Here is a 115,343-nt window from a genome sequence, read left to right as displayed (position 1 = left end):
GCTGGGCGGCAGGACCGCCTACGCCGACAAGCTCAACGGCGCCTTCGAGCGGTCCGAGGAGGCCGAGTTCACGGGGGCGGGGCAGAACGGCGACGAGGATGCGTACGTCAACTACGGCAACCAGCCCGGTCTGCAGATGGCGCACCTCTTCAACTATGTCGGTCATCCCTGGCTGAGCCAGTACTGGGTGCGCAAGGTCAAGGAGATCACGTACGGCGCTACGACCACGACGAAGGGATACGGGGGGCACGACGAGGATCAGGGCCAGATGGGGTCGATGAGTGCGCTGATGGCGATGGGGTTGTTCGAGGTGACGGGGGCGAGTCTGTCCCGGCCGGTGTACGACATCACGTCGCCGGTGTTCGACGCGGTGACCATTCAACTGCACCCGGACTACTACGCGGGCGGCCGGTTCCGGATCGTCACCCACGACAACTCCGCCGAGCACATGTACATCCAGCGGGCGACCCTCAACGGAGGGCGGCAGGACAACGCCTGGTTCCACCACGACCGCCTCATCGCGGGCGGGACGCTGGAGCTGTGGATGGGCCCGGAGCCCAACAAGGACTGGGGTGTGGCCGAACTCCCGCCGTCGAAGTCGCCCGAGGCGCACGCGGTGCTCTACGCCACGCGCGACACCGTACGCCTCGACGCGGGCGAAAGCGGCACCCTCACGCTGGCCGCCCGCAACCTCACGAACCGGCCGGTCAAAGCCACCTGGCGCGCCGAGACCCCCACGGGCATCACGATCCAGCCCGCGAGCGGAAGCCTCACCGCACCCGCCGACGACACCGGCGCACACGACCTCACCCTGCGAGTCGCCGACAGCACCGCGCCGGGACTGCATCGCGTCGTGATCACCAGCCGGGCCGCCGACGGCACCGAACTACCCGACGCCATCACGTACATCCACGTCGCACCCGCGCTCTCGATCGAGACCGAGCCGGCGGAGCTGCACTTGCTGGAATCCGCCCCCGTCGCCTTCCAGGTGCGGCTGACCGGCCATGGTGATCAGGACCTCGGCGCCGATGTCTCCCTGCGGACCCCCGAGGGCTGGCGCGTCGAGCCGGAGACCCGCACCGTGCAGGTCGCCGCCGGCGCGAGCGCCACCACCACCTTCACCGTCACCCCGCCGCAGGGTGTCGTCGGACCGCAGACCCTCACGCTGCTCGCCGAGGGCGGATGGGGCACCGCCGAGCACCAGCCCTCCGCCACCGTCCACCGGGTCGTCGCCCGTCTCGGCGACGCCGACCTGGCCACCGAGGAGTTCGCGCTGGCGCCGAACCGCTACGGCGACTACCCCGCCGTCTTCCCCGACGACGTCGACTTCGCCATCGGCAGCAGCGACCCGGCGACCGCCTGGAGCTACATCCACCCCGGCCCCAGCGACGCCTGGGCGGGCGCCAAACCGCACACCTTCACGCTCCGCTTCGACCTGGACGAGCCGCCCGCCGCCGACCTGGCCCTCACCGCCTGGCTCGTCGACACCCAGCAGTCCGGACCGTCCCTACAGGTCACCCTCAACGACGGACCGGCCACCACCGTCAACCTGCCCGGCGGCGGCGGTGACGGCTTCCACTGGGGTGACGGCACCGGCGGAGCCATCCGCCCCGCCACACTCGACGTCACCCTCCCCGCCGCCCGGCTCCGCACCGGCCGGAACACCGTCACGCTCACCAACACAGCCGGCTCCTGGATCGTCTACGACGCCCTCGCCATCCGCGAGACGTCGTAGCCGCAGTCCACCGTGCACGACCGCGCAACGAGCTCGTCAACCGTGTCCAAACGATCGACAGGGGATTGCCCATGCCTGCACGGAAAGCCATCGGTGGAATGTCTCGCCGCCGCCTCCTCCTGTCCACCGGCGGCATGCTCGGCGCCGGTGTGGTGGGCGCGTACGGCCCGGGGAGCGCCTGGGCGGCAACGCCGGGAGCCGCGGGGGAGGCGGGCCGGGACTACGTGAAGCTCGTGAACCCCTGGGTGGAGGCGGATCGGGGCCGGTTCTTCTTCTTCCAGTCGGCCAGCAACCCGTTCGGCCTGGTCAAGCTGCGCCCTGACACCAGCACCCACGCGACGTGGGGGACGGGCTACATGCGCAAGGAGAACCAGGTCAAGGGCTTCAGTCACCTGCACTGCTGGCAGATCTCCGGGGTGCAGGTGATGCCCACGACCGGAGAGGGGGTGCCGAAGCTGGAGGGTGACACCGGCTGGCAGTCGTACGTGAATCACGACGTCGGTGAGGTGGCGGAACCCGGCTACCACAAACTCCACTTGGACCGGTACGGCATCACCGCCGAGCTGACCTGCACCGATCGAGTCGGTCTGCACCGCTACACGTACGACGATGCCGGCGGAAGCGAGATCGTCGTCAACCTCGGCGGGACGCTGGGCGAAGCGATCATGAAGAACGCCCGCATCACCAGGCGTAGCAACCGCGAGGTGGAGGGCTACGTATTCCAGCGCGGCACCGGTTATCCCGATCACCACAACCAGCTCTTCTTCAGCATTCAGTTCGACCGGGCCTTCGACTCCATGCACGGGTGGGCGGACGGCGAGCTGGTCGACGGCGGCGCGGCGGTCGGCGAGGTCGAGGGTGACGGGGCGGGCTTCTATGTCCGGTACGGCCGTCTCGATGCGGGTGAGCAGGTGCAGGTGAAGGTCGCGTTGTCCTTCACGGGGGTCGCCGGGGCGCGGAAGAACCTGGAGGCGGAGCTGCCGGGCTGGGACTTCGATGCGGTCAAGACGGCCTCACAGGAGCACTGGAACCGGCTGCTGGGCCGTATCGATGTCGAAGGGGGCAGCGACCAGCAGCAGGTGAAGTTCTATACCGACCTGTTCCACGTCCTGTGCGGCCGCAGCGTGATCAGCGACGCCGACGGCACGTACCTCGACAACACCTGGCAGCACCGCAAGGTCCAGAAGATCCCGTCGGACGCCCGCGGTGTGCCGCGGTACGCGATGTACAACTACGACGCGCTGTGGTTGACGCAGTGGAACCTCAACACCGTGCTGGGGCTGGCCTATCCGGAGATCTACTCCAGCATCGTGAAGTCGCAGCTCCGGATGTACCAGGACGGGGGGCTGCTGCCGCGAGGCCCGGTGGCCGGCGACTACTCGTGGGTGATGACCGGATCGCCCGTGACCTCGTTCATCAGCGGCGCCTGGAACAAGGGGATCCGGGACTTCGACATCGACCTCGCGTACGAGGCCATGCTCGACGCCCACTCGCTCGGCGGCCTCTTCGAGGCGGGCTCCTTCGAGTACGGGCGCTGGGGAAGTTGCGGCGGCGCCCGCTACTACTTCGACCTCGGATACGTACCGAACGAGATCTGCGGCGGACCGCTTGAGGGCGGTGCGGGGCAGACGCTGGAGTACGCGTTCCAGGACTGGACGCTGGGTCAGCTGGCGCGGCGGCTGGGCAAGTCGGGCCTCAACGTGGCGCAGTTCGCCGAGGTGTCGGTGTCGTCGGAGGTGAACGACTCGACGCAGGCGGGCGTGCGGGCGGTGGACGGCCGGCCGCCGCGTTCCAGCGTGACCGAGCCGGTGAACGTGGAGTGGGCGTCCAGAGAGCAGAAGCCGTGGATCAAGCTGAGCTGGGCGGAGAAGAAGCGCGTTCACAAGGTGGTGCTCGCCGACCGCACCGAAGGTGATTCGCGGGTGAACTCCGGTGTGCTGGTGTTCAGCGACGGATCGTCGGTGAACGTGAACGGCGTTCCCGGTGACGGCCGGAACAAGGTGGTGGAGTTCCGGCCCAGGCGGGTGAGCTGGGTGAGGTTCGAGGCGACCGGCGGCACCGGTGAGAACGTCGGGCTGGGCGAGTTCGAGGTCTGGGACGACACCGACATGGGCGCCTTCCTGATCGAAAGGTCGGGGAGCTGGCGCAACCTCTTCGACCGCTCCACCGGATTCATCCGGCCGCGTGCCATGAACGGCCGCTGGCAGGAACCGTTCGACCCGCTGTCGCACGAGGACTTCGTCGAGGCGAATTCATGGCAGGCGACCTGGTTCACCTCTCACGACGTGATCGCTCTGGCCAACAGGCTCGGCGGACGGAAGGCGTACGCCGACAAGCTCAACTACGCCTTCGAGCAGTCCGCCGACGCGAACTTCATCGCCGAGTACGGGAAGGGCCACGTCAGCTACGGCAACCAGCCCGGACTGCAGGTGGCCCACCTCTTCAACTACGTGGGACATCCGTGGCTGACCCAGTACTGGGTACGGCAGGTGAAGGAGAAGACCTACGGCGCGACATCGACCACCGACGGCTACGGCCACTTCGACGAGGACCAGGGCCAGATGGGGTCGATGAGTGCGCTGATGGCGATGGGGTTGTTCGAGGTGACGGGGGCGAGTCTGTCCCGGCCGGTGTACGACATCACGTCGCCGGTGTTCGACGCGGTCACGATTCAACTGCACCCGGACTACTACGCGGGCGGCCGGTTCCGGATCGTCACCCACGACAACTCCGCCGAGCACATGTACATCCAGCGGGCGACCCTCAACGGACGGCGGCAGGACAACGCCTGGTTCCACCACGACCGGCTCGCCGCGGGCGGCACGCTGGAGCTGTGGATGGGCCCGGAGCCCAACAAGGACTGGGGCGTAGCGGAACTCCCGCCGTCGAAGTCTCCGGAAGCGCCCGCGGTGCTCTACGCCACGCGCGACACCGTACGCCTCGACGCGGGCGAAAGCGGCACCCTCACGCTGGCCGCCCGCAACCTCACGAACCGGCCGGTCAAAGCCACCTGGCGCGCCGAGACCCCCACGGGCATCACGATCCAGCCCGCGAGCGGAAGCCTCACCGCACCCGCCGACGACACGGCCGAACGGGACCTCACTCTCCGCGTGGGCCCCGACGCCGCGCCGGGACTGCACCGCGTCGTCATCACCGGAGAGGCCGCCGACGGCACCGAACTACCCGACGCCATCACGTACGTCCACATCGCACCGGTACTCGCGATCGAGGCCGTCCCGGAGCGGCTGATCCTGCTGCAAGACACCCCGTCGACGGTCCGGGTGCAGGTGAACAGCAACGACGTCGACCGGGCACACGCCGTCGACGTCGGCCTTAAGGCGCCGGACGGCTGGACCGCCGAGCCCGCGAAGCGATCGCTCGACGTCCCCGCCGGCGACAAGGCCACGGCCACGTTCACCCTCACCCCGCCGGCGGAGGCGTCCGGCGAGCAGCCCCTGACGCTCACCGCCGCATGGGAGGAGGGCGGCGTCGAGCGTGAGCTGTCCGCGACCGTGAGCCGCAAGGTGGCCCTGGTCGGCAAGATCGACCTGGCCACGGGGGAGTTCGCGCTGGCGCCGGCCCGCTACGGCGACTACCCCAAGACGTTCCCCGACGACGTCGACTTCACGATCGGCAGCAGCGACCCCGCCACCGCGTGGAGCTACATCCACCCCGGCCCCAGCGACGGCTGGGCCGGCGCCAAGCCGCACACCTTCACGCTCCGCTTCGACCTCGACGAGGCACCCGCCGCCGATCTGGCCCTCACCGCCTGGCTCATCGACACCCACGAATCCGGACCGCCGACCCTGCAGCTCTCCCTCAACGACGGACCGGCCACGAACGTCACCGTTCCCAAGGGCGGCGGCCAGGGCTACCACTGGGGCGACGGAAAGGACGGAGCCATCCGCCCGAGCACCCTCGACGTCACGCTCCCCGCCGACCGGCTGCGCACCGGCCGGAACGTCCTCACGCTCACCAATGCCACCGGCTCCTGGCTGGTCTACGACGCGATCGCCATCCGGGAACGCCCGTAGGCGACGGCCGCCGACCGGAGCCCGGGCCGCCACCGGCCGGGCTCCGGTCCGCTTCCCGGTACGCGATGCCGGTCACTGAGCGGTGTAGCGGTGTAGCCGCCGTCGACGGGCAGCGCGACGCCGACCACGAAACCGGCTCCGGGGCTGCACAGCCACAGGACGGCTGGGCCATTTCGTCGGCGGTGCCGAGCCGGTTGATGGGCTGGTTGGCCTCGGCCCCGGCGCGGTCGAGTTCGCCCTTGGCGATCATGTCGCTGCCCATCGGGGTGTCGATGGTGCCGGGGCAGATGGCGTTGATGCGGATGCCGCGCGGTGCGTACTCGATGGCGGCGCTCGTCGTCAGGCCGATCACCCGTGCTTGGAGGAGTGGTAAGAGGCCCGGCCGGGAAGCCCGACGAGGCCGCCGAGGGAGGAGCAGTTGACGATTGCGCCGCCGCCCCGGGCGCGCATGTGGCGTAGCTCGTGCTTCATGGACGCCCAGATACCGCGCAGGTTGACGGCGTGGACCTTCTCGAACTGGTCGATGCTCTCGTCGGCGGCGTCGGCGGGCGTACGAGAACTTCTTTCCATGCGGGCGGTGGACAGGATCAGGAGGCGGCTTCGATGGTGAGCCGCTCGGCCCCGGACAACTGGTCGGCGCCGGGCGTCGACTGCCCGCCGAGGGTGACGCGGATGTCCATCGGAGTGCTCCTGTCTGAGCCGGAAGGGCCGGCCGGCACCGAGGTCCCCGGCTGCTCCGACGCCGGCGCCGATGAGGAAGCGGGTGTGGAGGGGGTGGTCCGCGCGGGTGCGTCCTCGGAGCAGGCGGTCACCGCCAGCAGCAGCGCACCGGCGGTGGCGGTGGTGGTCAGGGCCCGGCGCGAGGGGAAGGTCACGGGCTGCCGTCCTGCGGATCAGGCATGGGCTCGGCGTAGTGCCGGAAGGCGCCGCGCTCGGTGTGGATGGTGTAGAGGCGCTCGGCCAGCGCTGTCGGGCTGGAGTGCGCGGCGTCGGGGCGGATGGCGCCGGGGATGATCAGTTGGGCGGCGTGGATGTTGTCCGGGGCGAGTGCGTCGTGGAGCATCGCCGCGTACGCGCTCTCCGCGGCGAACGCGATCGAGGTGCCGGCCCGGTCGGGGTGGGGGCGTACCGCGGTGCCGCCGTTGACGAAGAGCAGCGTGCCGCGTCCCAGGTCACGCATGCCGGGCAGGACCGCGTGCACGCAGGCGACCGGGCCCTTGACGGAGAAGGCAAGCGGGGCGTCCAGGTCGGTGGTCGCGGTGTCCAGGACGGGCTTCATGAAATCGGCGTGGGGTACGGGGCTGTATTGCAGGACTTCGATCACGCCGAGCGTGGCGGTCGCGGCATCGAGGGCCGCGGTCAGCGTCCGGTGGTCGCGCACGTCGGCGGTGAAGCCGCGGGCGTGGACACCGTCCCGGTCCAAGTCGGCGGCGAGGGCGTCGAGGCGGTCCTGGCTGCGGGAGATGAGGGCGATGCGGAAGCCTTCGCGGCCGAAGCGGCGGGCGGTCGCCAGCCCCAGACCGGGGCCGGCGCCGACGAGGGCGAGAGTGGTCACGGTGCGCCTTTCGGACGACGTGGTCAGGAGGCCGTGGAGGGCGGCCCGGGGCTAGCCGGTGGCCGGGGCGGCGGCGTATTCCTCGTCGGTGACGGGGGTCAGCCAGTGCACGAGGGCGTGCTCGGCGTCGGCTTCGTTGATGGCCAGGTGGACCATGAGCCGGTTCGGGGCGGCACCGTGCCAGTGCTCCTCGTCCGCGTCGAACCAGACGCGGTCGCCCGGCCGGATGACCTCGACGGGCCCGCCACGGCGCTGGCACAGGCCGACGCCTTCGGTGACGAAGACGGTCTGGCCCAGTGGGTGACGGTGCCAGTGGGTGCGCGCGCCGGGCATGAAGTGCACCAGGCCGGCGCTGACCCGGGACGGGGCCGGGGCCGCGGCGACGGGATCGATGTAGACGTCGCCGGTGAACCAGTCGGCCGGGCCCTTGGCGGTGCCGAGGGAGCTTCGGGTGATCTGCATCGTCGTTCCTTATGCGGGGTGGGTCAGGGAGTGAGAAGGGTTTTGATGGCACGGCGCTCGTCCATCGCCCTGTAGCCCTCGGCGACCTGGTCGAGGGGCAGGGTGAGGTCGAAGACCTTGCCCGGGTCGATCCGCTCGTCGAGGACCCGGTGGATCAGGTCGGGGAGGTAGCGGCGTACGGGGGCGGGGCCGCCGCGCAGTCCGACGTGGGAGAAGAACAGCTCCTGCCCGTCGACGGCGACCTCGTGCGGGACGCCGACGAAGCCGACGTTGCCACCGGGGCGGGTGGAGTGCAGTGCCTGCCGCATGGACTGCGCCGTGCCCACGCACTCCAGGACGCAGTCCGCGCCGATCCCGCCGGTGAGGTCCTTGACCCGGGCGATGCCCTCGTCACCGCGCTCGGTGACGATGTCGGTGGCCCCGAACTCAAGGGCGAGCTTCTGCCGCGGTTCGTGCCGCGACATGGCGATGATCCGCTCCGCGCCGAGTTCCTTGGCTGCGATCACCCCGCACAGGCCCACCGCGCCGTCGCCGACGACCACAGCCGTCGAGCCGGGCTTCACCCCGGCGGCGTCGGCGGCCCACCAGCCGGTGCCCATGACGTCGGAGACGGCCAGCAGACCCGGCCAGAACTCCTCACCCGGCACGTCATCGGTGGCGACGAGGGTGCCCTGGGCGTTGGGGATGCGGACGTACTCGGCCTGGCAGGTGGACAGGAACTCGCGGTTCAGGCAGCTCGACTGGAACCCGTTGCGGCAGTTCGCGCATGTGTTGTCCGAGGTGGCGAACGAGCCGACGACGAACTGGCCCGGCCGGACCGCGGTCACCCCGGATCCGACCTCCTCGACGAAGCCTATGTACTCGTGCCCCATCGGGTGCGGCTGCCCGGTCGGCTCCGCACCCCGGTACGGCCACAGATCCGAGCCGCACACGCACGTCACCGCCGTACGGATGATCGCGTCGGTCGGCTTGACGATCTTCGCGTCGTCCACTGTCTCGAAGCGGACATCACCGGGAGCGTGAATAACTGCGCCGCGCATGAGCGGGTTCCTTTGCGTTGCCGGGTACGGGGTGCGGACCCGAAACACGGGTGGCGGACCGCCCGAACCGGGTACGAAGCTCCGCCTGTCCCGCGTCGGCAGCGGGGAGGAGGAGCAACACGTCCTCCAGGTAACCCCCAGTTCACGCACGTAGCGAGTCACTGACAAAGGGTGTACCGGCAATACATCCCTATGGCCGCGTGCCGGACGTACCGTCGAAGGCATGGACAACCGTGAGGAGGTCCGCGAGTTCCTCACCTCGCGGCGCGCGAAGATCACCCCCGACCGGGCCGGACTGCCTTCCGGCACCCGGCGCCGTGTGCCGGGCCTGCGCCGCAGCGAGGTCGCGGCGCTGGCCGACATGAGCGTCGAGTACTACGCCAAACTGGAGCGCGGCAACCTCGCAGGCGTGTCCCCGGCCGTCCTCGAAGCCCTTGCCCGCGCCTTGCAGCTCGACGAGGCCGAACGTGCCCATCTGGTGAACCTGGCCCAGGCCGCCGACGGCTCCGATGCGCTCACCCGTCCCCGCCGCCGTCGTACCAAGGACCAGTGGAAGCCGCACCGCAGCCTGCAATGGGCACTCGACGCCATCACCGCCGGGCCCGCGTTCGTCCGCAACGGCCGCATGGACATCCTCGCCGCCAACCAGCTCTTCCGCGCCCTCTACGCCGACGTCTACGCCACGCCCGGCAACCAGCAGAACCTGGCCCGCTTCACCTTCCTCGACCCCGCCTCCCGCCGCTTCTACCCGGACTGGGACGCCTTCGCCGACGTTTCCGTGGCCATCCTGCGCACCGAAGCCGGCCGCAACCCGCACGACAAGGACCTGCACGACCTGGTCGGCGAGCTGTCCACCCGCAGCGAGGAGTTCCGCACCCGCTGGGGCGCCCACAACGTCCGGCACCACGGCACCGGCACCAAGCGCTTCCACCACCACGCCGTCGGCGACCTCACCCTCGCCTTCGAGGGCCTGGAAATGGTCGCTGCTCCCGGCCTCACCCTCACCCTCTACGCCGCCGAGCCTGGCTCACCTTCCGAAGAGGGACTACGCCTCCTCGCCACCTGGTCCGCCACCCAGGAAGCTGCCCAGGACACGCAACGGCCGGCATCCGGCTGACCGCCGACGACGGCACGCGTGGTGACGCCGTCGCCCCGGCCCGGGCGTTCCCGACCGGCTATCACCCTCAGCCCAGCGGGCACGAACATCCGCCCGGGTCCATTCCGACCCGCACATCCGTCGCTGGGCCGCAGCAGCAGACCACAAGGGAGTCTGAGCCCGACGCTTACCCCTCCTGACAGTTACGGGACAGCCCTTAGGCTGCCTTCGCGGGGGCGGAGGTCAGGAGGCGGCCCATTGCTGCCAGGACTGCAGAACGGGGCGCAGGGCCACCACACCGTGGTGGCGGTTGGCGAGTCGGGCGGCGTATGGAAGGCCGCTGATTTGGGCGTACAACCGGAGTATCACGGTCGGCGTAGCCGAGGACGGGGATGAAGTCCGGTACCAGGTCTAGACGAGTAGTTCCGATGTGTTCAGTGATCGAATGCGGTCAGCGACCGCAGGACCGGTGCGCCGGTCTTGCGGTTGTGCCAGATAGCCGAGGCCATCGTGAGGATGCGCCGGGCGACGCGGACGGCGACGCCCTCGAAGGTCCGCCCACCGTGCTGTTCCAGGTCGAGCTGGCCTTGAGGGTGTCGTTGACCGACTCGATCAACTGCCGCACCGACTTCAGCAGGAACTCGCCCGTGCGGCGCTTCTCCCGCTTGAAGGACGGACGGAGCAACTCGACGCCCTGGAAGGCGAGATCGGTCTCGAACTCCTTGGAGGCGAAGCCCTTGTCGGCGATCAGCAGCAGGCCGGGCCGGTCGGCGGCCAGGTGCGGTTCGCGGTCCAGCATCGTGGCCAGTACCTCCCGCTCATCGATCTTCGGCTTGGCCAGGGCCCAGGTGATCGGCATGCCGGTCGGGGTGCAGACCAGGAACAACGTGGGCCCCAGAAGAACCGGGAGTGGGAGGCGCAATACCCGTATCCGGCCCAGCCGGCCAGCTCCGACCGCTTCACCGTCGGTCTCGACGTCCCACACGGCACCGGCGTGGAGTCGACGATCCAATGGATGTCGAACCAGAAGTCGGTATCCGTCGCCAGCGGCCGCATCGCCTGCGCCCTCTCTGTGCTCCTGGACGTACTTACTCCGTCGAAACCAGGCGCTGAGGGCGTCTTTCGAAGCGGTCCGGGGCCTGTGGCCTCGTGCCGCTCACGCTCAACTCCCTTCGTTGTCAGTTTCGTTGGTTAACGTGTGTCGTGCCGAGCCCGTTCGGAGTGGGGCTTCAGGCCAGCAAGGGAGATACGCATGACATCGCTCGATCCGGTTGTCGCGACGCGTTTGCTGCAACACTGGGGGCCGACGCGGCCGGGGACCGATCTGCCCGCGTACCGGTGCGTGCCGGTCAGCGGTCAGGCGCCGCCACCGACGGAGCGGCTGTGGGATGTGCCGCCGTTGCCGGCGGAGGTCGCCCAATACGGTGGATTTCCGGAGACGTCCACCGAGGAGGGACCGTCGGGGCACCGGTATCCCGTGGCTGTCGAGACGGTGAACCACGCGAGTGTCGTGCCAGAGCGGCTAGGCCACTCATGGACGAGTGCGCGTCCGGCGGAAGAGGTCGCCGAGGAGATCGAGCGGCTGCTGACCGGTGCGCTCGCCCCGGGCCCGGATGCGGGGGCGCTGGGCGAACAGGCCCGGGAGCTGATCACCGTATTGGCAGCGGAACTGGCCGGTGGCCACAGGGACCTGGTCCGCGTCGGTGTCGCTGCCGAGCCCGGCGGCGCACCACTCGACGATGAACTGCATCTGCTCGGCCGATCCCACCTCGGGCACACGCTGCGACTGTCGATAGCCGCTGCGCCTTCTGCCGCATCTCTCGGCAGGTCGCACGCGGACGCGGACCAGCGGGCGGAGTTGTCCGTCCGCGCCGAGTGCGCGGCGGAGTTGCTCGGCGAGTTCGTGTGGCTGAACAACAACGAGCGCATGCAGGTCGAGGTGCAGATCGCGCCGCACGGCCTCGGGCTCGACCCCGCCGACCCTGACAAGGCGGTCCGCGCGTGGTGGCGAAAATCCGACCACTGGGCACGACTGGTGGACGACGAATGGTGGGAAGAGGACGAGCAGCTTCGTCGGCTGGACGAAGAAACTCTCGCCGAGTTCCTGGCCGCCTTCGAGGAACACAACGTCTCGATGGCCAGAAGCGGCGCATGGGCCATGGAGGAGATCGACGACTATGACATCGACGACGACCCCCAGCCCTGCTTCCCGGGTGACCGGCTCGTGGCCCTCCTCGGCCGGGACGTGTTCGACACAACCGCGACACAGGTAGCGGGCGCCCCCGGCGACGGCCAGCCGGCGGCATACGGGATCGGCCTGCCATTCGAGATATCGGACGAGGACTACGGCTTCCACGGCTGCCTGTTGCTGGTCGGCCCCGAACGCACGGGCATCATCACCATCGACGCGATGGCCTGACGGCCTGCCGCGCGGGCAGCGCCCGGAGTACCGCCTCCACACCGCCCAGTGGGTGCTGCCCGACCTCGAACCCGCCCTGAGTGCCTGACGGAAAATTCCCCAGGTTCCGTGGGAGTTTTTCGTTCAGGCACTCAGCATTCGGAACTACTCGTCATGGGGCATGGCGAGGTCTCCCAGCAGCAGCCACAGCCGCACGCGCACTCCGCGGGGGAGGGACCGGTCGCGGGCGAGGCGGGGGACGAGCCGCAGCAGGTCGGGCAGCAACCGGACGGCCTCGGTCAGCAGGTTGCCGCGGACGGACGAGGGCCAGGACCGCGAGGGCGAGCAGCCAGAGCAGCAGCAGGCCGCCGGCGACGGACAGGGCTGCCGGCCACCAGATGTTCACGGGCGGTGCCCTTCCACGGCACGCAGTCGGGCCGCCGCTCGGCCCGTGCGGCTTTCGGGTTCGGTCTCGGCGGCCAGGGCGGCGGCCTCGAACCTCTTCATCACCTTGCGGGCACGGTCGAGTTCGGCGCGGACCTCGGCGCCGATCGGGGCGGCGAAGTAGTCGCGGGCTTCGATCTTGGCGACCCAGGTCTCGAAGCGGGCCAGGTCGGCCTCGGACTCCTCGACCTCGGCGAAGGCGGCGCGGCCCTTGGCGGTCTCGGTCTTGATCTCGGCGAAGAAGCCGGGAAGGCGTTCGAGGACTTCGCCGTACTCGGCGGCGACCGACGCCCGGAACTCGCCGATCAGTTCGCCGCGCTCGACAGGATCGGTCAGCGTCAGATGCAGACAGCGGGCGGTGCCGCCCTCGGCGCGGACCTTGTCCACGAGTTTGCGTACGGTGCCGGCGACGGGCGGTCGGTCGGGGAGCAGGCACGCCGACTGCTGCACATACACCGCCCCGAGCCCCCGCAGCTTGCGCCACACGTGCACCCGCAGGGAGTCGGTGCCGCCGGCCGTGCTCACGGCCACCAGCAGCCACGCATCCTCACCCCCGGACATCTCCCGCTCCCGCTCGCCCAGCATGTCGTCGCTCATCTGGAAATGTTATGTCCGTAACAAGACGCTCTTCCTGGTGCCCGCCTCCATCTCGCACACGAGCTGCCCGTCGAGCGCTTCGCCATCGGGCGACCGACGGTTGTGTCCGTTACGGTGGTAACGCCCGTATCGGCCGGCAAGGCTGCCCTCCCGCCCCGTACGGCCTCGCGGGCGCCCGGCCGCGACCCCCGCTTGACGAGCGGATCCCTTCCCCGACTTCCTGATGCGCCGGAACTGAGACTCGATCTGCTCCCGCTCGGCGATGTTCTTTCCGGCCCCGCCGACCAGCGTGTCGATGTGCGTCGCAGCCTCGCGTTCCGGCTGCGGCTGGACCCGCTCTGGTCGGCTGGAAGGCTGCGGTACCCTGAATGCGCTTCCATTTGTCAGTCCCGCAGGCCGAGGATGGGCTCTCCATGGGCGGTCCCACCGTGTATGACGTCGCCGAGCGTGTCGGCGTGTCCATCGCGACGGTGTCACGTGTGTACCGGAGCCCTGACAGCGTCCGCTCGGAGACCCGGGAAAGGGTCCTGTCCGCCGCCCGTGAGCTCGGGTACGTGCCGAGTGCGAGCGCGCGCGGGCTGGCGAGCCGGGTCACCGGCGTGCTCGGGTTGTGCTTCCCCGACTTCGCCGAGCCCGAGGCCGACGACTCCTCCGACCCCCAGGGCGCGGAGTTGAGCCTGTACGGCGACGAGGTGATCCGGGGCATGGAGCGAGCCGCCCGGAGGCGCGGCTACGCCCTGCTGATCTCGGCGTCACCCGCTGACCGGGCGGGAGAGTCGATGGCGGAGATCGCCGGCCGCGTCGACGGGCTGGCGTTGCTCGCCCAGCAGTGGCCCGCCGCGGAGCTCGACGTCGTCTCGCGCCGGCTGCCCCTGGTGGTGCTGGCCGGGCAGCGGCACCCCGGACTCGACCGGGTCGAAGTGGCCAACTTCGACGGCCAGTTGGCGCTCACTCGGCACCTGCTCTCCGATCACGGGCTCCGCCGGCTCGCCTTCCTCGGCGGCCCCGAGGACTCCCCGGACGCGCAGGCCCGGTTCCGCGGCTTCCAGGCGGCCCTCCTCGAGGAGGGGCTGGAGGTGCCCGAGCGGCCGGGCACGCGGGGAGACCTGACCCTGGCCGCAGGCCGCAAGGCGGTGGCGGAACTGCTGGACCGGGGCGGGCCCCGCCCGCAGGGTCTGGTGTGCGCCAACGACCAGATGGCCGTGGGCGCCCTGCAGGCACTGGCCGAGCGGTCGATCGGGGTTCCGGGGGACATGAGTGTCACGGGCTTCGACGGGATCCCGCTGAGCGGGGCGGTCAGCCCCTCGCTCACCACGGTCCGGCAGCCGATGGGACGCCTGGGTGAGGAGGCGGTGGAGGTGCTGCTCGCCAGGCTGGCGGACCGCACGCTGCCCGTCGAGGCCCGCACCCTGCCCACGGTCCTGGTCCGCCGGGTGAGCTGCGGCTGCCCCGCCTGACTTCCCGAGGGGCCTGCGGCACGTGCCCGGCCCGGTTTTACACCACCGTTACTGAAGCGTTACCGGATCGACCCTTGTGAGGGGCGACGGGTTTCCGCCAGGGTCATGTATGCGCTTACAAACCCGCGTGTGCACTCGATAGGAGCCCCTCATGGCCCGCAGAGCCCGGATTGCCACTGCCCTTGCCGTCGTCTCAGCGCTGGGACTGGCCGCTTGCGGCGACGGCGGGGGCGGCGAGGTGGGCGCCGACGCCGAACAGACCCTCACCGTCTGGGCCATGGGGGAGGAAGGCACGCGCATCCAGGAAATAGCGAAGAAGTTCAACGAGGACCACCCGAACATCACGATCAAGGTGACCCCCATCGGCTGGGACGTCGCCCATCAGAAGCTGGTCTCCGCCGCGGCCGCGGGCAAGCTGCCGGACATGGCGCAGCTCGGCTCGACCTGGGTGGGTGAGTTCATCGACCTCGGCGTCCTGGAGCCGGTGGACACCGGCACCTTCTCCGCCGACGACTTCTTCCCCGCCGCCTGGGAGGGCAACGAGCGGGACGGCGAGGTCTACGGCGTCCCGTGGTACGTCGACACCCGGGCCCTGTACTACCGCACCGATCTGGCCGCGAAGGCCGGTGTCGACAAGGCCCCCGAGACCTGGGCCGACCAACTCGCACTCGCCGGGGCTTACCAGGGGCTGGACAGCACCAAGTGGGGCTTCTCCCTCCCGGCCGGCGGCGTCGGCTCCTGGCAGAACTGGATGCCGTACTTCTTCTCGGCGGGCGGCTCGTTGATGGACGACGACGGCAACCTCACCCTGGACTCGCCCGAGGCGGTCGAGTCCTTCACCGAATACCGGAAGTATTTCGACAAGGGCCTGTCCAAGAGCACCGCCGAGGCCCCCGGCTACGACGTGATCAAGGATTTCGGGGCGGACCGGGTGCCGATGTTCGCCTCCGGGCCCTGGATGGTCCAGAACATCACGGACCAGGCCCCGCAGTTGAAGGGCAAGTGGGACGTCGTACCACTGCCGGCCGGCGACGAGCCCGCCTCCATCATCGGCGGCGCCTCCCTGGTCACCTTCGGCGACAGCGAGCACAAGGCGGCGGCGAAGGAGTTCACGTCGTTCCTCTCCGACCCGAAGACGCAGGCCGACTGGTACGAGATGGCCAAGTCGCTGCCGGCCAACACGGCCGCCTGGGACGAGCCGGCGCTCCAGAACGCCGACGTCGAGGTCTTCCAGAAGTCCCTGGACACCGCCGGTACGATTCCGCCGCTGGCGAAGTGGGAGGAGATCGCCCACGAGATCGACCTCACCCTCGAGGAGCTGGGCAAGGGCGGCGACCCCGCCGAACTCGCCAAGCAGCTCCAGGAGAAGACCGAGGGTCTGGCGGGCTGAGGCATGACCTCCGCCACTGCCAAGCCCGACATCGCCGAGCGGTCGGCCTCCCGGGCGGGCAGTCCGGGAGGGGACGGCGGCCAGGCGCCGCCCCGGGCGTCCCTGCGCCGCGACCGGCTGTCCCGGCACAACGTCTCCGGCTGGCTGTTCTCCACCCCGTTCCTGGCCTTCTTCTTCACCTTCATGGCGTTTCCGATCGTCGCGACGCTCCTGATGAGCTTCACCGACTTCGGGCTGCCCAACGTCACCGACCCGCTCTCCGCCGACTTCACGGGTCTGGACAACTACAGCAAGCTCTTCGGCGACGAGAAGTTCGTGCGGGCGCTGCTCAACACCGGCTACTTCGTCGTCCTCGGTGTGCCGCTCACCATCGGCAGCGGGCTCGTGGCCGCGGTGCTGCTGAACTCCGGCATCGACCGGCTGCGCACCTTCTTCCGGGTCGGCTTCTACGCCCCCGTGGTCACCGCCATCGTCGCGGTCGCCGTCGTCTGGCGCTTCGTGCTCGACCCGACCGAGGGCCTGATCGCCGGGCTGGCGGCCCAGGTCGGACTGACCGCCCCGGACTTCCTGGCGTCCGAGACGCTCGCCATGCCCTCGCTGATCATGATGGCGGTCTGGCGCAACATGGGCACCGCGATGGTGCTCTTCCTCGCCGGGCTGCAGTCCGTCCCGACCGAGGTGCGCGAGGCCGCGCGAATCGACGGAGCAGGCGCCTTCCAGGAGTTCCGCCGGATCACGCTGCCGCTGCTGCGGCCCACCATGCTCTACGTCGCCATCATGACCAGCATCGGTTTCCTCAACGTCTTCGAGGAGCCGTTCGTGATGACCAACGGCGGTCCCTCGGACAGCACCCTGACCGTCTCGCTGTACATGTACCGCGAAGGCTTCAACTTCTTCCACATGGGTTACGCCAGCGCGATGGCGTACACGCTGTTCGTGATCATTCTGGCCGTCACGCTGCTGCAGCTCAGGCTGCTGAAGGACAAGACGAAATGAGCACCACGACCGCATCGCACAACGGCTACGCGAAACGCGACGCCCGGGCCCGGCGGCGCAAGGCCCTCACCTACGTGGTCCTCGGCCTCGGCCTGCTGATCACTGCGGCTCCGTTCCTGTGGATGGCCCTGTCCGCCTTCAAGACCGAGCGGGAACTCTCCGCCAGCCCGCCCCGGTGGATTCCCCGGGAGTGGACGCTCGACAACTTCCGCACGCTGCTGGATCTGCTGGACGCGCCGCTGTACTTCTTCAACTCGGCCGTGGTCGCGGTCTGTGTGACCCTGTGCAACCTGCTTTTCTGCTCGATGCTCGGGTACGCGCTGGCCAAACTCAACTTCGCCGGCAAGAAGCTGGTGTTCGGCATCGTGATGGCCGCCCTGATGGTGCCCGGCAATCTCATGCTCATGCCGAAGTTCGTGATGATGAGCAAGCTGGGGCTGATCGACACCTTCGCGGCGCTCATCCTGCCGTTCGCCGCGGGAGCCTTCGGCGTCTTCCTGATGCGGCAGTTCATGTCGAGTGTCCCCGACGAGCTGCTGGAAGCTGCCCGGGTGGACGGCGCACGCGAGTGGTACATCTTCTGGCGCATCGTGATCCCCCAGGTCAAGCCCGCACTCGCCACCCTCTCGATCTTCGTGTTCCTGGGCTCCTGGAACAACTTCCTGTGGCCCCTGGTCGCGACGAACGATGCCGACAAATACACCCTGCCCGTGGCGCTCGCCACCTTCGCCACCGACCCCACCAAGGCTGACGGCTCCAACGGCGTCCTGATGGCCGGCGCCTTCCTGGTGGTGCTCCCGGTGCTCGTCGTCTTCATCGTGCTGCAGCGGTTCTTCACCCAGAGCATCGCCACCGCGGGGCTGAAGTAGTCCGCTGCCCGGGCCGTAAGGGGCCGCCGACAGCCTGACGGCCCGCGGTCCCTTACGGCCCACCACCCGCAGAGCACACACCGATCACCGCACCCATATGCATCTGCCTGCACACAGACACCTGCTGTCAAGGGAGTTGGATCGCTCATGGACCGCCGCACGTTCCTCGCAGCCACTGCCGTCACCGCCGGAGCCGCGGGCTCCGCCGGTCTCGGCGCTGCTCCCGGACACGCCGCCGTGCGCTCCCCACAGGACCTGGAGCCGGTGCTCACCGGCTGGTTCAAGGACACCTACCGCTCGCTTGAGGCGATGGTCGCCGACAACGGGCTGCCCGCCGACAACATCGACCTGAGCGGCGGCGAGCCCGTCCTCACCGAGAACACCTCGGTGACCAACATCGGCTGCTGGATCTGGTCCACCGTGGCCGCGGGCGGCCTCGGCGTCATCAGCGAGCGCGAGATGCACGCCCGCCTGGCGCGCACGGTGGCCACCATCGAGCGGATGAAGCGGCTCCACGGCTTCTGGTTCAACTGGTACCACACCTTCACCGGCGAGGTGCTCGACGAGTGGCCCGGCAGCGGCGCCCCCGTCGACCACCTGCTCTCCACCGTCGACAACGGCTGGCTGGACGTTGCCCTCCGCATCGCCGAGGACGCCGACCCCCTGCTGCGCGGGCGTATCCGCAAGCTCCGCAAGGACATCGACTGGTCCTTCATGTACGTCCCCTACGACCCGGCCGACCCCGTCGCCCACCCCGGCCACATGTCCACCGGCTTCCGGCTCGCCGACGACGCGCTCACCCCCCACTTCTACGGCGCCCTCGTCTCCGAGACCCGCATCGCGGGCTACCTCGGCATCGCCGACGGCACCGTTCCAGGTGACCACTACTGGCACATGCTGCGCACCTTCACCCCGGACCAGGCACAGGAGATGCCACCCGGCGGCGACTGGGTCGTGCGCGACGGAGTGCGGTACTTCAACGGCCACTACACCTACCGCGGCCGCCGCCACGCGCCGGGCTGGGGCGGCTCGATGTTCGGCGCTCTGATGCCGGAGTTGTTCGTGCCCTCCGCCGACTGGTCTCCCTCATGGCGCACGAACCTCACCCACCACGTCCAGGGGCACCGCGACCACGGTCTGCTCGACGCCGAATACGGCTATTGGGGCTTCTCGCCGGCCAGCGTGCCCGAGGGCGGCTACCAGGAGTACGGGGTGCAGTACTTCGGCATCTCGCCCGAGGGCTACTGCTCCAATACCGACCGCACCTACGTGCCGTACGGCGAGCCGAAGCCGGACCCCTCCGCCTACACCAACGGGGTCGTCACCCCGCACGCCGCCGTGATGGCGCTCATGGTCGCGCCGCGGTACGCCTTCGACAACCTCAGGCGCATCGCCCGCGACTTCGACGCCTACGAGGACGGCTACGGCTTCTACGACTCCGTCAACGTCGGCACCGGCAAGGTCAGCGACCGGATGCTCTCCCTGGACCAGGGCATGGTCGCCGCCGCACTCGCCCAGGTGCTCAGGCCCGGCCTGCTGCAGCGCCCGTTCCGCACCGGCGGTTTCCGCCGCACCCTCAAGCCGCTGCTGGCCAAGGAGGACTTCGGGATATGAGCACCCTGCCGGTCACCACCCCCAGCCGCAGGACGCTCCTCGGCGGCCTCGGCGCCGCCGCCGTGACCACGCCCGGCGTCCTCGGCAGGGCCCCGGAGGCGTCGGCCGCCGGCGCCTCGGCGCCCGCGCCCGCCTCCGCGGCCGGTGCGCGGCGTGCGGCCGATCCCGTCACGTACGGGAACAAGCAGATCCACATCGACGGCGAGCCCGCGCTCGTCCTGGGCGGGGAGATCCACTACTTCCGGCTCAAGCGCGGCGACTGGCAGTCCCGGCTCGACAAGGCCAAGGCGGCCGGGCTCAACGCCATCGCCACGTACATCCCCTGGATGTGGCACGAGACACCGGACGGCCACATCGACGTCACCGGACGCACCCGGCCGGAGCGCGACCTCGGGGCCTTCCTCGACCTGTGCACCGAGAACGGCTTCGACACCGTCGTCCGGCCCGGTCCGTTCACCATGGCCGAGCTGAAGGGCGAGGGAGTGCCGGAGCGGGTGCGCAGGGAGCACCCGGAGATCAACCCCAAGGGCTGGCACGGCGCTGACGGCACCACGCCCGCCGTGGACTACCTCGCGCCCGCGTTCCTGGAGGAGGCCCGCCGCTGGTACGACGCCGTCATGCCGGTCATCGCCCGACGGCTGCGCGGCGACGGCCGGCCGGGTGTCATCGCCTGCCAGCTCGACAACGAGATCGGGATGCTCGACTGGGTGAGTAACACCCCCGCGCTCACCGACCACGTGCTGCGGGACTTCCGGGGCTGGCTGGAGCGGACGTACGGGGACGGCCTGGCCGACCGCTACCCGTTCGCCGGGGAGTCCGACGGCGCGTTCGACAAGGGCGTCCGTGAACCGGCCGACGGCTACTCCGCCGCCCTCATGCACGACTTGGGCACCTTCATGCGCGGGCGCTTCGCCCGGTACGTCGACGCGCTGCGCGAGGCCGCGGAGGACAACGGGGTGCGCGGCATTCCGTTCCTCATCAACATCCACGGCACCGGAGGCGACCGGGGCACGAACTTCCCCATCGGCATCAGCCAGTTGATGGAGACGTACTCCGGCAGGCCAGGGCTGATCTCCGGCGCCGACTTCTACCTCGGCGACCTGACGTTCCGGAACGTCACCGACCTGTACCTGGTCAACTCCTTCATGGACGCGACCAACGACGGCGACCAGCCCGTCACCGCCCTGGAGTTCGATGCCGGCCACGCCGACTACGGCAACGACCTCGACAACCAGTCCGGCGCCGAGGCGGCCGACCTGAAGACCCGGCTCTGCCTGGCCCAGGGCGCCAAGATGATCAACTACTACCTGTTCGCCGGCGGGTTCAACCCCAAGCTCGACGAGCCGCTGGGCGACGGGAACGACCGCATCGGATCCACCGGGGAACGCCACGGCTTCGCCGCCCCGGTCGACCCCGAGGGCCGCCCCGGTTTCAGCTATCCCTCCCTGGTCCGCACCGCCCGGGCGGCACGCGCCAACGCCGCCGTGCTCGCGCCGATGCGGGCGGAGTACGACGACCTCGCGCTCGGCTTCGTACCGGACCACTACCTGACCGAGTACCGCCCCGACACCGACGCCGTGCGGGCCGTGCTGAGCGACGTCGAACCGGTACGGGGCTTCGGCCCCCGCGGCGCGCTGTCCCGCGGCATGCTGCTGGGCGGCTACCGCTACCGCAGCGTCGACCTGCAGGCCGGTGATCTCGACCCGGCCCGCACACCCGTCCTCGGTCTGGCCACCGGCGAGTACCTGGACACCGTGGTCCAGCGGCGCCTGGTCCGCTATCTGCGGGCGGGCGGCAAGCTGCTGCTCTCCGGCCTGCTGCCGGGCAAGGACATGTCCGGCCGCCCGTCGACCGACCTGCGTGACGCGCTCGGGCTGACGCCGGGCAAGACCCTGACGGACGCGAACCGGTTCTCCCTCTCGGTGACCGCGCACGGCTGGGCCGCACCGCGCGCCGAGATCCGGGTGCCCAAGGCGCAACTGTGCACGGCGAGCCGCGGGAGCCGCGCCGACATCGTGCTGCGTGAGCTGTCCACGGGCCAGGGCTGCGGATTCGACATTCCCGTCGGCGCGGGCCGGGCGGTCGTCGTCACCAGCGCGTACCGCTGCGACCTCGGATTCTGGACGGCGGCGCTGCGCCGGCTCGGCGCCGAGCCGCGCTTTACCCACGACGCGAAGCTGCCCGGCGTCTTCCTGCTCACCACGGCCGACGGCGAAGGCGGGCGGCTGCTGCACGCCTTCAACATCTCCTCCGGATACGGGCAGGACGTCACCGCCGCGGAGCGCGGCAAGCCCCTCTTCGGCGGCGAGCGGCTGCACCTGCCGGGGCGCGGCGCGGCGATGTTGCCGCTGGGGGTCCGTGCGGGCGGCCTGCGGATCGCGTACGCCACCGCGGAGATCAGCGAGATCGCGGACGGGCGGGTGGCCTTCCGGGCGCTCGGAGACGAGGCGGTCGTGGCCGTCGACGGACCCGCCCGCTGTGCGGGGGCGAAGGTCTCCGTGGAAGGCGGCCGGACGCTGCTGCGCGTCGGACGGCGGGAGTTCACCGTGCACCGGGGCTGACGTCCCCCGTGGGCCCGCGGCATCCGGATGCGCGGGCCCACGGGGGAGCCACGACTTCCGTACGTATGCGCTCGCAACCCCGCGGTGACCCCGCCGGGGCGCGTCACCAAGGCAAGAGGACTTCGGATTCACATGCTCGGACCGCACGAAGGCAAGGTCAAGGACCTGATCAGCAGGATGACCGTCGAGGAGAAACTGGGCCAGCTCCAGCAGCTGACCTGGACCGGGGCGACCGGACCCGGCGGCGGTCAGACGGAGGAGGTCGAGCGAGCGGCCCGGGCCGGCCTGCTCGGCTCGGTGCTCAACCTGCACGGGGCACGGCACACCAACTCTCTGCAGCGCATGGCCGTGGAGGAGTCCCGGCTGGGGATCCCGCTGCTGTTCGCCCAGGACATCATCCACGGCTTCTGGACCACCTTTCCCATCCCGCTCGCGCAGGCCGCGGCATTCGATCCCGCGGTCGTCGAGCGCGACGCCAGGGTTTCGGCGAAGGAGGCCCGTTCCAACGGAGTGCGCTGGACCTTCTCGCCGATGATGGACGTCACCCACGAGCCCCGCTGGGGCCGGATCGCCGAGAGCTGCGGCGAGGACCCGTACCTGAACGGTGTGCTCGCGGTCGCCAAGGTCCGCGGCTACCAGGGCGACGACCTGGCCGCCGACGACAGCCTGGCGGCCTGCGCCAAGCACTTCGTGGCGTACGGCGGCGCCGAAGGCGGGCGCGACTACAACACGGTGGACGTCTCCGAACAACGGCTGCGCAACCACTACCTGCCGCCGTTCAAGGCGGCCGTGGACGCCGGAGTGGCCACCGTCATGGCGGCTTTCAACACCGTCAGCGGCGTCCCCGCGCACGGCAACTCGCACACCCTCACCGGCATCCTCAAGGAGGAGTGGGGCTTCGACGGGCTCGTCGTCAGCGACTACACCGGCGTCGAGGAGCTGATCGCGCACGGATACGCCGCTGACGGAGCCGACGCCGGGCGGCTGGCCCTGACAGCGGGCATCGACATGGAGATGGTCAGCACCCGTATCGCCGCCCACGGCGCCCAACTGCTCGCAGCCGGGCGGATCAGGGAGGACCGGATCGACGACGCGGTCGCGCGCGTGCTGCACCTGAAGTTCACGCTCGGCCTCTTCGACGACCCGTACACGGACGAGGACGCCGCCATCGACGGGCCGACACCCGAGGCACGCGCCGCGGCGCGCGAGACCGCCGCCCGCTCCATGGTGCTGATGAAGAACGACGGTGTCCTGCCACTGGACCGCGGCCTCCGCTCCGTCGCCGTGGTCGGCCCGTTCGCGGACTCCACCGACCTGCACGGCACCTGGGCCGGCCCCGGCTGCCGGCGGTTCCCCTCTGTCAGCGTCCTCGAGGCCGTTCGTGCCGCTGCCCCCGGCGCGGAGGTCACCCACGCCGGGGCGGACCCCGCGCAGGCCGCTGCCGCGGCCGGCGCCGCCGACGTCACCGTCGTCGTGGTCGGCGAGGCCACGGAACTGAGCGGTGAGGCCGCCGCGCGCAGCGACATCTCGCTGCCTGCCGGGCAGCGGGAGCTCATCGCCGCGGTCGCGGCCACCGGCAAGCCGTTCGCGGTCGTCCTGGTCAACGGACGGCCGCTGACGATCGGCGACTGGGCCGGCGAGGTCCCGGCCCTGCTGGAGGCATGGCACCCGGGCATCGAGGCCGGCAACGCCGTCGCCGACGTGCTCTTCGGCGCGGTGAACCCCGGCGGCAAGCTACCGGTGACCTTCCCCCGCTCCGTCGGGCAGATCCCCCTCTACTACAACCGGGAGAGCACCGGCCGTCCGTACGACCCGGAGGAGAAGTACACCTCGAAGTACCTCGACCTGGCCGACGGGCCGCAGTTCCCCTTCGGTCACGGCCTCAGCTACACCGCTTTCAGCACCGGGCAGCCCCGGCCCGTCCGGGACACGGTCACCGCCGAGGCCCTTGAGCGGGGCGAGCGCATCGGGATCGAGGTCGACGTCACCAACACCGGCGACCGCGCCGGCGACGAGGTGGTACAGCTCTACGTGCACGACCCGGTGGCGAGCATCGCCCAGCCGGTGCGCCGGCTGCGCGGCTTCACCCGTGTCACCCTCGGCCCGGGGGAGAAGCGCACCGTGCGCTTCACACTCGGCGCCGAGGACCTCGGGTTCTGGACCAACGACGCGGCCGGACAGTACGTCGTCGAGCCGGGCAGGATCGACGTGTACGCCGGCAGCAGCTCCCTGACCGAAGCGCGCTGCACGCTCACGATCGCCTGAGGCACCCGCGTCCGCCCCTGCACCACGGAGGTTCGCCAGCATGACCCCGCTCCGGCGGCCGAACATCATCCTCTTCATGACCGACGACCACGCGCCCGCGGCCATCAGCGCGTACGGCAGCGTCATCAACAGGACTCCGGCGGTCGACCGCCTCGCCGCCGAGGGCACCGTCTTCGAGAACGCCTACTGCACCAACGCCATCTGCTCCCCGGCCCGGGCCACCCTGCTGACCGGCACCTACAGCCACGTCAACGGCATGACATCGCTGGAGAGCCCCACCCATGGATTCGACGCGGCCCAGCCGTCGTTCCCCAGGATGCTCCAGGACGCCGGCTACCAGACGGCCATCGTCGGCAAGTGGCACCTGGGCCACGGCGCGGGCCACGACCCGCAGGGCTTCGACTACTGGGAGATCCTGCCCGAGCACGGTGTCTACCACGACCCCGAGTTCCATACCGCCGAGGGCCGCAGAACCTATCCCGGCTACGTCACCGACATCATCACCGACCTTGCCCTGAGCTGGCTGGACAAGCGGGACCCGGACAAGCCGTTCTGCCTGCTCATCCAGCACAAGGCGCCCCACCGGGCGTTCGAGCCCGCACAGCGGCACGCCCACCTGTACGAGCACGAGGACGTCCCCGCACCCCCCACGCTGCACGACGACCTGGCCGGCCGCGCCCCCGCGGCCCGCGAGGCCGCGATGAGCATGGAGGACCTCACCGCCGAGGACCTCAAGGGCGTGCCGGTGCCGCCGGGCATGTCGCCGCACGCGGAGCGCGAGTGGCGCTACCAGCGCTACATCAAGGACTACCTGCGGGTCATCGCGGCCCTCGACGAGAACGTCGGCCGCGTCCTGCACTACCTCGACGTCAGCGGCCTGGACGGTTCCACCGCCGTCGCCTACACCTCCGACCACGGCTTCTTCCTCGGTGAACACGGCTGGTTCGACAAGCGCTTCATGTACGAGGAGGGCATGCGCATCCCGCTCGTGGTCCGCTGGCCGGGCCGTACGGCAGCGGGATCGCGCAGGCGGGAGCTGGTGGCGAACGTCGACTTCGCCCCCACCCTGCTGGACCTGGCCGGCGTGGCCCCGCACCCGCGGATGCAGGGCGAGTCGCTGGTGCCGCTGCTGCGGGGCGAGGAACCCGGGCGCCGGCGGGACGCCGTCTACTACCGCTACTACATGCATCTGGACGACTGCCACAACGTCCAGGCCAGCTACGGCATCCGCACGGCGACGCACAAGCTGATCCACTACCCCGGCCACGGCTCCGGCGCCGACGGCGCCAAGGACGCCCCGCGCCCCGCCGCCTGGGAACTCTTCGACCTCACGACGGATCCCCACGAGCTGCACAACCTCTACGACGATCCGCGCTGCGCCGATGTCGTACGCGACCTCACCGACCGGCTGGCGGCACTGCAACGCGACGTCGGCGACACCCCGGACGGGCACCTACCCGAAGGAGCGGCCGCATGACCTCGTCCCCGCCGGCCTGGCTGGCCGACGCCGTCCTGTACCAGATCTACCCCCAGAGCTTCGCCGACTCCGACGGCGACGGCATCGGCGATTTCGCCGGCATCGAGCAGAAGCTGGACCACCTGGCCTGGCTGGGCATCACCACCGTCTGGATCAACCCGTGCTTCACCTCGCCGTTCCACGACGCCGGCTACGACGTGGCCGACTTCCTCACCGTCGCACCCCGCTACGGCACCAACGACGACCTGGCCGCACTCGTCGACAGCGCCGGCCGACGCGGCATCCGGGTGCTGCTCGACCTGGTCGCCGGTCACACCTCCGACCGGCACCCCTGGTTCACCGCCTCCGCCGGCGACCCCGGCGACCACCGCTACATCTGGGCCCCGGAGGACCTGCGCCCGCCGGGCTACCAGCCCTCACCCGGCAGCCGCCCCGGCTGGTACAGACCGAACTTCTTCCCCAGCCAGCCGGCGCTCAACTTCGGCTACGCGCGCGCCGACCCCGGCGAGCCGTGGCGCCTGCCGGTCGACGCCGAGGGCCCGCGCGCCAACCGGCAGGCGCTGCGCGACATCATGGACCACTGGCTGGCCCTGGGCCTGGCCGGATTCCGCGTCGACATGGCCGCTTCCCTGGTCAAGGACGACCCCGGGCACGTCGAGACGGTGAAGCTGTGGACCGAGCTGCGCGGCTGGCTGGACGGCGCGCACCCGCAGGCCGTGCTGCTGTCCGAGTGGGGCGACCCCGGGACCGCCGTCCCGGCCGGCTTCCACGGCGACTTCTTCCTGCAGTTCGGCGGAGACGACGACGGGCTGCCCCTGCGCTCGCTGTGGAACAACGACGCCGGCACGGTCAACGAGGAATGGGCCCCGGCCAGACCCTACTTCGGCGCCGAGGGCGCCGGCACCCCCCAGACCTTCCTGACCGCCTGGCGGGCGGCGACCGAGGCGATCGGCGATGCCGGGTTCGCCGTCCTGCCCTCGTCCAACCACGACTTCTCCCGGCTGGCCTGCGGCCCGCGTACGGCGGAGCAGTTGCCGACCGCGTTCGTGTTCCAGCTCACCTGGCCCACCCTGCCGGCGATCCACTACGGCGACGAGATCGGCATGCGCTACCTCCCCGGACTGCCGGACCACGAGGGCAGCGTCCTGGGCCCGCGCTACAACCGGGCCGGTTCACGCACCCCCATGCAGTGGGACAGCAGTTCGAACGCCGGCTTCTCCACCGCCCCCGCCGACCGGCTGTACCTCCCGCTCGACCCGGACCCGGACCGTCCCACCGTGGCCGCGCAGCGGGCCGACGAGAAGTCCCTGCTGCACCTGGTGCGGCGCCTGATCGCCCTGCGCAAGGCCGCCCCGGAACTGGGCGCCTCCGGCGGAGTGGAGGTGTTGTACGCCGGGTATCCGCTGGTCTACGTCCGCGGCGGTCGCTACATAGTCGTGGTCAACCCGGGCCGGACGCCCGCCACAGCCACCCTTCCGGCGGGAGTCCGCTGCACCGCAGTGGAGGCATCCGGTGTCAGCATCACGCACAGCGGGGACATCGGAGCGGCGGGTTTCGGCTACGGCGTGTTCGAGATCGGATGAGCCCGCCGCGCTCCCCGCTCCGGTGCCTGCGTCACGGTCGCGCGGCTTGGCGTCCCAGCAGCCGCAAACTACTTGCAGGCGCGGGATATTGTGTGCAAGTGTAGACAGCCCGCACAAGTAGTTGAGGGATGGTGGCTGTGCGCATATTCGTCACCGGAGCGAGCGGATACATCGGCGGATCCGTCTCCGCCCGCCTGCTCCAGGCCCGGCATGAGGTGAGCGGACTGGCACGGACCGAGGACCGCGCGAAGGCGCTCCGGGCACGCGGGATCACCCCTGTACTCGGGACCCTCGACGACCAAGAGGTACTGGCCGGTGCCGCACACGGAGCCGACGCGGTGATCAACGCCGCCGACAGCGACCACCGTGGCGCGGTCGAAGCCCTCACCGATGCGCTCGCCGGAACCGGGAAGCCCCTCCTGCACGCCAGCGGTTCCAGCATCGTCGGAGATGACGCCCGTGGTGAGGCAGCGGAACGGACCTACACCGAGGCCGCTGTTTCCCCCACCGCCCCGTGGCGGCCCTCGCCGGACAAGGCCCCTCGTGTGGCCATCGACCGGCTCGTCCTGGCCGCGGCGGAGCGCGGCATTCGCTCGACCGTGCTGTGCGGCAGCCTGATCTACGGGCATGGGTACGGGATCGCGCGCGACAGCGTGCAGCTTCCCCGTCTGGTCGACCAGGCCCGCAAGAGCGGCGTCGTCCGGTACATCGGCACAGGCAGCAACATCTGGTCGACGGTTCACATCGATGACGTCATCGACCTGTACCTCTTGGCGCTCGAATCGGCGCCGCCCGGATCGTTCTACTTCGCCGAGAACGGCGAGGCATCGTTCGCGGCGATGGCCCAGGCCATCGCCGACACCCTCGGGCTCGGCACCGCCCAGCCCTGGGACATCGACGCGGCGATCCGGGAGTGGGGATACGAACCGGCGGCATACGCCCTCGGCTCGAACAGCCGGGTACGCGGCACCAGGGCCCGGGACCAGTTGGGCTGGAAGCCCGCACACCATTCCGTCACCGACTGGATCCGTCGCCGCCTGACTGCGAGCGAACCCGGCTGAGTCCGGCCCGAAGCGTGACCTCACGGTCAGGGAGCAGGCAAGGAACTACCGCTGCTCCTCCGACCACCAGCCACGTCCGGATCAGCAAGCGGCTCGGCTTCGAGGACCGTGTCATCGCCGCAAAAGCCGGCCGCGCGGCCTCCGACGAGAGTTCCGAGAGGCGGCGCCGTTCCACCCGACCTCCCAGAGCACCGTTTTCTCTCTGATACACCGGCGCCCTCGTCGGAATCGGCACGTACAGTCGGTCCCGTGAACGCTCCAGAGCCCACTGATCCGCAGGCCGAAGCCGCACGAGGTCGTCTTCCTCTCTGGCTCGATCCGCAGGACCTGAGCTGGCTGGCCCGGCACTGCTGCTGCGGCGACGGCGCTGCGGATGAGGACAGGGACCGTTGCGGAAGACTCCGGTTCCGTGCCAGTGCGGCCCTGCACAAGCACGACCCCTCTGACTGATCGCCGGGAAGGTGTGCGGGTGAGCCGGGGCGAGACTCCACAGCAATGCGGCAAGCGGTTCCGCAGGAACCGGTGGCCGGGTTTGCTCATGGCGGGTTCGCCACACGCCTAGTACGGCGTGGCCACGCGGGCCGTGCGGAGTGCGGCCACTGCCGTCTCGATGTCGTGGGCGCGCGTGCGGTGGCTGGTGACGCACAGCCGGATCGCGGGGCGGCCGTCGAGTCGTACGCGGCTGATCCACGCCCGCCCGCCGCGTACGACGTGGGCGACCACCGCCGCGTGCCACGCATCGCTGCGGTCGGGGCCGTGTGCCTCGGCGCCGGGATCGGCGACGCATATCACCGGCAGCGGGGAGTCGTTGATCCGCGGCCAGCCGTCCTCCGCCAGCCGCCGGGCGAGCAGGATCCCCAGCTCGGTGTCGCGTTCCACCTGCCGGGCGAAGGCCTCCCGGCCTGCCGCGGCCGGTGCAAGGAAAACCTTCAGCCCTGCGAACCGGCGCGACCACTGCACACCGGTGAGGTACGGGTCCGGCGCCGTGTCGCTGTCCGGGGGCATGTACCCGGTGCTCACCCGGAAGCTGTCGGCCAGGGCGCCGGGGTGCGCGGTGAGGAAGATGCCCGCGCCCATGGGAGCGGAGAGCCACTTGTGCGCGTCGACGGTGACGCTGTCGGCCCGCTCTACGCCGGCGAGAAGCGGACGCGGTCGGTCGGACAGCGCCGCCGCCCCGGCCCAGGCCGCGTCCACATGGAAGTGCAGGCCCCACGCGGCGGCGAGCCGTGCCGGTTCCGGCAGCGGGTCCACGGCGCCGCCGCCGGTGGTGCCCGCGGTGCCGACGAGCAGGAACGGTATCCGTCCTGCCGCGACGTCCCCGTCGTACAGCCCGCGAAGCCGCGCGATGTCCATCCGGCCCGCGGCGTCGACAGGAACGAGCCGCACGGCGCGCCGGCCGAGCCCGGTCATCTGCGCGATCTTCAGCAGGCACCCGCCCGGGTGCCGATGTCCAGCGGGCCTGGCTTCCCGAGTACGCCGACGTGCCTTCGAGGCCGTCTTTCATGAGCCCACCCTGGAACGGGCCGCAGCGAGGCCCTCCAGGGCCAAAGACGACGCAATCCACTGGACCAAATGACGCGCCGGGGGAGACCGGCCGCGGCACCGTCGTACGGTAGCGGGGTGACCTCCGTGAAGCCGCCCCGGACCGCCACGTGACCGGCTACACTCCAGCCCTTTCTGTGAAACGCCAGGCCAGGCGACTGGACCGCTGCCGGAGGCCTGATTGCCATGCGACCACGTTGGTGACTCCCTGCCCTCCCACACCTGCCCGGTGAGATCAACATCCTTCGAGGAGATGACCGTGTCCTCTGCGATCGTGCTCGGCGCCGAAGGCACCGGAGCCCCCGCCCACCCGACGGTCCCAGAAGGGACTTACCCCTGCAGAGGACGGCGTCGCGCCGCCGGAGGGGCGACGCCTCACCCCGGCATCGCCGGGGTGGCTCCTTGTGGTTCGTACGGGGAGCGCCGGACAGGCGCGCTGCCGTAGCCCGACGAGCGGTAGCAGAGCAACGGAGGATCGACGAAGTGACCGAACTGCGACTGCTGGGCCCGGTGGAACTGCGTGGGGCAGACGGCCGGCAGTACGCGCTGGGGCCACCGCAGCAACGGTGCGTGCTGGCCGTGCTGGCGATGTCTGCGGGGCGGCCGGTCATGGTGGAGATGCTGATCAGGAACGTCTGGCGCGACGAGCCGACCGACGCCGCGCGTGATGTGCTGTACACCTATGTCTCCCGGCTGCGCCGGGTGTTGCGGCATGCGGCGGGGGAGGACCCGGACGCTCCGGCACTGCGCCGGGGCAACGGCGGGTATGTGCTGGACATCGCCCCCGAGAAGGTCGATCTGCAACGGGCTCGTGCGCTGGCCGGTCGGGGAAGATCGGAACGGTCCGGCGACCCGGAGCGGGCGCTGGAACTGCTCGGCGAGGCGACCGCGTTGTGGCGCGGCACGCCGCTGGCCGGGGTGCGCGGACAGTGGGCGGAGCAGGTACGCGCCGGGTTGGAGCGTGAGCGGGTCACGCTGCTGACAGAGCGGTACGACCTGGAGCTGGAGCTGGGCCGGCATGCGGAGTCGGTGGCGGGCTTGTCGGCCGAGGTCGTGGAGAACCCGTTGGTGGAACCACTGGCGGCGCAGTTGATGCTGGCGCTGTACCGCTCCGGGCGGCAGTCCGACGCCCTTCAGGTGTACGCCCGTACACGCCGGTCGCTCGTCGAGGAGATCGGCGAGGAACCGGGGCCTGAGCTGCGCGGGCTGCACGAGCAGATCCTCCGCCAGAGTCCCCGCCTGAACCGGGGCCCGGATCCACAGGTCCCTCCGGCCGGCCTTCCCGCCGGCGGACTGCACCCGCCCCGGCCCTCCGACGACTTGTGGACAGTACCCCCCGCGCAACTACCGCCGGATGTGGCCGGGTTCAACGGGCGGGAGGAGTATCTGAGCCGCCTGGAGAGGCTGTCGCCGACGGCAGGCGAAGACTCGCCGGATGCGACGATCTGTGCGGTGGTCGGTACTGCCGGGGTGGGGAAGACCGCGCTGGCGGTGCACTGGGCCCACCGCGCCGCGGAGCATTTCCCGGACGGACAGTTGTACGTGAACCTGCGCGGGTTCGCGGCGGCGGACAGCCCCACCGACCCCGCCGAGGCCTTGCGTGGCTTCCTGCAGGCGTTGCGGATCCCGGACAGCCAGATCCCCGAGGGCACCGACGCACGCACCGGCCTGTTCCGCAGCCTGCTGACGGGCCGGCGGATGCTGGTGGTTCTCGACAACGCCCGCGACGCCGGACAGGTGCTGCCCCTGCTGCCCGGCGCCCCGGGCTGCGCCACCCTGATCACCAGTCGGCGCCGGCTCCCCGACCTGATGGCCGCGACCGGTGCGGACCAGATCGCGCTGGAACCGTTCAGCACCGAAGAGGCGCGGCAACTGCTCGTCCGGCGCCTGGCGGACGAGCAGTTGGAGGGCCGGCCGGGGGCGGTGGCGGACATCGTGAACGGATGTGTGCGCCTCCCTCTGGCCCTGGCACTGGCCGCCGCCCACCTCGCCGCCCGTCCCGGCCTCACGCTCACCGCTCTGGCCGACCGGACGCCCGATTCCGGTGGGTGCGAACTGATGGCGGATATGCGGGCGGTGTTCTCCTGGTCGTACCGCATCCTCAGCCCTGCCACCGCCCGGCTGTTCCGTCTGCTCGGTCTGCACCCGGGACCGGAGTTCGGCACGGGCGCGGCGGCCGCCCTCGCCGGCATCGAACTGCCGCAGGCCCGCGGCTTGCTGCGCGAGCTGACCTGGGCCAGCATGCTCGATGAGCGTGCGCCGGGCAGATTCGCGCTGCACGACCTGCTGCGCGACTACGCCGCCGAACTGGCGCGCGAAGAGGATGAGGAAGAACAGCGCCGAGCAGCCGTGCAGCGCGTGCTCGACTACTACCTGCACTCGGCCCACGCCGCGTGCCGCACCCTGTGGGCACACCGTGACCGGCTCACGGACCTCGGCCCTGCCCCGTCCGGCAGCACCCCCGAGGTCTTCGCCGAGGCGGGCCCGGCCTTTGCCTGGTTCGCCACCGAACGGCGCACGCTCACCGACGCCGTACGACTCGCCGCGAGCGCCGGGCTCGACGGCCACGTCGTCCGTCTGGGCCGCAGGCTGGGCAACTACCTCGACCGCGACGGGCGCTGGATCGAGCAGGACCGGTTGTTGCACACGGTCCTTCCGACGGCCCGCCGGACGGCCGGCGACCCCGCCGGCGACTCCGAGCTGGCCGCCGTCCTGTGCGACCAGGCCCGCTCCGGCTTCCGCCTGGGCAGCCACGATCAGGCCCGCGAGCATCTGGACAGCGCCTACGAGCTCTTCCGCGCTCATGACGACCTTGCCGGTCAGGCGGAGGTCCACCACTACATAGCCAACCTGCACGAGGTACAGGACGATCCGTTGTCGGCCCTCCGGCATGCGCGCACATCCCTCGCCCTCCACCGCGCCGCCGGGGACCGCCGCGGCCAGGGCCGCGAACTCAACATCATCGGCTGGATCCACGGCCTGCTCGGCAAGCCCGAGTTGTCGCTGACCCGCTCCCGGCAGGCACTGGCCATACAGGAGAGCGTGGGCGACCTGTACTTCATGGGCATCACCTGGGACACCCTGGGCCGTGCCCACCACCGCCTCGGCGATCCACACGAGGCGATCACCTGCTTCAGGCGTGCGCTGGAACTGCTGGAATCCCCCGACGCCGCGGACCTGCTGAACGCCGCCAAGGCACACACCGCCCTGGGCGACGCACAGGCCGACATCGGCGACAACGCCGCCGCCCGGGCCTCCTGGACCCGGGCCCTGCGCATCCTCGAGGACCTCCGCCACCCGGCCGCCGCCGAACCCCGTTCCCGCCTGCAAACCGCGTAGGCGGCTTCTCCGCTGTCCAGGGCGCTGGATCAGGTTATGTCCAGTTTTCGTCAAGACGCTTTCGCCAGACTTCCGTTATCGGTCCTACCCAGCCCGAAGGGAGGGGGACCGGAGGCGAGAGCGGGGGCGCGACCGAACGCGTGGCCGAGGGGTATCGGCTCGGTATGTCCGGAGCACCTCGTCGCGATGGTGATCGAGGATCTTGTATCCGTTGGATTGCCGCGCAGACCGCTGAGATCGGTTTTCAGCAGTGGGTAGCGGGTCGGAGGCCGGGTGTGTCGGTGAAGGTGGAAGGCGGGGCGCCGGCAGAGGGCAGGAGGGCCGGGGTGGGCGCGGCAGAGGTGCGTGGGGACACGGCAGGGCTCGAAGGGCTGCTGCGTGAGGTGCGGCGTCAGGTATCCCGGGAATCCGAGCCGGATGCGCGGGAGGTGCTGGACTGGCTGCACCGGCACACCGGCGCGGACTTCGCGCTGGTCGCCGAGGACGGCGGCACGGTGGAGTCGTCCACCGCGGGTTTCCCCCGGGGGATTCTGCCGTCGCTGGCTCCGCTGCTTGCGCGATTGTCCGGCGGGCAGTTGGCCGCTGCCGTGACCCAGGCCGACGCGTGGAACGTGCGCTGCGAGGTTCTCGGTGTGTCTGAGTCGCGAGCGGTGCTGGTGGCTGCCGCTCGCCCGGTGCTGAGCCGGGAGGCGGGTGCGCTGATCTCGCACACCGGCAGCGTCCTTACGTTGCTGCGTCGCGCCAGGGACGGTGAGCGGACGTGGCGTGGCTTCCAGTCCAAGGCGCGCCAAGTGCGGTTCGGCGTGCTCTCGGCGCTTCTGGTCGGAGAGCCGTTACTGGCCCGCCGCATGACGACCGGTGCCGTTCCACCGTTGCTGGAGGCCGACCGGCTGCGGGTATATCTGCTGCACTGTTCGCCGGCCGACCGCGACCGGATCGTGCGGGCCCATCAGGATCCCTCCGGCTACCACGGACCGGATCTGATGGTGCACTGCCCTGTCTTCAAGGAGCATGTGATCTGCCTCATCGCCGACAACGCCGGTGCCCAGGGCGGGAACCGCTCCGGCGGCCGCACGGGTGGCCGAGGCGAGGCGCTGCGCCGCCTGGTGCGGGACAACCCCGGTTACGCGCTGGGTGTCAGCGCTCCGCATCCGCTCGGCGGGACGGCTGAGGCCTACGGACAGGCCGCCCACGCCCTGGCGGCTGCTCGCACCATGCCCGGCCGCGTGGTCTCCTACGAGGGACAGACGACGTTGGACGGTGTCCTGCCCCGCGGACCGGCTCTCGCCTGGGCTTGTGCGGTCCTGCGCCCGCTCGGCTCCCTTCCGAAGACCACCGTCGACATCACCCGCCTCCTGATGCACATGCCCCGAACGGCTGTGGCCCGCCTGCTCGATCTCAGCCGCAACACCGTCACGGCCCACATCAGACGTGCGGAACGAGCTCTCGGCGTGGATCTGGCCGATGTCCGCTGCCGCGCCACCGTCGACCTCGCCCTGGCCCTCACCAAAGGCGGCACCGCCTGCGAATCCGATGACCCGCATCCCCCCGGCTTGGACGACTTGTTACACACCGAACCCGCTGCCGCCTGGGCCCGAACGTTCCTGCTGCCTCTGCAAGCCCCGCAGCGCCGCACCCTGCAGGCGTGGATCGACGCCAACACCGACGGCCGGCAAGCCGCCCGCCGCCTCGGCATCAGCCGCAACACCGTCCGCGCCCACCTGCGCACCGCAGAAGCCCACCTCCGCCGCGACCTGCTGACCGCGGGCGCAGGCATCCACGACGTCGTCCACGCTCTCCACATCAGCACCGCCCCGGCCGCTTAAGCACGGTGCACAATCAGCGCCCAGAATCGAGCGCCGTGCACATTGCTCCATCGCTCGTGCGCCTCCTATCGTCTTGGCGACGGTCCATCTGTTGCACGGTGAACGAGGAGATCCGTCCAGCGAATGGCGTCCTTCAAACGATCTGCAAAGTGAACTGTTCGAAGTTCACCGCGTTCGAGTAGTTCGCGACGAGCCTTAGCTCTCGTATCCGCGATCAGCCGACCGGTTCTCATCAAGGAGAATGTCGTGGCAAGCGTCAGAAGGAATTCCCTCACCGCACTGGCCCCCGTGTCCTGCGCCGCCATCGCGTTGACCCTCGCCGTACCGGGGACGGCCTCCGCGACACCGCCGACGCCCGACCCTGACGGCGAGCACTGTGTCCTCGTCCTCGGCGAGTCCGACGAGGAAACGGTGTGCTTCGCAACGGCAGAGGAGTCCACTCGCTACCGATCCGTCAAGCAGCTTCGCAACCTTGTGACGGTCTATGACTGGGTGAACTTCAACGACTCAGGCCCCACGACCGCCGTTGCCTCAACCGATTACGAAGTCTGCTCCGGGAGCACCGCCGACATCGACTGGGCCAGGGAAACCCTCTACGGCAAACAGTTCGTCATGCGAAATCCGGATGGCGTGTCCGAGAACAACGCGTACAGCTCGGTGCAGACGTTCAACGGGTGCGACATCAGGCTGTCCGACTGGGTCAACAACAACGTGGACGGTGGCCGCTCCGGCTGGATCAACTCCTGCTCCAATCTGAACGGGAGCGGCGAGGGGGACTGCCCCACCGTAAACAACTGGAACAACCGTGCCAGTTCCTGGCAACTGAGTTGATCAAGGGGCCGACATTTTGATTTCCAGACAGAGGTTACGCAGCCGCCGCGGTTGGCCTGCGGGGGTGCTTGCCCTCGTTCTCGGCGCCGGTCTGCTGCAGACTCCGGCCTCGCAGGCATACGAACCGCCCCCGTCCTCTGTGCAGGGTGTGTGGGACCAGCTCCAACCGGCCACCCCGGCCGCGGAATCCGTGCCCGGGCCCGCGCCGGGCGACGCGGTCGAACCCGGCGACCGTGCCGAGGTGCTGGGCGAGGGCTGGGAGTCCTCCGCCGACCGGGCCTGGACCACGACCGGGGACGCCACGGGGTTCCGCCTCCTGGTGGCCGACGCCCGCGACGGCTACGCCTGGCGCACGGCAGCCACGCTGGCCGAGCCCGGCTTCGAGACGGACAGGTGGATCGGCAATGCCTGTCTGACCGGGTCGGGGAAATGGGCGGTGGTGGTGTACGCGCCGCGGACCTTCACCAACGATCCGTTGCTCATGTCGCGGGGCGCCTTCACCGCGGTGGTGAACCTCGCCTCGGGCGAGGTGCGGCGACTGCCCGTCCAGGCGAGTCTGTCGTACTACAACCCCGGCTGCGGGACGGGCGACAGGGCGGTGCTGACCCAGTCGGGCGGCGACCATGACGCCACCCGGCTGACGGTCGTCGACGTGCCGCGAGCAGACCCTGCCCGGCCGGTCGAGGTGTCCGGACAGGTCACCTCGGCGGTTCCCGTCGGCGGCAAGGTGTACGCAGCTCGCGGTGGTGCCGTCGTCTCCGTCTCGGATTCCGGGAAACCGACTGCTGTCGCTGACATCGACGGCACCCCGTACCGGCTGGCGCCGGACGCGGATGGCGGGCTGGTCTTCATGGCGCCCGACGGCGAGAAGAGCGCGCGGGTCGGACATCTGACCGCGGGGCAGCTTGCGGACGGTGCGAAGGCGGCCGGTGCCCGCACGCCGCGGACGCTCGCCGAAGGGCCGCTGAACGGCACCGGCCTGACCAGTGTGGCCACGGGCGGAGTCTGGCTGACCGGCGAAACCGAGCAGGTCGCAGGTGATCTGCCGGACGGCGTCCGGGTGCTGCCCGGCACGCCACGTGATGCGCGGGCCTCCACCACCGGCGCGGCCCTGGTGACGGACGTGGGGGCCGCCCGGGCGGCCGGCAGGGGAACCGGCGCGGAAAGCAACGCGGTCGGGTCCCGCCCGGTACGTATCGAAATGACCGCGCGGGCTTCCGGGAAGGACCTCGCGTTCACCGTGACCCCCGAGGCCGTGGCTACCGGCCAGACCGCCAAGGAGCCGGCGGCGGGCGACGGACCGCGGACCATGGCCTCGCGCACGGAGATCATCGAGAGCGAGCGGACCTGTTCCGTGCCGCGCAACGCGCCCCGCAACCAGGCGATGCAGCCCAAGCCACGGCAGGTGGAGTGGGCCGTCGACCAGGCGGTCAAGGGCACGCTGAACAGTCACATCTCGCGCCCGGCCAACTGGAAGAACCTGGACATGCCTGCTTACCAGCCGCAGTCCGCCGACATGTTCCCGAAGCCCACGCTCGCTGGCGGCGGCCAGATTCCCGCGCAGATCGCGCTCGGAGTGGCCATGCAGGAGTCCAACATGTGGCAGGCGTCCCGTTACACGGTCCCCGGCGTCACCGGTAACCCGCTGATCGGCAATTACTACGGCGTCGACCTGTACGACGGCGACTCCGCCAACGACTGGGACATCAACTGGTCCGAGGCCGATTGCGGCTACGGCATCATGCAGATCACCGACCACATGCGCCGCGCCGGACATGAGGACGGCGCGCCGGCGGCCTGGCCTTATCAGAAGCAGCGCGCTGTGGCCCTGGACTACACCGTCAACGTCGCCGCCGGCCTGACCATCCTGGGCGAGAAATGGAACCAGACCCGCAACGCCGGGCTGACCGTGAACAACGGCAACCCGGCGAAACTGGAGAACTGGTTCTTCGCGCTGTGGGCGTACAACTCCGGCTTCTACCCGCAGTCCGACGCCGGGAACAACGGCGGAGCCTGGGGCGTGGGCTGGTTCAACAACCCGGCCAACCCCGAATGGGACCCGGCCCGGGACAACTTCATGGAGGACCGCTACGGCAATCCGCAGCAGTCGGACGCCGCCCATCCCCAGGACTGGCCGTACCAGGAGAAGGTCCTGGGCTTCGCCGCACAGCCGCCGGAGGCGCTGGAGGCGCCGAACACCACGGTCCCGGCTTTCCGTCAGGCGACCTGGAACGGCACCGAGGGCGACGCGCTGACCCCCGGCTCCGCCAAGTACCACAGGGCAGGCGTCAAGCCTCCGATGACGCTGTTCTGCACCGGCGCCAACGACTGTGACCCGCAGGCCGTCACCTCGCCCTCGGGGCCGTGCGAGCGCTCGGACTCCAAGTGCTGGTGGCATCAGTCGGTGGTCTGGAAGGACGACTGCGCCGATACGTGCGGCAACGAGTTCGTCCGGTTCAACTCCACCTATCCCGAGGAGCCGGACGGAACCGCGTACCCGCCCAACTGCGCGCTCGACGACGTTCCCGCCAACGCGCTCCTCATCGACAATCTCGGCGAGAACATGCCGTCGATCAGACCGGGGTGTGAGAAACGGTGGACCAACGCGGGTGAGTTCACCGCCGACTTCGGTCCCGGCGAGACCCGGAACGGCACCCAGGTCTGGCCCGCCAAGGCGGACTTCCACCAGATCGGCGGAGGTTTCGGAGCCGGCTTCTTCTTCGCGCACGGCCGGGGCCCCGACGAGAAGGGCTGGCGCCTGCGGGTCGAGGGCACCTGGGCATTCGACCGGGCGGTCACCGGTCCCGGCCTGGTCGCCGTCCACCTGCCCGACCACGGCGCCCGTACCGAGTACGCACGCTACGAGATCGAGACGGCGACCGGCACCGAGGAACGGATCATCAAGCAGCACGGTGAGGGAAACCGCTGGGTGCTGCTCGGTGCGTTCCCGTTCGACAACAAGCCCGTCGTCCGGCTCGACAACCTCGTACCCGGTGGCCAGGGCGAGGACAACGTCGCCTTCGACGCCGCCATGGTGATTCCGGTCAACGGAGAGTTCGTGGAGAACCGGGTCGACGCGGCGGCCTACTTTGACGAGAACCAGAACCTGGACGCCTACCCGTTCGCCGAGGTTCTGGAAACACCCTTCGCCGACCGCGGCGAGCTGCACGACTGGGCGATGGACCGCAGCGGCGACGCCGTCAACGCCGACCTCTGCTCCGGCGAGCCCACCAGCAGTTGCGTGGGCCCGGCCATGAAGCAGGCCATGCGGGCCTGGCACAGCCAGGCCGAGGCAGCCGGCACCGACCCAATCGACCATCCACCGGGCGCTTCCATACCGGCCTGGCTGAACTACTCCAACCCCTACACCCAGCGGCCGGACAGCGCCGACAAACCCGGCTGGTTCGACCTGGACGACGGATCGTTCAAGGTCAGGTCCAGTGTGACGGTGTCCTACATCGTGCTGGAGTCCGGGGAGATCCTCCAGGGCTCGGAACGCGCCGAGTTCGACGACCGTACGGGAGACACCCACCTGCCGCAGTTCGTCCGGGACACCTTCGCCGCCGTCGAGGAGGACTACGGGATCAAGGCCCCCAATCTCGACTTCAGCGCCACCGATCTCAACGAGCACACCGGCACGAGGACCCCCACCGACACCAACCGCACCGGCGTCATCCCCGGCCGCGCGTACGAGCCCGCCGCCAGCGGGCCGACGCCGATCACCGACGCCGGACAGCCCGCCTCGGACACCGTGCCGGCGGACTGTGTGGCCGTGCAGTACACCTCCGGCGGATCGATCGGCTACCGGGTGGCGGTGAGCGACGAAGCGCTCCTCCACCAGTCGGTCGGCAACTGGGCTTCCGAGCTGCAGTTCCACCCGAACGTGGCACCGGAGGTCTGGCTGGTGGCGTCCGACATCAACAACTATTTCTTCAAGGACACCATCGGCGCACTGTTCAGCCACTCGCCGCCGATCTGGCAGGAGCTGCACTTCTGGTCCTGCGCCGACGGCAGCGTCCGCAAGCCCGGCGACGACGATCTGCTCCGCTCCAGCTACATGCCCGACCAGTACCTGTACGTCAACGACCGCGCGGCAGGTATGGACGGCCGCCCCTCCAACTCCGCGGCACCCGTCCGGCGCGGTGACTTCTACGCATTCAGCAAACCGCTCGGCGGCGACACCCCGTACGGCCGCTGCACGAACACCTCCGGGCATGCCGGCAACCCCTGGGACATCGACCTGCTCGACAGTCCCGGCGTCAATCCCGGCGGCGGGCACTGCACGACAGCCCCCTACTTCGAGTAAGGAAACGGAAACGTGGCCGCCACGTGCCGCTACCCAACTGCGGGTGCCGCCCGTCTACCCGTGCAACGACCAGGAGTTCGGTCAGACCGTCCCTTGCGAGAGGAAGGAGGCTGCGCCGTCCCAGCGAGCCCGTGACGACGTCGGGCGGAACCTCGCACGCCCGCGGGCCGTCGCGCGACCCGGCTCATTCCCCGGCGGCCTCGTGGATCTTGGCCGCCACGGTCCGGAAGGCCCGGCCGATCGTCTCCAGGTCGGCCGGGCTGAGCAAGTCGACGAAGTGCTCGCGCACCGTCTCCACGTTGTCCTTGGCGGCCTCGACCAGCAGCGCCTGCCCGGTTCGGGTCAGCGACGCGACCACGCCGCGCTTGTCGTCCGCGTCGTCGCCTCGCCGGACGAGCCGGCGGGCCTCCAGCCGGGAGACCGTGTGCGAGAGCCGGCTGCGCGAATAGTAGGACAGCTCGGCGAGGTCGGCCATGCGCATGCGGCCCCCGGGGGCTTCGGAGAGCCGCATCAGGATCTCGAAGTCGGCCAGCGAGAGGTGGTGACGGCTGCGTAGCCGCCGGTCGCGCACGTCCACCAGGAGCGCCGATCCTTCCACGTAGGAGCGCCAGGAGCGCTGCTGATCGTCGTCCAGCCACCGTGTGCCACTCATGGCCTGAAGAGTAACAGTTGAAGATTTCAACCAGTCGGGTAGGCTGGCGAGGTAGTTGAAGAATTCAACTGTCTTGGGCGGTGGTCACCGGCTGTGCCGGCGAGGGAGGTCCTGTGAACGCGAAGTTGTTGGTGCTCGCCTCCGGCAACTTCGCTGTCGGGGTCTCGACGTTCGTGATCGCCCCCATGCTCGGGCAGATCGGCGCGGACCTGGACGTCAGCCGGACAGCCGCCGCGCAGCTCGTCGTGGTGTACGCACTTGCCTACGCGCTCGGAGGCCCGGTGCTCACCGCGCTGGCCGGGCATCGGCCGCCACGGCAACTGCTGTTCGTGGCGCTGGCCGTGTTCGGCGCCGGCAACGGCCTGACGGCGGTCGCGGCGAACTTCCCGGGTGCGGTCGCGGCGCGCGTGCTCGCCGGCGTAGGCGCCGGTGTGTACACCGCCAACGCGCTCGCGGTCGCACGCCGCCTGGCTCCCGGCGACCGGCAAGGACGTGCGGTGGCCGTGGTGGTGGGCGGTCTGACGACGGCGATCGTGCTCGGCCTTCCGCTCGGCGCGTGGCTCGGCGGCGAGACCAGTTGGCGGCTCGTGCTCGGCCTCCTCTCCCCGGTCGCAGTGCTGCCGATGGCCGCTGTCCGGTTGCTGCCGGCCCTTGGCGGTTCCCCCGCGGTACGGCTCGCCCAGCGGATCGCACCGCTGCGCGACCGGCAGGTGCTGGCCACGCTGCTGGCGACCTGGCTGTGCCTGACGGCGAGCTGGACGGTCTACAACTTCATCGACGAGGTGCTGCTGGAGGCCACCGGAGGCGACCCGGACCGTCAGTTCCCGGCGTTGCTCGTCTTCGGCGCCGGTGCCGTGGCCGGCAACCTGCTCGCCGGGCGGCTGGCGGACCGCTTCGGCCCGGACCGGACGATCGCGGTGGTGGCTCCGGTACTTGTCGTGGCGGTCCTGGTGGTCCCGCTGGCAGCGGTCGGCATGCTGCCGGCGCTGCTGAGCGTCGGTGCCTGGGCGATGCTGCACTGGATGGTCAACGTTCCGCAGCAGATGCGGGTCGTCGCCGCCGCGCCGGAGGCGGCCCCCGCCGTCCTCGCTCTGCACCAGAGCACCATCTACCTGGGCATCGGCACCGGCGGCTTCGTCGGCTCGCTCGGCTACGGACTGGCGGGCCGAAGCGGCATCGGCTACGCCGCCTTCGTCACCGGACTGGCGGCGCTGACCGCCCTGTGGTGGTCGTTCCGCACGCGCCACCCCTCCGTACCACTCCGACCACCCACCCCCGTGAACACGCAAGCGCCGAGGCGGAAGAAGGTAAGAAGGCCATGACGGATCGAGTCACCATCACCGGCGTACGGGTCTTCGACGGCCGGCGGTTGTCCGAGCCACGCAGTGTCGTCATCGCCGACGGTGTGATCGGCACCGGCCACGACGACACCGGCCGTTCCGGAGGCGACGTCGTGACGGCCGACGGCGGGGTGCTGCTGCCGGGCCTGATCGATGCGCACGTCCACCTCGGTGGCCGTCAGACTCCGGAGAGGCTCTGCTCGTACGGCGTCACCACGGCGCTGGACATGTCGAGCTACCCCCCGCAGCGGATGGCCGCACTGCGGGAGGTACCGCGCGGGGCCGACGTGCGCAGCGCCGGCACCCCGGCCATCGGGCCCGGCGGCCTGCATGCACGTATCCCCACGATGCCGGCCGACGCGGTGGTGACCCATCCCGGCCAGGCCGAGCCGTTCGTCGCCGCGCGGCTGGCCGAGGGCAGCGACTACATCAAGATCATCGCCGACCCGGGCGACGGCGGTCCGGACCAGCGGACCGTCACGGCGCTCGTCGGCGCGGCGCACGCCCGCAGCGTCCGGGTCGTGGTGCACGCGACGTCCCGGGATGCCGTCCTCCAGGCTCTCGACGCCGACGCGGACGTCATCACCCACCTCCCGCTCGGCACACCGCTGGATCGCCCGGTCGTGGACCGCCTCGCGGCCGACGGCTGCGTCGTGGTTCCCACCCTCACCATGATGGAAGGCATCGCGGCGGGCATCGGCCGGCCGGAGACCTTCGCGGGCACCTCCCGAAGCGTCGCTCTCCTCCAGCAGGCCGGGGTTCCCGTCGTCGCCGGCACCGACACCAACGACACCGCGTGCGTGCCGTTCCAGCCCGAGGGCGGCATCAGCCTCCACCACGAGCTGGAGCTGCTGGTCGACGCCGGGCTGCGTGCCGCCGAGGCACTCCACGCGGCGACGGGACTGGCGGCTCAGGCGTTCGGCCTGACCGACCGCGGTTCCGTCGAGGCGGGGCTACGGGCCGACTTGGTCCTCATCGACGGCGATCCGCTGGCCGACATCCGCGCCACCCGGAACATCCGCCGCATCTGGTGTGGCGGTGTGGAGCGTGCGCCGGCCGGCCGGCACCCCGACTCCGAAGAGCGGGAACCGGAGCGACCGCCGGCCGACGACCGCGGGACGCACGCCCGTGTGCGAGAAGAAGGCTGACCGGGGATGCCCGACCTGCGACTGCTGGGACCGGTCGAGCTGCGCGGTGCCGCCGGCCGCCGCTACTCCCTCGGGCCACCCCAGCAGCGGTGCGTCATGGCGGTGCTGGCGATGACCCCGGGGTGGCTGGTGCCGGTGGAGACACTGATCGCGCGTGTGTGGCGCGACGAGCCCACTAGCGACATGCGCGACGTCGTCTACACCTACGTCTCGCGGCTGCGCCGGACGCTGCGGCAGGCAGAAGAAGGCAGCACACCGGCGCCGGAGATCCGCCGGGACAACGGCGGTTACGTGCTGACCCTCGACGACGCGAACGTGGATCTGCACCGCGCCCGGAACCTGGTCCGCCAGGCTCGGCAGCAGCAGACCGGCGACCCCGTGCGGGCGTCGGAACTGCTCGGCGAGGCCGCCGCACTGTGGCGCGGTAGCCCGCTGGCCGGGTTGCGCGGACGGTGGGCGGAGGAGATGCGCGTAGGACTGCAGCGCGAACTGGTGACGCTGCTGACCGAGCGCTACGACCTGGAGCTGCGGCTGGGCCGCCATGCACAGTCCGTGGTGGCGCTCTCGGCCGAGGTGGTGGACCATCCGCTGGCGGAGCCGCTGACCGGGCTGCTGATGCTGGCGCTGTACCGGTCCGGAAGGCAGGCCGACGCGCTGCAGGCGTACTCCCGAACCCGGCACGTGCTCGTCCAGACGATCGGCGAGGAGCCCGGCCCCGAGCTGCGCCGGCTGCATGAGCAGGTGCTGCGCCGAGACCCCGCGCTGGAGCCGGGCCCAGACTTCCGGCGCCGGTCGGTGGACCGGCGAGAGCGGATCGGAGAGCCTCACCCCGCCATCCGTACGTCCGTCCGGGACGGCTCGCCCGACGCCCCCGTGGCCGGAGGGCCGGCGCAACTTCCTTCCGATGACGCCGGGTTCATCGGGCGCAGGGCATACGCGGAACGCCTGGACCGGATGGGGGAGCAAGCCGCCGGCCCGTCGCGCGACGCGGCGGTCTGCGTCATCACCGGCAGCGCCGGCGTGGGCAAGACAGCCCTGGCCCTGCACTGGGCACACCGGGTGGCCGGGGCCTTCCCGGCCGGGCAGTTGTACGTCAACCTGCGCGGCTACGCGGCCGCTGACTCCCCGACCGAGCCGGCCGAGGCGCTCCACGGCTTCCTGCAGGCACTCGGGGTCGCCGACGACCGGATACCGCAGAGCACAGATGCCCGCACGGCGCTGTTCCGCAGCCTCCTGGCCGGACGGCGGTTCCTCGTCGTGCTGGACAACGCCCGCGACACCGACCAGGTGGCACCGCTGCTGCCCGGAGCTTCCGGCTGTGCCACCGTGGTCACCAGCCGTCGGCAGATGCCCTACCTCGTCGCCACCACCGGCGCGGACCAGATCGTCCTCCCGCCGTTCAGCCCTGAGGAGGCGCGGAGCATGCTCTTCCGGCTGAGGGGGGACGGGCGCACGGAAAGCCGGGAGCAGGCGGTGGCGGAAGTCGTCGGCAAGGGTGTGCGTCTGCCGCTGGCGCTGCGCCTCGTCGCGCCGCATCTCACCGCCCCACCAGGGGGTGCACCGCACCTGTCCTGCAGCGCTCATGTCGCCGACATCCGAACGGTGTTCACCTGGTCCTACGGTCACCTCAGCCCCGCGGCCGCCCGGCTCTTCCGCCTCCTCGGGCTGCATCCGGGACCTGAGCTGAGCACCGGTGCCGCCGCCTGTCTGGCGGGCCTGGCCCCCCGGCGGGCCAGACCGCTGCTGTCCGAACTCACCCGCGCCGGACTGCTCACCGAACCGGCCCCCGACTGGTTCAGCGTGCACGACCTGCTGCGCGACTACGCCGCCGAACTGGCCCGCACGCACGACACCGCAGCCGACCGCCAGGACGCCGTACAAAGAGCCCTGGACCACTACGTGCACTCGGCCCGCGCCGTGTGCCGCACGCCTGTCCCGCCCCACCCGGCCCGGCGATCCCGGTGCCTTGCCGGCCGGTGCGACCCCTAGATGAATGAGTCCGATGTTCTCAGTGGTCGTAGTCGATCAGAGATCGTTTGATCTTGGCGTCGGTGGTCCAGTTGTGCCAGATGCCGGCGGCCAGGGCGAGGAGGCGTTGGCCGGTGCGGGCGAAGACCCCGGCGGGGGTTCTGCCGCCATGGTGTTCCAGGCTGAGCTGACCTTTGAGGGTGTCGAACACCGCCTCGATCCACTGGCGGACACGGGCCAGTCGGCCGTGCCGGGCGGGTTCGTCCTTGCGGTCCGGCCGCACCAGGTGGATGCCCAGCCGTTCGGTGAGGAACGCCTCGAACTCGCGCCCGGCGAAGCCCTTGTCGGCGAGGATCACCTGCCCGCTGCGGACGAGGTGGTGGTCGCGTTCCAGCAGCGCGGTCATCACTTCGCGTTCGCCGAGCTTGGGGTTTGCCAGGCACCAGGACACCGGCATGCCTTCGGCGGTGGTGAGCAGGTAGAGCCGGAACCCCCAGAAGAAGCGGGAGTGGCTGCGGCAGTAGCCGTATCCGGCGTGCCCGGCCAGTGCGGAGCGTTTGACCGTCTCGCGGGAGGCTGCGCAGGGCAGAGGCGTGGAGTCGATCAGCCGCAGGTCGTCCTGCCAGGTCGGCACCTGCTTGGCCAGGGCCTCGATCACCTGGCTGATCAGCGGACCCGCCGCGTTGAGCCTTTTGTTGTAGGCCGACTGCTGGGGCAGATAGCGGAAGAGGTGCCCGAGCCGGGCGTGGGCGAAGCGGATCCAGTGCCGGGCCGAGGGGAAGCCGAGCAGTACCTGCGCGACGGCCAGGCACAGCAGTTCGGCATCCGTCAGTTTCGGGGGTCGCCCGATCCGGCGACGAGGCGCCACGTGGTCGTCGATGAACACGTACAGTGCCGCCAGAAGGGCGTCCAGGCTGGTAGTCACACACGAGCCAACGGGCGCCCTTCGCGATGGTCGCGACCAGCACAAACATCGGACTCATTCATCTAGTACCGGAACCGGCCCGGTCAAGGTTTGGGCAGGGGTCCGTGGAAACCCCGCCACCCAGATCTGGTTCTTCCACCAGAGTGCCCCTTTGGGCTGGCCCATCGTCTGGCCCTGACCCCCCGGGCCGTGGTGAGACCGGCCCCGGTGTGCGGGGACGGCACGTGACGGAACGCTGTCGAGCCGGCCGCCCGCGGGCGGGCAGCGATGTGGCCGAGGAGGGGTCGGCGTGCGTGGCCTGCAGTTCCTCATCCGGGGAGCAGTCGCACCGCATCGTGTGCCGGTAGGTTCGGACCCACGCGCGAAGCGCGTTGCAGCGCGTCCCGCAGGGTGGAGGCAGGGATGAAGGGGATCACCTTCCCGGCGTGGCAGGGGAGTCGCTATGTGACGCCTGCGGAACTGGTGGTGTGCCTTGGCGACTTCTCGGCTTGGGAGATCAGTGCCGTCGACACGGCCGTGCTCAGCCGGTTCCGGGGCCGCTACCGGAGCGTGAGGGCGCTCTGAAGGTCTGCCGCCCTCCACGGGGCGGTCTCAGCCCAGGGTGCGGCGGGCCAGGCGGCGGTGCTTGAGTGCGAGGTGGAGGTCCAGCCGGACGAGCCCGTCGGTGAGGTCGGCGCCGAGTAGTTCGGTGATGCGGCCGAGCCGGTAGTACAGGCTGGTGCGGTGCAGGTGCAGGCGGGTGGCCGTGCGGCCGGCGTCGCCGCCGAGGTCGAGGTACGTCTCCAGGGTGTGCAGGAGCATCGGCGCGGAGGCGCCGGCCCGGTCGAGCGGGGTGAGGCCGTCGTCCGAGGGCGGCGGGCCCGAGTGCAGCAGCCGGCGGTACGGGCCGAGGTCGCGCCAGTCCAGCGGGGTGGGCAGTGCCGGGTCCAGCGCGGCGAGTTCCGCGGCGGCCAGCGCCTGGGCGTGGGCGGTGCGGGCGGCGTCGACGGTGAACGGCGCCGGGTCGCCCGCCCCGATGACGGCCGCAGGACCGTTGCGGCCCCGGTCCGAGGCGGAGGGGCCCGCGCAACCGGCGGGGCCGCCCGCCGCGTTGGCGATCTGGTCCAGCGCGTCGGCGAGGCCCTCGTCCGCCCCGTGCCGCGCCAGTACCACCGCGTGGTTCTCGCCGACGAACGAACCGACGTAGCCCGCGTACGCGCGCAGTCCGGCCGGCAGCGCGGCGACCAGGCGCCGGAACTCACCCTCGCCGAACGGCGTCGATCCCCCGCGCCCAGGGGCCGTGGGCACCACGGCGTAGACTCGGATCCTCGCCCCGAGCAGGCTCGGCGCCGCCGCGACGAGGCGGTCCGGGACGTCCCAGGGCGGTGACTCACCGAGCAGGGCGCGGATCAGCTCACCGACATCCCGGCGCGCCGTCGGGGCAGCCTCCGGCGGTTGCGGGTCGAGCACCGGGGCCATGGCGCGCGCGGCGCGCAGGGCCGCGGCCTGCGCCGCGTCGTCCAGCACCGCACCCGCGTCGAGCACCCAGAGGTAGCCGAGGCAGCCGCGGTCTCGCCGGATCGGCACGCACAGCCGGGCGGCCATGCCGAGCCCGGGGTTGGCCGGTACGTGGACGGGCCCGGTCGCTTCCGCGATGCCGTGCCGCAGCTCCCACTCCAGCACCGCAGGGTCCACCTGCCGGGACAGGATGGCCGCGATCCGCACCTGGTCGGCATCGGCCCCCTGGGCGCTGTACGCGATGAGCCGGCCGTCCGGGGCGTCGACGGACAGGCTGTGCCCGAGCTCGTCGGCGAGCCTGTCGAGTTCTTGTTGAAGGCTGCCGGCGTAAGCCACGGGACCGTCCTCCGCGTGCCGGGCGACCGGTCCGCTGGACGCCGGTCGGGATCCTCTGGGTTCGGCTGGATTCCGACAAGTGTAGGAGAGCGGGCCCGCAGGTCCCGTCCGCTGTCCGATGTGCCCGCGACCGGCCCCGGCCTAGCGTGGTGATCCCCCGGTCCGGTCCTCGGCCCCGGGCCGGGAGCCCCGTCCCACCTCAGCGAGGAGACCGCGGATGAGACACGCCCTGGCAGCCCGCCCGTGGGTGCCCGAGCCCGGCGAGCAGTTGGTGCGCACGGTCGCCGGGGCCGTGGCCGGCCGGCCCGTGCACGCCACGCTCGCCGAGATCGACCGGTTGGTGGAGGAGAACCGGCGCATCCACGAGCGCGACACACTCAACCTCGACCCGGCCTCGAACGTCATGAACCCGCGGGCCGAGGCGTTGCTGTCGGCCGGGCTGGGCACCCGGCCGTCGCTGGGCCACCCCGGTGCCAAGTACGAGACGGGCCTGGAGGCCATCGAGCGGATCGAGGTCATCGCCGCGGAACTTGCCGCGGAGGTGTTCTCCGCGCGCTACGCCGAGGTCCGCGTCGGCTCCGGGGCGCTGGCCAACCTGTATGCCTTCATGGCGACCTGCCGCCCCGGTGACACGGTCATCGCACCGCCCGCCGCTGTCGGCGGGCACGTCACCCACCACGCCGCGGGCGCCGCCGGCCGCTACGGGCTGCGCACCGTGCCCGCGCCCGTCGACGCGCGCGGCTGCACCGTCGACCCCGTCGCCCTGCGCGCCCTGGCCCGCCGGGAGCGGCCTGCGCTTATCACCGTAGGCGGCAGCCTGAACCTGTTTCCGCATCCGGTCGCCGCGCTGCGGGAGATCGCCGACGAGGTGGGCGCCAGGGTGCTCTTCGACGCCGCGCACCTGTGCGGTCCCATCGCCGCGCAGGTGTGGCCACAGCCGCTGGCCGAGGGCGCGCACCTGATGTCCATGAGCACGTACAAGAGTCTCGGCGGCCCGGCCGGCGGACTCATCGTCACCGATGACGCCGAACTTGCGGAGCGTATCGACGCCATCGCCCACCCGGGGCTGACCGCCAACTTCGACGCGGCCAGGACCGCCGCGCTGGCCGTCACCCTGCTCGACTGGAAGGCCGCCGGGCGTGCGTACGGGGAGGCCATGACCGCCACTGCGCGGCGGCTGGCCGGTGAGCTGGCGGCCCTGGACGTGCCGGTGTTCGCGGCTCGGCGGGGCGGTACGCGCTCGCACCAGTTCGCCGTGGAGGCGCACCGTTACGGCGGCGGGCAGCGGGCCGCCCGCCGGCTGCGCGCGGCGGGGCTGCTGGCGTGCGGGATCGGGTTGCCCGCCGGACCGTCCGCCGGGGGCGAGCCGAACGGGCTGCGCCTCGGCACCCCGGAGGTCGCGCGGCTCGGGATGGGGGAGCGGGACATGCCCACCCTGGCGCACCTGATCGCGCGCGGGCTCGACGAGGACGTCGCCCCGGCGGCCGTCGCGGCCGAGGTGGCGGGCTGGCGCGCGGCGTTCTCCGGCGTGCACTTCACCGTGGACAACCCCACCGCAGGAGAGGCGGACACACATGGCTGACCGTACGCACCACCCGGCAGCGCGGACGCGGCACACCGAGGCGGCCCGGGACTTGGTGGAGCTGACCTGGCTGGGCGGTAATCCCGGCGACGGCTGGTACGAGATGACCGAGGGGCTGATCGGCCTCCTCGACGGCCGGGATCCGGCCCTGCGTCTCTCCCTGGCCGCCGGCGGCGGCAGGGAGAACCTGGCCCGGATCCGGGACGGCGAGGGTCATGTGGGCATGAGTACCGACGTCGTGGTGGCCGCGGCGTACAACGGTGGCCCGCCCTTCGACACTCCGATGAGCGCCCTGCGGGTCCTCGGTACGGGCTGGTCGCCGCTGCCGTACAACCTGCTGCGGGCGGCGGACGCCGCAGCCGGACTCGGTGAGGCGATCGCCGGGGGCGGGGCGCGGCTCGGCGCGCCGCCGGAGGACACCACGGACGAGCTGATGTTCCGCAACGTCGTCGCCCACTACGGCGCCACGTACGACGCCATCCGGGCCCGTGGCGGCCGGGTGCTGCTCGACGGCTACGACGCGCTGGTCCGCGCGCTGCACGCGGGCGAGATCGACTACGTCTTCGGGGCCACGACGCTGCCCGCGCCGAGCATCGCCGCCGCGGCCGGGGGCACCCGCGTGCTCGAACTCGCCCCGCTGCCAGGGGACCTCGTCGACCACCTCGCCCGGCGCTACGGGTGCTCCCCGGGCGCCATCCCGGCCGGCACCTACCCGGGCCTGCACACCGCGGACGTGGCCACCTGCTTCGCCGAGACGGTTCTCGTCGTCGCCGCCGACCTGGCTCCTGGAACGGCGTACGCCCTCACCCGCCTGCTCCTCGGCGCCCGCGACCACCTCCCCGCGGCACACCCCTCGCTGGCCCTCTTCAACCCCGCCACCGCCTGGCGCAACGTCCCGGCCCCGCTCCACCCTGACGCGGCACGCGCCTACCGGGAGGCAGGATTCATGACCTGAGAACGACGCCGCGGCGGTGCCACCCCAGAACCATCACGGGAGCGGTCAAGGTTTGGGCAGAGGGTCCGTCAAGGTGCGGACCAGGAGACGTCCGGGCTGGTCACGTCGCCGTCCCCGGGGAAGAGTACGAGCCCGATCCTGACCTCCTCGTTCGCTCTGCGTGCCCCCAGATTCCGCCCGGGGGCGGCTCCCCGGCAACCGGAAATGAGAAGGTCACCACCGCCGATGGGCCGCTCACCGGCCATGTCGGATTTCATCAAGGTTCTGTCGGGCGATAGTTACTACGCTGGCCGGTCTTGGCCGTGGCCGACCAGCCATCTCGGCGCCGTGGCACGAGCACGTATGAGGGAGAGACAAACCCCCATGAGCACACGCACGGCACTCTCCTCCCGTGCCCTGGCCGCTGTCGCGCTGCTGTCCCTGATAGCGGCCGGATGCGGTGGTGGTGGCGACGGGGACGGCCACGAGCGCCGCAACCCCCGGCAGTCGTCCGATACCTCCGGCGAAGCCGAGGAGCCGCCCCCCGCCACGGCGTTCGCGACCGAGGCCGCCTTCTCCCTCGAAACCGGACCGGTGCGGCACCCGCCGGGTCGCGCTGCACCGGCAGAACGCCTGGGTCGCGGGCGAGATGGGCCTGACCATGGTCGACCTGGCCACCGGGGAGGAGGAGGAATTCCTGGCCATGGCGGGCTCCGGCGACGAGCTGGCGGGCATGTCCTTCCCGGACGGCGGCGGGATACGCCTGCTGGGGGCGGTACTGACCGACGGCGAGCACACGTGGAGCGAGGACACCTCGAAGTACGCCTCGATCGCCCCCTGCGGCCCGTGGCTGGCCGTCGAGGACTTCGACGACGACCGGGGTCCGCGCCTGATCGAGATGGACAGCGGCGACGTCACCCACACCCGTGACGACGGCCTGGTCGGTGGCATGTCCTGCTGGGAGGGCGAGGGCGGCACGACGGTGGTGCTCGACCATTCCCAGGGCTTCCCGCCTGCTGGATGACCGGCGAGTTCGGCAACCGGCAGGCGTCGGAGGGCCCTCGACCGTTTTCGGCAACCTCCGCCCACACCTGCCAGGGCCCGGCCCAGGCCGGTGTGGGCGCCTTCGGCGCAGGTGGGATTTCGGTGGGACGGGCGTCCTTCACGCCGCCGTTCGCGCCGAGGCCAGCGGCACGGTCGAGAGGGTGAAGGGGAGCGACTCCGGGGGGAGTCCGGCGCTCCAGCGGTTGTACTGGCTGTTGACCACCAGGGCCCGGTCGCCGGGGAGGGTGATCGAGCTGGGGTGGAGGAAGCCGCCGGGCGGGACGAGGCTGCCCGCGAGGTGGCCGCGGGCCAGGTCGGGGGAGAGCCGGATGACGGTTACCTGCGGGGTGAGTCCGGGGAGGTCGTTGAGGTTGCCCTGGACGACGTAGAGGTGGCCGTCGCGGAAGGCCAGTCCGTCGCCGTTGGGCAGCAGATCACCGCCGAGATCGACTTCGTGCGGCTGCCGGGTGCGCCGGTCGATGCGCCAGAGTCGGCCGGTGGCGCTGTTGACGGTCAGCAGGTGGTCGTCGATGCAGATGATGCCGTTGAGGTTGTGGCGGCCGTCGACCCAGTCGATGGGTGTCGTGGTGACGTCCAGCCAGCGCTCCAGCCCCCACGAGCTCCCGGTGCGCGTGAGCCGGTAGATCATCGGCCGGAAGGAATCGGTGACATAGGAGGTGCCGTCGGGCGCCGCCGCGATCTCGTTCAGGAAGCCGCCCTCGACGCCGTGCAGCAGGGCGAGCAGGGTGGCGTCGGCCGGGTCGTACACGCGCAGCGTGCCGGTGTCCGCGCCGCCGACGAGGAGGCGGCCGGCGGCATCGACGGTCATGCCGGAGGTACCGGCGCGGCCGTCGGTGCCGTGCGGCGACCAGGGTCGCAGGGTGGGCACCGTGAGGTGGCCGCGGAAGATCGTGCCGTCCTCGGCGCTGCCGACGTAAATGTGGTTGGTGCGCGGGTCGTAGGCGTGGCCGGTGGGGAAGGCACGGTCTCCGGGGACCACGTACGTCTCCGGCAGCCCGGTGGGGCCCGGAGCGGCGGTCGCCGACCTGCTCCGACCTGCGGTGGCCACCGTCGCGGCGGTGACGGCGGTGGCGGCCAGCACGGTCCGCCGGGACATGGGCTGGTGTCCCATCACAGCTCCTACTCGTCGTCGTGCTCGGGCGATGTCCGGTCATCGTGACCCGGCGCGCGCTGCGTTCCGGCGCCCCGCTGTTCCAGGGGACTGCCAGGACCACCCAAGTGCCGGATCGTTCGGCGATGATGAACCGATGACCCGGCGCACCGACCTCCGAGAGTTCCTTTCCTCCCGCCGCGCCCGGCTGCGCCCCGAGGATGTCGGCTTCGCCCCGGGCGGCGGGCTGCGGCGGGTGCCCGGACTGCGCCGTGAGGAACTGGCCTTCCTGGCGGGGATCAGCGCCGAGTACTACGTACGCCTCGAACAGGGACGCACTCCGAACGTCTCCGCCGACGTGCTCGACGCCGTGGCCGACGTCCTGCGCCTCGACGCGGACGAGCGCGCTCACCTCCACCGCATCGCCCGCCACCCGACGACCCCGCCGCGCCGCCCGCGGGCCCAGCACGTGCGGCCCGGCATGCTCCAGGTGCTGCACGCCATGGGCGACAGCACCCCGGCGTTCGTCTTCGGCCGGCGCATGGACATCCTGGCCTGGAACCGGCTGGCCTGCGCCCTCATCACCGACTTCGGCGCGCTGCCGCCGCAGCGCCGCAACGTCGCCCGTCTCGTCCTGCTGGACGAGGACGTCGTCCGCCTCTACCCGGACCGGGAGTTCGTGGCCCGGGACACGGTCGGCCATCTGCGCGTCGACGCCGGGCGCAACCCCGACGACCCGAAGCTGGCGGCGCTGGTGGGCGAGCTGTCGCTGAAGAGCGAGGAGTTCCGCAAGCACTGGGCGTCGCACACCGTCAAGAGCAAGTCCCACGGCTACAAGCGCATCGACCACCCTGTCGTCGGGCGGCTGACGCTGAACTTCGAGACCCTGCACCTGCCCGACGACCCCGAGCAGTTCCTCACCGTCTACACCGCCCCGGCGGGCTCACCGGACGCGGAGCGCCTGCGGCTGCTGAGCAGTTGGCAGGGCCAGGGGAACGAAGCCGCCCCCGCCGCACGCGCCGCCGACCACGACGCGCTCGGCGCACCCGGCGGATGACGTCCGCGCCGCGGGGGTCGCGCCGTCAGTCCCGGGCGATGGCGGTCCACAGGCCGGGCCGCTCGTCATGGCCGCCGTGGTGACCTGGTCGTCCCAGCCGTGGAGCGTGCCGAACTCCTCGCGCCACGCGAGGACCGGGAGGGCGAGGGTGTGCAACTCGTGCTCTGCCGTCGTGCCGATCGCCCCGTGGAACTGGTGGGCGTTGCGGACGGCCACGGTGGCGGCGTGGCCCGTGCGGGAGCCGCCATGGCGATGTCGAACGGGTCGGGGCTGCGGCGGGCAGGTCCGCTGCCCACCAGCCCCCGGGGGTCCACCAGAGCGCCACGACGGGGGTGGCGACGGCGATACCGAAGCCGGCCGCGATCTGCGCGAGGGTGTCGTGCCTGCGCAGGTGGACCAGACCGACCAGGGCACGCTGGTGCGGTGGGAGCTTGCAGGGGCGGTCATCCTCGCCGGTGACGATGAGCGTCGTGACCCCATTCGACCAGGGCGTGGGGCGAATCGAGTGCGGCAGGACAGGGAATCAACGATGCTCCTGCACGTGACGGGTAGAGACTTCGAACACCTGCCTCGGCGGCGCCCGGCCGCCGCCGAGCGCCGCGGCCGGCTTTCAGTTGTCCGCTGGGCGTTCGAGGGCGACTTTGGGCAGCCGCCGGGCGAGCGCGGCGGGCATCCACCAGGCCCACTTGCCGGATATCTGCATGACGGCGGGGACGATCAGGCAGCGGATGACCAGCGCGTCCATCAGGATCGCGACGGCGAGACCGAGGCGAATTGCTGGAGCATCCGGTCGGGGCCGGGCACGAAGGCGCCGAACACCACGATCATGATGGCTCCGGCCGCTGTGATGACCTTGCCGGTGGAGGCCAGTCCTTCCCGTACCGCGAGGGAGTGGTCCTTCGTGCGCTCCCATTCCTCGTGTATCCGTGAGACCAGGAAGACCTCGTAGTCCATACACCGACGCCGCGAAGCGGTCGGGCGAGGACTGGCGAGCCCGGGCGTCGTTCTCGGCTTGCTGACCGACCTCATGCGCGCAGTCAGCCGGAACGGCCTGGCGATGCGCCGCATCTGCTTGGGCGTCATCAGCGGGTCCACTCGGCCTCCAACGGCGTCACAACCCCTACGGTGCCACAGATACGGCAAGCGCTGTATCTGCAAGGAACACCCCGGGCAGTGGGAGCACAAGCGAGTCGAGCCGTCGCGGCATTGCCCGAGGCCCGGATGCGGTGGGCCTGCGCGGAGCTGACGACCCGGCACCCGGGCACGGGGCTGCCGGCGTTGCACACGCTGACGACCCTGCCGCCGGAGCTGCACGGGGCACTGCCCGCAACACACCGTCATGATCACGGCCCTGTCCGCCCAGCACGTCCCCGGGTGGAGGAGTACCACCTGAACCTCCTCCGCCCCCAGGCGAGTAGGTGACGCCGCGCCGTCAGTCGCCCGTGAGGGTCGGCCAGAGGGGGGCGGTGGTGGCTGTGGTGGTGAGGTGGTCGTCCCAGTCGTGGGGGGTGCCGTATTCGGTGCGCCAGGCCAGGAGCGGCAGCGTCAGGGTGTGCAGGGCGTGTTCCGCCGTGGTGCCGATCGCGCCGTGGATCTGGTGCGCGTTGCGGACCGCCACCGTGGCGGCGTGGCCGGCGCAGGAGCGGGCCACGGCGATGCCGAACGGGCCCGGCGTCCCCCGCGTGCAGGCGGTGGCGGCGGCTCGCGCCAGGGCGGCTTCCGCGGCCAGGTCGGCGATAAGGGACTGCACCGCCTGGAAACGGGCCAGAGGGCGGCCGAACTGGGTGCGGGTCCGGACATGGTCGAGGCAGAGGTCCAGGATGCCGTCCATGGCGCCGGTCATCTGCAGGGCGCGGGCCAGGCCGCCGCGGAGCAGGAACTCCTCGGCCACATCCGGGAGTACGGGCGTGCCGCGGACCCCGGACAGGTCCGCGCGGAGGTCGTCGCGGGGCTCGCCCCCCAGGTTCGTACCGGGCGTCAGCGTCAGCGACGACGCCGGCAGGTCCCCCGCCCGCCAGCCGTCCGCCGTCCACCACAGCGCGACGACGCCGGCGGCCTCGCGCGCCCACGGGACGGCGCGGGCGGCGCCGTTGCGGTCGAGGATGCACGCCGTACGCGGCTCGTCGTCGCCCGGGAGGTCCGCCTGGGCCAGCAGCCAGCCCGCCAGCAGGTCGTTCTCCGCCAGCGGCGCCGCCACGCCGTGGGCCGCGGCGGTACGCAGCAGGGCGGCGGCCTCCGGCCATCCGGCGCCGCTGCCGCCGTGCCGTACGGGCGTCGTCAGCCGGGTCAGGCCCAGCGACGCGAGGGTGTCCCACAGCGACCGGTCCAGCCGGCCCGGCGTCCTTGGCCGGTCCGTGAACACCGAGGTCATCATGGCCAGCAGCGCCGGGTCCGCGGTCATCGGCGTACCTCCAGGTCCCGCGCGATCACGCCGCGCAGGATCTCGCTGCTGCCGCCGCGCAGGGTGAACCCGGGGCGGCGCAGCAGGCCCGTGGTGAGCAGCGGGGTGGTCACTCCCAGTTGGTCGGCCAGTTCGACGATGTCGCCCTCCAGGGTGGTACCGAGCAGCTTGACGAGCGCGGCCTCGGTCTCCGCCGGCTCGCCGGCCTGGAGCGCGGCGGCGACCCCGTGCGACAGGTGCCGCAGCGCGGCGACGCGGGCGACCTGGCGGCCCAGCCCGGGGTGGCCGGGCAGCTCGCCGCGGCCCATCGCCGCCGCCGTGTCGGCGAGCAGCGGGAGCGTCGACAGGAAGCGCTCGGGGCCGCTGCGCTCGTAGCCCAGCTCGGCCGTCACCTGCCGCCAGCCGTCGCCGATCCGGCCGAGCACCCGCGCGTCGGGCACGAACACGTCCGTCAGCGTCACCTCGTTGAAGTGGTGGTCGCCGCCCATCGAGACGATCGGCCGCACCGCCACCCCGGGCGCGCGCAGGTCCACGACGAACTGGCTGAGCCCCGCGTGCCGGTCGTCCGGGTCCGGCGGCGAGGTGCGGGCCAGCACGACGAAGGCGTCGGCCAGGTGCGCGCCGGTCGTCCACACCTTGGTGCCGGTGAGCCGCCAGCCGCCGTCCGCCGGCTCCCCCCGGGTGCGTACGCTCGCGAGGTCGGAGCCGGCGTCGGGCTCGCTCATGCCGATCGCGAAGGAGCACCCGCCGGCGGCGATACGCGGCAGGAAGTCCCGCTTCTGCTCCTCGCTGCCGTACGCCAGCAGCGCCGGCGCGACCTGCCGGTCCGCGATCCAGTGCGCCGCCACCGGGGCGCCTGCGGCGAGCAGTTCCTCGGTGACGGCGTAGCGCTCCGGGTACGTCCGGCCGGGTCCCCCGTACGTGCGCGGGATCGTCATGCCGACCCAGCCGCGCTCCGCCAGCGCCCGCGTGAACTCCTGGTCCCAGCCGCCGTGCCAGGCGTCGACGGCGGGTGTGAACGGCTGCGCCGCCAGGAACGCGCGGACCTCGGCGCGCAGCGCGGCCGTCACCGTTCCCCCCGGGCGAAGGCGGCGACGGCCGCGCGGTGGTCATCGGTGTGGTGGGCCACGGCCTGGAGTGCCGCGGACAGCTCCAGCACGCTGTCCAGGTCCTGCCGCTGGGCCTCGCGCAGCAGCCGCTTCGCCATCCGTACGGCGTGCGGCGGCCGGGCGGCGACGCGGGCGGCCAGCTCCTGGGCCGCCGCGAGCAGTTCGCCGGGCGGCAGCACCCGCGAGACCAGGCCCCAGTCCAGCGCCGTCGCCGCGTCCACGCGGTCCCCGGTCAGCAGCATCTCGGCGGCCCGGGCGGCGCCGACCGCGCGCGGCAGCAGCCACGCGCCGCCGTCGCCGGGGACCAGGCCGAGGCGTACGAAGCTCGCCGCGAAGAACGCGTCCGTGGCCGCGAGCCGCAGGTCGCACAGGAGCGCCAGGTCGCACCCGGCGCCGACCGCGGGGCCGTTCACCGCCGCGATCAGCGGCACCTCGCAGCCGTAGAGCGCGCGGGTGAGGCGCTGGATGCCGCGCCGGTAGCCGTCGAGCTGCCGGTGCGGCGGCCCGCCGAAGCCGTCGTCGCCGGCGGCCATCGCCGCGATGTCGCCGCCGGTGGAGAAGGCGGACCCGGCCCCGGTCAGCACGACGGCGCGCACGGAGCCGTCCGCGTCCGCCGCGTCCGCGAGGCGTACGAGGGCGTCCACGACCACCGCGCCCGAGACCGGATTGCGCCGCTCCGGCAGGTTCAGGGTCCAGGTCACCACGTGCCCGGAGCGCTCCACGAGGACCGGATCTGCCAAGGCCCCTCCCGATGTCGTACGGGCTGCGCGGTCACGTACCGCGGCGCCGCAGGTGCCTCCAATCCATCACGGACGGCGGGCGGCGCACCAAGACCCGGCGCCGATCACTTCCATAGCCGCCGGCTATGCGTCTGGGGGACGGGGCGGCTCATAGGTGCTGCCTATCCCTGCATTCACCAAGCGGGCTTTGACCTGCTCCGTACGCCCCTCGTTCACTGGTGCCGAACCGAGCCGAGGAGGCGCCCATGCGGGACGCAGTGATCGTGGACGCGGTGCGTACGCCGATCGGAAAACGGGACGGGGCGCTGGCCGGCATCCATCCCGCCGACCTGTCCGCGCACGTGCTGACGGCGCTCGCGGACCGCAACGGCTTCGCGCCCGGCGACGTCGACGACGTGGTCTGGGGCTGCGTCGGCCAGGCCGGCGACCAGACCGGGGACATCGCCCGCACCGCCGTGCTCGCCGCCGGCTGGCCGGACTCCGTGCCCGGCGTCACCGTCGACCGCCGCTGCGGCTCCGGTCAGCAGGCGCTGCACTTCGCCGCCGCCGGGGTGATCGCCGGGCAGTACGACCTGGTCGTCGCCGGCGGCGTGGAGTCGATGAGCCGGGTGCCGCTGGGCTCGGCGGCGCAGGGCGGCAAGCCGCACCCGCCGAGCGTGCTCGGCCGCTACGGCGTCACCGGCTTCAGCCAGGGCACCGGGGCGGAACTGATCGCCGAGCGGTGGGGCCTCACCCGGGAGCGGCTGGACGCGTACGCGGTCCGCTCGCACGACCGCGCCGCGGCGGCCACGGACGCCGGCGCCTTCGAGGGGCAGCTCGTCCCCGTCGGCGGTCTCCGCGCCGACGAGGGCATCCGCCGCGGCAGTTCCGTGACCACGCTGGCCGGGCTGAAGACCGTGTTCCGGGAGGACGGGGTGATCACCGCGGGCAACTCCTCGCAGATCTCCGACGGCGCCGCCGCCCTCCTCGTCACCTCCGGCGCGACCGCCAGAGCCCTGGGCCTGCGGCCGTTGGCGCGCGTGCACACCGCGGTGGTCGCGGGCGACGACCCCGTCGTGATGCTCACCGCCCCCATCGCCGCCACCGCCAAGGCGCTCAAGCGGGCCGGTCTCGGCATCGGAGACATCGGCGCGTACGAGGTGAACGAGGCGTTCGCGCCCGTCCCGCTCGCCTGGCAGGCCGAGACCAGCGCGGCCGACGACCGGCTCAACCCGCTGGGCGGCGCCATCGCGACCGGCCACCCCCTCGGCGGCAGCGGCGCCGCCCTGCTGACCCGGCTGGTCCACCACATGCGCGACCGGCACATCCGGTACGGGCTCCAGACCATGTGCGAAGGCGGCGGCATGGCCAACGCGACCGTACTCGAACTCCTCGGGGAGCAGCGATGAGACGCACCGTCTTCGGCGCCGAACACGAGACGTTCCGCGCCACCGCCCGCGACTTCCTCGACAAGCAGATCGTGCCCCGGTTCCCCGCCTGGGAGGAGGCCGGGATCGTTCCGCGGGAGGTCTTCCACGAGGTCGGCGCCCTCGGCGTGCTCGGCATCCAGATCCCCGAGCGGCACGGCGGCGCGGGCGAGACCAGCTTCCTGTACCCGGCGATCTGGGCGGAGGAGACCGCCCGCGCGCACGTGAACCTGGGCGGTCTCGGCGTCCATCTCAACGTCGTCGTACCGTACTTCGTCGCGTACACCAGCGAGGAGCAGGCGCGGCGCTGGCTCCCCGGGCTCGGCAGCGGCGCGCTGATGGCGTCGATCGCGATGACCGAGCCCGGCACCGGCTCCGACCTCGCGGGCATGGCCACCACCGCCGTACGGGACGGCGGCGACTGGGTGCTCAACGGCGCCAAGACGTTCATCACCGGCGGCATCAACGCCGACCTGGTCGTCGTCGTCGCGCGCACCGGCCGCGGCGGCGAGCGCCGGGACGGGCTGTCGCTGCTGGTCGTCGAGCGGGACATGCCCGGCTTCACCCGGGGCCGCAACCTCGACAAACTGGGCCTGCGCACCCAGGACACCGCGGAGCTGTTCTTCGAGGACGTACGCGTCCCGGCCGGGAACCTGCTCGGCGAGGAGGGCCGGGCGTTCACGTACCTGACCGGGAACCTGCCGCAGGAGCGCCTGGCGATCGCGGTGTACGCGCAGGCCGCCGCCGAGGCGGCGGTGGCGAGCACGCTCGACTACGTCCGGGACCGGAAGGTGTTCGGCAAGAGCGTCTCCTCCTTCCAGAACACCAAGTTCGAGCTGGCCGCCTGCGCGACCGGCCTGGAGGCCGGGCGGGCGCTGGTGGACCGGGCGCTCGCCGCGCACGACGCGGGGGAGCTGTCGGCGGCCGACGCCGCCAAGGCGAAGGTCTTCTGCACCGAACTCCAGGGCGACGTGGTCGACCGCTGCCTGCAACTGCACGGCGGCTACGGCTATATGCGCGAGTACCCGATCGCCCGGCTGTACGCGGACGCCCGCGTCAGCCGCATCTACGGCGGCACCACCGAGGTGCTCAACACGATCATCGCCAAGTCCCTCGGCCTCTAGCCCCGTCCCGTACCCCCGTCACGAGAGGCGTGTCATGCGCTTGGAAGGCATCTCCACCGCCGTCACCGGCGGTGCCCGCGGCCTCGGCCTGGCCACCACCCGCATGCTCGCCGCGGCCGGCTGCCTGGTGACGGTGATCGACCTGCCCGACAGCGGCGGCGAAGCCGTCGCCGCGGAGCTGGGCGACGCCGTACGGTTCGCGCCCGCCGACGTCACCGACGCCGACCGGTTCGCCGGGGCGCTCGACGCCGCCGACGAGCGGGGCGGCCTGCGCGCCTTGGTGCACTGCGCCGGCGCCGCCCGCAAGGTCCGCCTGCTGGACCGCGACGGCGAGCCCGGCTCCGTCGCGGACTTCGACTGGACCCTCCGGCTGAACCTCACCGGCACGTTCAACGCGCTCCGGCTCGGCGCCGCCCGGATGGCCCGGCACGAGCCGGTCGCGGGCGAGCGCGGCGCCATCGTGCTGACGGCCTCCATCGCCGCGTACGAGGGGCAGATCGGCCAACTCCCGTACACCGCGGCCAAGGCGGGGATCACCGGCATGACGCTCACCGCCGCCCGCGACCTGGCGAGCCGCGCGATCCGGGTCTGCACCATCGCGCCCGGCGTGATGGACACCCGGCTGCTCGCCCGGCTGCGCCCCGACGTACGGGACGCGCTGGCCGCCGGCATCCCGCACCCGGCGCGCCTCGGGCACCCCGGGGAGTTCGCCTCCCTCGCCGGGGAGATCCTGCGGAACGCGTACCTCAACGGCGAGACGATCCGGCTGGACGGCGCCCTGCGGATGGCGCCCCGCTAGCGTGGCCGCATGGACCTGCCGCAGATCGAGTACTTCCTCGCGGTCGTCGACCACCGGGGCGTGAACGCCGCCGCCTCCGCCCTCGGCGTCGCGCAGCCGACGATCTCGCAGGCCATCCGCAAGCTGGAGCGCGAGCTGGGTGCGGCGCTCTTCCACCGGATCGGCCGCGGGGTGGTGCTCACGTCCGCGGGGTACGCGCTGGTGGGGCCCGCGCGCCGGATCCTGCGGGACGTCGTCGCCGCGGAGGGCGCGCTGGTGGACGCGGCCGGGCGGCCCCGCGGGCGGCTCGACATCGTGGCGATCCCCGGGTTCTCGGCCGGCCCCGCGGCGCGGCTGATCGGGGAGTTCCGGCGCGCGTACCCGGAGGTGTTCATCCGGATCGGCGACCTGCGGGACGAGGCGGCGGTCGCGACGCTGCTGGCGGACGGGGACTGCGAGATCGCCGTCTGCCACCTGCCGCTGCCGGACGCCGCCGGGCTGTCCGTGCTCGAACTGGGCGTGCAGGAGTGGTGGCTGGCCTTCCCGCCGGGCGCGCCGGTGCCTCCGGACGACCCGCTGCCGCTGGCGGCCCTGCCGGACCTGCCGCTGGTCACCGTCCCGCGCGGCGGCTCGCAGGCCGGCGAGATCGGGCAGGCCCTCGAAGAGGCGGGCCGTACGGTACGGGCCGCGGCCGTGGTGCAGAGCCGGGAGGCGCGCGTGCCGTTCGTCCTCGCCGGGGTCGGCGGTACGTTCCTGGAGCGGTCGCTGGCGGAGGCCGCCCGGGAGCGCGGCGCGGTGGTACGGGCCGTGGCGCCGCGGATCAGCCGGGCGTACGGCTTCGTCTACGACGACGCCGGGCTCTCCCCGGCCGGGCGGGCGTTCGTCCGGCTCGCCGCGTCGGCCGGCTGACCCCCGGCGGCCCGCAGGAACGCCGCCGCGGCCGGCGACAGCGGGCCGGGCCGGACCAGCAGCCCCACCCGGCGCCGGGTCGGCGGCTCCGTAGCGCGGACGACGACGCCGTCGAGGCTCTCCTCCGCGAACCGCCGCGGCAGCAGCGCGGCGCCCGCGCCGTGCCTGACCAGGTCCCAGATCGCCTGCCGGTGCGCGCACTCCACCACCACCGGGCCGGCCGCGGCACCGCCCGGCTCCACCACGAACGGCAGCTCCGCGAGCGCCGCCTCGGGCACCGGGTCCGGCAGCCCGGCGGCGAGCGCGGGCGGCAGCACGACCGCGTACTCCTGCGTGCACAGCTCCACGCACCGCAGCGCGTCGTCCCCGCCGGGCAGTTCGACCAGCCCGGCCTCGGCCTCGCCGGTACGCACCTTCCCCGCCACCTCCGCCGCGCTCGCACAGTCCAGCACCCCGACCAGCAGCGCGGGGTGCCGCCGGCGCAGGGCGGCGGCGAGCGCGGGCAGCGGCTCGACGGCCAGCGCGGCGAGTGCCGCGATCTCCAGCCGGCCGCCGCCGAGGTCCCGTACCGTACGGACCCGGTCGCGGGCGTGCCCGACGCCGGCGAGGATGCGCCGCGCCGGGCCGGTGAACGCCTCGCCGTCCCGGGTCAGGGTGAGGCCGCGGCCCGTACGCTCGAACAGCGTGACGCCGAGCTGCCGCTCCAGCGTGCGGATCGCCTGCGAGAGCGAGGGCTGCGCGACGTACAGCTCGCGCGCCGCCCGGGTCACCCCACCGTGGTCGACGACGGCGACGAAGTACTCGATCAGCCGCAGGTCCACGGCAGTCACGATAATGCCCCCACCCATAGGTTCCGCCGATCGGTCCGGTCGCGCCCCGGTCTTGGCGCGCCGCGCGGGACCGGTGGTGGACTCGTGCCATGACTGCGCAGACCGACGAGGTGCTGGTGAGCCGGGCCGACGGCGTCCTGGTGCTCACGATCAACCGCCCGCACGCCCGCAACGCCGTCACCCGCGCCGTGGCCGAGGGCATCGCGGCGGGCCTGGACGAGCTGGACGCGCGCCCGGAGCTGGCCGCCGCGGTCCTCACCGGCGCCGGGGGCTCGTTCTGCGCCGGCATGGACCTCAAGGCGTACCTGCGCGGCGAGCGCCCGCGCATCGAGGGCCGCGGCTTCGCCGGGCTGACCGAGAGGCCGCCGGTCAAGCCGCTGATCGCGGCCGTGGAGGGGCCGGCGGTCGCGGGCGGCTGCGAACTCGTCCTCGCCTGCGACCTGGTGGTGGCGTCCCGCACGGCCCGCTTCGGCCTGCCCGAGGTCAAGCGCGGCCTGGTGGCCGCGGCCGGCGGGCTGCTGCGGCTGCCGCACCGCGTGCCCGAGCCGGTCGCGATGGAACTCGCGCTGACCGGCGACCCGCTGCCCGCCGAGCGCGCCTACCAGCTCGGGCTGGTGAACCGGCTGACCGACGAGGGCGGCGCGCTGGCCGAGGCCCGCGCGCTGGCGGCGGCGGTCGCCGCCAACGGCCCGCTGGCGGTACGGGCGAGCAAGCGCGTCCTGCGCGAACAGGCCGGCTGGCCGGAGGCCGAGCGCTTCGCCCGGCAGCGCGAGATCACCGACCCGGTCTTCACCTCGGCCGACGCCCGGGAGGGCGCGCTGGCCTTCACGGAGAAGAGGCCGCCGCGCTGGACGGGCCGCTGACGGCGCCCGGCCGCCGGCCCCGCGGTCAGGTCGCGTACCGGTCCCTGAGCTGTGCCTTCATCACCTTGCCGCCCGGGTTGCGGGGGAGGGCGTCGACGATCCTGACGTGCCGGGGGCGCTTGTACGCGGCGAGGTGCGCCCTGCTGAACGTCTCGATCTCGGCCGCCGCCGGCGGCTCGGCCGGGTCGCGCGGCACGATGACCGCGAGCGGCGTCTCGCCCCACTTCGGGTCCGGTACGCCCACGACGGCCGCCTCGGCGACCTTGGGGTGGGCGAGCAGGGCGTTCTCGACCTCGGCGCAGTAGATGTTCTCGCCGCCGGAGATGATCATGTCTTTCTTGCGGTCGAGGACGTAGAAGTAGCCCTCCTCGTCCTGCCGTACGAGGTCGCCGGAGTGGAACCAGCCGCCGCGGAAGGCTTCCGCGGTCTCCTCCGGCCGGTTCCAGTACTCCTTCATCACCATCGGGCTGCGGTAGACGATCTCGCCGACCTCGCCCCGCGGCACGTCGTTCATCTCGTCATCCACGACCCGCACCTCGACGTTGAGCAGCGGGGTGCCCACCGAGCCGATCTTGCGCAGCGCGTCCGGGCCGCGCAGCAGCGTCGTGACCGGGCTGCACTCCGTCTGCCCGAACGCGCTGCACACGTCGGCCTGCGGGAAGGTGCGGATCATCGTCTCCAGCAGCGGCGTGGCCGCAGGCGCGGCGCCCCACGAGATGCGGCGCAGCCGGGTCAGGTCGTGGCCGCCCAGCTCCGGCAGCGCGCAGACCGCCTGCCACTGGGCCGGGATCATGAAGCACGAGGTGACGCCCTCGTCGACCAGGGTGCGTACGGTCGCGGCCGGGTCGAAGCCGCCGGACGGCGGGATGACGTTCGTGCCGCCGACGAGGAGCGGGGGCAGCAGCGTCGACAGGCCGGCGATGTGGAAGAGCGGCGCCGTGGACATCGACACCTCGTACGGCTGCGTGGTGCCCTGCGTGGCCATCGAACTGAAGGCGTGCAGCAGCAGGTTGCGGTGGGTGAGCACCGCGCCCTTCGGGGCGCCCGTCGTGCCCGAGGTGTACATGATGAACGCGGGGTCCTCGTCGCGGGCCTCGCGCGCCCCCCGCTCCAGGCCGGCCTCCGGGGCCGCCGCGAGCGCGGCCTCGTAGTCGCCGCCGAGGGTCAGGGCGTACGACACGGACGGCGCGGAGCCGCGCGCCTCGGCCACCGCAGGGGCCAGCGCCGGGTCCGCGATCACGGCGCGGGCGCCGCTGTCCCGGAGCACGTACGCGATCTCCCGGGCCACCAGGCGGAAGTTGACCGGCACCACGATCGCGCCGAGCCGCAGCGCCGCCAGCCAGCACTCCACCACCTCGATGCCGTTCAGGCCGAGGACGGCCACCCGGTCCCCGGCGCGTACGCCGTGCGCGGCGAGGACAGCCGCCGCCCGCCGCACGCGCCCGTCCAGCTCGCCGTACGTGCGCCGCGCGCGGGCGTCGACCAGCGCCGCCGCGTCCGGGCGCAGGCGTGCGTGCCGGGCCACCAGGTCGCTCATGGTCATGCCGTGACCGGGCAGGGTCATCGTGGGTCTCCTCTTCTGGAGTCGAGGACGAGGCCGGCGATCCGCTCGCGGTGCGCGTCCGGGTCGCCGAGGAGCACCCGGGTGGCGACGGCCCGCCTGAGGTGGAGGTGCGCGTCGTGCTCCCAGGTGAAGCCGATCCCCCCGTGCACCTGGACGTTCGCCTTGGCCGCCGCGGCGTACGCCTCCGAACAGGCGGACTTGCAGACGCTGGCCAGCGCGGGCACCTCGGCGGGCGCGTGGTCGACGGCCCAGGAGGCGTACGCCGCCGCGGCGGCGGCCGACTCGTGGTCCACCAGGACGTCCGCCAGCAGGTGCTTGACGGCCTGGAACGACCCGATCGGGCGGCCGAACTGCTCGCGTACGGTGGCGTGTGCCACCGCCATGTCCAGGCAGCGGGCCGTGCCGCCCGCCTGCTCGCGGGCGAGCCCGACGGCGGCGGCCCGCAGCGCCCGGTCGAGCACGGGCAGCGCGCCGCCGGGGGAGCCCACCGGCACCCCGGGCGCGGCCCGTAGCACCACCGTGGCCAGCGGCCGGGTGGCGTCGAACGCGTCGCGGGGCACGCGCTCGGCGTCGCGTACGGCGAAGAGGGTGGGACCCTCGGGCGCCGCCGCGAGGACGAGCAGCACGTCCGCCGCCACCGCGTCGGTGACGAAGTGCTTCTCGCCGTCCAGCACCCAGCCGTCCGCCTGCCGCCGCGCGGTGGTGGCCGGCGCGGCGAACGACCAGTCGCCGGCCGCCTCCACCAGCGCCGCCGTGGCGACGACTTCGCCGCGGGCCATGGCCGGCAGCCAGGCCCCGGCGTCGCCGGACTCCAGCAGGATGCGGGCCGCGAGCACGGCGGAGGAGAAGAACGGCACCGGGGCCAGCGCCCTGCCCAGCTCCTCCTGGACGACGGCCACGTCGGCGAAGTTCGCGCCGGTGCCGCCGTACTCCTCGGGTACGCCCACGGCGGTCAGCCCCAGCTCGTGCACCATCCGGTGCCACAGCCGGGTCTCCCCGCCCTCGTACGCGGTCCGGGCCGCGCCGGCGTGCTCCGCCAGCAGCCCGCGCAGCGCGTCGCGCAGCGCCGCCTGGTCGTCGCTCGGTCCGAACCTCATGTCCGCTCGCCTCCGGGCCGCGGCTCCCGGGGCAGTCCGAGCACCCGCTCGCCGAGCGTGGTGCGCTGGATCTGACTGGAGCCGCCGTAGATCGTCCCGGCCCGTGCGGTCAGGAACGTGTGCTGCCAGGCCGCGGGGGAGCCGGGCGTGCCCAGCGGGTCCGCGCCGACCGTCGCCGGGCCGGGTTCGCCGGAGCGCACCAGGGCGTCGGACCCGAGCAGGTCCATCGCCAGCTCGGTGACCCGGGCGTGGTACTCGGCGGAGTAGAGCTTGAGCACCGAAGAATCCGGCCCCGGCGGTGCGCCGGACGCCGCGGTGGCCAGCGTCTTCAGGCCCAGGATGCGCAGCATCTCCACCTTCGACCAGCACCGGGCCAGCCGCTGCCGCACCCGCGGGTCGGCGTCCAGGCCCCGCTCCCGGGCCAGCGTGAAGAGCCGCTCCAGCTCGACCCGGTAGCCCGCGTACAGCGCTCCGGAGGCCGCGCCCCGCTCGTAACCCAGCAGCGTCAGCGTCACCTTGGCGCCGCCGCCGACCGGTCCGACGACGTGCGCGGCGTCCGTGCGCGCGTCGGTGAAGAAGACCTCGCAGAACTCGGCCTCGCCGGTCATCGTGCGGATCGGCCGTACGTCCACGCCCGGCTGGTTGACGGGGACCAGCAGCAGCGAAAGACCGCGCGCGCCTGCGGCGTCCTGCTCGGTCCTGGCCAGCACGAACATCCAGTTCGCGAAGGTGCCGGCGGTCTGCCAGACCTTCTGGCCGTTGAGCACCCAGGAGCCGTCGACCGGCGTGGCCGTCGTACGCAGCGCGAACAGGTCGCTGCCCGCGCCCGGTTCCGAGTAGCCCTGCGCCCAGCGGTGCTCGCCGGACAGGATGCGCGGCAGGAAGCTGCGCTTCTGCGCCTCGGTGCCCCAGTGCAGCAGCGTCGGCCCGATGAGCGAGAGGCCGAAGGGGTCCGTCGGCAGCGGCAGCAGCGGCACCCCCGCGGACACGAACTCCTCCTGGAGCGCGCACTGCTCCAGCACCGACAGACCGGCGCCGCCGTACGCCTCCGGCCAGGCGACGCCCAGGTAGCGCCGCGCGCGCAGGGTCTCCCGCCAGCGCTCCAGGAACGCCGCGCGCTCCGCCGCGCCGAGCGCGCCCACGCCGCGCCAGCCCGCCGGCAACTGCGCGGCCAGGAACCGGCGTACGCCCTCCCGGAACTCGTCCGTCCGCGGGGTGCTCGCGAGATCCATCAGCCGGCCGCCCCGGCGTCGTCCTTGCGCGCGGGCCGCGGCGCCCCCGCCCCCGGGGCCGGCAGCCCGGCGGCCTCCGTGCCCAGCGGCAGCCCGTCGGGATTCACCTCGGCCCAGTGCGCGTGGTTGAGCTGGTGCAGGGTGAAGCAGGCGGCGAGCGCGCTGGTGAAGCCCTGCTGGTCGACGGTCTGGTTCACCGACTCCTTGATCAGCAGCGCCGTCACCGAGGGCACGGCCGCCAGCCGGCGGGCGAAGGCGAGGGTGTCCGCCTCCAGCCGCGCGGGCTCGAAGACCTTGCTGACCATGCCGATGCGGTACGCCTCCTCGGCGTCGATCGAATCGCCGGTCAGCAGCAGCTCCTTGGCCCGGCGCGGGCCGAGTTCCCACGGGTGCGCGAAGTACTCCGTGCCGCACATGCCGAGCCGGGCGCCGACCACGTCCGCGAACGTCGTGTCCCGCGCGGCGACGATGAGGTCGCAGGCCCACATGAGCATCAGGCCGCCGGCGATCACCGGGCCCTGCACCGAGGCGATCGTCAGCTTGCGCAGGTTGCGCCACCGCTTGGTGTTCTCGAAGTAGTGGTGCCACTCCTGGAGCATCCGGCGCTCGGCGGCGACGCGGGTGCCGCCGTGGCTGTCGTACGTGGGGTGCCGGCCGGGTCCCGGGGCGCGCTCGGCACGGTCCTCGGCGGTGCCGAGGTCGTGGCCGGCGGAGAACGACCGGCCCTCGCCGCGCAGGATCACGACGCGTACGGTGTCGTCGGCCTCGGCACGGGCGAACGCCTCGTCCAGCTCGACCAGCATGCCTCGGTTCTGCGCGTTGCGGACCTCGGGGCGGTTCAGGGAGATGACGGCGATGCGGCCGTCGTCCTCGGTGGCGTATGTCAGGAAGCGGCCCATCACGCACCCCCCTGCGGCGCCAGTGCGGCCACGACCTCGGCGGCGGCGCGCTCGCCGGAACGGACCGCGCCGTCCATGTAGTTCATCCAGACCGCCGAGGTCTCGGCGCCCGCCCAGTGCACGAGGCCGCACGGCTCGCGCAGCGCGGCGGCGTAGCGGGTCCAGGTGCCGGGCGGCAGGTTGGCGCCGTAGCAGCCGCGCGTCCACTCCTCGTCCGACCAGCTCATCTCGGCGTACTGGCGGGGGCTCGCGGCCTCGGCGCCGAAGGAGGCGGCGAAGCAGTCGAGGACGGCGGCGCGGCGCGCGTCCGGGCCGAGCCCGCCCAGGCGGCGGGCCGCGTCGCCCTCGACGAAGCCGACGAGGATGCCGGGCTCACCGGACGGCGGCGAGTCGTCGAAGGTGACGGAGACGGGTCCTGCGTCGGTCAGCGCACGCCCGTTCAGGCCCTGGGCGCGCCAGAAGGGCCGGTCGTAGACCGCGTGCGCCTTGATGGTCACGCCGGGTACGGCGCGCTGGTGGAGCTGCGCGCGGATCACCGGCAGCGGCGGCGAGAAGGCGATCCGGTCGGTGAGCGCGAGCGGTACGGCGACGATGGCGCGGCGCGCCGTGATCCCGTCGACCCGGATGCCGCCGGGCTCCTGCGCGACGGTCCGCACGGGGGTGCCGAGCCGTACGGTGTCCGGCCCCAGCTCCTCGTGGATCCGCAGGGCGAGGCCCTGCGCCCCGCCGACGAGGCGCTGCTCCTGGGCGTCCTGGAGGAGCGCCTTCAGGGAGCTGGCGGAGCGGATGTAGATCAGCACGTGCAGCAAGGACAGCTCGTCCGGCTCGACCGTGAACAGGCCCGTCGTCAGCAGACGGAGCAGCGAGAGCACGGCCGGGTCGCCGGTGCGGGAGAGCAGCCAGCCACGGAGCGTCTGCGCGTCCCACCCGGCGGCCTCCGGCGCTGTCCAGGGCGCCTCGGCGGGCAGCGTGGCGGCCAGCCGGTCCAGCTCGGTGAGGATCTCGTCGGCCTCCGTCAGCTCGTCGCGCCCGCGGCCGGCGATCGTGTAGCGCGTCTCGCCCTCGGCATAGGTGGGGAACGTGGCGACGCCCAGCTCGGCGGCCAGCGCGGCGACCCGGTCCTGGCCGGGGCCGATCCACTGGCCGCCGTGGTCCAGGACGCCGCCTTCGGGCAGCGCGCGGCTCCAGGTCCGGCCGCCGACCCGGTCCCGGGCCTCGCACACGACCACGCCCAGGCCGGCCGCCCGCAGCGCCCGGGCCGCGGTGAGCCCCGCCAGCCCGGCGCCGACGACGGCGACATCCACATCCGGGGGATCCGGGATCATGGGCCCTCCAATTTGGTCATGCGACTCGGTCTTGCGACGCATTATTCCGCCACCGGGGCGCACGTCAAGGTGTCCAGCCCTCCCGTGACCCGTAGAAACCACCACCTTTGCCAGGGGGTTACGGGACCCTTGACACCCCTGGTCGCGAACGTGAGACTGGCGAAAATTGATCGAGTGACCAGGTTTACTGACTCGATCTCGTCTCCCTGCGAGAGGACGACCGACGTGGGACGAACCGACGGCGCACGCGACGGCAAACTCGACGGCAAAGTCGCCTTCATCACCGGCGCCGCCCGGGGGCAGGGGCGCGCCCACGCCGTGCGCCTCGCCGCGGAGGGGGCGGACATCATCGCCGCCGACGTGGGCGCCGCGGGCGTCGTCGGCGACGCGGTGGGCTCCGTGCCGTACGCCCTCGGCACCACCGAGGACCTGGCCGAGACGGCCAGGCTGGTCGAGGCCGAGGGGCGGCGCGCGGTGCACGGCACCGCCGACGTGCGGGACCTGGACGCACTGGCCCGGGTGGTCGACCGGGGCGTCGGGGAGTTGGGCCGGCTCGACATCGTCGTCGCCAACGCCGGGATCTCCAGCCCCGCGCCCACGCTGGAGATGAGCGAGCAGGTCTGGCAGGAGATGATCGACGTCAACCTGACCGGGGTGTGGAAGACCCTCAAGGTCTCCGTCCCGCACGTCGTACGCGGCGGGCGCGGCGGCGCCGTCGTCCTCACCAGCTCCGGCGCGACCGACGGGGTCTGGGAGAACCTGGCGCACTACAGCGCGGCCAAGGCCGGGCTCGTCCCGCTGATGCGCGTGCTGGCCAAGGAGCTTGCCGGACAGGGGATCCGGGTCAACACCCTGCACACCGGCACCGTCGTCACGCCGATGATCCTCAACGACGCCACCTACCGCGCCTTCCGCCCCGACCTGGCCGAACCCACCCGCGCCGACTTCGACGAGGCGGTCAGGGCCGCGAGCAAGCTGCCGTACGGCCCGCTGGAGCCCGACGACATCGCCCGCGCCGTGCTCTATCTGGTGTCCGACGACGGCCGCGGGGTGACCGGCGCCAAGCACGTCGTGGACGCCGGCGTCAGCCTCTGATCCGATCACCAACCACCCTGGGAGAACGTCATGTCCGACGCGTATCTGGACGCGACCGGCCAGGCCGCACTCGTCCGCAGTGGCGAGGCCACCCCCGGCGAACTGGTCGAGCAGGCGATCGAGCGGACCGAGGCGGTGAACCCGGACATCAACGCCGTGATCGTGCCGCTGTACGACAAGGCCCGCCGCGAGGCGGCCGAGGTGCCCCGCGACGCTCCGTTCGCCGGCGTGCCGTACGTCCTGAAGGACCTCACCGTGCACTCCAAGGGCGACCCGTACTCGGCGGGCTGCGCCGGCGTGAAGGCGGCCGGGTACCGCTCCGACCACGACTCGCACTTCGTGGAGCGGATGCGCGCGGCCGGCTTCGTGCTGCTGGGCAAGGCCAGCACGTCCGAGATGGGCATGTACGAGTCCACCGAACCCCTGGCCTGGGGGCCGTGCCGCAACCCGTGGAACACCGGCCGCTCGGCGGGCGGTTCGAGCGGCGGCTCGGCGGCGGCGGTCGCGGCCGGGATGGTGCCCGTCGCGCACGGCAACGACGGCGGCGGCTCGGTGCGCAGCCCGGCGAGCCAGTGCGGCGTGGTCGGGCTGAAGCCGACCCGGGGGCGGGTGTCGTCCGGGCCGATGGTGGTCGAGTCGGACACGGTCTGCGGCATGGCCACCGAGGGCGTGATCACTCGCTCCGTACGGGACGCCGCCGGCGTGCTCGACGCGGTCAGCGGCCACCGTCCCGGCGACGGCTACCACGCCCCGCCGCCGCACCGCCCGTTCGCCGCCGAGGTGGGCGCAGACCCGGGGCGGCTGCGCATCGGCGTGCTCGACGTCGACCCGACCGGGCAGATCACCGTCGACCCCGAGTCCGTCGCGGCGACCCGCGCGGTCGCCGACAAGCTGACCGAGCTGGGGCACGACGTGGCCGACGGTTACCCCGAGACGCTCCGTACCGGAATGTGGCCGCTGGACTGGTTCGGCTGCGTCGGCGTGGTCATCGCCCGCGAGTTCGACTGGCTCGGCGGGCAGATCGGCCGGCCCATCACCGAGGCCGACGTGGAGCCGGCGACCTGGGCGTACATCGAGCAGGGCCGGTCCGTCAGCGCGATCACCTACGCCGCCGGCATCGACGCGCTGCGCGTCCAGGCCCGCGAGATCGAGCGGTGGTGGGAGGAGGACGGCTGGGACCTGCTGCTGGCCCCGACCGTGCCCGCGCCCACGCCCGGGATCGGGCAGCTCGGCGCCACCGCCGACGACCCCTCGGAGTCGGTGGCGATGTCGATGCTCCAGAACACCGTGCTCTTCAACGTCTCGGGCCAGCCCGCGCTCTCGCTGCCGCTGCACCAGCGGTCCGACGGGATGCCGCAGGGCGTACAGCTCGCCGCCGCGTACGGGCGCGAGGACCTGCTGCTACGGGTCGGCGCGCAGTTGGAGGCCGCGCTGCCCTGGGCGGACCGGCGGCCTCCGCACGGCGTGCGGTGAGGTGCGGGAACCGGGTGCCGGCCGCGGCCTCCTGGTCAGCGCCCGGTCCCCGGCAGCGCGAGCGCGACCATCGCGTCCGCCAGCAGGTCCACCTGGCGCCCGCAGGCGGCCAGGTCGCGGGTCGCGGCGTACTCCAGCGTCATGCCGTCGAAGCGGTGCAGGACGAAGCGGACGATCTCCGCCACCGGCACGGCGGGCTCGCGCCCCTCGGCCTCGACCGCGCGGCGCAGGCTGTCGGTGAGCAGGGTGCGGCCGAAGGGGTCCCAGATCGCGTACACCTCGGCGGGGTCGCCGCCGCGGCGGATACGCGCCATCCCCGCCTCGGTGAGCGCCATCTGCAAGCCGATGTCCCGCCGGTACCAGTCCCACAGCGCCGCGACGCCCGCGCGCAGCGTCGCCTCGACGCCCCGGCCCGGGTCGACGCGCGCGAACGCCTCCTCCAGCATCGCGGCGCCCCGGTCCATCACCAGGTGGATCAGCTCTTCCTTGTTGCGGAAGCAGTAGTGGATCGCGCCCAGCGGGGCGCCGGCCCGCTCGGCGATCTTCCGCGTGGTCGCCCCCTCGATGCCCTCGGTGGCCATCACCTCGACGGCCGCGTCCACGATCTGCCGCCTGCGCTCCTCCGCAGCAAGGTAAGCCACCGCACCCCCACGAGTCTTGGTCAGGTGAACAATTTCAGTGTAGACGCGAACCGAGCCCCACCACACCACACCCGATACCCGGACCGCGGAGGGACCCCCCGTGTACGACTTCACCAGCCATTACGTCGACGGCGCCTGGACCGCAGCCGGCCCTGAGCGGATCACCGTCTTCGACCCCGCCACCGAGGAGCCGGCCGGCGAGGTCCCGGCCGGTTCCGCCCGGGACGCCGAGGCGGCGGTCGCGGCGGCGGCCCGCGCCTTCCCGGGCTGGGCGGCCCTGCCGTACGCGGAGCGCGCCGGGCTGCTGGAACGCCTGACGGGGCTGCTGGCCGCGCGCCGGGAGCAGTTGGCCGCCGCGGTGGTCGCCGAGGTGGGCTCGCCCGCGTCGTTCGCCGCCGCCGTCCAGGTCGGGCTGCCGCTGGCGACCTTCGCCGACCAGCCGAAGCTGCTGCGGGAGTGCGACTGGCGGCAGGAGGTCGGGCACTCGGCGGTAGTGCGCGAGGCCGCGGGCGTAGTGGTGGCGATCACGCCGTGGAACTACCCGCTGCACCAGATCGCCGCGAAGGTCGCCCCGGCGCTGGCCGCCGGCTGCACCCTCGTGCTGAAGCCGAGCGAGGTGGCGCCGCTGAACGCCTTCCTGCTCGCCGAGGCCGTCGCCGAAGCCGGCTTTCCGCCGGGGGTGTTCAACCTGGTCTGCGGCACCGGCGCGGAGGTCGGCGAGCCGCTGGTGGCCCACCCCGCCGTGGACGTCGTCAGCTTCACCGGCTCGACCGCGGCCGGGCGGCGCGTCGGCGCGCTGGCCGCGGAGACCGTCAAGCAGGTGCACCTGGAGCTGGGCGGCAAGTCGCCCAGCGTGGTGCTGCCGGACGCCGACCTGGAGGCGGCCGTCGCCGACTGCGTGGCCAAGGCGTTCGTCAACACCGGCCAGACCTGCACGGCGCTGTCCCGGCTGATCGTGCCGCGCGGGCGGCTCGCGGAGGCCGAGGAGATCGCCGCCGCGGCCGTCGCCAACCACCCGCTGGTCGACCCCGCCGCCGAGACCGCGGGCGTCCGCCCGACGGCGTTCGCCGACCGGCTCGGGCACATCGGGTTCACCTTCGCGCTCGGGCCGCTGGTCTCCGCCTTCCAGCGCGAGCGCGTCACCGCTCTGGTACGGGCCGGGGAGCGCGAGGGCGCGAAGCTGGTGGCCGGCGGCGCCGAGCGGCCGGACGGCTTCGTGCGCGGCCACTACGTACGGCCCACGGTGTTCTCCGCCACCGAGCCGGGGATGACCGTCGTCCAGGAGGAGATCTTCGGCCCGGTGCTCTGCCTCCAGGCATACGACGGCGAGGACGAGGCCGTGGCGCTCGCCAACGGCACGCGGTACGGGCTGTGCGCGGCCGTGTGGTCCGCCGACACCGACCGCGCCACCGCCGTCGCCGGCCGGCTGCGGGCCGGGCAGGTCGAGGTCAACGGGGCCGGGTTCAACCCGTACGCGCCGTTCGGCGGCTACAAGCAGTCCGGCCACGGCCGGGAGCTGGGGCGGTGGGGGCTGGAGGCGTACCTCCAGACGAAGAGCCTCCAACTGCCCCGCGCCGTCAGCGGATCTCCAGCACCTCCAGGGTGAGGCCCTGGGGGTCTCTGAAGTAGGCCACCCGCCGGCCCTCGTTCGGCCCCGAGGTGATGCGCACCGGGCCGGCGCTGCGCGGCGCGGCGCCGAGCCCGGTCAGCCGGGCGTGCTCGGCGTCGAGGTCGTCGGTGGTGAGGCAGACGTGGGCGGTGCCCGGGTTCTTCGTCTCCAGGTCCACCGGGACGCCGACCGGGTTCAGGTACTGGATCAGCTCCAGCAGGGCGTCCGAGCCGGGGATGCGGAAGAGGGCGATGTCCAGCCGGGCGTCCGCGTAGCCGATCTGCTCGGAGGTGTACGGCGCGTCGTACACCCGCCGCACCTCCGGCTCGGCGTCGAACACCTTCCGGTAGAACGCGGTGGCCGCCTCGACGTCGGCGACCGTGAACCCCACGTGGGAAAAGCCAGTCAGCATGACGTACTCCTGTCGGTCAGAGGGTGTGCGGGTCGACGATCGAGCCCTCGCGCGCCGAGCGGTACATCGCGGCCACGAACCGGACCGCGTCCCGGCCGATCTCCGCCGGTGAGCCGTTGACGCCCCGGCCCTGGGCGAGGTCCACCAGGTTCTGCACCGGCGCGTGCTCGGGGTTGCGCTCCGCCGCCGGCAGCGGCGGCAACTCCGTGACACCGCCGGCGTCGTGGACGGAGGCGGTGCCCTGGTTCACGTCGAGCAGGATGTGGCCGTCCCGGCCGAAGACCTCCAGCCGCATGATCTCCTCAAGCCCCGCCAGCACCGCGCCCGTCGAGCCGAGGGTGCCGACCGCGCCGCCCTCGAAGCGGACCGCGATGCCGTCGGCGAGGTCCACCGGCAGCTCGAAGTCGGCGCGGAACGCGGCCACGCCGCGCGGGCGCAGCCCGGTCAGCCAGAGCAGCAGCGCGGCGGCGTGGGTGATCTGCGTCTGGCCCTGGCCACCGCCGGACAGGTCCGGGTCGCTGTAGGTGCGCGCGTCGGGGGCGTTGACGGGGTAGCCGAAGGCGTCGCGGTACGGCTCGGGGTCTCCGCGGTACAGCTCGCGCACCGTGGAGGCGTAGAGCACCGAGACGTGCTCGACCGGGCCGATCCGACCGGCCGCGATCTGCTCGCGCAGCGCGAGGACGTGCGGGTTGTAGTGCCACGGGTAGTCGATCAGCAGCTCGGCCCCGCGGCTGCGGGCCAGCGCCACCAGCTCGTGCGCGTGCGCCGGTTCGATGGTCATGGGCTTCTCCAGCAGCACGTGCACGCCCCGCTCCAGCGCGAGCCGCGCCACCGGGTGGTGCGCCGCGTGCGGCACCGCGACCACCATCGCGTCGACCTCGACCGCGTCCAGCAGCTCCGCCGCGCCCGGAAAGGCCGCCGGCACGCCGAACGCCCCGGCTGCCGCCGCGAGCCGCGCCGGGTCGGTGTCGGCAAGCGCGACGACCTCGGCGTCCGGCCGCTTCGCGAGCGCCGGCAGATGCGCGTACGTGGACCACCAGCCGCAGCCGATCACGGCGATCCGCGCGCTCATGCCGCCTCCCCGTCGAGCCGGAAGACCCGTTCCGCGGTGCCGTGGAAGAGCGCGTGCTGGCCGGCCTCGGGCAGGTCCGAGATGATCTCGGCGTACGCGTCGACGACGTCGCCGTACGAACTGTAGAGCCGGTCCACCGGCCAGTTCGTACCGAAGAAGGCGCGCTCGGGGCCGAAGAGTTCGATGCACTCGCGCACCCAGGGGCGCAGCGAGTCGACCGTCCAGCGGTGGTCCGCCTGGCCGAGACCGGAGATCTTCACGACCACGTTCGGCGCGCGGGCGAGATCGCGCATGGCGGCGCGCCACTGAGCGAAGTAGCCGCGGTCGCGGCGGCGGGGGTAGCCGGCGTGGTCGACGCAGAGGGTCACGTCCGGGTGGCGGTCGACCAGCCGGCGCGCGTCGGCCATCTCTTCGACGGCGGGGTCGTCGCAGCACACCAGCCCGTGGCGGGCCAGTTCCGCGTAGCCGCGGTGCCAGGCGGGATCGGTGAGGTAGCCGTCGTAGCGCAGGTCGCGGATGCCGCGCAGGTTGCGGTACGCGGCGTGCCGGGCGATCACGTCGGCGGCGTCCGGCCGGGTGAGGTCGGCGTACGCGACGATCCCGTGCGGGACGCCGAGCCGGTCGGCGAAGTCCTGGAGCCAGCGGGTTTCTTCCACCGGGTCCGCGCTGCCGATCGCCGCCTGCACGTGCACCACCTTGCTGACGTGGTGGAAGCGGGTCTCGGCGACGAAGTCGTCGGCCCAGTAGCGCTGGGCGCGGATGGCGGCGTCGGGCCCGGTGACCTCGTCCACGGGCGCGCCGGGCTCCAGCCAGGAGTAACGCAGCTTCGGGTGCGTCAGGTCGTGGAAGTGGACGTGCGTGTCGACGAACGGGAGCGCGGCCATCAGCGCACCCCTGGCACGGCGCCGAGGTGCGCGCCGCCGTCCACGTCGAGCGTGGTGCCGGTGAGGAAGCCGGCCTGGTCGGAGAGGAAGAACAGGACGGCGTCGGCGACGTCGTCCTCGGTGGCGTTCCGGCCGAGCGGGTTGGTCCCGGCCGCGGCCTGCACGATCTCCGCCGACGGCAGCCCCGTGCTGGCGGTCTTCCAGTCCAGCACCTCCCGGCCCATGCCGGTGGTGGGACAGCCCACCGGGGCGACGCAGTTGGCGGTCACGCCGTCCGGGGCCAGCTCCGCGGCCACCGCCTCGGTGAGCCCCACCAGGCCGAACTTCGAGGCCACGTACGGGACCTGGCCCGGGAAGCCGCGCCGGCCGCAGTCCGAGCCGATCGTCACGATCCGGCCCCGGCCGCTGGCCCGCAGGGAGGGGGCGGCGGCCCGTACGGTGAGGAAGGCGCCCGTGAGGTTGACGCCCAGGGTGCGGTCCCACTCCTCCTCGGTGGTGTCGGCGAGCGATCCGATGTGGAAGACGCCCGCCGAGACGACGAGGGTGTCCAGGCCGCCGAACGCGGTCTCGGTCTCGCGTACGGCCGCCGCCATCTCGGTCGCCGAGCGCACGTCGGCGCCCACGCCGAGGGCGCGCTCGCCCAGCCGTGCGGCGGCGTCCCGGGCGCGCGCGGCGTCCACGTCCACGACGGTCACCGAGGCCCCGGCCGCGTGCAGCCGGCGGGCGATCAGCAGGCCGAAGCCCGACCCGCCGCCGGTGATGAGTGCCGTCCGTCCCTGTGCGATCAGCATCTCGCTCCGCTCCTTCCTTGCGTTCTGCAAAACGCTATAGCATCTAGCGGGTTGCTGCTATACGCTATAGCAACTTCCCCCGCTGATAAGGACTGAAGGCGTACGCGATGGCACTGCACCCCCTCTCCTCAGGGAGCCTGGCCGACCAGGTGGCCGACGCTCTCCGCGACGCGATCCTGGAGGGCCGCTACCCGCCGGGCACGCGGCTGGTGGAGCGGACGATCGCCGCCGAGCTGGGAGTCAGCCACATCCCGGTGCGCGAGGCGCTGTCGCGGCTGGCCGACGAGGGGCTGACCGAGCGGACCCCGCGGCGCGGCTCGCGGGTCGCCACGCTCACCGCCCGCGAGCTGGACGAGCTGTCCACGCTGCGCATCGTGCTGGAGCAGTTCGTGGTGGCCCGGGTGGGGGAGCGGATGACCCCGCGCACCGAGCGCGAGCTGCGCAGGATCGTCGAGGCCATGCACCGCGCCGCCGCGGACGGCAACTTCCGCCGGGTCTTCGACCTCGACCAGCGCTTCCACGAGCGGCTGTGGGAGCTGGCCGACCACCGGATGCTCAACGAGCTGGTGACGCAGCTCCGCAGCCGTATCGGCGCCTTCCTGCGCGCCGCCACCGCCGCGCTGCCACCGGAACGCCTCGAACAGCACGCCGCCTCGCACGACGTGCTGCTCGACGCGCTCCTCGACGACGACCCGGAGACCGGCCGGGCGGAGATGGCCCGCCACATCGAGGCCGCCGCCACCCGGATCCGCGCCTCGCTGCCGGAGCCCGACGGGGACGCCGATGACTGAACTCGTCGTGGTGACCGACGCCGACCTGCCCGGCACCGACCGCATGCTGGAGATACTCCGGGCCGCCGGGCTGCGCGCCGCGCTCGCCGACTGCCGCACCGAGCGCGACGTGATCGAGGCGGCCGCCGACGCCACCGCGCTGGTGGTGCAGTGGGCGCCGGTCACCGAGCGGGTGCTGCGCCGGCTGGCGCGCTGCCGCTACATCGGCCGGCTCGGCATCGGCTACGACATGATCGACGTCGCCGCCGCCACCGCGCGCGGCATCGCCGTCGCCAACACTCCCGACTACTGCGTCGAGGAGGTGGCCGCGCACACCATCGCGCTCGTCCTGGCGTCCGGCCGCCGGCTCGCCACCCTCGACCGGGCGGTACGCGCCGGCCGCTGGTCCGTCACCGAGGACGCCCCCGGCGCCGTACGGCCGTCCGAGACCACGCTGGGCATCGTCGGGTTCGGCCGCATCGGCTCGCGCACCGCGGCGCACGCCGCCGCGCTCGGCTTCCGCGTCGTCGTCCACGACCCGCACGTGCCGGACGCCGCCGTGACCGCCGCCGGCCACCGGCCCGCGGACCTCGACGCCACCCTCGCCGCCGCCGACGTACTGAGCCTGCACGTCCCGCTGACGGCGGACACCCGCCACCTGCTGGACCGCGCGGCGCTGCGCCGGCTGCCGCGCGGCGCGCTGGTCGTGAACACCTGCCGCGGCGGCCTCGTCGACGAGGCAGCGCTCGCCGACGCCCTGCGGGACGGGCATCTGGCGGGCGCGGCGCTGGACGTGTTCGAGACCGAACCGCTGCCCGGCGACAGCCCGTTGCGCGACCTGCCCGGCGTCCTCCTCGGCCCGCACGCCGCCTGGTACTCCCGCGAGTCCCGGCGCGAGCTGGCCGAGACGACGGCGCGGCAGGTCGTGGACTTCCTGAGCCGGCGCCCCGTGGCGTCGATCGTCAACCCGGAGTACGCGCGGTGACGGCGCCCGGCGAGTGGAGCCCGGCGTGCCGGCGGGGCGCCGCCTACGACGCCGGCGGCCCGCCCACGGGCCTGACCGACCGGATCGTTCCCCCTTCCCGTAACGAACGCACGCGAGCTGGGAGAGACACATGACCGAGGCCGGAGAGCTGCGCGCGACGCAGTTGCGCTGCCAGCACCTCGTCGAACCGCTCGGCCTGGACGAGCCGGAGCCGGTGTTCGGCTGGGTGCCCGCAGGGGCGGACGACGAGGAACTGCGCGCGTACCAGGTGCTGGTGGCGAGCGCGCCGGAGCTGCTGCGGCCGGGATCCGCCGACCGGTGGGACAGCGGGCGGGTGGCGGGGGACATCGTCAACGGCGTCGCCTACGCCGGTAGTCCGCTGCGCTCCGGCGAGCGCTGCTGGTGGACGGTGCGGCTGTGGGGACGCGACGACACTCCGGGGCCGTTCGCCGACGCCGCCTCGTTCGAGACCGGGCTGCTGGCGCCGGAGGACTGGGGCGCCGCGTGGATCGCGGGCGGCGACGGCGTCTCCTCGCCGCTGCTGCGCGCCGGGTTCGCGATACCCGGCCGGGTCATACGCGCCCGCGCGTACGTCTCGGCGCTCGGCTTCTACGAGCTGAGCCTCAACGGCGACCGCGTCGGCGACCGCGTACTCGACCCGGCCACGACGACCTACGACCACGACCCCGCGCTCCGCGACGGCGACGGCGAGCCGGCCCGCATCCCCGACCCGCGCGTGCTGGCGTCCACGTACGACATCACCGCCCACGTGACCGCGGGCGAGAACGCGGTCGGGCTGATGCTCGGCCACGGCTGGTACAGCGCGGAGGAGGACAACGGCCCCGGCCCGTTCCCGCGCACCCCGTGGGGCGACCGGCCCGCGGCCCTGCTGCGCATCGAGGTGGAGACCGAGGACGGGCAGCGCGTCACCGTCGTCAGCGACGAGAGCTGGCTCACCGCGCCCGGGCCCGTCCGCTACAACGACTATGCGCAGGGCGAGCGTTACGACGCCCGCGAGGAGTCCCCCGGCTGGGACCGCCCCGGGTTCGCCGCGCCCGGCTGGTCGCCGGTCACCACCGTGGCCGCCCCCGCGGGCCGCGTCCGGTCCCAACCCCTCGAACCCGCGCGGGTGATCGAGACGCTCACCCCGGTCGAGACGACGACGCCCGCGGGCGACGGCGTACGGATCGTCGACTTCGGCCAGCACCTCTCCGGCTGGACCGCGATCCGGGTCACCGGACCGGCCGGAGCGGAGGTCCAGCTGCGGCACGCGGGCGAGGTCGACGCCGAAGGGAACCTGGACGACGACGCCAACGCGCAGTCGTGGCTCTCCGCGGCGCAGACCGACGTCTACACCCTCAAGGGCGGCGGCGAGGAGGTCTGGGAGCCGCGGTTCACCCTGCACGGCTTCCGGTACGCCGAGGTGAGCGTCTCCGAACCCGAGGTGCACGTCCACGAACTCGCCGCCCGCGTCGTGCACTCCGACCTCGCGCCCGGCGGTGCCTTCTCCTGCTCCGACGACCTGCTCAACCGCATCCACCGCAACGTCCTGTGGACGTTCCGCGCCAGCTTCCAGGGCTTCCCCCAGGACGCCGCCGACCGCGCCGAGCGCGTCGGCTGGGTCGGCGACCCCGGCTGGTCCGTCGAGGACTACCTCTACGCCTTCGACGCGCGCGCGTTCTGGCTCAAGTGGCTCGACGACCTCGCCGGCACCCAGCTCCCCGACGGCCGCTTCCCGACGATCTGCCCGCTCCAGTGGCGCGGCACCGTCGACATGACGGCGCTGGAGGAGCAGGGCTTCGAGGAGTACGAGAAGGAGCGCGAGGTCCTGCCCGACGAGTGGTCGTCCGTCGTCCACTGGCCGTACGCGCCGCTGCCCGACTTCGCCATGACCTCGTACCCCAGCATCGCCTGGCACCTGTACCGGTTCTACGGCGACGAGTCGGTCCTCCGGCGCCACTACCCGGGGATGCGCCGCGGCGTGGAGTACCTGCGCACCCGCGCCAAGGACCTGCTGCTCGCCGAGGGCCTCGGCGACCACATGGAGCCCCAGCCGGACGGCACCTCCGTGCTCAGCCCGAAGCGCACCCCCGTCGAACTGACCTCCACAGCCTGGTTCCACGCGGTGACCGCGATGACCGCGCGGGCCGCGGCCGTCGTCGGCGAGGACGACGACGCCCGCCGCTACGGCGAGCTGGCCGGGGAGATCCGTACCGCCTTCAACGACCGCTTCCTCGACCCGGCCACCGGCCGCTACGCCACCGGTTCGCAGACCGCCCAGGCGATGCCGCTGTGGACCGGGCTCGTACCGGACGAACACCGCGAGCGGGTGGGGCGCGTGCTCGTCGAGCGCATCGAGCGCGACGGCGGCCACCTGGACACCGGGACCATGGGCACGGCCGCGCTGCAGAACGTGCTGCCGGAGATCGGCGCGGCCGACGCGATGTACGGCATCGCGACCAAGACCACGTACCCCGGCTGGGGGGCGCAGATTGAGCGGGGCGCCACGACGGTCTGGGAGACCTGGGGCGGCGACGCCGGATACAGCCGGAACATGAAGCTCATGGCCATGATCGAGAAGTTCCTCTTCAACGACGTGGCCGGGCTGGCCCCCGCGGAGCCGGGCTGGCGGCGCATCCGCGTCCGCCCCGCGCTCACGCACCGCCTCGACCGCGCGAGCGCGCGCGTACGCACCGCGCGCGGCGACGCCGCCGTCGAGTGGCACGTCGCCGACGGCGCCCTCCACCTCACCGTGGAGGTGCCGGCGACCAGCGCCGCCGAGGTGTGGCTGCCGGCCGCCGGTGCCGCGGAGCTGACCGCGGCGGGCCGGACCGCGTGGCGGGCCGGCGAGTCCGCCGACAATGCCGCCGGGCCCGCGCCCGGCGTCCGGGAGATCAGGCGCAGCGGCGAGCACCTCGTGATGGAGGTGGGGGGCGGCACGCACCGCCTCCGGCTGGCCACGGCGCACGGCTGAGCCCAGACCCCCACGGGGCGGGCCGGAAAGAAGGTTCCGATGAACATACGCGGCAGGGCGCTCGGCTGCGCCGCGGTGGCCGCGGCGCTGCTGGCGACGGCGGCCGGGTGCGGCGCGGACGCCGGGGGCGACGGCGAGATCGTCGTCTCCGTCTGGGACGACGGGCGCGAGGAAAGCTCCGTCGACGTCGCCGCCCGCGACTTCGAGAAGGCGCACCCCGACCTCACGGTGACGGTGCAGAAGAACCCGTTCGACCAGCATCTCCAGGCGCTGCGCCGGCAGTTGGGCGCGGGCCGGGCGCCGGACGTGGCGATGACCGTCGTCGGCTACGGCGAGTCCGGCACGGTCCGCGCGCTGGCCGACAAGGGGCTGCTGGCCGACCTGGGCGAGAGCCCCTGGGCCGGCCGGCTGCCCGACACCGTCGCGGGCGCCGTCGGGGACGGCTCGGAGGTCTACGCCTTCCCCGTCGACTCGATGGCGATCGGCATCGTCGCCAAGAAGGGCACCGAGGTGCCCGGCACGTACGCCGACATGCTGACGGCCTGCCGGGACGCCGGGCGCGACGGCAAAGCCGCGTTCGCGCTCGGCGGCCACGAGAACTCCAAGATGCCGCACATCGTGGGCTTCGCGCTGGCCGCGTCCACCGTGTACGCGGACGACCCCGGCTACGGCGACAAGCGGCTGCGCGACGAGGTGACCTTCGCCGGCAGCGACGGCTGGGAACAGGCCGTGGCGCGCTTCGGCGAGATGCGGGACGCCGGCTGCTTCGGCGAGAACGCGGCGGGCACCACGCGGGAGGCCGCCGCCCGGGCGCTGGGCGACGGCGACGCGCTGATGGCCGTCACCCCGACCGTCACGCTGCCGATGTGGCAGGCGGCGGCCCCCGACGCGGAGTTCGTCATGGCGCCGTTCCCCGGCGACGACGATCCCGGCCGGGTGCTCGTACCCGCCGGCGCCAGCAGCGGCCTCGTCGTACCCGCCAAGGCGAGCGACGCCGGACCCGGCAAGCAGTTCATCGACTTCTACGCCAAGCACCGCGCCCGCTACGCCGAGATCGACGGCGCCGTGCCCGCCCTGCCGGACGACGACGGAGGCCCCCGCGCCCCCGGCTACGCCGCGGCGCTGGAGCCGTACCTGCGCGACGGGCGGACCGCCCCGATCATGGACCAGCAGTGGCCCAACCCGGAGCTGATCGCCCGCTTCGACAGCGGCCTGGTGGAGATGCTGACCGGCCGCGCAGAACCCGCCGACGTCCTGGAGTCCATGGACGCGGTGTGGACTTCGGAAGCGCCGTAGGAGCCCGCCGTGAAACGACCCGGAGCGGTCCCCTGGCTGTTCGTCGTCCCGGCGGCGGCCCTGACCCTGCTGATCCTGCTCGTCCCCTCCCTCGTCGGCGCGGCCTACGCGTTCACCGACTGGGACGGGCTGACCTCGCCGTCCTGGGTGGGACTCGACAACTTCACCGAGTTCTTCGACGACGGCTCGCACGTCGTCGGGCAGACCCTGATCCTCGCCGCGCTGTACGTCGTCGGCGTCAACGCCGCCGGCCTCGGCCTCGCCCTCGGGCTGGCGCACACGCTGCGCACCCGGCACGTGCTGCGCGCGCTCTTCCTGGTGCCGGCCGTGGTGAGCCCGCTGGTGGTCGCGTACATCTGGACGTTCATCCTGGATGTGGACGGGCCGCTGAACGAGATCCTGGAGGCCGTCGGGCTCGGCTCCTCGGCGCAGCCGTGGCTCGGCCAGCGGAACACCGCGCTCGCGGCCGTCGCGATCGTCATGGTCTGGCAGTTCGCCGGCTACCACATGCTCATCTACCTCGCCGGGCTCCAGGGCGTGCAGCGCGAACTGCTGGAGGCGGCCGAGGTCGACGGCGCCGGGCCCTGGCGGCGGTTCGCGGACATCACGCTGCCGCTGCTGCGCCCCGCCCTCGTCATCGGCACCGTGCTCTCCTCGATCACGGCGTTCCTCCTCTTCGACCAGGTGATGGCGCTGACCGGCGGCGGCCCCTCCGGCGGCACCGACACCCTCGGCACGTACGTCTACGAGCAGACCTTCGTCAACGGCCGCTACGGCTACGGCTCCGCCGTCGCCCTGCTGCTCGTCGGCGGCGTCTGTCTGGCCGCGCTCGCCCAGATGCGCCTGCTGCGCGGGAGGCGTTCATGAACCGCTACGGCCGCTGGACGGCCTTCCGCGAGGCGGGCTTCTGGATCGCCGCGATCCCCATGCTGCTGCCCGTCTACCTCGTGCTGACGACCGTGCTGCGCGGCCCGGAGGCGCGCGGCGAGTCCGCGCTCCGGCCGCCCGGTGACCCCACCCTGGGCAACGTGGAGCGGGCCTGGACGGAGGCCGGCGGCGGCACCGTGTCGTTCTCCCAGGCGCTGGTCAACAGCGTGCTGACGACCGCCGCGGTGGTGGCCATCCTCGTCGTTGTCGCGGCCCCGGCCGGGTACGCGCTGGCCCGGCGCGGCTCGAAGCTCTCCGGTGCGGTCTTCGGCATGTTCGCGTTCGCGCTGATCATGCCGATCCAGCTCGGGATCATCCCGCTGTACGGGTTCATGGTCGACGCCGGCCTCACGGGCACCCGCGCCGGGCTGATCCTCGTGTACGTGGGCCTCCAGATGCCGCTGGCGGTCTTCCTCTACACCGGGTTCATCCGCGGGCTGCCGACCGCGTACGAGGAGGCCGCGCGGGTCGACGGCGCCCGCCCGCTGCGGGTGTTCGCCGGGGTCGTCTTTCCGCTCGTCCGTCCCGTCACCGGCGTCGTCGCGACGCTGACCGGGCTCTTCGTCTGGAACGACTTCTTCGTCGCCCTGGTCTTCGTCGGCGACACGGACAAGGTGACCCTGCCGGTCGCCGTGTACTCCTTCGTCGGCCGGTTCGCCGCGGAGTGGCCGCTGATCTTCGCCGCCGCGCTCATCGCGGCCGGTCCCGTCGTCGTGCTCTTCGGCTTCGCCCAGCGCACGATCATGAAGGGCTTCACCAGCACCCTGCACGGGTGAGAGAGGAAGGCGCGATGACGTCCATCGGCCTCGACCACGTGGTCATGCGGTACGACGGCACCCAGGCGGCGGTGGACGACGTGTCCCTGGAGATCGAGGAGGGCGAGTTCTTCGTCCTCGTCGGCCCCTCCGGGTGCGGCAAGTCGACCCTGCTGCGGCTGCTCGCCGGGCTGGAGCGGCCGTCGTCCGGCACCGTCCGGATGGACGGCTCCGACGTCACGGAACTCACCCCGCGGCTGCGCGACGTGGCGATGGTGTTCCAGAACTACGCGATCTACCCGCACATGACCGTCGGCGGCAACCTCGGCTACGGCCTCAAGGTCCGCGGCGTACCCAAGCGCGAGGCGGCCGCCCGGGTACGGGAGGTCGCCGACCTGCTCGGGCTCGGCGACCTGCTCAAGCGCCGCCCCGCGACGCTCTCCGGCGGGCAGCTCCAGCGGGTCGCGATGGGCCGGGCCATCGCGCGGCGCCCGCGGGCGTACCTGATGGACGAGCCGCTGTCGAACCTGGACGCCAAGCTGCGCGTGTCCATGCGCGCGGAGCTGGAGCAACTGCACCGCCGGCTCGGGGTCACCACCGTCTACGTCACGCACGACCAGGTGGAGGCGATGACGCTGGGCAGCCGGGCCGCGGTGCTGCGGGCCGGTGAACTCCAGCAGGTGGCCGCGCCGCAGGAGCTGTACGCCCGGCCGGCCAACGCGTTCGTCGCCGCGTTCATCGGCTCCCCGCCGATGAACTTCGCCCTCGGCACGGCGCGCAAGGACGGGCTCGGCCTCGCCGGGTTCGACCTCCGGCTGCCCGCGGAGCACCGGCCGCCGGTCGCCGCGGGGGAGCGCGTGCTGGTCGGCATCCGGCCGGAGGAGCTGCGGGATCCGCAGGCCGCCGGGAAGGAGGCGTGCGCGCTGCGGGTGACGTGCGCGGTGCGCCAGAACCTCGGCGCCGACCAGCTGCTGTTCTTCCCCGTGCCCCAACTGCCGGACGAGGCCGCGGTGATCGCGCGGGCCACATTCGCGGAGGACCGGCCGGCGGGTCCCGTTGTCGGCGACGGCGAGCGGCTGCTGTGCGCGCGGGTGCCGGCGGACGTGTCGGTCGAGCCCGGGGACACCGTGGACCTGGCCGTACGGCCCGGGGCGCTGCACTACTTCGACCCCGACGGCGGGGCGCGCCTTCCGTCCGCCTGAGGGAGGAACGCCATGGACGTCGTCGGCTACACCGACCCGATCTGCGCGGCGCCGGGCGAGCGGATCTCGCTGCGGGTGAGCAGCGCGGACCCGGAGGTGCGGGTGACGCTCGTACGGCCGTGCGGCGAGGGGCCGTTGCCGGGGCCGGAGCCGGGCGGTGCGCCGCCGGCCGAGCCGGTCGCCAGCGCGCTGAACGGCGTGTACGCGGCCGGGCCGCAGCCGCTGCGGCGCGGTTCGCACGTACGCGTCGCGCACGATCCCGTGCTCGACGGCGGCGAGGCGTTCAGCGTCGCGCTGTGGGCGCTGCCGACGCGGCTCGCGGGGCGGGAACAGGCGCTGCTGGGCAAGCGGGACGCCGCGGGTGCGGGCTGGGAGCTGTCGCTGACCGGCGACGGGCGGGTCCGGTTCACCGTGGCGGGCGCGGACGGCACCGACCGCGTCGAGTCCCCGCGCCGGCTGCGCGAGCGGGAATGGTACTGCGTCGTCGCCGCCTTCGACGGCCCCGGCGCCGAGCTGGCCCTCACCGTGGCGCCCGCGCGGGACTGGACCGTGCCGTCCCGGTCCGTGGTCAGCGACCCGGCCGGGGCCGTCGCCCGCGCCACCGTTGCGCGGCCGGCGGCCGGCACCGCGCCGCTGCTGATCGCCGGCTCCTGGCGGCGGGACGCGCACGGCGCGTACGTGGGTGCCACGTTCGACGGGAAGATCGCCGGGCCACGGCTCTTCGCGCACGCCCTGACCCGCGCCGAGCGGCTCGCCGAGCGGGACCGCACGTCGCTCACCGCCGCCCCGGCGCCCGCGGCGGCCTGGGACTTCGCGCGCGTCCCGCGGACGCGCGAGGTCGTAGAGGTGACCGGGAAGGCTCCGTACGGCCGCACCGTGCAGATGCCGGCGCGCGGGGTCACCGGGCCGCGCTGGGGCGGCGAGACCTCGTACGACGAGGCGCCGGACCGCTACGACGCGCTGCACTTCCACGAGGACGACCTCGACGACGCCGACTGGCCGGCCACCGCCGACTGGACCGTCGACGCCGACCTGCCCAGCGGCATCTACGCCGCCCGCGTGCAGGGCACCGCGAGCGGCGCCGTGGACCACCTGCCCGTCGTCGTCCGCCCGCCCCGCGGCCGGGTCACCGCCCCGATCCTCTTCGTGGCGCCGCTGTTCAGCTGGCTCGCGTACGGGAACGTGCGCGCCCTGGAGACGCACGCGGGCGCCGGCGACCCCGCCGGGCGGTACGTCACAGAACACGGCCTCAACAGCCTCTACGACACCCACACCGACGGCAGCGGCGTCTGCTACTCGTCCTGGCGCCGCCCGGTGCTCAACCTGCGCCCCGGGTTCCGGCTGCCGCTCCTCGGCTCCCCGCACCAGTTCAGCGCCGACCTGCAACTGCTCGACTGGCTGCGCCACCACGGGCACGCCGTCGACGTCGTCACCGACGCCGACCTGCACCGCGAGGGCGCCGCACTGCCCGCCCGCTACCGGGTGGTGCTGTCGGGCACGCACGCCGAGTACTGGTCAGGACCGATGCTGGACGCGCTGGAGGGCTACCTCGGCGCCGGCGGCCGGTACATGTACCTCTCCGGCAACGGGCTGTACTGGGTGACCGGGCTCGACGCGTCGGAGGGCCACACCGTCGAGGTCCGCCGGCAGGGCGCCGCCGTCAGCGCCTGGCACTGCGAGCCGGGCGAGGGGCACCTCAGCACCACCGGCGAGCCCGGCGGCCTGTGGCGCTGGCGCGGCCGGGCGCCGCAGCGGTACGTCGGCGTCGGCTTCGCCGGCTGCTGGGCCACGACGCCGCAGGCCACCGGCGCCCCGTACCGCCGCGCGCCGGGCGCCGCCGACCCGCGGTCGGCGTTCGTCTTCGCCGGCGTCGGCGCGGACGAGCCGATCGGCGCGTTCCCCAACCACGTGCTCCGGCACGGCGCCGCGGGCTACGAGGTCGACCGCGCCGACCCCGCCCTCGGTACCCCGCCGCACGCCCTGGTGCTGGCAACCGCCACGGAGTTCCCGGCGCAGCACTGGATGCCCGCGACCGAGGAGGCGCACCGGCCCGACCTCCGCGCCGACATGGTGTTCTTCGAGACCCCCGGCGGCGGCGCGGTCTTCGCCACCGGCTCGATCGCCTGGTGCGGGGCACTGCCGTACAACGGCTACGCCAACAACGTCTCCACGATCACCCGCAACGTCCTGGATCGCTTCCTGTCGCCCGAGCCCTTCGACCCGCCACCGCTGAGGTAGCCATGACAGAGCAGGACTTCTCGTCCGGCGCCGCCGCCGCGCCGCGCCGGCGCCGCCCGTCCCGTATCGCCATGACCCCCGGGGAACGCGACGCCTTCCTGGCGGCCGTGCGGGTCTGCCGGGTGGCAACCGGCGGCCCGCGCGGGCCGCATGTCAGCCCGCTGTGGTACGTGTGGGACGGCACCGCGCTGTGGCTGTACTCCCTGGTCGACAGCAAGCGCTGGCGGGACCTGGCGGACGACCCGCGGGTCGCGGTGGTCGTCGACGACGGCCACGACTACGGCGAGCTGCGCGGCGTCGAGCTGCGCGGCACGGTCGAGCGGGTCGGCGAGGTGCCGCGGACGGGCGAGCCCGTGCCGGAACTCGCCGTGCCGGAGCGGCTCTTCGGCGAGAAGTACTCCGGCGGCGAGCTGCGCCTGGACGGCCGGCACGGCTGGCTGCGCCTCGTCCCGGCGTACGCGGCCGGGTGGGACTTCCGCAAGACGGCCGGCCCCCGGTGACCGCCGGTGGTGCCGATCGGACGGTGCGTACGGAGCGGCGCGACCGGGTGCTCGTGGTGCGGATGTGCCGGGAGCACAAGCGCAACGCCGTGGACCGCCGGCTCGCAGACGGGCTCGACGCGGCGTTCAATCTCCTGGAGGACGACCCGGAGCTGTGGGCGGGCGTACTCACCGGCTCCGGGGGCGTGTTCAGCGCCGGCAGCGACCTCACCGCCGGGGGCGACTACGTCACCGAGCGCGGCGGCGCGTACGGGCTGATCCGCCGCAGGCGGCGCAAGCCGCTCATCGCCGCCGTCGAGGGGCCGGCGCTCGGCGGCGGCCTGGAGCTGGTGCTCGCCTGCGACCTCGTGGTGGCCTCGGCCACCGCCCGCTTCGGCCTGCCGGAGGTCCGCCGCGGGGTGGTCCCCACCTGCGGCGGCCTCTTCCGCGGCCCGCGGACCCTGCCCGTCAACCTGGCCCGCGAGCTGGTCCTGACCGGCGACCCGATCGACGCCGAGCGCGCCCACTCCGCCGGCCTGGCCAACCGCGTCACCCCCGAAGGCGGCGCCCTCGCGGGGGCGCTGGAGCTGGCCGCGCGGATCTGCGGCAACGCCCCTGCGGCGGTCCAGGCGAGCCTGGCCGCCGTGGACCGCTGTCTGAGCGCCGCCGACGACCTCGGCTGGCGGGCCACGGAGGAGGCCACGGAGGCCGTGCACGCCTCGGCGGACTACGCGGAGGGCGTGGCGGCCTTCCTGGAGAAGCGCCCGCCCCGCTGGTCCGGCCGCTGACCGGCGAAGATCCGGCGGGGCGCGGCGCGCCCGCGCGGGTACGGTCCTAGATGCCCGACCTGGAGCGACTACGCCCGGACCATGCCGAGGCCGTCCCCGCGGGGGCGTTGCAGTGCGGCCGGGGATGCTGCGAGAAGTCACCGCGACCCGCTATGTCACACCACTGTGTGAGGGTGGGTCGCTCCGACCGCGACCGTGTTGTTGTCGGCTGTCCATGCGGTAACGGCCTGGCGCCATGCCGATGGTCTGGGAGAAGGCGCGGGAAAACGCGAACTCTGAGCGATAGCCGACGTGTTGAGCGATGCGGGCCAGCGAGTCGTCGGTCTCCCGCAACCGACGGGCCGCCAGTTCCATCCGCCGCCGCCTCAGATACCTGAGCGGGGACTCGCCGAGCGTTCCGTTGAATCGCCTGGTGAGTGTCGCCCGGGACAGGCCGGCCTTCTCAGCCAGCTCGTCAAGCGTCCACGGACGGCCGAGCTCTTGGTGCAACGCGGTCACCGCAGTGGCCACGGCGAGATCCCGGTGCAGCGTCGGCCAGGTCGCCGCGAGGTCGGCGGGGAGCCATGAGCGCAGCATGTGTACAGCAACGACGTCGACGAGCCGATCCACGATAATCGCCGATCCGGGCAGGTGCGTGGTGGTCGCGTCGCTCAACATCCGCAGCGCGTCGGCCAGATCGCGGCGCGCCGACAACTGCTGCGCCGACAGGTGCAGGGCCGGCGGCATCATGGCCCGCAGCGGGGCGGGCAGAGGGTGCCGGGCACGATAGCCGGCGCAGATCGCCCGTGTCCGCGGACCTTCGCCCGCGATGTCGATCTCGGATCCCGCGCCGTCGGTCCGCTTCCTCAGGACACCGTCGACGAGCAGCAGCGCCCCCTGCCGATCGCTGGCCAAGGCGTGTCCGGCGCTGTTGGGAAGCAGCGCGAGGTCGCCGGTTCCCAGCCGGATGGGCTCCATGCCCGGGATCCGCAGCCAGCACAAGCCGTGCGTCACCAAGTGGAACGACACGGACGGAGCCCGACCGTGCTTGATGCCCCACGGTGCCGAAGCACGCAACGTGGCCGCCTCCGCCCCACCGCCCTGGGGCGCCGACAACATGTCCGCGATGACGTCCATGACCCAAGCTATCAAGCGGCTCTCTGCTTCCTGGCGGTCGAGCAGACCGGACATGAACGTGAGCGCCTTGGTCATGGGCTCGTTGTCTTGACGCTCATAGCGTCGGGACCGCAAAGCCCACACGCAGAAGGACGGACCCGATGACCGAGATAACCCACCGTTTCGTCCAGGCCGGCGAACTACGCATGCACATCGCCGAGGCAGGCTCGGGACCGCTCGTGGTGCTGCTCCACGGTTTCCCGGAGACCTGGTACTCCTGGCGCCACCAGCTCCTCGCCCTGGCCGCCGCCGGATATCACGCCGTCGCCCCTGACCAACGCGGGTACGGGCGAACCGACCAGCCGGACGGCGTTGAGGACTACACCATCCTGCACACCGTCGGCGACGTGATGCGGCTGATCGATGCGCTCGGCGCGGAACACGCCGTGCTGGCCGGACACGACTGGGGCGGGACTGTCACCTGGCAAGCGGCGCTGATGCGGCCAGACGTGGTGCGCGGGGTCGTGGCCCTGGGCACGCCCTTTCAACCGCATGCAGATGGCCCGCACCTGGCCGGAGTGCGCGCGGTGGCGGGTGCGGACTACGAGCGCTATTACTCCGTCTACGTCCAGCGCGCGGGCGTCGCCGACAAGGAACTCGATGAGGATCCGCACGCCTCCGTGCGCCGCGCGCTCTACGGGGCCTCTGCTGACGGCCACCCGTGGAGTCCTGTCGTCCCCGCGGGAGGCCACCTGCTGGACATCTGGCAGGAGCCGCGAGAGTTGCCCGGCTGGCTCACCCGGGAGCACATCGACATGGTCGCCGCGGACTTCGTGCGCACCGGTTTCACCCCGGCACTGAACTGGTTCCGCAACTTCGACCGCAACTGGGAGCTCACCAGCCCTTGGCACAACGCGGTCGTCCAGCAGCCCGCGCTCTACCTCACCGGTGACCGAGACCTCGCCGGGACCCTGCCCGGAGCCGCGGAGCTGATCGAGAACCGCTCGGCAGCCGTGCCACACGCACGGAAATCCATCGTGCTTGGGGGCTGTGGCCACTGGACTCAGCAAGAGCGGCCGGAGGAGGTCTCCCAAGCAGTGATCGCTTTCCTCGGCTCTCTCTGAGCGATCTCCGTCCTGTGGGTGCTGCGCATCGCCGCACGCACCAGGCGGCGGGCTCGACCACAGAATCCCCAACCCCGGCCACTAAAGAACTCCTGACGAAATGGAGGACCGTGAAGAAGATAACGGGGGAAGCCACACAGATGGTCGCAGCCCTGACCAGGGTATTCAGGCCGGCCGCCTCGTCATCGAGGGGCGATTCCATCCCGAGGTGCTCAGGGGGAAGCATGACGGCCTCTCCGACATCGTCACGCGGCGGAGCCGGGTCGAGGATGTCCTGCTGCACGCCCGCGCAGGACGCCTGAGGCGCGTTGGCGACATGGCGCCATCGCGCCAGGGGGCACAGGTGTGCGCTGTGCGGTCCGTGCGCAGGCATACAAACGGTCCAACTCCCCGGCACGGCCCCCACCGGACACCCGCGACGCCGGAGAGCCGCGAGCAGACCACGCAAGATCCTTCCCACCCCCCTGGCGGGCCGATCGTCCGCCATGAGAGTCGAGGAGACTGCAAGTGGCTTACCGATCAAGTCGGAGCGGCGGCCGTGCCGCGCGTCCGGCCTGGAGATACGCAGCCGTCGGCGCGCTGGCCGCCTTCCTGCTGCCGTTGACGACAGCTGGTGAAGTCCAAGCCCGGCCGGCGCCGGAGCCGGAGCCGGCCACCGCCGTCGAGGAGAAGACGGAGCAGGAGCTGCGGGACGCCTTCGCCGAGGACGAGAACAAGCCCCGCACCTTCTGGCTGCGGCTCGGCAACGGCGAGAGCCTCGACGAGGCCGCCGCCGCGAAGACCAAGACCGCCAAGGCCAGGTCCGTCCTGGAGGAGAAGTCGGCCTACGCGGAGCAGACCCAGGCCGGTCTGGTCGACTTCCTGAAGAGCTCGGGCGTCGACCACACCTCGTTCTGGATCGACAACTCGGTGAAGGTGACCGGCGACGCCCAGCTACTCGAAGCCGTCGCCGAGCGCGACGACGTGAAGTCGATCGAGGCCGACGACGAGATACGGATCGAGAAGCCGCTCGAAGCGAGCGCTGAGCCCAAGGTCGACGGCATCGAGTGGAACGTCGACCGGGTGAACGCCCCGCAGGTGTGGAACGGCCTGGAGGTGCGCGGCGAAGGCATCGTCGTCGCCAACATCGACACCGGCGTGCAGTACGACCACCCGGCGCTGAAGGGCCAGTACCGCGGCAACAAGGGCGACGGCTCCTTCGACCACAACTACAATTTCTACGACCCGGCGAACGTCTGCGCCGGCGACGATCCCTGCGACAACCAAGGCCACGGCACCCACACCATGGGCACGATGGTCGGCGACGACGGCGGCGACAACAAGATCGGTGTCACGCCGGGCGCCAAGTGGATCGCCGCCAAGGGCTGCGAGTCCGGGAGCTGCTCCCGTACCTCGCTGCTCGCCGCCGCCCAGTGGATCGTGGCGCCGACCGATCTGACCGGCGCCAACCCCAAGCCGGAGCTCGCCCCGGACGTGGTGAACAACTCCTGGGGCTCGTCCGCCAGCGACGAGTGGTACAAGGAGTCCGTCAATGCCTGGCGGGCGGCGGGGATCTTCCCGTCGTTCTCGGCCGGCAACTCCGGCTCCGCCTGCAACACCACCGGCTCCCCCGGTGACTACCCCGTCAGCTACGCCAGCGGGGCCACCGACTCCAGCGACAAGATCGCGTCCTTCTCGTCCCGCGGCAGCCGGAGCAGTGAGATCAAGCCGAACCTGGCCGCGCCCGGTGTGAACGTCCGCTCCAGCATCCCGGGCGGCGGGTACAACCTGAACTCCGGTACCTCGATGGCGGCGCCGCACACCACCGCCACCGTGGCGCTCATGTGGTCCGCCGCGCCCGCGCTGGTCGGGGACATCGCCGGCACCGAGGCGATCCTCGACGAGACCGCCATCGACACCGAGGACCTCACCTGCGGCGGCACCGTCGACGACAACAACGTCTACGGTGAGGGCCGGCTGAACGCATACACCGCGGTGCTGAACAGCCCGCGGGGCAGCATCGGCAGTCTGTCGGGCACCGTCACGTCGGGCGGCGGCGCGGTCGGCGGGGCGACGGTGAAGATCGACGGGCCTCTCCACCGCACCCTCACCACCGCGGCGGACGGCACGTACACGCTGCCCGCCCTCTCGGTCGGCGACTACGACGTGACCGTCTCCAAGTTCGGCTTCGTGTCGCAGACGAAGCCGATGACGATCACCGAGGGCGAGGCCACCACCCTGGACTTCGCGGTCGAGCAGGCCGCCTCCGCGAAGCTCAGCGGCACCGTGTCCTCGCGCGCCGGGCCGGCCGCCGGCTCCACGGTCGCCCTGACCGGCACCCCGGTGACCACCACCACCGACGCCGCGGGCGGCTACGAGGTCACCGTGCCCGTCGGCGAGTACGAGGTGACCGCCACCGCCCCGGCCGCCGACCGCTGCGCCGACAAGGGCAGGGCCACCGCGAAGGTGGACGCCGACACATCCGTCGACATCGCCCTGCCCGAGCGCACCGACTCCTACGGCTACGCCTGCGCGGCCGACAGCGGCACGTTCGCCGGCGGCGAGAAGAAGCTCGACCTCTCCGGCGACACCGCCGTCGCCGTGACCGAGCTGCCCTTCCCGTTCCCGCTCTACGGCAAGACCTACACGTCGACGCGGGTCGGCGTGAACGGCATGATCAACTTTGAGACCACGACGATCTCCGACTTCAACACCGACCTCCCGTCCAGCGGCGGCCCGCAGGGCTACCTCGCCCCGTTCTGGGACGACTTCTGGGTGACGGAGAACAGCGGCGTCTACACCTCGACGGCCGGCACCTTCCCGAACCGCACCTTCACCGTCGAGTGGCGCAACGTCGAGTTCGACGGCAACCGGGACGTGACCGTGACGTTCTCGGCGACGATCGGCGAGGACGGCTCCGTGGTCTACGACTACAAGGACATCGGCGACGCCGCCGTGGAGTCCGGCTCATCCGCCACCATCGGCATGGAGAACGCCACCGGCACCACCGGCTTCCGGTACGGGTACAACTCGGCCGGCGCCGTCGGGGACGGGGACGAGCTGCGGTTCCGTACCACCCGGACCGGCGTCGTGCTGGGCCGGATCACCGACGCCAACGACGGCGGCGGCGTCCCTGGCGCCACCGTCTCCCTCACCGGCGACGCCACCGCCGAGGCGGTGACGGCGCGCGACGGCCACTACGCCGCCCAGCTGCCGCCGGGCGAGCGGGCGGTGAGCGTGTCGGCGGCCACGTACCACGGCGCGTCGGGGCAGGTCACGGTCGAGGCCGGGAAGGCGGCGGCGTACTCGGCCGTCCTCGACACCGGCCGGGTGCGCGTGGGTACCGAGTCCTTCACCCTCGCCGTCCCCGACGAGCAGCAGCGCGAGCGGACCTTGGAACTCGCCAACGACGGTTCCCCGACGCCGTACACCGTCAGCGAGAAGGCCTCCTGGCTCACCGTCTCCGAAACCGAGGGCGACCTGGGCACCGGGGCGAGCAAGGAGCTGTCGCTCGCCGTGGATACCGCCGGGCAGGAGCCGGGCGCCGTCCTCCGCGAGGACCTCGTCGTCGCTTCGCAGAGCGGCCGCGCACCGCAGATCACGGTGCCGGTGACGGTGGTCGTGCCGCGCTACCAGACGGCCGTCGACGCCGGGCTCGACAGCGGCCGGCTGACCGACGCGCTGGGCGACACCTGGACACCCGACCAGGAGTACGACACGGGCGGCTACGGCTACCAGGGCGCCAGCAGCGTCAAGTCCACCCGGAAGCCCATCGCGGGCGCGGCCGACCCGGCGCTGTACCAGACCGCACGGCAGGGCATGTACCAGTACGTCTTCGACGGCCTGCCGGACGGCACGTACACGGTGGAGCTCGGCTTCGCGGAGCTGACCGGACTCGGTCCGGACCGGCGGGTGTTCGACGTCATGGCCGAGGGCGAGACCGTGTATCCATCGGTCGACATCTCGCTCCTCGCCGGGCCGTACGCGGCGCTGACCAAGACCGTCACGGTCACGGTCGACGACGGGCAGCTCAACCTGCGGTTCGTCGGGCGCTCGGGCTACGAGAAGCCGCTGGTGAACCTCATCCGCGTCACCGACCGTCCGGACCTTGCGTCCTGAATGTCAACTACAAGTGACACAGCGGCCTGAAACGGGCCCGCCGGGAGACGATCGGTCCATGAGCAAGGAGACCGGCTCTCTCGGCGGGCTCGGCATACCGGAAACCGCGGAGCGGCTCTACCGCGACCTCGTCATGCTCGGCCCGGCCACCCCCGACTCGCTCACCGCCCGCTGCGGCCTCGACCGGGAGGAGGTGGAGCGGTGCGTGCAGCTCCTGCGGCACCGGGGTCTCGTGGACGGCGGCGCCACCCTCGCCGCCCTGCCGCCGCAGCTCACACTCGGCGAGCTCGTCGCGCACCGGGAACACGCGGCAAGGCGGGCCCGCGCCGCTATGGAGGAGCTCACGGCGGCGCACCGCGCCCGCACCGAGCACGACAGCGTGCTCGGCATCGAGGTGGTACGGGGCGCGGAGCGCATCGCCGGATGGGTCACCCATCTGCTGCGCACGGCACGCAAGGAGACCCGCTTCTTCGGCAAACCGCCCTTCACCGCCCTCGGCATCACCGACACCCTCTCCGAGGAGCAGGCCCTGGCCCGCCGCGGGGTGCGCGAGCGGCTGGTGTACGAGCCGGCCGTGCTCGACGTACCCGAAGCGGAGAAGGAGCTGCTGGTCGGCATGGACCGCGGCCAGGAGATCCGGCTGGCGCCCGAGCTGCCCTGCAAGCTGCTCATCGCCGACGACGCGCTCGCCGTCGTGCAGCACGACGGCGGGGGGACCGACCGGGACAGCGTGCTGGTGGTGCGCCGGGGCGGGCTGCTGGCCTCCCTGACCGCCCTGTTCGAGCTGCAGTGGGCCCAGGCGGTCCAGTTGCGCGAAGGATTCGGGCGCCGGGCCGTCCCCGGTCCCATGCCCATCCGGGACATCCCCGTCGAGGAGGACCGCAAGCTCCTCGCCCTGCTGCTCACCGGGCACACCGACAACTCGGCGGCCGTCCGCCTCGGCATGGGCCGCCGCACCGTACAGCGGCGCATCCGGCGGCTGATGGACCGCGCGGGCACCGATTCGCGCATCCAGCTTGGCTGGTACGCGCGGGACCGGGGGTGGTTGTAGGGCCGTTCAGTGCGAGTGTGAGCGCTGGTCTGGGCGCGAGCGGGCGGCGTCGGCGATGGCGAGGGCATCGCGAGGAAGCCCTCGGCCCCGGCCGGGCCGCTTCCCCCTCGACAACCCCGACGGCACGAAGCCCGGCCTCGCACCGCCGGCCGGCAAGGCGGACGCCGAGGCCGGCGCGCGGCGGACGCCCACCCGCGACCAGCGCGAGTGTCCCGTTCGCCCCTCACTCCAGTCCCGTGACCATCGGACTTCACTCTGCACAGACCTCAATCGGTCAGTCGGGCTGTCCCAGGCGGTCTTGTCCTCTGAGGTCGAACTTTCTTTCATGAACTACGTCCAGCGTCCTGAACGCGTCGGCCTGTGCGACGTCGAGCGGGCGGTAGCTGCTCTCGTTGTCGAATTTCCTCACCATTTCCTGCCTGTGGCTCGTACAGCCGACATCCTCGACCGAAAGTATGTCGTACTGCGTGATCTATTGGATGGACTTCCTCCCCTCTGCCGTATTAATTTCTATAGTCCCTGGAGCGAACCAACTATTGGGCCTGAGTAACGCCATCCGATCCGGTGCTTCATGGGCTCTTATCGGAATCCTCGCACGCCTTGCTGCCTTCGCCCTGCTGATCGGCCTCGTCGTGCTGGGTCTCGGCGCGGCCCTCGCGCAGTCTCCTGGTGTGCTGACCGTAATAAAGTGGAGTGGAATAGCGTACTTGGTTTGGATTGGTGTGGCAGCACTGAGGAGCAAGCCGGAGACCTTTTCCGTAGTCGAGGGCGAAGCGGTCCGCACCGATAGGTGGCGAATCCCTCGTCAGGAATTTACGGTAGCCATAATCAACCCAAAAGCGCTTCTGCTTTTCGCGGCACTCCTTCCTCAGTTCACGAGCGGCGGACGGGATGCGGAACTCCGCATCGCCCTTCTGGGGCTGGCCTACATGGGCGTTGAAGCCACCATTGGCAGCCTCTACGTGGGAGCCGGGAGGGTTCTTCGATGGAGGTTTCGGTCGTATAAGGGATCGATCGCTCGTCGGGTCGACCAGCTTTCGGGAATCTGTATCCTCGCGCTTGCGGGTGCGTTGGCTGTGAACAGTGTTTGACGGTTCTCCAATTGAGGGGGTATCGCCGAGAGCATAGAGCGCGGTGTCTGGGCGCAGGCCGGTTACATTGCGGCCAATGGAGCGGTGGCCAATCTGACCAATGCGATGGCCTCGAACACGGCCGGGAGACTCGGGTCAACGAGGTTCATCCCGGTGTGACGACGAGCGGCGAGGAGATCCGGACAACGCTCGCCGATGGCACGCCGCTGCGCGACCGGTTCGACTACCGCGTGCCCATGGGCAGACCCGGCGATCCCGCCGAGGTAGCCGCTGTCGTGGCGTTTCTCGCCAGCTCCGGAGCCTCGTGCGTCAACGGCGCGCACTTCACGGTTGATGGCGGCATGAACGCGTCGTACGGCCAAACCAATCTCTCGGCGTGCAACTGCGACGCCTCGAATCCACACCAGCAGGTCATCCCACGCGCCAGGTTGGGAGCCGGTCGAAATGAAGGGAAAGTAGTGGTCTTCAAGCTCGATGTACCAGACCGCATGGTTCGCGGTGACGTGGATGAAGGCTACGGCGCAGTGGCCGACGCCTTTCGCGAGAACTTCGCCGCGCGTAACGAGATCGGCGCTGCCTGCGCCGTCTACCGGGGCGGGCGGAAGGTCGTGGACCTCTGGGGCGGCTACCGGGACGGCCGCAATCGTGTCCCCTGGCGGGCGGAAACGATAGTGCCGGTCTTCTCGACGTCCAAGGGTGTGGCAGCAGTGGCGCTCGCGGTGTTGCACGCACGCGGTCTGCTCGACCACGATGAGCGTGTGGCGGCCTATTGGCCCGAGTTCGCCGCAGCCGGCAAGGGCGAGGTCACCGTCCATCAGATGCTCGCCCATCAGGCAGGGCTGGCGGTGATCGATCAGCCACTCGGGCTCGGTGACCTGACCGGCTCCCGCACGCTCGCCACGGCTCTTGCCGAGCAGCGTCCGGCATGGGAGCCGGGCACCCGACACGGCTACCACGGCCAGTCATTGGGCTGGTACGAAAGCGAGCTCATCAGCCGGATCGACCCTGGCGAACGTCGTATCGGCCGGTTTTTCGCCGACGAGGTCGCGACGCCGCTCGGCCTCGACTTCCACTTCGGCCTGCCGCAGGACACCGAACGCGACCGGGTCGCCCGTATCCACGGATTTCGCTCCTGGGAGATGCTGCTGCACCTGGGAGCGATGCCGGCATCATTCGTTCGGGCATACGCGAATCCACGGAGCTTGACCGCCAGGGCGTTCGGCAACCCGCGGGTGCTGAGCACCGTGGAGAACTTCAACCGGCCGGATGTGCAGGCCGCGGAGATTCCGGCGGCCAACGGCGTCGGCCAGGTGCGGTCGATCGCCAAGCTTTATGGCGAGGTGGCAACCGGCGGCGCCGCCCTGGGCCTCACCGACGCCACGATGGACGCGCTGCGCGTCGCTGCCCCGCCTCCGACGAACGGACTTTTCGACGAGGTGTTGCGCGTCGAGACGAGGTTCTCCCTGGGGTACGTCAAACCGTTCCCGGCGTTCAGGTTCGGCTCCGAGTCGGACCGGGCCTTCGGGACGATGGGCCTGGGCGGGTCATTCGCCTTCGGGGACCCGGATACCGGTACGGGCTTCGCGTACGCGATGAACCGCACTGGCTTCCGGCTTTGGGACGATCCTCGTGAAGTGGCGCTGCGGGAAGCGCTCTTCGCGCGGGTCCTCGGCGAGCGGCCTCAGCGACCCGACCCGGCCTCCGGGCGTTCTGGCCTCTGATTCGCTGTCGGTCGCACAGTACGGGCAGCCTGGCACATCCGCCGTCACTGCCGCTGAGTTACGTCCGTTCGAGGGCTGCGGGAAGGCGGTTGCTTCGTCGTAGGTGTGGTCGTCCCACATGAGTTGACGCATCAACTATTAGTGATAATGTAGATGCCGCGTCACCTACTTATCGGGGTGAGCCCGCTCCTGGTGCCGCGGGCCGTCTCTGTGCGGTGGCCCCGCCGGTTTGGGGTGCGACGTCAACCGATTCAGCGTGGTGGTTGGCCGGTTCGGCCTCAGGGGTGCCTGCGCGAGCGTACGGCCGTTGCCCCGGCGTCGAGATCGACGGCGTCCTGTTCTGAAAGCAAGGATCCCCATGAACGTACCCGTGAACGGCAAGCCCGACTTCACCGGGCTGCGCGCGATGTACATCAACTGCACTCTCAAGCGCTCCCCCGGACTCAGTCACACCCAGGGTGTGATCGACCGCAGTGTGGCGATCATGGAGGCGAACGGTGTGAGTGTGGACCAGATTCGCGCCGTCGACCACGACATCGCCACCGGCGTCCGCCCGGACATGACCGAGCATGGATGGGATACCGACGAGTGGCCCGCACTGCTGCCTCGGGTCCTCGCTGCCGACATCCTGGTCATCGGCGGATCGATCTGGCTCGGTGACAACAGCTCAGTGACCCGCCGGGTTGTCGAGCGGCTCTACGGCTACTCCGGCGTGCTCAATGAGCAGGGTCAGTACGCCTACTACGGACGCGTCGGTGGCTGCCTGCTCACGGGCAACGAGGACGGCCTCAAGCATTGCGCGATGAGCATCCTCTACAGCTTGCAGCACATCGGTTTCACCGTTCCGCCCCAGTCCGACGCGGGCTGGCTCGGCGAGGTCGGCCCAGGCCCTTCCTACCTCGATGAAGGTTCCGGCGGCCCGGACAACGACTTCGCCAACCGGAACATCGCGTTCATGACCTACAACCTGCTCCACCTCGCGTCGATGATCCGTAGCACCGGTGGCTTCCCGGCCTATGGCAACCAGCGCTCAGCCTGGGACGCCGGCTGCCACCCCGACAACACCAACCCTGAACACCGCTGACCACACGTGGCTCCGGGACTGCAATCCCCATCCCCGGCGCGCGCCGGGTCCAGCCACAGGGTTTCCGTTGTCCCCAACGGTCCGGCGTGCGCCGGCCCGAGGAACGGGTGCTGCTGCCGCCTTCGTCGGCCAGAAGGGCAAGGACGCGGTGGCCGTCGAAGACCCGGAGGTCGCGCCGGGTCGCGGTAGACGGACTTGCCGCCCCGGTGGAGGTAGGCGCCGACCGCCACGGTGGTCTGGCCGTCGCGGGCGTGGATCATGCGCTGGCCGTGGCGGATGTTGTTGGGTGGCCCGGGAGGGCCGGGTGTGGCTGATAGTTCTCTGCCGGTCGTGGCTTTCGAGGAGTGGCCGTCCGGCTCTCCGGTCCACTGGGCGGTGGACATCTCCGGCACGTCCTCTGCGCTCTTGCTTGCCCTGCTCGCGGCCCATGGCCAGCGGGCCGTCTACGTGCCTGCTGACTGGCTGCCAGACCCCGGCGGCGATCCGCCGCCGGGGCCGAGCCAGGCTCACCGCCTGGCTGGGCGCGAAGCCATGGCAGTGGAAGGCGGCTCCGAAGGACGGCTTCCACGTACTGCGGCACACCTATGCCTCGGTCACGCTGGAGGCGGGGGAGTCCGTGGTGACGCTGGCGCGATGGCTCGGGCATTCCTCTCCGGCCATCACACTCAGTTACTATGCTCACTTCATGCCGGAGGCCGGAAGCAAAGGGCGCACCGCCATCGACGGGTTGCTGGGGAGGCAGGAGGGTCAGGATGCCAGCCGGAACTCCCCAGATTCTCCCCAGGGCTGGTCGGAGCCGATCTCTTCGTCTCGCTTCCACCACTCCCTCCCTCGATTGCAAGGTGGAAACGTTGGACGGCCTGGGATGATGCTGCGAGAAGTCACCGCGACCCGCTATGTCACACCACTGCGTGAGGGTGGGTCGCTCCCCGGTGTCGTCGAGGCCGACGACCTCGGTACGTACGTCATGAAATTCACCGGCGCGGGGCAGGGTCGCAAGGCGCTCGTCGCCGAGGTGGTCAGTGGGGAGCTGGCGCGGCGGCTGGGGCTGCGGGTGCCGGATCTGGTCGGGATGCAGCTCGATCCCGTCATCGGGCGTTCCGAGCCGGACGAAGAGGTGCAGGCGCTGCTGAAGGCCAGCGGGGGGCTCAACCTCGGGATGGACTTCCTGCCCGGGTCGCTCGGCTTCGATCCGCTGGCCTTCCGGGCCGACGCCGCGGAAGCCGGCCGGGTGGTGTGGTTCGACGCGCTCGTCGGCAACGTCGACAGGTCGTGGCGCAACCCCAACATGCTCGTCTGGCACGGCGACCTGTGGCTCATCGACCACGGCGCCACGCTGATCTGGCACCACAACTGGCCCTCCGCCGCGGCCGCCGCCGACAAGCCGTACGACGCCTCCGACCACGCGCTCGCCCCCTTCGGTCCTGACGTGGTCGCCGCGGCGGCGGAGCTGGCACCGCGGGTGACCGCCGAGCTGCTCGCCGAGTCGGTGGCCGCGGTGCCGGACGAGTGGCTGGCGGACGAGCCGGGGTTCGGGTCGCCGGCGGAGGTGCGGGCCGCGTACGTCGAGACGCTGGCCGCCCGCGCGCCGCGGGTGCTGGAGCGCATCGTCGTCGGCGAGCGCAGCGCGGACGGGCCGTCGAAGGCTCCGGAGTGGCTGACGGGCAAGGCGCCGCGGGAGGGGGCGCGATGAGCGGGCGCGAGGTCTTCGAGTACGCGCTGCTGCGCGTCGTCCCGCGGATCGAACGCGGCGAGCAGATCAACGCCGGGGTGCTGGTGTACTGCCGGGCCCGCTCCTACCTGTGCGCGCGCACCGACCTCGACGAGCGCCGGCTGCTGGCCCTCGACCCCGAGGTGGACATCGCGGGCGTACGGGCCGCGCTGCGCGCGGTGGAGGAGGTGGGCTGCGGCGGTGAGCGGGCCGGGCAGGCGGCCGGGGACGATGCCGGGCGGCGCTTCCGCTGGCTCGTCGCGCCGCGCAGCACGGTGGTGCAGCCGGGGCCGGTGCACTCGGGGCTGACCGAGGACCCGGAGGCGGAGGTGGAGCGGCTGCTGGGACTGCTGGTGCGCGTACCCGTGTGACATGGCGTACGGGCCGGGGCGCATCCGCGTACCGACACCCCGCCCCGGCGCCCCGTTGACACGGCGGGGCCGGACTTCTAGCGTCACGTGAGCCGTACCTACTAAGCGGTTGCTCACCGATCGTCGGACGGCACCCCGGCCCCAGCCAGCGCGAGGAGAACACCAGCATGTCCACCACCGGAAGGGTCGCGATCGTCACCGGCGCCGCGCGCGGCATCGGTGCTGCCACCGCCGTCCGCCTGGCCCGCGAGGGGCGCGCCGTCGCCGTGCTCGACCTCGACGAGGGCGCCTGCGCGGAGACCGTCGGGAAGATCACGGACGCCGGCGGCAGCGCGCTGGCCGTCGGCTGCGACGTCTCCGACGCCGCCGCCGTCGAGGCCGGCGTCGCCCGCGTCGCCGCCGAGCTCGGCCCGCCCGTCATCCTCGTCAACAACGCCGGCGTGACCCGCGACAACCTGCTGTTCAAGATGGCCGAGGACGACTGGGACACGGTCATGAACGTGCACCTGCGCGGCGCGTTCCTGATGTCCAGGGCCTGCCAGAAGCACATGGTCGACGCCGGCTTCGGCCGCATCGTCAACCTCTCCAGCAGCTCCGCGCTCGGCAACCGCGGCCAGGTCAACTACTCCGCCGCCAAGGCAGGGCTGCAGGGCTTCACCAAGACCCTCGCCAAGGAACTGGGCAAGTTCGGCGTCACCGCCAACGCCGTCGCGCCCGGCTTCATCGCCACCGAGATGACCGCGCAGACCGCCGCCCGCGTCGGCATGGACTTCGCCGACTTCCAGGCCGCGGCCGCCGCCCAGATCCCCGTCCAGCGCGTCGGCCAGCCTGGCGACATCGCCGGCGCCATCGCCTTCTTCACGGGCGAGGACGCCGGCTTCGTCTCCGGCCAGGTGCTGTACGTGGCCGGCGGGCCGCTCGACTGAGGCCGGGAGACGAGGACATGACGCAGCAGGAGAGAGCGGGCGCGCCGCAGGCCACGGACAGCGGGCGGGTCGCCCTGGTCACCGGGGCCAGCCGCGGCATCGGCTACGGCATCGCGGAGGCCCTGGTCGCCCGCGGCCACCGGGTGTGCGTGACCGGCCGCGGTGAGGAGGCGCTGCAGGAGGCCGTGGCGCGGCTCGGCGCCGGCCGGGCCATCGGCGTACCCGGCAAGGCCCACGACGAGGAGCACCAGGCCGAGGCGGTGGCGCGCACCATGGAGGCGTTCGGCCGGGTGGACTACCTGGTCAACAACGCCGGCACCAACCCCGTGTTCGGCCCCATCGCGGACGTCGACCTGAACGCGGTGCGCAAGGTCTACGAGACGAACGTGCTGTCCGCCCTGGGCTTCGCCCAGCAGACGTACAAGGCGTGGCAGCGTGAGCACGGCGGCGCGATCGTCAACGTCTCCTCCGTCGCCGGGCTCTCGGCGTCGCCGTTCGTCGGCGCGTACGGCATGAGCAAGGCCGCGATGATCAACATGACCATGCAGCTCGCGCACGAGTTCGCGCCCGCCGTCCGGGTCAACGCCATCGCGCCCGGCGTGGTGAAGACGAAGTTCGCGGTCGCGCTGTACGAGGGCCGCGAGGAGGAGGCCGCCGCGGGCTACCCGCTGGGCCGGCTCGGGGTGCCCGAGGACATCGGCGGCGCCGCCGCGTTCCTCCTCTCCGACGAGGCCGGCTGGATCACCGGGCAGACGCTCGCCATCGAGGGCGGGATCTTCCTCAACGCAGGCTGGAGCTGAACCAGCAGTCACACACGCCCCACGCGTTCCCCCGGGTCACAGCGCTGTCCTGGGGGATCCGTGATCCACCGGCCGTGGGGTAGGGTCTGCGCACCCCATCGAACAGGTGCAAGGAGGGGGACAGGCACGTGTTCTTTCGGTCGGGCCCGCGGCGGGTCGCCGCGGTGCTGATACCCGTCTCGATGCTGGCCGGCTGCGGCACACTGCCGGCGTCGGGCGACGACGAGCGGCACATAGACGTCGGTACGACGAGCGCGCCCAGCACGCTCGACCCCGCGGCCGCCTGGGACGGCAGTTGGGAGCTGTACCGGAACGTCTACCAGACGCTCATGCACTACGCCGGCACCAGCACCGTGCCGCAGCCCGACGCGGCCAAGAGCTGCGGCTTCACCGGCGCCGACAGCCGCACGTACCGCTGCAAGCTCCGCGAGGACCTCACCTTCTCCAACGGCAACCCGCTCGACGCCGCCGCCGTCAAGCACTCCTTCGACCGGGTGCTCGCCATCAACGCCGAGACCGGTCCCGCGGGGCTGCTGGACAGCCTGGAGAAGGTCGAGACCGAAGGCGACCGGACCGTCACCTTCCACCTCAAGCGCCCCGACGCCACCTTTCCGTTCATCCTCGCCGCGCCCGCCACCTCGCTCGTCGACCCCGAGGAGTACCCGGCCGACAAGCTCGCAGAACCCGGGACCCTGGTCGGCTCCGGGCCGTACACGCTCGCGTCGTACAAGAAGGGGTCGGTCGCCGAGCTGGAGCGCAACTCCAGCTACCAGGGCGACGCGGAGCTGCGCAACGATTCCGTCAGCATCCGCTACTTCGACGACTCCGACGCGATGACCGACGCGCTCAAGAAGGGCGACATCGACGTCACGTACCGCGGGCTGCCGCCTGACCGGGTGCCGGAGCTGGAGAAGACGGCGGACGAGAAGGGCTCGATCGCGCTCAGCCGGGTGGTCATGCCGGAGATCCACTACCTGGTCTTCAACCCCGAGCACGAGTACGCCGACAGCCTCGCCGTGCGGCAGGCCGTCGCCCAGGTGATCGACCGCGACGCGCTGGTACGCAAGGTCTACGGCCGCACCGCCGAGCCGCTGTACTCGATGATCCCGCGCGGCATCACCGGCCACACCACCCCCTTCTTCGACCGCTACGGCGAGCCGGACCCCGAGGCGGCGGCGGTCACGCTGCAGACGGCGGGCGTCACCGAGCCCGTGCCGCTGACGTTCTGGTACACCACCGACCGGTACGGCTCGGTGACGGCCCGGGAGTTCGAGGAGCTGGAGCGGCAGTTGGAGGACAGCGGGCTGTTCGAGGTGACGGTCAAGGGCCGCAAGTGGGAGAAGTACGCGGCCGCGTACAACAAGGGGGAGTACCCCGTCTTCGGCCGCGGCTGGTCCCCCGACTTCCCCGACCCCGACAACTACATCGCCCCCTTCACGGGTGCGCGCAACGCCCTCGGCACGCCGTACGAGAACGCGGAGATCACCGACGAACTGCTGCCCGCCTCGCGCCGGAAGGCGGACCGGGCCGGGGTCAACGAGCAGTTCTCGCGGGCGCAGGACATCCTCGCCGAGGACGCCCGGCTGCTGCCGCTGTGGCAGGCCCGGCAGTACATCGCGGCGGACGACGACGTGGCCGGGGTGGAGTGGAGCCTGGACGCCTCGACGATCATGCGGATGTGGGAGCTGTACAAGAAGACCAGTTGGTAGGGGAGTTGTCAGTGCCCGGCGGTACTGTCGGCTGCGCAACGACCCACTGAACCGATCTTCTGCACCGACCGGAGGTCCCTCACCCGTGTCCCCGATGCTGCCCCCGTCCTGGCAGGATGCCCTGGGCAAGGAGCTGGAAAAGCCCTACTTCACGCGCCTCGAGTCGTTCGTCGAGGAGGAGCGCGCCCGCGGCCCCGTGTACCCGCCGCGGGAGGAGGTCTTCGCCGCCCTCGACGCCACGCCGTACGAGAGCGTGAAGGTGCTCGTCCTCGGCCAGGACCCGTACCACGGGGCGGGGCAGGGCCACGGGCTGTGCTTCTCGGTGCGTCCCGGGGTGCGCACCCCGCCCTCCCTGCGCAACATCTTCAAGGAGCTGCGCGACGACCTCGGCCACCCCGTCCCGGACAACGGGTATCTGATGCCGTGGGCCGAGCAGGGCGTGCTCCTGCTGAACGCGGTGCTGACGGTGCGCGAGAGCGAGGCGAACTCGCACAAGGACCAGGGCTGGGAGGAGTTCACCGACGCGGTGATCCGCGCCGTGGCGGAGCGGCCCGATCCGGCGGTGTTCGTGCTGTGGGGGGCGTACGCGCGCAAGAAGCTGCCGCTCATCGACACCGCCAGGCACGTGGTGGTCCAGGGGGCGCACCCGTCGCCGCTGTCGGCGAAGAAGTTCTTCGGCTCCCGCCCGTTCTCGCAGATCGACGAGGCGGTGGCGGCGCACGGGCACGCGCCGATCGACTGGCGGATCCCGGACCTGGCCGCGGCCAAGGACTGAGCCCCGGCCGGGGACTCGTCCGTACGGGCCTGGGCGCGGCGCCTAGCGCTCGAAGTACTCCGCGCAGGCCGCGTCCTCCCGGCTGCCCGGGGCCCAGCGGCCGTAGTCCCCGGCGAGGGCGCACAGATCGCCGGCCCCGCCGGAGGCGGCCGACGTCGGGGGCGGCGGGGCCGGCTGTGCCGTACGGGCCGGGCGGCCCTGGGCCGTACGGGGGGCCGGTGTCTCCGGCGCCGGCGGGGGGTCGTCGCCCGGCGCGGATACGCCCGGCCGTGCCGCGCCCGTGGACGGTGCCGGTGCCGCGGAAGTGCGTCGTGGGTGCGGCACCGGGCTGATCGTCGCCAGTTCCTCGCGCCCCGGCAGCGGCGACGCGGCGGGCCCTGGCGCGGACGTGGCGGGCCACGCGGCGCCCGGGCCGGTTCGGGTCCCCGTGCCGGAGCCGGTGACGGGGTCGGGGGAGACGGTGACGCAGCCGGCGACGGCGGCGAGCGTCGTGAGGCCGGTCAGCAGCGCGCCGGCGGCGGGAGTGGAGTGCACCCGGCCACACTGCTGCGCCGGGCGCCGCCCCGCTACTCCCCGCAAGGGTGATGCCCGTTCCGCGGAGTTGCCGCCACCGCCCGGCGGTCAGCCGCCGAGCATGCCGCGCAGCAGGTCCTCGTACCCGGCGCGCAGCCGCGCCCTGGTCGGCGTGCGCGACCCGGTCACCCGGCCCGCCGTGTGCAGGAACATCATGCCGTCGGTCCAGGCGATGAGTTCCTGCGCGTGCCGTTCCGGGTCGGCAGAGCCCCAGGCCGCGAGCAGCGCGTGGGCGGCGTCGGCGAACGTGGTGCCCGCGCGGTCGTAGATCGCCCGCAGCTCGGGGCGCCGGCTGGCCTCCAGGGCGACTTCGTAGCGGGCCACGAGCAGCGTGCGGTGCCGGGTGAGGAAGCGGTGCAGCAGTCCGGCCAGCGCGTCGGCGAGCGGCCCCGGATCCGCGGCCGGCGGGGGCAGCTCGCCGACGCCCAGCACCCCGCCCTCGCGCTCCGCGAGGCGCTGGACGGTGAGTTCGAGGAGGGCGGCCCGGGTGCGGGCGCGGTTGGACGTGGAGCCCTGCGGCAGACCCGCGGCCTCGTCCACGGCGCGGTGGGTCAGGCCCCGCATGCCGCGCTCGGCGAGCAGCGCGATGGCGGCGTCGGCGATGACCTCCTGCCGGGACGCGGTGGCCGCGGGCGGACCGGCGGCGGGGGCAGGGGCAGGGGCAGGGGTGTTCGGGTCGGGCACGGCCCCAACCTATCGCCCGCGGCGGCCCTCACTACATCCGTAGTTGCGCGCGTGCTACCCTCGGCCGCGTAACTACAGGTGTAGTTCCGGGAGGCTCCCTTGAAGCAGCCGCGCGCCCTCGTCATCGGCTCAGGACCCGGCGGGCTCACGGCCGCCGCCGCGCTGCACCGCCGCGGCTGGTCCGTCACCGTCCTGGAGAAGGTCGCCTCGATCGAGCCCGTAGGGGCCGCCATCTCCCTCGCCGCCAACGCCCAGCGCGCCCTGGACGCCATCGGCGTCGGCGACGCCGTGCGCGACCTCGCCGCCTGGGAGGGGAGCGGCGGGCTGCGTACGCCGGAGGGCCGCTGGCTCTCCCGTACCGACGCGGCGGCCCTGGCCGAGCGCTTCGGCGGCGGCATCGCCCTCGTGCACCGCGCCGACCTCGCCGCGCTGCTCACCGCCCGGCTGCCGGCCGGCGCGATCCGTACCGAAGCCGCCGCCGAGGTCGAGGACCCGGGCGGCCCCGGCCGGCCCGCGCGCGTCGCGGTGCCGGACGGCGTGCTGGAGGCCGAACTCGTCGTCGCCGCGGACGGCATCGGCTCCGCCGCCCGCCGCGTTCTCTTCCCCGACCACACCGGCCCCGCGTACGCGGGCTTCACCACCTGGCGGCTGGTCCTGCCCGCGCGGCCCGCCGCGTTCGCGCCGCACGAGACCTGGGGCCGCGGGGAGCTGTGGGGCTCGCAGCCGCTCGCCGACGGCCGCGTGTACGCGTACGCCGCCGCCGTCGCGCCCGCGGGCCGCCGCTCCCCCGACGGTGAACTGGCCGAACTCCGCCGCCGCTTCGCCGGCTGGCACGACCCGGTGCCCGCCATCCTGGCCGCCGTCGAACCAGGCCAGGTGCTCCACCACGACGTGCGCTGGCTGGCCGAGCCGCTGCCCGCTTTCCACCGCGGCCGGGTCGCGCTCCTCGGCGACGCCGCCCACGCCATGACCCCGAACCTCGGCCAGGGCGGCAACCAGGCCGTCGAGGACGGCGTCGTCCTCGCCCACCACGCCGCCGCCGACCCCGCGGCCGTACCGGAGGCCCTGGAGCGCTACACCCGCGACCGCCTCCCGCGCACCCGCGCCGTGGCGCTGCGCTCCGCCCGCGCCGGCCGGCTGATCAACCTGACGGGGCCCCTCGCCGTACGCACCCGCAACGCCCTCATCCGCGGCGTCAGCCTGCTCGGCCCCCGCGTCGTACTGCGCGGGCTCGACGGCATCGCGGACTGGCGGCCGCCCGGCGGCGGCGCCGACCAGGGCGGCCCGTATGCTTCCCCCGCACAGGCGGCGCCCTGACGCAGGTCCTCCTGCGCCGCGGCGGTCCGCGGGCCGACGACCGGGGAAGGGAGCGCACATGACCACGGGAGCCACGCCCCTGAAGGCCGGCGTGATAGGGCTCGGCGACATCGCGCGGAAGGCTTACCTGCCGGTGCTCGCCTCGCTGCCCGGCGTCGAGCCGCACCTGCACACCCGCACCCCCGCCACCCTCGACCGCGTCGGCGGCACCCACCGCATCCCGCACACGCACCGCCACCGCGACCTCGGCTCGCTGCTCGCCGCCGGCCTCGACGCCGCGTTCGTGCACGCCCCCACCGAAGCGCACGTCGAGCTGGCCACCGCGCTGCTGGAGGCGGGCATCCCCGTCTACGTCGACAAGCCGCTCGCGTACGACCTCGCGGGCGCCGAATGCCTCATACGGCTCGCGGAGGAGCGTGGCGTCTCGCTGATGACCGGCTTCAACCGCCGCTTCGCGCCCGGCTACGCGCAGTGCCTGGAGCACCCGCGCGAGCTGATCATCCTGCAGAAGCACCGCGTCGGGTTGCCCGAGGACCCCCGCACGATGGTCTTCGACGACTTCATCCACGTCGTGGACACGCTGCGCTTCCTCGCCCCCGGCCCCGTCGAGCAGGTCGACGTGCGCGCCCGCGTCCGCGACGGGCTCCTGCACCACGTCGTCCTGCAGTTGTCCGGTGACGGCTTCACCGCCATCGGCGCGATGAACAGGCTGTCGGGCTCCGCCGAGGAGATCCTGGAGGTGTCGGGACAGGACACCAAGCGCGAGGTCCGCAATCTCGCCGAGGTGGTGGACCACAAGGGCCAGCCCAGCGTCCGGCGGCGCGGCGACTGGGTGCCGGTGGCCCGGCAGCGCGGCATCGAGCAGGTCGTGCTCGCGTTCCTGGACGCGGTGCGGGCGGGGGAGGTGCTGAGCGCGCGGGACGCGCTCGCCACCCACGAGCTGTGCGAGCGGATCGTCCGCGAGGTGGGCCGGGCGGGTTGATTTCGCCACCCGTACGCCGGACAAGGCCAGAGTAATAAGCGGTTGATCGCACGAAAAGGGGCAAGCTGCTTCCCGTTCGTGCTCCGACCGTACGAAGGGGGCGCCCATGTCCCGGCGCCGTACCCGGCTCACCGCAGCCGCAGGCACCGCCACCGCACTCGCCGCCGCCGCGGCGCTGCTCGCCGCGGGCTGCGCGCCCGCCGACCGGTCCGCCGCGCCCGCCGCGGCCGGACCCGGGCCCGACGCCCGCCCGTTCACGCTGCTGGCGACCGGCGACGTCATCCCGTACCCCTCGATCATGACGCAGGCGGCCACGGACGCCGGGGGAGAGGACTACGACTTCCGCCCCATGTTCGCCGCCGTCGCGCCCACCGTCGCCAAGGCGGACCTCGCGCTCTGCCACCTGGAGACCCCGCTCGGGCCGCGCGAGGGCCCGTTCACCGGCTACCCGTCGTTCCAGTCCCCGCCAGGACTCGCCGCCGCCCTGCGCGACGTCGGCTACGACGGCTGCTCCACCGCCTCCAACCATGCGCTCGACTCCGGCACCGACGGCGTGCGCCGCACCCTGGACGCCCTCGACGACGCCGGCCTGCGCTACGCCGGCACCGCCCGCACCCGCGCCGAGTCCGGCCGCGCCGCACTGCTGTCCGCGGGCGGCGCCCGGGTCGCCCACCTCTCGTACACCTACGGCAGCAACGCCGGCGTCCCCGCCGACGCACCCTGGTCCCTGGCGATGCTCGATCCCCACCGCGTCGTCGCCGACGCCCGCGCGGTCCGCCGTGCCGGGGCCGACGTGGTCGTCGTCAGCGTGCACTGGGGCACCGAGTGGCAGCAGGAGCCGGACCTCGCCCAGCGGCGGCTCGCCGACCGGCTGACACGCTCCCGGAGCGGCGGCCGCAAGGACATCGACCTGATCGTCGGCACCCACAACCACGTGCCGCAGCCGTACGAGAAGGTCAACGGCACCTGGGTCGTCTACGGCCTCGGCGACCAGGTCGCCAGCTTCATCCCGTCGATGTACCGCGGCAACGAGGGCTCCGCCGCCCGCTTCACCTTCACCCCCGCCCGCGACGGCTGGCAGGTGACCCGCGCGGAGTTCCTGGCCCAGCACGCGGAGACGGGGCCGCCGTTCCGCGTGGTGCCGGCGACGCCCGAGACGTACCCGGACGTCCACGCGCGGGTACGGGCCGCCGTCCTCAGCCGCGGCGCGGCGGAGGACGGCCTGAGGGAGGCGTCGTTCTGACGCCGCGGCACTGCCGCCGGCCCGTGCGGGTCAGTGGGCCGTGTCGCCGGCGTCCGGCTCCAGGGCGCCGGCCGCGACCAGGGCGAAGATGAGGATGCCCAGCAGCACGCGGTAGATCACAAAGGGGGCAAAACTCCGCGTTGTAATGAACTTCATAAACCACGCAATTACGGCATATCCGACAAGGAACGCGATAACGGTCGCGGCCACGGTCGCGCCCCAGTTCATGTGCGTCGCCCCGGGCACCTTCCTCAGCTCGAAGAGCCCGGAGGCGAGCACCGCGGGGATGGCCAGCAGGAACGAGTACCTGGCCGCGGCCTCGCGGTTGTAGTTCAGGAACAGGCCGCCGGTGATCGTCGCGCCCGACCGGGAGACGCCCGGCACCAGCGCCAGCGCCTGGGCGAAGCCGAAGAGCAGGCCGTCGCGGGTGTTGAGGTCCTTCAGCTCCTTGCGCTGCACGGCAGCGCGGTGCCGGCCGCCGCCGGTGGAGGCGCGCCAGTCGGCGAAGCCGAGCAGCAGGCCCATCACGATGAGCGTGGTGGCGATCAGGCGCAGATCGCGGAACGGGCCCTCGATCGACTCCTGGAACGTCAGCCCCAGCACCCCGATGGGGATCGAGCCGACGATGACCAGCCAGCCCATCTTGGCGTCGTGGTCGGAGCGCATCGCCTTGTTCGTCAGCGAGCGGAACCAGGCGGAGACGATCCGCGCGATGTCCTTGCGGAAGTAGATCAGCACGGCGGTCTCGGTGCCGATCTGGGTGATCGCCGTGAAGGCCGCGCCCGGGTCCTCCCAGCCGGCGAAGGCCGCCGTGAGCCGGAGGTGGGCGCTGGAGGAGATCGGCAGGAATTCCGTCAGCCCCTGGACGAGTCCGAGGATGACTGCTTCGAACCAGCTCATACGGGGCTGCACATGTCCTTGAGTTCGCTGACGGGTTGGAGGAGATGTTAAGGCCCCGAGATGAGGCGCGTGGCCCCAGGGTCGGCTGCGGCCATGGCCGCGGGGCCGGCGGCGGGCTCTTCCGCGGGCGTGGCGGAAGAGATCACTCCGCCCGGGGCGGCCCGGCGGCCCGAGCGCCGGCGGCGGCGCATGGCGACCGCGGCGCCGCCCGCCATGCTGGCGACGATGAAGCCGAGGGCCCCGAGGAAGACCGGGGAGAGCGGGTCGGAGGCCCGGCTGCCGGCGATCACGTACGCGGCGGTGTTCGGCACGCAGCCCACGGCGGTGGCCACCAGGAACGGCGTCCAGTTCATCCGGGAGACCGCGGCGGCGTAGTTCACGCCCGCGAACGGCACGCCGGGGAAGGTGCGCAGCACCAGCATGGAGCGGAAGCTGTGCCGGCTGAGCTGCCGGTCCGCCGCCGTCAGCAGCCGCCCGCGCAGCAGCGGGCGCAGCGCGTCCTGGCCGAGCAGCCGGCCGATCCCGAACGCGACGCCCGCGCCCAGCACCGTGCCCGACACCGACCCGGCCAGGCCCGCCTGGGCGCCGAAGAGCGTGCCGGAGGCGAGGTTGAGCAGCGGCCGCGGTACGAGAGCCGCGGTGCACAGCCCGTACGCAACGGCGAAGAGAAGCACCGCGGACAGACCGGTGAACTGCGGCGGCAGGCCGTCGACCAGCAGCCGGTGCGGCCGCCACACGATCACCACGACCGCCGCGCCGGCGAGCAGCACGAGGAGAAGGGCGAGCCGTGAGCGGGGGGACAGCAGAGCCCGGCCGCAGCGGACGGCGCGGCCGGCGACGGGCGCCTCTGCGGTTTCGGGCACGGTGGGAGCCTAACCGACGGCGCCGTCACCGCACCGTGGCGTCCCCCTCAACTCCGGTCGCTATCGTGGGCGTCATGGCCCAGCAGCACCCCGGCGCCGCCGCAGCCCCGGACGCCCCGGCAGCCCCGGAGGCCGCGGCCGGCGCAGGCGTCCCGGTGGTCCCCGGAAGTCCTCTCGCCGACACCGTCCTCGACCGCCTCACCGCCGCCTACCCCGCGGCCGCGGACCCCGCGCTCGCCGCGCGGTCGGCCGCCTACCTGTGCGGCGTCGCCCCGTTCCTCGGCATCCCCGCGCCCCGCCGCCGTGAGCTGTCCCGCGCCGTCCTCGCCGGCACGGCGCCTCCCGCCGAGGCGGACTGCGTGGCGATCGCGCTGCGCTGCTGGCGGTTGCCGGAGCGCGAGTACCACTACTTCGCGGTCGACTACCTCCGCCGCCACGTGCGCCGCTGCTCCTCCGGGGCGCTGCCCGCCGTACGCCACCTCGTC

Annotated in this window: 89 protein-coding genes and 4 pseudogenes (2 of these 93 running past the window's edge); 60 read left to right on the top strand and 33 right to left on the bottom strand. The window is 72.3% G+C overall.

What is annotated here, in order from left to right; translation table 11 throughout:
- Together OG946_RS02440 and OG946_RS02435 are read left to right on the top strand one after the other, a co-directional pair.
- Positions 1 to 1,735, top strand: partial view of a glycoside hydrolase domain-containing protein gene (locus OG946_RS02440; RefSeq protein WP_326794502.1) — the 3' portion only. Its footprint begins 2,273 nt before the window's first position; 1,735 of the gene's 4,008 nt are visible here — the last part of the coding sequence; the start codon falls outside the window, past its left edge; it ends in the stop codon at positions 1,733 to 1,735.
- A gap of 98 nt (positions 1,736 to 1,833) precedes the next feature.
- Entirely contained in the window at positions 1,834 to 5,769 is a 3,936-nt protein-coding gene (locus OG946_RS02435) for a glycoside hydrolase domain-containing protein (RefSeq protein ID WP_326794501.1), read from the top strand.
- A gap of 86 nt (positions 5,770 to 5,855) precedes the next feature.
- On the opposite strand, the pseudogene OG946_RS02430 reads toward OG946_RS02435, so the two are convergent.
- From OG946_RS02430 to OG946_RS02410, 5 genes and pseudogenes are all read right to left on the bottom strand, one after another.
- Positions 5,856 to 6,318 (bottom strand): annotated as a pseudogene (locus tag OG946_RS02430) (SDR family oxidoreductase); the annotation flags it as partial.
- Positions 6,319 to 6,356: 38 nt separating this feature from the next.
- The gene (locus tag OG946_RS02425; RefSeq protein WP_326794500.1) at positions 6,357 to 6,644 is read right to left on the bottom strand and encodes a hypothetical protein; all 288 of its coding nucleotides are present in this window, start codon (positions 6,642 to 6,644) and stop codon (positions 6,357 to 6,359) included.
- Positions 6,641 to 7,324 (bottom strand): SDR family NAD(P)-dependent oxidoreductase, encoded by a 684-nt coding sequence (locus OG946_RS02420; RefSeq protein WP_326794499.1) that lies wholly within the window; start codon positions 7,322 to 7,324, stop codon positions 6,641 to 6,643. The genes OG946_RS02425 and OG946_RS02420 overlap by 4 nt, the downstream gene beginning before the upstream one ends.
- Positions 7,325 to 7,375: 51 nt before the next feature.
- Entirely contained in the window at positions 7,376 to 7,786 is a 411-nt protein-coding gene (locus OG946_RS02415) for a (R)-mandelonitrile lyase (protein WP_326794498.1), read from the bottom strand.
- A 23-nt stretch (positions 7,787 to 7,809) separates the two neighbouring features.
- The gene (locus OG946_RS02410) at positions 7,810 to 8,826 is read right to left on the bottom strand and encodes a zinc-dependent alcohol dehydrogenase family protein (protein WP_326794497.1); all 1,017 of its coding nucleotides are present in this window, start codon (positions 8,824 to 8,826) and stop codon (positions 7,810 to 7,812) included.
- Between the two features lie 223 nt (positions 8,827 to 9,049).
- On the opposite strand from OG946_RS02410, the gene OG946_RS02405 reads away from it, so the two are divergent.
- Complete coding sequence (locus OG946_RS02405) at positions 9,050 to 9,943, top strand: helix-turn-helix transcriptional regulator (RefSeq protein ID WP_326794496.1); 894 nt, start codon at positions 9,050 to 9,052, stop codon at positions 9,941 to 9,943.
- Positions 9,944 to 10,356: 413 nt separating this feature from the next.
- Here the strand turns inward: OG946_RS02405 and OG946_RS02400 are convergent.
- Positions 10,357 to 10,981, bottom strand: a pseudogene (locus OG946_RS02400) (transposase); the annotation flags it as partial.
- 193 nt (positions 10,982 to 11,174) lie between these two features.
- Here OG946_RS02400 and OG946_RS02395 point away from each other — a divergent pair.
- Positions 11,175 to 12,341 carry a hypothetical protein gene (locus tag OG946_RS02395; protein ID WP_326794495.1) on the top strand — a complete coding sequence of 389 codons (1,167 nt, stop codon included), beginning with the start codon at positions 11,175 to 11,177 and terminating at the stop codon, positions 12,339 to 12,341.
- Positions 12,342 to 12,722: 381 nt separating this feature from the next.
- On the opposite strand, the gene OG946_RS02390 is transcribed toward OG946_RS02395, so the two are convergent.
- The gene (locus tag OG946_RS02390) at positions 12,723 to 13,361 is read right to left on the bottom strand and encodes a Chromate resistance protein ChrB (protein ID WP_326794494.1); all 639 of its coding nucleotides are present in this window, start codon (positions 13,359 to 13,361) and stop codon (positions 12,723 to 12,725) included.
- 413 nt (positions 13,362 to 13,774) lie between these two features.
- On the opposite strand from OG946_RS02390, the gene OG946_RS02385 reads away from it, so the two are divergent.
- The 10 genes from OG946_RS02385 (at position 13,775) to OG946_RS02340 (ending at position 28,634) form a co-directional block, all read left to right on the top strand.
- Entirely contained in the window at positions 13,775 to 14,818 is a 1,044-nt protein-coding gene (locus OG946_RS02385) for a LacI family DNA-binding transcriptional regulator (protein WP_326794493.1), read from the top strand.
- Between the two features lie 151 nt (positions 14,819 to 14,969).
- Positions 14,970 to 16,208 (top strand): sugar ABC transporter substrate-binding protein, encoded by a 1,239-nt coding sequence (locus tag OG946_RS02380; RefSeq protein ID WP_326794492.1) that lies wholly within the window; start codon positions 14,970 to 14,972, stop codon positions 16,206 to 16,208.
- A gap of 3 nt (positions 16,209 to 16,211) precedes the next feature.
- The gene (locus tag OG946_RS02375; protein ID WP_326794491.1) at positions 16,212 to 17,204 is read left to right on the top strand and encodes a carbohydrate ABC transporter permease; all 993 of its coding nucleotides are present in this window, start codon (positions 16,212 to 16,214) and stop codon (positions 17,202 to 17,204) included.
- Positions 17,201 to 18,073, top strand: a complete 873-nt coding sequence (locus OG946_RS02370) for a carbohydrate ABC transporter permease (RefSeq protein WP_326794490.1) — start codon at positions 17,201 to 17,203, stop codon at positions 18,071 to 18,073. Before OG946_RS02375 ends, OG946_RS02370 begins: the two co-directional genes overlap by 4 nt.
- Positions 18,074 to 18,220: 147 nt before the next feature.
- Entirely contained in the window at positions 18,221 to 19,687 is a 1,467-nt protein-coding gene (locus OG946_RS02365) for a glucoamylase family protein (protein WP_326794489.1), read from the top strand.
- Entirely contained in the window at positions 19,684 to 22,248 is a 2,565-nt protein-coding gene (locus OG946_RS02360; protein WP_326794488.1) for a beta-galactosidase, read from the top strand. Before OG946_RS02365 ends, OG946_RS02360 begins: the two co-directional genes overlap by 4 nt.
- Positions 22,249 to 22,380: 132 nt before the next feature.
- On the top strand, positions 22,381 to 24,513 hold the full coding sequence (locus OG946_RS02355; RefSeq protein ID WP_326794487.1) for a glycoside hydrolase family 3 N-terminal domain-containing protein: 2,133 nt from the start codon (positions 22,381 to 22,383) through the stop codon (positions 24,511 to 24,513).
- A gap of 40 nt (positions 24,514 to 24,553) precedes the next feature.
- Positions 24,554 to 25,990, top strand: a complete 1,437-nt coding sequence (locus OG946_RS02350) for a sulfatase family protein (RefSeq protein WP_326794486.1) — start codon at positions 24,554 to 24,556, stop codon at positions 25,988 to 25,990.
- Entirely contained in the window at positions 25,987 to 27,573 is a 1,587-nt protein-coding gene (locus tag OG946_RS02345; RefSeq protein ID WP_326794485.1) for an alpha-amylase family glycosyl hydrolase, read from the top strand. Before OG946_RS02350 ends, OG946_RS02345 begins: the two co-directional genes overlap by 4 nt.
- 137 nt (positions 27,574 to 27,710) lie before the next feature.
- On the top strand, positions 27,711 to 28,634 hold the full coding sequence (locus tag OG946_RS02340; RefSeq protein ID WP_326794484.1) for an NAD-dependent epimerase/dehydratase family protein: 924 nt from the start codon (positions 27,711 to 27,713) through the stop codon (positions 28,632 to 28,634).
- Between the two features lie 558 nt (positions 28,635 to 29,192).
- Here the strand turns inward: OG946_RS02340 and OG946_RS02335 are convergent.
- Positions 29,193 to 30,053, bottom strand: a complete 861-nt coding sequence (locus OG946_RS02335; RefSeq protein WP_326800121.1) for a pyridoxal phosphate-dependent decarboxylase family protein — start codon at positions 30,051 to 30,053, stop codon at positions 29,193 to 29,195.
- Between the two features lie 606 nt (positions 30,054 to 30,659).
- On the opposite strand from OG946_RS02335, the gene OG946_RS02330 reads away from it, so the two are divergent.
- From OG946_RS02330 to OG946_RS02315, 4 genes are all read left to right on the top strand, one after another.
- Positions 30,660 to 33,515 (top strand): AfsR/SARP family transcriptional regulator, encoded by a 2,856-nt coding sequence (locus OG946_RS02330; RefSeq protein ID WP_326794483.1) that lies wholly within the window; start codon positions 30,660 to 30,662, stop codon positions 33,513 to 33,515.
- Positions 33,516 to 33,841: 326 nt separating this feature from the next.
- Complete coding sequence (locus OG946_RS02325; RefSeq protein ID WP_326794482.1) at positions 33,842 to 35,341, top strand: helix-turn-helix domain-containing protein; 1,500 nt, start codon at positions 33,842 to 33,844, stop codon at positions 35,339 to 35,341.
- Positions 35,342 to 35,587: 246 nt separating this feature from the next.
- Complete coding sequence (locus tag OG946_RS02320; protein ID WP_326794481.1) at positions 35,588 to 36,172, top strand: hypothetical protein; 585 nt, start codon at positions 35,588 to 35,590, stop codon at positions 36,170 to 36,172.
- 64 nt (positions 36,173 to 36,236) lie between these two features.
- On the top strand, positions 36,237 to 40,478 hold the full coding sequence (locus OG946_RS02315; protein ID WP_326794480.1) for a golvesin C-terminal-like domain-containing protein: 4,242 nt from the start codon (positions 36,237 to 36,239) through the stop codon (positions 40,476 to 40,478).
- 184 nt (positions 40,479 to 40,662) lie between these two features.
- Here OG946_RS02315 and OG946_RS02310 read toward each other — a convergent pair whose 3' ends face one another.
- Positions 40,663 to 41,130: a MarR family winged helix-turn-helix transcriptional regulator gene (locus OG946_RS02310; protein WP_326794479.1), complete on the bottom strand. Its 468-nt coding sequence runs from the start codon at positions 41,128 to 41,130 to the stop codon at positions 40,663 to 40,665.
- Between the two features lie 113 nt (positions 41,131 to 41,243).
- Here OG946_RS02310 and OG946_RS02305 point away from each other — a divergent pair, with 113 nt between their 5' ends.
- Genes OG946_RS02305 through OG946_RS02295 form a run of 3 tightly spaced genes read left to right on the top strand, consistent with a single transcriptional unit; the run spans position 41,244 to position 45,607 of the window.
- On the top strand, positions 41,244 to 42,452 hold the full coding sequence (locus OG946_RS02305) for an MFS transporter (protein WP_326794478.1): 1,209 nt from the start codon (positions 41,244 to 41,246) through the stop codon (positions 42,450 to 42,452).
- Positions 42,449 to 43,618: an amidohydrolase family protein gene (locus OG946_RS02300; RefSeq protein ID WP_326794477.1), complete on the top strand. Its 1,170-nt coding sequence runs from the start codon at positions 42,449 to 42,451 to the stop codon at positions 43,616 to 43,618. Before OG946_RS02305 ends, OG946_RS02300 begins: the two co-directional genes overlap by 4 nt.
- A 6-nt stretch (positions 43,619 to 43,624) precedes the next feature.
- On the top strand, positions 43,625 to 45,607 hold the full coding sequence (locus tag OG946_RS02295; RefSeq protein ID WP_326794476.1) for an AfsR/SARP family transcriptional regulator: 1,983 nt from the start codon (positions 43,625 to 43,627) through the stop codon (positions 45,605 to 45,607).
- Positions 45,608 to 45,626: 19 nt separating this feature from the next.
- Here OG946_RS02295 and OG946_RS02290 read toward each other — a convergent pair whose 3' ends face one another.
- On the bottom strand, positions 45,627 to 46,511 hold the full coding sequence (locus OG946_RS02290) for an IS982 family transposase (RefSeq protein ID WP_326794281.1): 885 nt from the start codon (positions 46,509 to 46,511) through the stop codon (positions 45,627 to 45,629).
- A gap of 402 nt (positions 46,512 to 46,913) precedes the next feature.
- Here OG946_RS02290 and OG946_RS02285 point away from each other — a divergent pair, with 402 nt between their 5' ends.
- Positions 46,914 to 47,075, top strand: a complete 162-nt coding sequence (locus OG946_RS02285; protein ID WP_326794475.1) for a hypothetical protein — start codon at positions 46,914 to 46,916, stop codon at positions 47,073 to 47,075.
- Positions 47,076 to 47,102: 27 nt separating this feature from the next.
- Here OG946_RS02285 and OG946_RS02280 read toward each other — a convergent pair whose 3' ends face one another.
- Positions 47,103 to 48,344, bottom strand: a complete 1,242-nt coding sequence (locus tag OG946_RS02280; RefSeq protein ID WP_326794474.1) for a PucR family transcriptional regulator — start codon at positions 48,342 to 48,344, stop codon at positions 47,103 to 47,105.
- Between the two features lie 217 nt (positions 48,345 to 48,561).
- On the opposite strand from OG946_RS02280, the gene glyA reads away from it, so the two are divergent.
- The 3 genes from glyA (at position 48,562) to OG946_RS02265 (ending at position 51,884) form a co-directional block, all read left to right on the top strand.
- Positions 48,562 to 49,926 carry a serine hydroxymethyltransferase gene (glyA, locus tag OG946_RS02275; RefSeq protein WP_326794473.1) on the top strand — a complete coding sequence of 455 codons (1,365 nt, stop codon included), beginning with the start codon at positions 48,562 to 48,564 and terminating at the stop codon, positions 49,924 to 49,926.
- Positions 49,919 to 50,881, top strand: coding sequence for a TAXI family TRAP transporter solute-binding subunit (locus tag OG946_RS02270; RefSeq protein WP_326794472.1), 963 nt, complete (start codon positions 49,919 to 49,921; stop codon positions 50,879 to 50,881). The genes glyA and OG946_RS02270 overlap by 8 nt, the downstream gene beginning before the upstream one ends.
- A 628-nt stretch (positions 50,882 to 51,509) precedes the next feature.
- On the top strand, positions 51,510 to 51,884 hold the full coding sequence (locus tag OG946_RS02265; protein ID WP_326794471.1) for a hypothetical protein: 375 nt from the start codon (positions 51,510 to 51,512) through the stop codon (positions 51,882 to 51,884).
- Between the two features lie 138 nt (positions 51,885 to 52,022).
- Here the strand turns inward: OG946_RS02265 and OG946_RS02260 are convergent, their stop codons facing one another.
- Positions 52,023 to 53,036: an SMP-30/gluconolactonase/LRE family protein gene (locus OG946_RS02260; RefSeq protein WP_326794470.1), complete on the bottom strand. Its 1,014-nt coding sequence runs from the start codon at positions 53,034 to 53,036 to the stop codon at positions 52,023 to 52,025.
- Positions 53,037 to 53,172: 136 nt separating this feature from the next.
- Here OG946_RS02260 and OG946_RS02255 point away from each other — a divergent pair, with 136 nt between their 5' ends.
- Positions 53,173 to 54,072 carry a helix-turn-helix domain-containing protein gene (locus OG946_RS02255; RefSeq protein WP_326794469.1) on the top strand — a complete coding sequence of 300 codons (900 nt, stop codon included), beginning with the start codon at positions 53,173 to 53,175 and terminating at the stop codon, positions 54,070 to 54,072.
- 331 nt (positions 54,073 to 54,403) lie between these two features.
- Here the strand turns inward: OG946_RS02255 and OG946_RS02250 are convergent.
- The 5 genes and pseudogenes from OG946_RS02250 to OG946_RS02230 form a co-directional block, all read right to left on the bottom strand.
- Positions 54,404 to 54,599, bottom strand: a pseudogene (locus OG946_RS02250) (helix-turn-helix domain-containing protein); the annotation flags it as partial.
- An 83-nt stretch (positions 54,600 to 54,682) separates the two neighbouring features.
- Positions 54,683 to 55,026 (bottom strand): annotated as a pseudogene (locus OG946_RS02245) (MMPL family transporter); the annotation flags it as partial.
- Between the two features lie 478 nt (positions 55,027 to 55,504).
- Positions 55,505 to 56,473 carry an acyl-CoA dehydrogenase gene (locus OG946_RS02240; protein WP_326794468.1) on the bottom strand — a complete coding sequence of 323 codons (969 nt, stop codon included), beginning with the start codon at positions 56,471 to 56,473 and terminating at the stop codon, positions 55,505 to 55,507.
- Complete coding sequence (locus OG946_RS02235) at positions 56,470 to 57,543, bottom strand: acyl-CoA dehydrogenase family protein (RefSeq protein WP_326794467.1); 1,074 nt, start codon at positions 57,541 to 57,543, stop codon at positions 56,470 to 56,472. The genes OG946_RS02240 and OG946_RS02235 overlap by 4 nt, the downstream gene beginning before the upstream one ends.
- A complete protein-coding gene (locus tag OG946_RS02230; protein ID WP_326794466.1) occupies positions 57,540 to 58,322 on the bottom strand; it encodes a crotonase/enoyl-CoA hydratase family protein in 783 nt (260 codons plus the stop codon). The genes OG946_RS02235 and OG946_RS02230 overlap by 4 nt, the downstream gene beginning before the upstream one ends.
- 245 nt (positions 58,323 to 58,567) lie before the next feature.
- Here OG946_RS02230 and OG946_RS02225 point away from each other — a divergent pair, with 245 nt between their 5' ends.
- From OG946_RS02225 to OG946_RS02210, 4 genes are read left to right on the top strand one after another with little or no spacing between them, the layout of a single operon-like run.
- Complete coding sequence (locus OG946_RS02225) at positions 58,568 to 59,710, top strand: thiolase family protein (protein ID WP_326794465.1); 1,143 nt, start codon at positions 58,568 to 58,570, stop codon at positions 59,708 to 59,710.
- On the top strand, positions 59,707 to 60,852 hold the full coding sequence (locus tag OG946_RS02220; RefSeq protein ID WP_326794464.1) for an acyl-CoA dehydrogenase family protein: 1,146 nt from the start codon (positions 59,707 to 59,709) through the stop codon (positions 60,850 to 60,852). The genes OG946_RS02225 and OG946_RS02220 overlap by 4 nt, the downstream gene beginning before the upstream one ends.
- Positions 60,853 to 60,886: 34 nt before the next feature.
- A complete protein-coding gene (locus OG946_RS02215) occupies positions 60,887 to 61,651 on the top strand; it encodes an SDR family NAD(P)-dependent oxidoreductase (RefSeq protein WP_326794463.1) in 765 nt (254 codons plus the stop codon).
- Positions 61,652 to 61,660: 9 nt separating this feature from the next.
- On the top strand, positions 61,661 to 62,539 hold the full coding sequence (locus tag OG946_RS02210; RefSeq protein WP_326794462.1) for a LysR family transcriptional regulator: 879 nt from the start codon (positions 61,661 to 61,663) through the stop codon (positions 62,537 to 62,539).
- On the opposite strand, the gene OG946_RS02205 is transcribed toward OG946_RS02210, so the two are convergent.
- Complete coding sequence (locus OG946_RS02205) at positions 62,473 to 63,360, bottom strand: LysR family transcriptional regulator (protein ID WP_326794461.1); 888 nt, start codon at positions 63,358 to 63,360, stop codon at positions 62,473 to 62,475. The two genes, OG946_RS02210 and OG946_RS02205, sit on opposite strands and share 67 nt — an antisense overlap.
- A 98-nt stretch (positions 63,361 to 63,458) precedes the next feature.
- Between OG946_RS02205 and OG946_RS02200 the strand changes: the two genes are divergently transcribed.
- The gene (locus tag OG946_RS02200; RefSeq protein WP_326794460.1) at positions 63,459 to 64,232 is read left to right on the top strand and encodes a crotonase/enoyl-CoA hydratase family protein; all 774 of its coding nucleotides are present in this window, start codon (positions 63,459 to 63,461) and stop codon (positions 64,230 to 64,232) included.
- A 25-nt stretch (positions 64,233 to 64,257) separates the two neighbouring features.
- Here the strand turns inward: OG946_RS02200 and OG946_RS02195 are convergent, their stop codons facing one another.
- Genes OG946_RS02195 through OG946_RS02175 form a run of 5 tightly spaced genes read right to left on the bottom strand, consistent with a single transcriptional unit; the run spans position 64,258 to position 70,349 of the window.
- Positions 64,258 to 65,796 carry a long-chain-fatty-acid--CoA ligase gene (locus OG946_RS02195; protein WP_326794459.1) on the bottom strand — a complete coding sequence of 513 codons (1,539 nt, stop codon included), beginning with the start codon at positions 65,794 to 65,796 and terminating at the stop codon, positions 64,258 to 64,260.
- The gene (locus OG946_RS02190; RefSeq protein WP_326794458.1) at positions 65,793 to 66,893 is read right to left on the bottom strand and encodes an acyl-CoA dehydrogenase family protein; all 1,101 of its coding nucleotides are present in this window, start codon (positions 66,891 to 66,893) and stop codon (positions 65,793 to 65,795) included. The genes OG946_RS02195 and OG946_RS02190 overlap by 4 nt, the downstream gene beginning before the upstream one ends.
- On the bottom strand, positions 66,890 to 68,125 hold the full coding sequence (locus OG946_RS02185; protein WP_326794457.1) for an acyl-CoA dehydrogenase family protein: 1,236 nt from the start codon (positions 68,123 to 68,125) through the stop codon (positions 66,890 to 66,892). Before OG946_RS02185 ends, OG946_RS02190 begins: the two co-directional genes overlap by 4 nt.
- Positions 68,125 to 69,024 carry an enoyl-CoA hydratase gene (locus tag OG946_RS02180; RefSeq protein ID WP_326794456.1) on the bottom strand — a complete coding sequence of 300 codons (900 nt, stop codon included), beginning with the start codon at positions 69,022 to 69,024 and terminating at the stop codon, positions 68,125 to 68,127. The genes OG946_RS02185 and OG946_RS02180 overlap by 1 nt, the downstream gene beginning before the upstream one ends.
- Positions 69,024 to 70,349, bottom strand: coding sequence for a flavin monoamine oxidase family protein (locus OG946_RS02175; protein ID WP_326794455.1), 1,326 nt, complete (start codon positions 70,347 to 70,349; stop codon positions 69,024 to 69,026). The genes OG946_RS02180 and OG946_RS02175 overlap by 1 nt, the downstream gene beginning before the upstream one ends.
- Positions 70,350 to 70,574: 225 nt before the next feature.
- Between OG946_RS02175 and OG946_RS02170 the strand changes: the two genes are divergently transcribed.
- Both OG946_RS02170 and OG946_RS02165 read left to right on the top strand, forming a co-directional pair.
- A complete protein-coding gene (locus tag OG946_RS02170; protein WP_326794454.1) occupies positions 70,575 to 71,444 on the top strand; it encodes a mycofactocin-coupled SDR family oxidoreductase in 870 nt (289 codons plus the stop codon).
- A gap of 30 nt (positions 71,445 to 71,474) precedes the next feature.
- Positions 71,475 to 72,917, top strand: coding sequence for an amidase (locus tag OG946_RS02165; protein ID WP_326794453.1), 1,443 nt, complete (start codon positions 71,475 to 71,477; stop codon positions 72,915 to 72,917).
- A 35-nt stretch (positions 72,918 to 72,952) separates the two neighbouring features.
- On the opposite strand, the gene OG946_RS02160 is transcribed toward OG946_RS02165, so the two are convergent.
- Positions 72,953 to 73,558 carry a TetR/AcrR family transcriptional regulator gene (locus tag OG946_RS02160; RefSeq protein ID WP_326794452.1) on the bottom strand — a complete coding sequence of 202 codons (606 nt, stop codon included), beginning with the start codon at positions 73,556 to 73,558 and terminating at the stop codon, positions 72,953 to 72,955.
- Positions 73,559 to 73,658: 100 nt separating this feature from the next.
- Here OG946_RS02160 and OG946_RS02155 point away from each other — a divergent pair, with 100 nt between their 5' ends.
- Positions 73,659 to 75,164, top strand: coding sequence for an aldehyde dehydrogenase family protein (locus OG946_RS02155; RefSeq protein WP_326794451.1), 1,506 nt, complete (start codon positions 73,659 to 73,661; stop codon positions 75,162 to 75,164).
- Here OG946_RS02155 and OG946_RS02150 read toward each other — a convergent pair.
- The 4 genes from OG946_RS02150 to OG946_RS02135 are packed head-to-tail and all read right to left on the bottom strand — an operon-like array spanning position 75,136 to position 78,326.
- The gene (locus OG946_RS02150) at positions 75,136 to 75,579 is read right to left on the bottom strand and encodes a VOC family protein (protein ID WP_326794450.1); all 444 of its coding nucleotides are present in this window, start codon (positions 75,577 to 75,579) and stop codon (positions 75,136 to 75,138) included. The two genes, OG946_RS02155 and OG946_RS02150, sit on opposite strands and share 29 nt — an antisense overlap.
- Before the next feature lie 16 nt (positions 75,580 to 75,595).
- Positions 75,596 to 76,651: a Gfo/Idh/MocA family protein gene (locus OG946_RS02145; protein ID WP_326794449.1), complete on the bottom strand. Its 1,056-nt coding sequence runs from the start codon at positions 76,649 to 76,651 to the stop codon at positions 75,596 to 75,598.
- A complete protein-coding gene (locus OG946_RS02140; RefSeq protein WP_326794448.1) occupies positions 76,648 to 77,535 on the bottom strand; it encodes an amidohydrolase family protein in 888 nt (295 codons plus the stop codon). The genes OG946_RS02145 and OG946_RS02140 overlap by 4 nt, the downstream gene beginning before the upstream one ends.
- On the bottom strand, positions 77,535 to 78,326 hold the full coding sequence (locus tag OG946_RS02135) for an SDR family NAD(P)-dependent oxidoreductase (protein WP_326794447.1): 792 nt from the start codon (positions 78,324 to 78,326) through the stop codon (positions 77,535 to 77,537). The genes OG946_RS02140 and OG946_RS02135 overlap by 1 nt, the downstream gene beginning before the upstream one ends.
- Before the next feature lie 107 nt (positions 78,327 to 78,433).
- On the opposite strand from OG946_RS02135, the gene OG946_RS02130 reads away from it, so the two are divergent.
- The 10 genes from OG946_RS02130 to OG946_RS02085 all read left to right on the top strand — a co-directional run bounded on the left by OG946_RS02130 (position 78,434) and on the right by OG946_RS02085 (position 90,740).
- Complete coding sequence (locus OG946_RS02130; protein WP_326794446.1) at positions 78,434 to 79,117, top strand: GntR family transcriptional regulator; 684 nt, start codon at positions 78,434 to 78,436, stop codon at positions 79,115 to 79,117.
- On the top strand, positions 79,110 to 80,081 hold the full coding sequence (locus OG946_RS02125) for a C-terminal binding protein (RefSeq protein WP_326794445.1): 972 nt from the start codon (positions 79,110 to 79,112) through the stop codon (positions 80,079 to 80,081). The genes OG946_RS02130 and OG946_RS02125 overlap by 8 nt, the downstream gene beginning before the upstream one ends.
- A 130-nt stretch (positions 80,082 to 80,211) precedes the next feature.
- Entirely contained in the window at positions 80,212 to 83,055 is a 2,844-nt protein-coding gene (locus tag OG946_RS02120) for a family 78 glycoside hydrolase catalytic domain (protein WP_326794444.1), read from the top strand.
- A 39-nt stretch (positions 83,056 to 83,094) separates the two neighbouring features.
- Positions 83,095 to 84,351, top strand: coding sequence for an ABC transporter substrate-binding protein (locus tag OG946_RS02115; protein ID WP_326794443.1), 1,257 nt, complete (start codon positions 83,095 to 83,097; stop codon positions 84,349 to 84,351).
- Positions 84,352 to 84,360: 9 nt separating this feature from the next.
- Positions 84,361 to 85,218 carry a carbohydrate ABC transporter permease gene (locus OG946_RS02110; protein WP_326794442.1) on the top strand — a complete coding sequence of 286 codons (858 nt, stop codon included), beginning with the start codon at positions 84,361 to 84,363 and terminating at the stop codon, positions 85,216 to 85,218.
- Positions 85,215 to 86,054, top strand: a complete 840-nt coding sequence (locus tag OG946_RS02105) for a carbohydrate ABC transporter permease (RefSeq protein WP_326794441.1) — start codon at positions 85,215 to 85,217, stop codon at positions 86,052 to 86,054. The genes OG946_RS02110 and OG946_RS02105 overlap by 4 nt, the downstream gene beginning before the upstream one ends.
- 14 nt (positions 86,055 to 86,068) lie before the next feature.
- On the top strand, positions 86,069 to 87,235 hold the full coding sequence (locus OG946_RS02100) for an ABC transporter ATP-binding protein (protein ID WP_326794440.1): 1,167 nt from the start codon (positions 86,069 to 86,071) through the stop codon (positions 87,233 to 87,235).
- Between the two features lie 12 nt (positions 87,236 to 87,247).
- Positions 87,248 to 89,473, top strand: coding sequence for a N,N-dimethylformamidase beta subunit family domain-containing protein (locus tag OG946_RS02095; protein WP_326794439.1), 2,226 nt, complete (start codon positions 87,248 to 87,250; stop codon positions 89,471 to 89,473).
- A gap of 2 nt (positions 89,474 to 89,475) precedes the next feature.
- On the top strand, positions 89,476 to 89,973 hold the full coding sequence (locus OG946_RS02090; RefSeq protein WP_326794438.1) for a pyridoxamine 5'-phosphate oxidase family protein: 498 nt from the start codon (positions 89,476 to 89,478) through the stop codon (positions 89,971 to 89,973).
- Positions 89,974 to 89,996: 23 nt separating this feature from the next.
- Positions 89,997 to 90,740 (top strand): enoyl-CoA hydratase-related protein, encoded by a 744-nt coding sequence (locus OG946_RS02085; protein WP_326794437.1) that lies wholly within the window; start codon positions 89,997 to 89,999, stop codon positions 90,738 to 90,740.
- A 150-nt stretch (positions 90,741 to 90,890) separates the two neighbouring features.
- Here OG946_RS02085 and OG946_RS02080 read toward each other — a convergent pair whose 3' ends face one another.
- A complete protein-coding gene (locus OG946_RS02080) occupies positions 90,891 to 91,931 on the bottom strand; it encodes an AraC family transcriptional regulator (protein ID WP_326794436.1) in 1,041 nt (346 codons plus the stop codon).
- A gap of 65 nt (positions 91,932 to 91,996) precedes the next feature.
- Here OG946_RS02080 and OG946_RS02075 point away from each other — a divergent pair, with 65 nt between their 5' ends.
- From OG946_RS02075 to OG946_RS02020, 12 genes are all read left to right on the top strand, one after another.
- Positions 91,997 to 92,959, top strand: a complete 963-nt coding sequence (locus tag OG946_RS02075) for an alpha/beta hydrolase (RefSeq protein ID WP_326794435.1) — start codon at positions 91,997 to 91,999, stop codon at positions 92,957 to 92,959.
- 600 nt (positions 92,960 to 93,559) lie between these two features.
- Positions 93,560 to 97,057, top strand: coding sequence for a S8 family serine peptidase (locus OG946_RS02070; RefSeq protein ID WP_326794434.1), 3,498 nt, complete (start codon positions 93,560 to 93,562; stop codon positions 97,055 to 97,057).
- A gap of 58 nt (positions 97,058 to 97,115) precedes the next feature.
- A complete protein-coding gene (locus tag OG946_RS02065; protein WP_326794433.1) occupies positions 97,116 to 98,108 on the top strand; it encodes a TrmB family transcriptional regulator in 993 nt (330 codons plus the stop codon).
- A 479-nt stretch (positions 98,109 to 98,587) separates the two neighbouring features.
- Complete coding sequence (locus OG946_RS02060) at positions 98,588 to 99,199, top strand: LysE family translocator (RefSeq protein WP_326794432.1); 612 nt, start codon at positions 98,588 to 98,590, stop codon at positions 99,197 to 99,199.
- On the top strand, positions 99,196 to 100,920 hold the full coding sequence (locus OG946_RS02055) for an SDR family oxidoreductase (protein ID WP_326794431.1): 1,725 nt from the start codon (positions 99,196 to 99,198) through the stop codon (positions 100,918 to 100,920). The genes OG946_RS02060 and OG946_RS02055 overlap by 4 nt, the downstream gene beginning before the upstream one ends.
- 358 nt (positions 100,921 to 101,278) lie before the next feature.
- Positions 101,279 to 102,004, top strand: coding sequence for a flavodoxin family protein (locus OG946_RS02050; protein ID WP_326794430.1), 726 nt, complete (start codon positions 101,279 to 101,281; stop codon positions 102,002 to 102,004).
- Between the two features lie 868 nt (positions 102,005 to 102,872).
- Positions 102,873 to 103,697, top strand: a complete 825-nt coding sequence (locus tag OG946_RS02045) for a HipA family kinase (protein ID WP_326800120.1) — start codon at positions 102,873 to 102,875, stop codon at positions 103,695 to 103,697.
- Entirely contained in the window at positions 103,694 to 104,086 is a 393-nt protein-coding gene (locus tag OG946_RS02040; protein ID WP_326794429.1) for a DUF3037 domain-containing protein, read from the top strand. The genes OG946_RS02045 and OG946_RS02040 overlap by 4 nt, the downstream gene beginning before the upstream one ends.
- A 167-nt stretch (positions 104,087 to 104,253) precedes the next feature.
- The gene (fabG, locus tag OG946_RS02035) at positions 104,254 to 105,012 is read left to right on the top strand and encodes a 3-oxoacyl-ACP reductase FabG (RefSeq protein ID WP_326794428.1); all 759 of its coding nucleotides are present in this window, start codon (positions 104,254 to 104,256) and stop codon (positions 105,010 to 105,012) included.
- A gap of 17 nt (positions 105,013 to 105,029) precedes the next feature.
- Positions 105,030 to 105,812, top strand: a complete 783-nt coding sequence (locus OG946_RS02030) for an SDR family oxidoreductase (protein ID WP_326794427.1) — start codon at positions 105,030 to 105,032, stop codon at positions 105,810 to 105,812.
- 182 nt (positions 105,813 to 105,994) lie between these two features.
- Positions 105,995 to 107,521, top strand: a complete 1,527-nt coding sequence (locus OG946_RS02025) for an ABC transporter substrate-binding protein (protein ID WP_442814583.1) — start codon at positions 105,995 to 105,997, stop codon at positions 107,519 to 107,521.
- Positions 107,522 to 107,615: 94 nt separating this feature from the next.
- Entirely contained in the window at positions 107,616 to 108,296 is a 681-nt protein-coding gene (locus OG946_RS02020; protein WP_326800119.1) for a uracil-DNA glycosylase, read from the top strand.
- A 42-nt stretch (positions 108,297 to 108,338) separates the two neighbouring features.
- Here the strand turns inward: OG946_RS02020 and OG946_RS02015 are convergent, their stop codons facing one another.
- Positions 108,339 to 108,830 (bottom strand): hypothetical protein, encoded by a 492-nt coding sequence (locus OG946_RS02015; RefSeq protein WP_326794425.1) that lies wholly within the window; start codon positions 108,828 to 108,830, stop codon positions 108,339 to 108,341.
- Between the two features lie 87 nt (positions 108,831 to 108,917).
- Positions 108,918 to 109,553, bottom strand: a complete 636-nt coding sequence (locus tag OG946_RS02010) for a TetR/AcrR family transcriptional regulator (protein WP_326794424.1) — start codon at positions 109,551 to 109,553, stop codon at positions 108,918 to 108,920.
- 99 nt (positions 109,554 to 109,652) lie between these two features.
- Between OG946_RS02010 and OG946_RS02005 the strand changes: the two genes are divergently transcribed.
- The 3 genes from OG946_RS02005 (at position 109,653) to OG946_RS01995 (ending at position 113,095) form a co-directional block, all read left to right on the top strand.
- Positions 109,653 to 110,870, top strand: coding sequence for an FAD-dependent oxidoreductase (locus OG946_RS02005; RefSeq protein ID WP_326794423.1), 1,218 nt, complete (start codon positions 109,653 to 109,655; stop codon positions 110,868 to 110,870).
- Positions 110,871 to 110,949: 79 nt separating this feature from the next.
- Positions 110,950 to 111,852 carry a Gfo/Idh/MocA family protein gene (locus tag OG946_RS02000; RefSeq protein WP_326800118.1) on the top strand — a complete coding sequence of 301 codons (903 nt, stop codon included), beginning with the start codon at positions 110,950 to 110,952 and terminating at the stop codon, positions 111,850 to 111,852.
- A gap of 106 nt (positions 111,853 to 111,958) precedes the next feature.
- Positions 111,959 to 113,095: a CapA family protein gene (locus OG946_RS01995; RefSeq protein ID WP_326794422.1), complete on the top strand. Its 1,137-nt coding sequence runs from the start codon at positions 111,959 to 111,961 to the stop codon at positions 113,093 to 113,095.
- Between the two features lie 30 nt (positions 113,096 to 113,125).
- On the opposite strand, the gene OG946_RS01990 is transcribed toward OG946_RS01995, so the two are convergent.
- Positions 113,126 to 113,995 carry an undecaprenyl-diphosphate phosphatase gene (locus OG946_RS01990; protein ID WP_326794421.1) on the bottom strand — a complete coding sequence of 290 codons (870 nt, stop codon included), beginning with the start codon at positions 113,993 to 113,995 and terminating at the stop codon, positions 113,126 to 113,128.
- 47 nt (positions 113,996 to 114,042) lie between these two features.
- The gene (locus OG946_RS01985) at positions 114,043 to 114,858 is read right to left on the bottom strand and encodes a TVP38/TMEM64 family protein (RefSeq protein WP_326794420.1); all 816 of its coding nucleotides are present in this window, start codon (positions 114,856 to 114,858) and stop codon (positions 114,043 to 114,045) included.
- Between the two features lie 74 nt (positions 114,859 to 114,932).
- Between OG946_RS01985 and OG946_RS01980 the strand changes: the two genes are divergently transcribed.
- A protein-coding gene (locus OG946_RS01980) for a DNA alkylation repair protein (protein WP_326794419.1) crosses the window boundary here: on the top strand, positions 114,933 to 115,343 show its 5' portion. The gene runs 360 nt beyond the window's last position; the window shows 411 of its 771 coding nt (coding positions 1–411); the start codon lies at positions 114,933 to 114,935; the stop codon falls past the right edge of the window.

Source organism: Streptomyces sp. NBC_01808, from assembly GCF_035917395.1.
Classification (GTDB): Bacteria; Actinomycetota; Actinomycetes; order Streptomycetales; family Streptomycetaceae; genus Streptomyces.
The sequence above is the reverse complement of the archived record's forward strand: the minus strand, read 5'-3'. Positions and strand labels throughout refer to the sequence as shown.

Excerpts from the sequence above, each read along its gene's own strand:
- OG946_RS02435 (WP_326794501.1), top strand. The coding sequence starts at position 1,834 with ATGTCTCGCCGCCGCCTCCTCCTGTCCACCGGCGGCATGCTCGGCGCC.
- OG946_RS02415 (WP_326794498.1), bottom strand. The coding sequence starts at position 7,786 with ATGCAGATCACCCGAAGCTCCCTCGGCACCGCCAAGGGCCCGGCCGAC.
- OG946_RS02410 (WP_326794497.1), bottom strand. The coding sequence starts at position 8,826 with ATGCGCGGCGCAGTTATTCACGCTCCCGGTGATGTCCGCTTCGAGACA.
- OG946_RS02405 (WP_326794496.1), top strand. The coding sequence starts at position 9,050 with ATGGACAACCGTGAGGAGGTCCGCGAGTTCCTCACCTCGCGGCGCGCG.
- OG946_RS02395 (WP_326794495.1), top strand. The coding sequence starts at position 11,175 with ATGACATCGCTCGATCCGGTTGTCGCGACGCGTTTGCTGCAACACTGG.
- OG946_RS02390 (WP_326794494.1), bottom strand. The coding sequence starts at position 13,361 with ATGAGCGACGACATGCTGGGCGAGCGGGAGCGGGAGATGTCCGGGGGT.
- OG946_RS02385 (WP_326794493.1), top strand. The coding sequence starts at position 13,775 with ATGGGCGGTCCCACCGTGTATGACGTCGCCGAGCGTGTCGGCGTGTCC.
- OG946_RS02380 (WP_326794492.1), top strand. The coding sequence starts at position 14,970 with ATGGCCCGCAGAGCCCGGATTGCCACTGCCCTTGCCGTCGTCTCAGCG.
- OG946_RS02375 (WP_326794491.1), top strand. The coding sequence starts at position 16,212 with ATGACCTCCGCCACTGCCAAGCCCGACATCGCCGAGCGGTCGGCCTCC.
- OG946_RS02370 (WP_326794490.1), top strand. The coding sequence starts at position 17,201 with ATGAGCACCACGACCGCATCGCACAACGGCTACGCGAAACGCGACGCC.
- OG946_RS02365 (WP_326794489.1), top strand. The coding sequence starts at position 18,221 with ATGGACCGCCGCACGTTCCTCGCAGCCACTGCCGTCACCGCCGGAGCC.
- OG946_RS02360 (WP_326794488.1), top strand. The coding sequence starts at position 19,684 with ATGAGCACCCTGCCGGTCACCACCCCCAGCCGCAGGACGCTCCTCGGC.
- OG946_RS02355 (WP_326794487.1), top strand. The coding sequence starts at position 22,381 with ATGCTCGGACCGCACGAAGGCAAGGTCAAGGACCTGATCAGCAGGATG.
- OG946_RS02350 (WP_326794486.1), top strand. The coding sequence starts at position 24,554 with ATGACCCCGCTCCGGCGGCCGAACATCATCCTCTTCATGACCGACGAC.
- OG946_RS02345 (WP_326794485.1), top strand. The coding sequence starts at position 25,987 with ATGACCTCGTCCCCGCCGGCCTGGCTGGCCGACGCCGTCCTGTACCAG.
- OG946_RS02310 (WP_326794479.1), bottom strand. The coding sequence starts at position 41,130 with ATGAGTGGCACACGGTGGCTGGACGACGATCAGCAGCGCTCCTGGCGC.
- OG946_RS02300 (WP_326794477.1), top strand. The coding sequence starts at position 42,449 with ATGACGGATCGAGTCACCATCACCGGCGTACGGGTCTTCGACGGCCGG.
- OG946_RS02295 (WP_326794476.1), top strand. The coding sequence starts at position 43,625 with ATGCCCGACCTGCGACTGCTGGGACCGGTCGAGCTGCGCGGTGCCGCC.
- OG946_RS02285 (WP_326794475.1), top strand. The coding sequence starts at position 46,914 with ATGAAGGGGATCACCTTCCCGGCGTGGCAGGGGAGTCGCTATGTGACG.
- glyA (WP_326794473.1), top strand. The coding sequence starts at position 48,562 with ATGAGACACGCCCTGGCAGCCCGCCCGTGGGTGCCCGAGCCCGGCGAG.
- OG946_RS02270 (WP_326794472.1), top strand. The coding sequence starts at position 49,919 with ATGGCTGACCGTACGCACCACCCGGCAGCGCGGACGCGGCACACCGAG.
- OG946_RS02265 (WP_326794471.1), top strand. The coding sequence starts at position 51,510 with ATGGGCCTGACCATGGTCGACCTGGCCACCGGGGAGGAGGAGGAATTC.
- OG946_RS02260 (WP_326794470.1), bottom strand. The coding sequence starts at position 53,036 with ATGGGACACCAGCCCATGTCCCGGCGGACCGTGCTGGCCGCCACCGCC.
- OG946_RS02255 (WP_326794469.1), top strand. The coding sequence starts at position 53,173 with ATGACCCGGCGCACCGACCTCCGAGAGTTCCTTTCCTCCCGCCGCGCC.
- OG946_RS02240 (WP_326794468.1), bottom strand. The coding sequence starts at position 56,473 with ATGACCGCGGACCCGGCGCTGCTGGCCATGATGACCTCGGTGTTCACG.
- OG946_RS02225 (WP_326794465.1), top strand. The coding sequence starts at position 58,568 with ATGCGGGACGCAGTGATCGTGGACGCGGTGCGTACGCCGATCGGAAAA.
- OG946_RS02220 (WP_326794464.1), top strand. The coding sequence starts at position 59,707 with ATGAGACGCACCGTCTTCGGCGCCGAACACGAGACGTTCCGCGCCACC.
- OG946_RS02215 (WP_326794463.1), top strand. The coding sequence starts at position 60,887 with ATGCGCTTGGAAGGCATCTCCACCGCCGTCACCGGCGGTGCCCGCGGC.
- OG946_RS02210 (WP_326794462.1), top strand. The coding sequence starts at position 61,661 with ATGGACCTGCCGCAGATCGAGTACTTCCTCGCGGTCGTCGACCACCGG.
- OG946_RS02200 (WP_326794460.1), top strand. The coding sequence starts at position 63,459 with ATGACTGCGCAGACCGACGAGGTGCTGGTGAGCCGGGCCGACGGCGTC.
- OG946_RS02195 (WP_326794459.1), bottom strand. The coding sequence starts at position 65,796 with ATGACCCTGCCCGGTCACGGCATGACCATGAGCGACCTGGTGGCCCGG.
- OG946_RS02190 (WP_326794458.1), bottom strand. The coding sequence starts at position 66,893 with ATGAGGTTCGGACCGAGCGACGACCAGGCGGCGCTGCGCGACGCGCTG.
- OG946_RS02185 (WP_326794457.1), bottom strand. The coding sequence starts at position 68,125 with ATGGATCTCGCGAGCACCCCGCGGACGGACGAGTTCCGGGAGGGCGTA.
- OG946_RS02180 (WP_326794456.1), bottom strand. The coding sequence starts at position 69,024 with ATGGGCCGCTTCCTGACATACGCCACCGAGGACGACGGCCGCATCGCC.
- OG946_RS02175 (WP_326794455.1), bottom strand. The coding sequence starts at position 70,349 with ATGATCCCGGATCCCCCGGATGTGGATGTCGCCGTCGTCGGCGCCGGG.
- OG946_RS02165 (WP_326794453.1), top strand. The coding sequence starts at position 71,475 with ATGTCCGACGCGTATCTGGACGCGACCGGCCAGGCCGCACTCGTCCGC.
- OG946_RS02150 (WP_326794450.1), bottom strand. The coding sequence starts at position 75,579 with ATGCTGACTGGCTTTTCCCACGTGGGGTTCACGGTCGCCGACGTCGAG.
- OG946_RS02145 (WP_326794449.1), bottom strand. The coding sequence starts at position 76,651 with ATGAGCGCGCGGATCGCCGTGATCGGCTGCGGCTGGTGGTCCACGTAC.
- OG946_RS02140 (WP_326794448.1), bottom strand. The coding sequence starts at position 77,535 with ATGGCCGCGCTCCCGTTCGTCGACACGCACGTCCACTTCCACGACCTG.
- OG946_RS02135 (WP_326794447.1), bottom strand. The coding sequence starts at position 78,326 with ATGCTGATCGCACAGGGACGGACGGCACTCATCACCGGCGGCGGGTCG.
- OG946_RS02130 (WP_326794446.1), top strand. The coding sequence starts at position 78,434 with ATGGCACTGCACCCCCTCTCCTCAGGGAGCCTGGCCGACCAGGTGGCC.
- OG946_RS02125 (WP_326794445.1), top strand. The coding sequence starts at position 79,110 with ATGACTGAACTCGTCGTGGTGACCGACGCCGACCTGCCCGGCACCGAC.
- OG946_RS02120 (WP_326794444.1), top strand. The coding sequence starts at position 80,212 with ATGACCGAGGCCGGAGAGCTGCGCGCGACGCAGTTGCGCTGCCAGCAC.
- OG946_RS02115 (WP_326794443.1), top strand. The coding sequence starts at position 83,095 with ATGAACATACGCGGCAGGGCGCTCGGCTGCGCCGCGGTGGCCGCGGCG.
- OG946_RS02105 (WP_326794441.1), top strand. The coding sequence starts at position 85,215 with ATGAACCGCTACGGCCGCTGGACGGCCTTCCGCGAGGCGGGCTTCTGG.
- OG946_RS02100 (WP_326794440.1), top strand. The coding sequence starts at position 86,069 with ATGACGTCCATCGGCCTCGACCACGTGGTCATGCGGTACGACGGCACC.
- OG946_RS02095 (WP_326794439.1), top strand. The coding sequence starts at position 87,248 with ATGGACGTCGTCGGCTACACCGACCCGATCTGCGCGGCGCCGGGCGAG.
- OG946_RS02090 (WP_326794438.1), top strand. The coding sequence starts at position 89,476 with ATGACAGAGCAGGACTTCTCGTCCGGCGCCGCCGCCGCGCCGCGCCGG.
- OG946_RS02080 (WP_326794436.1), bottom strand. The coding sequence starts at position 91,931 with ATGACCAAGGCGCTCACGTTCATGTCCGGTCTGCTCGACCGCCAGGAA.
- OG946_RS02075 (WP_326794435.1), top strand. The coding sequence starts at position 91,997 with ATGACCGAGATAACCCACCGTTTCGTCCAGGCCGGCGAACTACGCATG.
- OG946_RS02065 (WP_326794433.1), top strand. The coding sequence starts at position 97,116 with ATGAGCAAGGAGACCGGCTCTCTCGGCGGGCTCGGCATACCGGAAACC.
- OG946_RS02060 (WP_326794432.1), top strand. The coding sequence starts at position 98,588 with ATGGACTTCCTCCCCTCTGCCGTATTAATTTCTATAGTCCCTGGAGCG.
- OG946_RS02050 (WP_326794430.1), top strand. The coding sequence starts at position 101,279 with ATGAACGTACCCGTGAACGGCAAGCCCGACTTCACCGGGCTGCGCGCG.
- OG946_RS02045 (WP_326800120.1), top strand. The coding sequence starts at position 102,873 with ATGCTGCGAGAAGTCACCGCGACCCGCTATGTCACACCACTGCGTGAG.
- OG946_RS02040 (WP_326794429.1), top strand. The coding sequence starts at position 103,694 with ATGAGCGGGCGCGAGGTCTTCGAGTACGCGCTGCTGCGCGTCGTCCCG.
- fabG (WP_326794428.1), top strand. The coding sequence starts at position 104,254 with ATGTCCACCACCGGAAGGGTCGCGATCGTCACCGGCGCCGCGCGCGGC.
- OG946_RS02030 (WP_326794427.1), top strand. The coding sequence starts at position 105,030 with ATGACGCAGCAGGAGAGAGCGGGCGCGCCGCAGGCCACGGACAGCGGG.
- OG946_RS02025 (WP_442814583.1), top strand. The coding sequence starts at position 105,995 with ATGCTGGCCGGCTGCGGCACACTGCCGGCGTCGGGCGACGACGAGCGG.
- OG946_RS02020 (WP_326800119.1), top strand. The coding sequence starts at position 107,616 with ATGCTGCCCCCGTCCTGGCAGGATGCCCTGGGCAAGGAGCTGGAAAAG.
- OG946_RS01995 (WP_326794422.1), top strand. The coding sequence starts at position 111,959 with ATGTCCCGGCGCCGTACCCGGCTCACCGCAGCCGCAGGCACCGCCACC.
- OG946_RS01990 (WP_326794421.1), bottom strand. The coding sequence starts at position 113,995 with ATGAGCTGGTTCGAAGCAGTCATCCTCGGACTCGTCCAGGGGCTGACG.